General features: G+C 54.6%; 72 protein-coding genes. 25 read left to right on the top strand and 47 right to left on the bottom strand.

All coding sequences use genetic code 11. The features are described 5' to 3' along the window. The 13 genes from tssM to ACWB12_RS03030 all read right to left on the bottom strand — a co-directional run. Positions 1–1874, bottom strand: a 1874-nt coding sequence (gene tssM, locus ACWB12_RS03090) for a type VI secretion system membrane subunit TssM (RefSeq protein WP_479528594.1), incomplete at its 3' end; no start/stop codon positions are given. 75 nt (positions 1875–1949) lie between these two features. Continuing rightward, positions 1950–3326 carry a type IVB secretion system protein IcmH/DotU gene (icmH, locus tag ACWB12_RS03085; protein ID WP_479528593.1) on the bottom strand — a complete coding sequence of 459 codons (1377 nt, stop codon included), beginning with the start codon at positions 3324–3326 and terminating at the stop codon, positions 1950–1952. Between the two features lie 3 nt (positions 3327–3329). After that, on the bottom strand, positions 3330–4664 hold the full coding sequence (tssK, locus tag ACWB12_RS03080) for a type VI secretion system baseplate subunit TssK (protein ID WP_479528592.1): 1335 nt from the start codon (positions 4662–4664) through the stop codon (positions 3330–3332). Positions 4665–4682: 18 nt separating this feature from the next. Next, complete coding sequence (gene tssJ, locus ACWB12_RS03075; protein ID WP_479528591.1) at positions 4683–5141, bottom strand: type VI secretion system lipoprotein TssJ; 459 nt, start codon at positions 5139–5141, stop codon at positions 4683–4685. Position 5142: 1 nt separating this feature from the next. Beyond that, positions 5143–6396, bottom strand: coding sequence for a type VI secretion system-associated FHA domain protein TagH (tagH, locus tag ACWB12_RS03070; protein ID WP_479528590.1), 1254 nt, complete (start codon positions 6394–6396; stop codon positions 5143–5145). Next, complete coding sequence (gene tssG / locus ACWB12_RS03065; RefSeq protein WP_479528589.1) at positions 6393–7472, bottom strand: type VI secretion system baseplate subunit TssG; 1080 nt, start codon at positions 7470–7472, stop codon at positions 6393–6395. Before tssG ends, tagH begins: the two co-directional genes overlap by 4 nt. Beyond that, on the bottom strand, positions 7436–9319 hold the full coding sequence (gene tssF / locus ACWB12_RS03060) for a type VI secretion system baseplate subunit TssF (protein WP_479528588.1): 1884 nt from the start codon (positions 9317–9319) through the stop codon (positions 7436–7438). The genes tssG and tssF overlap by 37 nt, the downstream gene beginning before the upstream one ends. Next, positions 9319–10035: a type VI secretion system baseplate subunit TssE gene (gene tssE / locus ACWB12_RS03055; RefSeq protein WP_479528587.1), complete on the bottom strand. Its 717-nt coding sequence runs from the start codon at positions 10033–10035 to the stop codon at positions 9319–9321. The genes tssF and tssE overlap by 1 nt, the downstream gene beginning before the upstream one ends. A gap of 23 nt (positions 10036–10058) precedes the next feature. After that, entirely contained in the window at positions 10059–10547 is a 489-nt protein-coding gene (locus tag ACWB12_RS03050) for an Hcp family type VI secretion system effector (protein WP_479528586.1), read from the bottom strand. Positions 10548–10597: 50 nt separating this feature from the next. Beyond that, complete coding sequence (gene tssC, locus ACWB12_RS03045; protein ID WP_479528585.1) at positions 10598–12106, bottom strand: type VI secretion system contractile sheath large subunit; 1509 nt, start codon at positions 12104–12106, stop codon at positions 10598–10600. A 2-nt stretch (positions 12107–12108) separates the two neighbouring features. Continuing rightward, complete coding sequence (gene tssB, locus ACWB12_RS03040; protein WP_479528584.1) at positions 12109–12645, bottom strand: type VI secretion system contractile sheath small subunit; 537 nt, start codon at positions 12643–12645, stop codon at positions 12109–12111. A 32-nt stretch (positions 12646–12677) separates the two neighbouring features. Continuing rightward, the gene (locus tag ACWB12_RS03035; protein ID WP_479528583.1) at positions 12678–13787 is read right to left on the bottom strand and encodes a type VI secretion system protein TssA; all 1110 of its coding nucleotides are present in this window, start codon (positions 13785–13787) and stop codon (positions 12678–12680) included. Positions 13788–13902: 115 nt separating this feature from the next. After that, positions 13903–16017 carry a protein kinase domain-containing protein gene (locus ACWB12_RS03030; RefSeq protein ID WP_479528582.1) on the bottom strand — a complete coding sequence of 705 codons (2115 nt, stop codon included), beginning with the start codon at positions 16015–16017 and terminating at the stop codon, positions 13903–13905. A 149-nt stretch (positions 16018–16166) separates the two neighbouring features. Between ACWB12_RS03030 and tssH the strand changes: the two genes are divergently transcribed. Then, positions 16167–18887 carry a type VI secretion system ATPase TssH gene (tssH, locus tag ACWB12_RS03025; protein ID WP_479528581.1) on the top strand — a complete coding sequence of 907 codons (2721 nt, stop codon included), beginning with the start codon at positions 16167–16169 and terminating at the stop codon, positions 18885–18887. Positions 18888–18890: 3 nt separating this feature from the next. Here the strand turns inward: tssH and ACWB12_RS03020 are convergent, their stop codons facing one another. The 3 genes from ACWB12_RS03020 to ACWB12_RS03010 are packed head-to-tail and all read right to left on the bottom strand — an operon-like array spanning position 18891 to position 21512. Further along, on the bottom strand, positions 18891–19307 hold the full coding sequence (locus ACWB12_RS03020) for a hypothetical protein (protein WP_479528580.1): 417 nt from the start codon (positions 19305–19307) through the stop codon (positions 18891–18893). A gap of 4 nt (positions 19308–19311) precedes the next feature. Beyond that, complete coding sequence (locus ACWB12_RS03015; RefSeq protein ID WP_479528579.1) at positions 19312–19983, bottom strand: hypothetical protein; 672 nt, start codon at positions 19981–19983, stop codon at positions 19312–19314. Further along, positions 19953–21512, bottom strand: a complete 1560-nt coding sequence (locus ACWB12_RS03010) for a caspase family protein (protein WP_479528578.1) — start codon at positions 21510–21512, stop codon at positions 19953–19955. The genes ACWB12_RS03015 and ACWB12_RS03010 overlap by 31 nt, the downstream gene beginning before the upstream one ends. 117 nt (positions 21513–21629) lie before the next feature. Between ACWB12_RS03010 and ACWB12_RS03005 the strand changes: the two genes are divergently transcribed. After that, positions 21630–21998: a DUF2169 domain-containing protein gene (locus tag ACWB12_RS03005; RefSeq protein WP_479528599.1), complete on the top strand. Its 369-nt coding sequence runs from the start codon at positions 21630–21632 to the stop codon at positions 21996–21998. A 75-nt stretch (positions 21999–22073) separates the two neighbouring features. Here ACWB12_RS03005 and ACWB12_RS03000 read toward each other — a convergent pair whose 3' ends face one another. Both ACWB12_RS03000 and ACWB12_RS02995 read right to left on the bottom strand, forming a co-directional pair. Further along, positions 22074–22496 carry a DUF6484 domain-containing protein gene (locus ACWB12_RS03000; protein ID WP_479528577.1) on the bottom strand — a complete coding sequence of 141 codons (423 nt, stop codon included), beginning with the start codon at positions 22494–22496 and terminating at the stop codon, positions 22074–22076. 276 nt (positions 22497–22772) lie between these two features. Beyond that, positions 22773–23021: a ParB N-terminal domain-containing protein gene (locus ACWB12_RS02995; RefSeq protein WP_479528576.1), complete on the bottom strand. Its 249-nt coding sequence runs from the start codon at positions 23019–23021 to the stop codon at positions 22773–22775. 74 nt (positions 23022–23095) lie between these two features. Between ACWB12_RS02995 and ACWB12_RS02990 the strand changes: the two genes are divergently transcribed. The 4 genes from ACWB12_RS02990 to ACWB12_RS02975 all read left to right on the top strand — a co-directional run bounded on the left by ACWB12_RS02990 (position 23096) and on the right by ACWB12_RS02975 (position 27676). After that, positions 23096–23977, top strand: coding sequence for a lysostaphin resistance A-like protein (locus ACWB12_RS02990; protein WP_479528575.1), 882 nt, complete (start codon positions 23096–23098; stop codon positions 23975–23977). A 62-nt stretch (positions 23978–24039) separates the two neighbouring features. After that, positions 24040–24987: an acetyl-CoA carboxylase, carboxyltransferase subunit beta gene (gene accD, locus ACWB12_RS02985; protein ID WP_479528574.1), complete on the top strand. Its 948-nt coding sequence runs from the start codon at positions 24040–24042 to the stop codon at positions 24985–24987. A gap of 32 nt (positions 24988–25019) precedes the next feature. Then, positions 25020–26258 carry a bifunctional folylpolyglutamate synthase/dihydrofolate synthase gene (locus ACWB12_RS02980; RefSeq protein WP_479528598.1) on the top strand — a complete coding sequence of 413 codons (1239 nt, stop codon included), beginning with the start codon at positions 25020–25022 and terminating at the stop codon, positions 26256–26258. 155 nt (positions 26259–26413) lie between these two features. Continuing rightward, positions 26414–27676 carry a lytic murein transglycosylase gene (locus ACWB12_RS02975; RefSeq protein WP_479528597.1) on the top strand — a complete coding sequence of 421 codons (1263 nt, stop codon included), beginning with the start codon at positions 26414–26416 and terminating at the stop codon, positions 27674–27676. A 320-nt stretch (positions 27677–27996) separates the two neighbouring features. On the opposite strand, the gene ACWB12_RS02970 is transcribed toward ACWB12_RS02975, so the two are convergent. The 10 genes from ACWB12_RS02970 to ACWB12_RS02925 form a co-directional block, all read right to left on the bottom strand. Further along, positions 27997–28848, bottom strand: a complete 852-nt coding sequence (locus ACWB12_RS02970) for a class I SAM-dependent methyltransferase (RefSeq protein ID WP_479528573.1) — start codon at positions 28846–28848, stop codon at positions 27997–27999. A 38-nt stretch (positions 28849–28886) separates the two neighbouring features. Then, positions 28887–29375 carry a hypothetical protein gene (locus ACWB12_RS02965; RefSeq protein ID WP_479528572.1) on the bottom strand — a complete coding sequence of 163 codons (489 nt, stop codon included), beginning with the start codon at positions 29373–29375 and terminating at the stop codon, positions 28887–28889. Then, the gene (locus ACWB12_RS02960) at positions 29372–29854 is read right to left on the bottom strand and encodes an RNA pyrophosphohydrolase (protein WP_479528571.1); all 483 of its coding nucleotides are present in this window, start codon (positions 29852–29854) and stop codon (positions 29372–29374) included. The genes ACWB12_RS02965 and ACWB12_RS02960 overlap by 4 nt, the downstream gene beginning before the upstream one ends. A 39-nt stretch (positions 29855–29893) precedes the next feature. Next, entirely contained in the window at positions 29894–31228 is a 1335-nt protein-coding gene (locus ACWB12_RS02955; RefSeq protein ID WP_479528570.1) for a S41 family peptidase, read from the bottom strand. Between the two features lie 16 nt (positions 31229–31244). After that, a complete protein-coding gene (locus tag ACWB12_RS02950) occupies positions 31245–32384 on the bottom strand; it encodes a murein hydrolase activator EnvC family protein (protein WP_479528569.1) in 1140 nt (379 codons plus the stop codon). Then, the gene (gene gpmI, locus ACWB12_RS02945) at positions 32381–33901 is read right to left on the bottom strand and encodes a 2,3-bisphosphoglycerate-independent phosphoglycerate mutase (RefSeq protein ID WP_479528568.1); all 1521 of its coding nucleotides are present in this window, start codon (positions 33899–33901) and stop codon (positions 32381–32383) included. The genes ACWB12_RS02950 and gpmI overlap by 4 nt, the downstream gene beginning before the upstream one ends. Before the next feature lie 259 nt (positions 33902–34160). Beyond that, positions 34161–34631 carry a 23S rRNA (pseudouridine(1915)-N(3))-methyltransferase RlmH gene (gene rlmH / locus ACWB12_RS02940; RefSeq protein ID WP_479528567.1) on the bottom strand — a complete coding sequence of 157 codons (471 nt, stop codon included), beginning with the start codon at positions 34629–34631 and terminating at the stop codon, positions 34161–34163. Then, positions 34631–35014, bottom strand: a complete 384-nt coding sequence (gene rsfS / locus ACWB12_RS02935; RefSeq protein ID WP_479528566.1) for a ribosome silencing factor — start codon at positions 35012–35014, stop codon at positions 34631–34633. Before rsfS ends, rlmH begins: the two co-directional genes overlap by 1 nt. Positions 35015–35110: 96 nt before the next feature. Next, positions 35111–36508 (bottom strand): amidase, encoded by a 1398-nt coding sequence (locus ACWB12_RS02930; protein WP_479528565.1) that lies wholly within the window; start codon positions 36506–36508, stop codon positions 35111–35113. Beyond that, positions 36505–37827: a mechanosensitive ion channel family protein gene (locus tag ACWB12_RS02925; protein ID WP_479528564.1), complete on the bottom strand. Its 1323-nt coding sequence runs from the start codon at positions 37825–37827 to the stop codon at positions 36505–36507. The genes ACWB12_RS02930 and ACWB12_RS02925 overlap by 4 nt, the downstream gene beginning before the upstream one ends. 237 nt (positions 37828–38064) lie before the next feature. Between ACWB12_RS02925 and leuC the strand changes: the two genes are divergently transcribed. From leuC to ACWB12_RS02905, 4 genes are all read left to right on the top strand, one after another. After that, complete coding sequence (gene leuC, locus ACWB12_RS02920; protein ID WP_479528563.1) at positions 38065–39483, top strand: 3-isopropylmalate dehydratase large subunit; 1419 nt, start codon at positions 38065–38067, stop codon at positions 39481–39483. An 11-nt stretch (positions 39484–39494) separates the two neighbouring features. Beyond that, entirely contained in the window at positions 39495–40100 is a 606-nt protein-coding gene (gene leuD, locus ACWB12_RS02915; protein WP_479528562.1) for a 3-isopropylmalate dehydratase small subunit, read from the top strand. 270 nt (positions 40101–40370) lie between these two features. Then, a complete protein-coding gene (locus ACWB12_RS02910; RefSeq protein WP_479528596.1) occupies positions 40371–41210 on the top strand; it encodes a hypothetical protein in 840 nt (279 codons plus the stop codon). 86 nt (positions 41211–41296) lie between these two features. Beyond that, complete coding sequence (locus ACWB12_RS02905; protein WP_479528595.1) at positions 41297–42307, top strand: endonuclease/exonuclease/phosphatase family protein; 1011 nt, start codon at positions 41297–41299, stop codon at positions 42305–42307. On the opposite strand, the gene ACWB12_RS02900 is transcribed toward ACWB12_RS02905, so the two are convergent. After that, positions 42239–43147 (bottom strand): sugar nucleotide-binding protein, encoded by a 909-nt coding sequence (locus ACWB12_RS02900; RefSeq protein WP_479528561.1) that lies wholly within the window; start codon positions 43145–43147, stop codon positions 42239–42241. The two genes, ACWB12_RS02905 and ACWB12_RS02900, sit on opposite strands and share 69 nt — an antisense overlap. A gap of 95 nt (positions 43148–43242) precedes the next feature. Here ACWB12_RS02900 and ACWB12_RS02895 point away from each other — a divergent pair, with 95 nt between their 5' ends. The 7 genes from ACWB12_RS02895 (at position 43243) to ACWB12_RS02865 (ending at position 49488) form a co-directional block, all read left to right on the top strand. Next, complete coding sequence (locus ACWB12_RS02895; RefSeq protein ID WP_479528560.1) at positions 43243–44142, top strand: LysR family transcriptional regulator; 900 nt, start codon at positions 43243–43245, stop codon at positions 44140–44142. 59 nt (positions 44143–44201) lie between these two features. Then, positions 44202–45311 carry a 3-isopropylmalate dehydrogenase gene (gene leuB / locus ACWB12_RS02890; RefSeq protein ID WP_479528559.1) on the top strand — a complete coding sequence of 370 codons (1110 nt, stop codon included), beginning with the start codon at positions 44202–44204 and terminating at the stop codon, positions 45309–45311. After that, positions 45308–46282 (top strand): glycosyltransferase family 8 protein, encoded by a 975-nt coding sequence (locus ACWB12_RS02885; RefSeq protein ID WP_479528558.1) that lies wholly within the window; start codon positions 45308–45310, stop codon positions 46280–46282. The genes leuB and ACWB12_RS02885 overlap by 4 nt, the downstream gene beginning before the upstream one ends. A gap of 27 nt (positions 46283–46309) precedes the next feature. Continuing rightward, positions 46310–47161, top strand: a complete 852-nt coding sequence (locus tag ACWB12_RS02880) for an FkbM family methyltransferase (protein ID WP_479528557.1) — start codon at positions 46310–46312, stop codon at positions 47159–47161. Positions 47162–47228: 67 nt separating this feature from the next. Beyond that, complete coding sequence (locus ACWB12_RS02875; RefSeq protein WP_479528556.1) at positions 47229–47636, top strand: carboxymuconolactone decarboxylase family protein; 408 nt, start codon at positions 47229–47231, stop codon at positions 47634–47636. Between the two features lie 3 nt (positions 47637–47639). After that, entirely contained in the window at positions 47640–48614 is a 975-nt protein-coding gene (locus ACWB12_RS02870; protein WP_479528555.1) for a quinone oxidoreductase family protein, read from the top strand. 16 nt (positions 48615–48630) lie between these two features. Further along, positions 48631–49488: a branched-chain amino acid aminotransferase gene (locus ACWB12_RS02865; RefSeq protein WP_479528554.1), complete on the top strand. Its 858-nt coding sequence runs from the start codon at positions 48631–48633 to the stop codon at positions 49486–49488. Between the two features lie 40 nt (positions 49489–49528). On the opposite strand, the gene ACWB12_RS02860 is transcribed toward ACWB12_RS02865, so the two are convergent. The 3 genes from ACWB12_RS02860 to ACWB12_RS02850 all read right to left on the bottom strand — a co-directional run bounded on the left by ACWB12_RS02860 (position 49529) and on the right by ACWB12_RS02850 (position 53091). After that, positions 49529–50347: a cyclase family protein gene (locus tag ACWB12_RS02860; RefSeq protein WP_479528553.1), complete on the bottom strand. Its 819-nt coding sequence runs from the start codon at positions 50345–50347 to the stop codon at positions 49529–49531. A 118-nt stretch (positions 50348–50465) separates the two neighbouring features. Beyond that, a complete protein-coding gene (locus ACWB12_RS02855) occupies positions 50466–51704 on the bottom strand; it encodes an NAD(P)/FAD-dependent oxidoreductase (protein ID WP_479528552.1) in 1239 nt (412 codons plus the stop codon). Next, complete coding sequence (locus ACWB12_RS02850) at positions 51697–53091, bottom strand: FAD-dependent oxidoreductase (protein ID WP_479528551.1); 1395 nt, start codon at positions 53089–53091, stop codon at positions 51697–51699. Before ACWB12_RS02850 ends, ACWB12_RS02855 begins: the two co-directional genes overlap by 8 nt. A gap of 84 nt (positions 53092–53175) precedes the next feature. On the opposite strand from ACWB12_RS02850, the gene ACWB12_RS02845 reads away from it, so the two are divergent. After that, entirely contained in the window at positions 53176–53937 is a 762-nt protein-coding gene (locus ACWB12_RS02845; RefSeq protein WP_479528550.1) for a DeoR/GlpR family DNA-binding transcription regulator, read from the top strand. Here the strand turns inward: ACWB12_RS02845 and ACWB12_RS02840 are convergent. The 7 genes from ACWB12_RS02840 to ACWB12_RS02810 all read right to left on the bottom strand — a co-directional run bounded on the left by ACWB12_RS02840 (position 53934) and on the right by ACWB12_RS02810 (position 64623). Then, complete coding sequence (locus ACWB12_RS02840) at positions 53934–54734, bottom strand: peptidylprolyl isomerase (RefSeq protein WP_479528549.1); 801 nt, start codon at positions 54732–54734, stop codon at positions 53934–53936. The genes ACWB12_RS02845 and ACWB12_RS02840 overlap by 4 nt on opposite strands. Beyond that, a complete protein-coding gene (gene narI / locus ACWB12_RS02835) occupies positions 54731–55423 on the bottom strand; it encodes a respiratory nitrate reductase subunit gamma (protein ID WP_479528548.1) in 693 nt (230 codons plus the stop codon). Before narI ends, ACWB12_RS02840 begins: the two co-directional genes overlap by 4 nt. A gap of 12 nt (positions 55424–55435) precedes the next feature. After that, positions 55436–56149: a nitrate reductase molybdenum cofactor assembly chaperone gene (gene narJ, locus ACWB12_RS02830; RefSeq protein ID WP_479528547.1), complete on the bottom strand. Its 714-nt coding sequence runs from the start codon at positions 56147–56149 to the stop codon at positions 55436–55438. Further along, on the bottom strand, positions 56149–57696 hold the full coding sequence (narH, locus tag ACWB12_RS02825) for a nitrate reductase subunit beta (RefSeq protein ID WP_479528546.1): 1548 nt from the start codon (positions 57694–57696) through the stop codon (positions 56149–56151). Before narH ends, narJ begins: the two co-directional genes overlap by 1 nt. Continuing rightward, positions 57693–61427, bottom strand: coding sequence for a nitrate reductase subunit alpha (locus ACWB12_RS02820; RefSeq protein ID WP_479528545.1), 3735 nt, complete (start codon positions 61425–61427; stop codon positions 57693–57695). The genes narH and ACWB12_RS02820 overlap by 4 nt, the downstream gene beginning before the upstream one ends. Positions 61428–61490: 63 nt before the next feature. Continuing rightward, complete coding sequence (locus ACWB12_RS02815) at positions 61491–63110, bottom strand: MFS transporter (protein WP_479528544.1); 1620 nt, start codon at positions 63108–63110, stop codon at positions 61491–61493. A 61-nt stretch (positions 63111–63171) separates the two neighbouring features. Continuing rightward, on the bottom strand, positions 63172–64623 hold the full coding sequence (locus ACWB12_RS02810) for an MFS transporter (protein WP_479528543.1): 1452 nt from the start codon (positions 64621–64623) through the stop codon (positions 63172–63174). Positions 64624–64895: 272 nt separating this feature from the next. Here ACWB12_RS02810 and ACWB12_RS02805 point away from each other — a divergent pair, with 272 nt between their 5' ends. After that, complete coding sequence (locus tag ACWB12_RS02805) at positions 64896–65594, top strand: cyclic nucleotide-binding domain-containing protein (protein ID WP_479528542.1); 699 nt, start codon at positions 64896–64898, stop codon at positions 65592–65594. A 326-nt stretch (positions 65595–65920) separates the two neighbouring features. On the opposite strand, the gene pgi is transcribed toward ACWB12_RS02805, so the two are convergent. Genes pgi through zwf form a run of 3 tightly spaced genes read right to left on the bottom strand, consistent with a single transcriptional unit; the run spans position 65921 to position 69651 of the window. Then, the gene (gene pgi, locus ACWB12_RS02800) at positions 65921–67525 is read right to left on the bottom strand and encodes a glucose-6-phosphate isomerase (RefSeq protein ID WP_479528541.1); all 1605 of its coding nucleotides are present in this window, start codon (positions 67523–67525) and stop codon (positions 65921–65923) included. Beyond that, positions 67525–68199: a 6-phosphogluconolactonase gene (gene pgl / locus ACWB12_RS02795; RefSeq protein WP_479528540.1), complete on the bottom strand. Its 675-nt coding sequence runs from the start codon at positions 68197–68199 to the stop codon at positions 67525–67527. The genes pgi and pgl overlap by 1 nt, the downstream gene beginning before the upstream one ends. Next, positions 68200–69651 (bottom strand): glucose-6-phosphate dehydrogenase, encoded by a 1452-nt coding sequence (gene zwf, locus ACWB12_RS02790; RefSeq protein WP_479528539.1) that lies wholly within the window; start codon positions 69649–69651, stop codon positions 68200–68202. Between the two features lie 185 nt (positions 69652–69836). Here zwf and ACWB12_RS02785 point away from each other — a divergent pair, with 185 nt between their 5' ends. Then, complete coding sequence (locus ACWB12_RS02785) at positions 69837–70790, top strand: radical SAM protein (protein WP_479528538.1); 954 nt, start codon at positions 69837–69839, stop codon at positions 70788–70790. A gap of 137 nt (positions 70791–70927) precedes the next feature. On the opposite strand, the gene ACWB12_RS02780 is transcribed toward ACWB12_RS02785, so the two are convergent. The 4 genes from ACWB12_RS02780 to dgcN all read right to left on the bottom strand — a co-directional run bounded on the left by ACWB12_RS02780 (position 70928) and on the right by dgcN (position 74253). Then, a complete protein-coding gene (locus tag ACWB12_RS02780) occupies positions 70928–71305 on the bottom strand; it encodes a BrnA antitoxin family protein (protein WP_479528537.1) in 378 nt (125 codons plus the stop codon). A 107-nt stretch (positions 71306–71412) separates the two neighbouring features. Further along, on the bottom strand, positions 71413–72276 hold the full coding sequence (locus ACWB12_RS02775; RefSeq protein WP_479528536.1) for a D-amino-acid transaminase: 864 nt from the start codon (positions 72274–72276) through the stop codon (positions 71413–71415). 13 nt (positions 72277–72289) lie between these two features. After that, positions 72290–73255 carry an N-acetyl-D-Glu racemase DgcA gene (gene dgcA / locus ACWB12_RS02770; protein WP_479528535.1) on the bottom strand — a complete coding sequence of 322 codons (966 nt, stop codon included), beginning with the start codon at positions 73253–73255 and terminating at the stop codon, positions 72290–72292. Beyond that, complete coding sequence (gene dgcN, locus ACWB12_RS02765) at positions 73252–74253, bottom strand: N-acetyltransferase DgcN (protein WP_479528534.1); 1002 nt, start codon at positions 74251–74253, stop codon at positions 73252–73254. Before dgcN ends, dgcA begins: the two co-directional genes overlap by 4 nt. A gap of 275 nt (positions 74254–74528) precedes the next feature. Between dgcN and ACWB12_RS02760 the strand changes: the two genes are divergently transcribed. Continuing rightward, a complete protein-coding gene (locus ACWB12_RS02760) occupies positions 74529–75488 on the top strand; it encodes an L-malyl-CoA/beta-methylmalyl-CoA lyase (protein WP_479528533.1) in 960 nt (319 codons plus the stop codon). Positions 75489–75593: 105 nt separating this feature from the next. On the opposite strand, the gene ACWB12_RS02755 is transcribed toward ACWB12_RS02760, so the two are convergent. After that, entirely contained in the window at positions 75594–76430 is an 837-nt protein-coding gene (locus ACWB12_RS02755) for an AraC family transcriptional regulator (protein WP_479528532.1), read from the bottom strand. 129 nt (positions 76431–76559) lie between these two features. Between ACWB12_RS02755 and ACWB12_RS02750 the strand changes: the two genes are divergently transcribed. The 4 genes from ACWB12_RS02750 (at position 76560) to ACWB12_RS02735 (ending at position 80675) form a co-directional block, all read left to right on the top strand. Further along, positions 76560–77522, top strand: a complete 963-nt coding sequence (locus ACWB12_RS02750) for an acetyl-CoA carboxylase carboxyltransferase subunit alpha (RefSeq protein ID WP_479528531.1) — start codon at positions 76560–76562, stop codon at positions 77520–77522. Positions 77523–77784: 262 nt separating this feature from the next. After that, positions 77785–78732 carry a Bug family tripartite tricarboxylate transporter substrate binding protein gene (locus tag ACWB12_RS02745; protein WP_479528530.1) on the top strand — a complete coding sequence of 316 codons (948 nt, stop codon included), beginning with the start codon at positions 77785–77787 and terminating at the stop codon, positions 78730–78732. Then, positions 78732–79178, top strand: a complete 447-nt coding sequence (locus tag ACWB12_RS02740) for a tripartite tricarboxylate transporter TctB family protein (protein WP_479528529.1) — start codon at positions 78732–78734, stop codon at positions 79176–79178. Before ACWB12_RS02745 ends, ACWB12_RS02740 begins: the two co-directional genes overlap by 1 nt. 12 nt (positions 79179–79190) lie before the next feature. Next, positions 79191–80675, top strand: coding sequence for a tripartite tricarboxylate transporter permease (locus ACWB12_RS02735; RefSeq protein ID WP_479528528.1), 1485 nt, complete (start codon positions 79191–79193; stop codon positions 80673–80675). The last annotated feature ends 165 nt before the right edge of the window (positions 80676–80840 follow it).

Raw genomic sequence — 80840 nt, 5'->3', positions numbered from 1 at the left:
GGGATGGTGCAGATGCTATCAAGTGCCAGCGTGACAAGTGCTGTATCTGGTTCAAATTTTCTCTCGTCATGCGCAAGGCGTCCAATTGCATCAACTTGAAACAGCAATGCCGCATCGGTCGGGAACGGGTTGATCGGGGCCTGATTAGGCAGCTCATTCAGCCACCAGTTTTCCGCAAATGCGCGGTCAAAGGGGGCAAGGCCTGTCATCATCTGATAAGTTTTTAGGGCGCCGAGCAAATAGTCCGGATTGCGGATTTCGCGCCACATTGTGGCCTCAAGAAGCGCCAGCATCCTTGGTTCAAGAATATTCCGCAGCGAGCGATCATAAGCCAATTGGTTGGCGTGGTTGATTTCACTTTTGGCCGAAGGCCCCGCCACCGTCAAAGCGTTCCCCGCAATTTCTGTTTGGCTGCCGATAACGTCAGTCATTGCTGCTAGCGCAAGGTTAAGGTCGAGCGGATCAACAGGTGCTTGGCGGGCAGCGACATTGGCAAGGCGACCCTGTAGCGCGGTAAGTTGGCGTTCTTGATCGGCAATGCCGCCGGAATAACGCATGTATGAGAACAGAAACAGCAAACCCGCCAGAATGCTCACAAGTGCAGAAGTGGCCAGCGTGCCGCGCCAAACCCAGCGGCGACGTTCTTCGGCTTTGGGGTCAAAGGTGCCTAGGCCAGCCTCGGGGAAGATCAGTTCCGATAAAAGGTTGCGCAGAAAGAACGACCGTTTTTCACCGTGCTGACGCGTTTCGGGGGCATCCGGACGTAGGCCAAAAGCACCGGCAATTGCACCCACCATGCGGTCAATTGGCGAGCCTTCTTGCGTGGCGGAGGTAAAGTAAAACCCGCGCAACCACGCGCTTTCTTCATAGCGGCTCTCGCCAAAGATGGTATCGATCAAGGATTTCAGCGACCCGGTAATTGCATCCATCTGCGCCGGAAAGCGGAACATCTCACCACGCTCAGACAGAGTGTTACCCTGGGCCATCCGCTGGACCAGACGATCCTCAAGCCCACCCAGTAACGCTTTCATTTCGCGCTCGATGGTCACGCCGTCAACCCGCGTTTCGGTTGCCAGCGTCGCCCCCCAGACCTGTTCACGTTCCTGCGTCGTTAGATCATTAAAAAATGCCTCGAACCCCGGCACAAGGTCAGCCTTGGTAATCATCAGATAGACCGGCAACTGAATCTCCAACCGCTCGCGCAATTCAGCCAGCCGCTTTCTGATTTCGCGCCCGTGCTCGCGCACGCTTGCCTCGTCTTCCATCAGTTCCTGCAACGATATGGTCAGGATCACCCCGTTCAGCGCACGTCGACCGCGATGCTTTTTAAGCATATCAAGGAAACCCAGCCATTCGGCGGCATCAACATCCGGCTCGCTTTGCTGTTGAACGTATCGTCCGGCGGTATCGACCAGCACCGCGTCTTCGGTAAAGAACCAGTCGCAATTACGAGTGCCGCCAACGCCCTTTAGATCATCTGACAGATCAATTGGGAAATGCAGACCCGATTGACGCAGGGCGGTCGTTTTGCCTGTTCCGGGCGGGCCGATGATCATATACCACGGCATTTCACGCAAAAACTTGCGCCCGCCCAGTTTTGATCGTTTCATCTGCTCCAGAATTGACGCGAACTTTTGGTTCACTTCGGCCAGGTTTTCTTCTCCCGGCGCATGTTCAGGTTCATCAATTGGCGCGGCGAGTTCGGCTACAAAAACCTGATTGGCTTTGGCGGCGCGTAGCTGTTTGAACAACATTCGTATCAGCCAGAAAATGACAATCACGCCGATGACAATCACGCGGGTCAATTCATCCGCCAGCGGTTCGACCGCGCCAACGCTGACCAGCGGCCCGTAAAGCCAGATCAACAGGCACAAGATTACTATCCCGATGAGCGTCCAAAGGAATCGAGAAAAAATAAAGCTAAATATGGTTTTCAAAAATCCCATGCCCTAAAGCCTCTTCTCAATGATGATTTCAACCCGCCGGTTGCGCGCACGTCCTTCGCGGGTGCCGTTATCGGCGATAGGTTCGCTGGCGGCACGGCCTTGCGATTTGACCAACTCGGCAGGAACCCCAGCTTTGATCAACAACGCTGCAATTGCTTCTGCACGGGCCTCGGACAAACGTTGGTTTGTCGCAAATGGATTGCTGCGTTGAACCGGAATGCTGTCTGTGTGGCCGACAACTGTTACACCGCCAATGACTTCGCCATTGTCCAGAATGGATTTGGCGATAGAGGCGATTAATGGCGCATATTCTTTATTCAGGCTGGCTTTGGCCGACCTAAATACTTCGGGTGATTTGGCCTGCACAACCACAATTGCCAATGAAATGTCTTCGCGTCCGCTTAGGGCTGTGCGGGTGTTTTCGGGGGCGGCTGCGGTGATGACTGGTAGTAGTTCGATCAATACTGGCGTAATCGTAAGCACGGGGGGCGGGGCGGTATCACGAACCGGTCTGAAGATTACAGCTCGCTCGTTTGGTGGTAGAAAACTGACAAGTTTATATAGCTGTTCACCTTTGTTCGACAGCTGGATGCCCAGCAGAATGTAGGTTGCCGTCATCAAGGCCAGCGCCGCCACCCCGATAGTCCAGAGCGGTATGATGAAACGCGGAGGTTCGTCCGCGGCTTTTACCCCCACCCAATTCGGTGACAGGGGTGCCGCGTCCTGATCGGGGCGGCGAAGGGTGCGGGCGATCGTGCTTCTGATCTGGGTTAGCGCCCCTTCGCCAGCGGCACCGGTGACGCGGTGTTTGCCGCGAAACCCCAGCGATAGGCACATATATGCCAGCTCCAGCATATCGCGGTCGCGGTCTGGGTAGCGCTGCAAATCCTCGACCCGATCATAAAACCGCTCGCCCGCATCGACATCGCCGTAAAGCGTTACCACAAGCGGCTGACCGGGCCAATCACTGTGCCCACCCCAAGGTGTGTTCATTGCCAGATCATCCAGCAGTGCCGCAACAAACCACGCCCCCTGATCGGCACGGGTTAATGGCACGCCTTCGCCCACTGCTGCATCGCGGGCGTAGGTCAGGTTTTCAAGCAACCGCGCGCGTAGCACTTCGGCATTATCGGGTGCCTGCGCACGTTCCAGTTCCGGCGCAAAGCTGAGCAATGCAGAAAAGGCTTCGATCAACGCGTTGCTATTGGCGCGGGTTTGGCGCACACGTTCAATCGGCTCGCCGCTAGCCGATGCATTACCCGACATTGCACCATGTGATGACCCACGCGTAGGCACAACAGGCTGACGCTTGCTTTTGGTGGGGCGGATACGGGTGCGTCCCGCATCATTGGATAGCCCGAATGGGTCATCTTTGGTCATGGCTTACCTATTCACTGCGTAGCAATCTATCTCGGGTTCGTTCTCCAGCTTGCCAGAAACTCCGATGACAAACCCGGGCGCATCTATCAATGACGCCCAGTGTTCTGATTTACGGTCCAGTTCCAGACACAATCGGTCCCCGTCATACGGGATTTCACGCGGTTGCGAGTGGAGCGGGCGAAGTGCAATACCGGGCAGGCGGGATTTCCACAGCTTTTCAAATTCATCTGCTGCCCCGACGGTTGCCTGATCAACAAATATCTTGCGCATCATTTCTTCGGACATATCCGAGCCTACACGCACAACAATGCGACTGTTTTTCAGCAGCTCCGGGTTATCGAGACGCACCTTCCACACGTTCTTGGAATGGCGCGCTACAGGCAGTGCGCGCGATTTCGGTTCAACATGGCGCAGCGACAGAATGAGCGAACGCAAAGTGTCGACCAATGCCTCGAATGCCGGCTGCGGGTCAATATGATCATAGACCGGAAACTCTGTTAGGCGGCGCGAGTTAGACCCGAAAGTCGCCATGCGTCCAGCCAGTCCGGCCAGCTCCAAAAAGTATTCTGCGGGATGGAACAAATCATTACTTTGCATATGCGCGATACGGGGGCGGGCGGTATTGGCCAACTCTAGGATCAGCAGGTTTTCAATTGACCGCCCTGCCCCCCCCAGAACCAGTCCGCTGTGGGCCTCGGCGATACGATCAAGACCGGTAACAAGTTCTTTGGCGAATTGCGCATACCTTGGGGCAGCGGCCATGACCAATGCAGGGGGCAAAAACCCATCGTCCAAGGCAACTGCCCCGTCAGATTTTATCCCGTCAATCCGTGCGATTGGCAGGCTGATATATCCGGCGGCATCCTCTTGAGGCAGAATAATCAGGGGGGCCAGCCGCGCGACTTCTATGTCTTCAGGATCAGCCCCTCCACGGATGGTATCACGCACGGTGGTCATCTCGCCTCGCAATCGCGCACCGCTTGGTTCAGCATGGGCAGCATCTATTGTTGCCTTGCCTGGTGCTTCAAGCCCAATAGCCAGCGACACAAGGCCGGATTCCGATTTTGCCGTTACCGGCACGACTGCAGGTGGATCCATCGTTTCAGGAATGGCAAAGGGGGTGCCGTCAGGAAATATGCCCCGTGCTGTTTCAATCCCGATGCGCCCTGCTTCAAGCGCTGTAGAATCCAGCGTCAGGCTGCGAAACCCGAAATTTTGCAACGCCGAGGCCTGCATCGCACCATGCACTAACCCCTCGACATACCGGTCTTGTTGTTGAAGGTGCTGCGTTCTTAAGAACAACCCTTCGGACCAGACGACTTTGTTTTTGTCTGTCATCAGACGGCTACCCTTTTCTTATACGGAGACAAGCGAAATACCGCTTGACCCGACCGTTATTGTGACGCCCGCATCACCTTTGGCAGGCGTAGCTACTTTTGAGCGGAATATTTTTCCGGCTGGGCTGCGGAAACCGGCGATAACGCCAATAAAAGCTGCACCCGCCTCGATGCCGATCACTTTGCTTGCCGACGTACCAGCAGTCAGAACAATCTGATCCGCCTTTAGCAAATCGCCACCCAGTGCTGCGGATGGGTTTTGCAGCGCGAAAAAATCGGCACTATCAAACGCAGCCGAACTTTTTAACTGGACCACAGTTAGCGTTAAGGGACGATCACTGCCATCCGGACCGGGATTCATACCTGATGTCCCGTTCGCGCTGATTGTCACAGCACCCGGCCCTTGGGGGCCACCACAAGCACCAAGTGTCAGCACTGCGCCACTGGAAATCACAAAATTACGTCTGTTAATCGTCATATCAATTCCTCCTGTTTTGTTCATATGCGTCTCTAAAATCTGACCCAACCTCACCCAAAAACCGGTCTTCTGCCGCTTTGGCAATTTCCTGATATCGTTCTTCATACAGCTGCCACAGCTTCGCACTTTTCCCGCCAGCGAGCAGTGCCTCGAGCAGGCCGGTGTTTTCCATTTCTTTTTCAATTGCGTCAGGATCAAAGTTGTCGATCATCCGGCGCAATGCAGACTGGAGCGCGGTCCAGGTGCGTAGCTGATGGTCTGCAAGGTCACGAAAAGCAGCCTCAATCGCGGCATCAGGTTCAAGATACCCTTTGCCGCGTGGTTTTATCAAAGCCTCAAGCGCATCATCTGTGGTGGCTAGAAATTTTAGCGGATTAACATCCTGCGCCCCGATGATTGTCTGGGCCACACGCACGTTCTGCTTTTCTTTGGCGCGGGCGCGCAGCATATGCATCACCCCACCGACCAACAGGCGAAACCGTTTGCCCATTTCGCGCATTTCATCGGCCTGATTGGCAACGGGGATCATATCATCCCCCAAACCCAACCCGTCAAAAAAGGCAGCAAGCAGCGCATCCTGCTGCACCGGTACCGGTACAGCGGCAGGTTCTACCTTTGCTGGCTGTAGTGGAGGTGCCGGAGGATCAGCAGCAACGGGGGCGGGCTGGTGAACGGGCACTGGTTCGCTTGGGCTGAAGACCGGATCAAGTGTGAAGGCGTCATCAAAAAGCGGGGGCGCTGTTTCTTGTTCCTTGGGGGTCTCGAACCCGTTCTGCACGCCGCTATTGCCCTCGAATGGGTCGGGCAATGTTTCGGGTCGCTCGGTGCGCTCAACAGGTTTGGATTTCATCGAAAAGAAATCGTCATCCTCGAACCCGATAGAGGTCGAAGGTTTGCGCACGTGGTGGGAACTGCTACTGCTAGTGCTGGCGGGGTTTTCCTGTTCTAACTCGATCCTTATTACGAAGTCACCCATCCTCAGGCGCATTCCATTTTCCAGTTCGACCGAATTTCCGGGGCCGAGTGCGGTGGTGGTCCCGTCTACAAACAGCCCGCCCGAACTGGCATCTGTCACGCTGAACTTCCCGTTTTGATCTGAAATCACACAATGATGGCGCGAAATGAATTTGTCGGGATCATCAATCTGCCAACCAGCGTCATCGCCCCGCCCAATTGTCAACTCGCCCCCTTGATAAACATGGGTTTTTGCGTGTTGCCGATGCGGTGCGTGTTCCAGAACAAGGGTCAATGTCATGCTGCCGCCCCTATATTATCAACTGTTTCAACTGGTGCTGTGATCCGAACCAGCCGCAGGTCTTCTGCGTCTGTCCTGTTGTCTGGGTTTAACCATATGGTGCGGCCCAGTTGACACGCCCCCAAGCGGGCTTCGGGCACTTCGGTTTTGTCTAGAACCAGCCGCAGATCGTATTCGGTTTGCAGGCCAACGGCATAGATGATTGCATGACGCAGGCGTGCAATAGCATCTTTATCCGAAAACAGTTCGGTGAACTGTGTCAGCGAAAGTGGGCCAATCTGCAGTTCGGCGCGATCCTGACGTCCAAAGCTGCGTTTGCCAACCACCAGATTTGAGCCAAGTTGCGGATAAGCCGTTCCAAGACGTGATTGCAGCGCATTGGGGATATCGGTCCAGACACCAATAAATTCCCGCACAGATACTGGCGCGCCAAGGGTGTCAGCCAGATAGTTTGACAACCGTTCAATCCCATAGGCTTCGTTCGCTAGTGACGTGCCATGGCGTAACTTCTCACTATCTTGACTGAAGCGGTCTTCAATCTGCCCAAGCATAGCAATACCGGATAACGCACGAAATGTTGCGCCAACACGCCCGCCACCATCATAGGCAAACTGCACTTCCATCTGGGCATCGCCCCAAGCCCGCCAAAAGAGCGTGATCATTCGGTGTTGAAGCAGATTACAGAAATTCAGGAATGCCCTGTCCGAACTTGCGCCTTCATCCTCGCCACTAAACCAACGATTTGACAGCCGGTTCATCACCCAGCGGGTAAGATGCAGCGGCATCGGGCCTTCCGGTCCCAGCAGGCCCAACACATAGACATTGATGATAAGTTGTCCGGTTTCCTCGTCCCATTCAATTGCCTCAATGTCGCGGGTGGCAAAAGACAGGCGCACACCTTGCCCCAGACGCGCCGGCTCGCGTGTGGGACCCCCAGTGCGGCCAAAGCGTTTTCCCGGGCTTTCTACCCGCTTGAGCAGTTCGAAAAAGCTGGTGACTTTAGCCAGCTCGGCATTAATCTTTAGGGCTGTTTCACCATCTAGATTATTTTCCGGTTGCCGGGTGTCATTGGCCATACCACATCCTCCTGTTCTTGGGTCAGGAAGGAACGGGTTCTAACAAATGAATTGATCGAGGCGTGACGGGCAAACAGTTTTGAGAGCAATGCCGAGAGCAACAGCGAACTATTTCCAACCAGTATGGAATCGTCGATATGCAGCGTGATGTCGATCCCGTGGCCAAAACAGATCGGGCCAGCAATCCCCAATCGTTCAACCACAGGTTTGGAGGAAATCTCTGTGATAGACTTCACATGCCGCGCCAGGCGCGGATCACCACGGTCTGCATAAAGATCCAGCATTGCGCGCAACGGTTCTGCATCTTTGCCTTCTTCCGCCAGTGACAGGTAATTCAGACTAAGCTGGGCAATCAGGCGCCACGCGATATCATCCATTTGCGCCTCGGCCCCTATGGATTGTGGTGCGCGCAGGGATAGGGAAGGTCTTGGTCGTTGAAACGCCTGTAGCAATCTGATTTCGCCGACCGGATCGCCGCTTTCCATTGTCAAAGTTGGTGCATCATCCAGCACACATAAATCGCGGTTTGTGCAAAGTGCGCGAATATCAAGGCGCTTTAGCGTTGGTTGTGTTGTTGCATCAGGCATACGCGAAACCGATACAAAGAAATCATCGCCTGGATACCCTGTACGGGCCTGTCCACGCCGAATTTCGTCTTCGCCCGGGCGTCGTGGCCGCCGCTCGGTTGCATAAACATACCCGCCACCGCGCTTTTGGCTGGCGGAATATAGCGGCTGGATACGGGCCTCGGACCCATCGGAATCCGCATCTTCAACCCGCAATAGGCGATAAATCTCGAAATCACGCAGGCGTGTGCGGTCCGCATGAACCACGTGGCTGTGAGTGCGCGGGTCAAGTTCAACAATGTTACATTCTTTTTCAAACAGATTGACCAGCGGTGTGGTGAACAACTGCAAATCGTCCATGTCTATATCTGAAAGGCTCGGGCGGGCCTCGTTCAGCAACAGCACACATTCGAGAGCGCAATCCTCGCACTCACTTACAACAGGCAATAAGCCCGCCAAACGGGCATAGTAAAACCGTTCAGGCATCAGGAAATATTCGCGCAGCAACCGGTAGCCTTCAAAGGCGGCCCGCACGCGAGGCAGCATGGCTTCGTTGTCCTGAATTCCAATCATTTCTGGTGGATTTACAGACTTAAACGGGCCTGATTTTTTGCCACGCGACGGACGCACCTTGATGTTGTGGCAATATCCAAAGATTGCGTCAAACAACGCGCCGCCACGGGATTTTCCACCCAGATAAATATCAAGTTGATCAAGGGTCAGGCTGGATAATTTTCCTGCACCTGTCGCTTCCACTGTCAGGCGGATACCTGCCACCGCTTCGGAAATATCATTGTCGGATAAACCGACAGCCTTGAGAGCGCCCGCGTCTTGCAGGTATTCAACACTCGCCAGTTTGACGGGCCATAGTTGGACATCTTGCGCAGTTGTGAATGTCGAGCGGGTCGACAACCCTTCGCGCAGGCCCGAAACGAGGCGTGCACCCTTTTTGACAACATGGCCCGAGAGCATAGTTTCAACCTGTGGTCCCGGCGTTAGCTGTGCGATGGTCATGGCGGGGGCTGGGCCGGTCAGGTCAGGGTATAGCGCGTCCAGAAGGTTGCGCACATAGCGAGTGCTTTCTGAATCTACCTTGGCGCGTGTGCGAGCAGCGAGAAAAGCAACACCCTCAAGCAGCCTTTCAACATAAGGGTCGGGGCAAGGCACAGTATCAAGCGACAGGTTGCGTGCCACTGTTGGATTCATTGTCGCAAATTCCGCTGCTTGATCGCGGATATGTGACAGTTCGTCCTCGTAATATGATAGAAATGCACGATCCATTAGCTATCCTCAAATGCAGTTATGGCCTGCCCGTTATCTAGATCGATTGTTGTTGAGAGCCGGAGTCGCTCGGGGACAGGTGACAACATCAACACGCCATCAATCTCGATTTTCATACCGGTCTTCTTGTTGATGTTAACCCGAACCTTGATCGAGTCACGCTTTAACCTTGGCTCAAACACAGCCAGCACGTCGCGGAGCTCGCGGGCCAAGCGATCACGGTCGAAACTATCCCCGGTTTTGCCGGTAAACGACGGCACACCATAATTCACCACACTGCGCCGAACCAACGGGAAATCTGCCAACAGCTCGGCGGGGGAAGTCGTGTTTGCCATCTCGTGATCAGTCAGCAAAAACTGTGCCTCTAGCCGCTCGATGTTGAACAGCATTTCAATGTCTCGCCGAACGGCCTCGCGTAGAACATCTGCGGTGACCACGATGCCGCTCGCCTCAAGGTGTTTGCGTCGCGTGGTTTGCGCAATCAACTTGTGTAGCCGTTTACGCGTATCGTCATCCAGATCATCCGCCTGCTCGACCGCCCTTGCGCCACCTTTTAATATTTTTTCCAGTTTTTCTTTTCCAAGCGCCTTCAAAAGTGCCGTGTGCTGGTAACCGGATTCAGCAACCAGCCCAGGCAAATCGTCGATAAGGCGGTCCCACAAACTTGGTTGGACCGCCTCGCGTCGGGATTGAAGATCAGTGTTGGTATCTGACATTTGATTTTCTTTACACAGAGGGTTTAGGCACCCGCCACGATGTCATATTCTATCTCATGCTCGTCACCGGCCGAGCCATCTTCGGCCTGAACAGTGTAAAGAATTTTGACCTTCTCGAATGCGATAGACACTTTTTCGGTGATCATCTGAACGTCTGGATCACTGCCGTCATTTTCCATATCATAACCTGAAATAATGCAGTTCGTCATCGTGATCGTCAGATAGTCCAGATGCGCCTCGCCTGAATCCTTACGTGCGTAAAAGATCATTTCCGGAAATGATGTGCCGCGCATACTGGAATGTGCCAGATAGGCCGATGCCGCATCATACCATTTATATACCGTCAGGCTGCCAACTTCGGCGCGGGCCTGTGTTAGCCCGCTGCCCATTGATGTGCCGCTCTTTTGTGCGATCTTCCAATGCGCCCCGTGAACATCAATTTGTTCTTCATGTTCCGCGCGCAAAGATTCGCCCGGAATTTCGGCGATTTCCAAATATCCAGTAATTCCCATGTCTCTATTCCTTCCTTAAGTAAATAATTATGCAAATTTGGTGAGAACCCTTACGAGCCCTTCACCGATGGAAGTTCCGATACTAACCGGAGACTCGCGTTAATCCCTTCAAGTTGGTAGTGGGGCCGCAGATAAAAACGCGCGTTGTAATAACCAGGTCGGCCTTCAACGCTGTCGACTTCTACTTCGGCCATCGCCAGTGGACGTTTGGCTTTTTGCTTGTCAGTTGCCATTGCCGTATTCGCCAGCACGTATCGGTTGATCCACTCGCTTAGCCATATCTGCATATCGCCACGTTCTTTGAACGTGCCGATCTTGTCACGTGCGATTGCCTTCAGGTAGTGGGCAAAGCGGCAGACAGGGAACAGATAAGGCAGGTTGGCCGATAGTCGTTCATTAGCCTGTGCGTCCGGGTCGACCAGACGGCCTGCACGGGCTTCGTCGTCTTGCAGGGAATGGGCGCCGATAAAGGCAGCCAAATCCGTGTTTTTGCGATGCAGGATCGGCATCAGACCCAGCTTGGCCAACTCGGCCTCGCGGCGATCATCAATGGCGATTTCGGTTGGGCATTTCATTGCCACCGAACCATCATCTGTTGGAAAGGTGTGCACCGGTAAATTGGTCACCGTGCCGCCTGATTCAACGCCCCTGATTTGTGTACCCCAGCCATATAGTTTGTGGCTGCGGTTGATGTTAACGCCCATCGCAAAGGCCGCATTCATCCACGTATACCGGTTATGATCACCCGCAACGTCTTCCTCATAGTCAAAGCCTTTGACCGGTACTGTTTCCGCACCATATGGCAAACGCGCCAGAACGCGTGGCATGGTCAGGCCAATATAACGCGCGTCTTCGCTTTCCCGTAGGCTCTGCCATGAGGCGTAATCAGGCGACGATACAATCTGTTCCAGATCTTGCGGATTGGGCAGTTCCTGCCAGCTATCCATACGGAACAATTGCGGCGCCGCGGCTGCAATGAACGGCGCATGGGCCGAGGCACAAATGCCCGACAGGTTTTTCAATAACCCAACATCACGCGGATGTTGCGAAAACTCATAAGCACCGACAATTGCGCCAAATGGCTCACCACCAAACATCGAATATTCATCGGAATATATTTTCTTGAAGGCGCCGGACTGATCCCACATCTGGCCCTCGTAATCCTCCAGATGATCCGCCAACTCGTCCTTGGTGATATTCATCACCCGGATTTTCAGCTTTTGGTCGGTTTCGGTATTGTTGACCAGATAGTGTAACCCGCGCCAAGTACCTTCCATTTCGCGCACTTCGGGGCAATGCATGATTTCATCCATTTGCGTAGACATCATGCTGTCGATGCCGGCGATCAGAGATTTGATTGACTTGACCGCATTCCCCGAAATCGTTGCCGAACCGGCCTTTTCAGTGGCCGCAAGCGCAAGGTTCTGCACCAAAGATTGCAGTTTCTCGCTTTGCGATTCCTTGACCCGAAAGTCTTTTTCCAGCAGCGCGCTGAATTCACCTAGGTCTAATGCTTCTGCTTCGGCACCACCTGCGTCTTTTTCTTTTGCTTCAGCCATAATTATTCCTCCTCTGCGCCAGCGGATTTCATTGCTTCTTCGGCGGCTTGTGCCAGAAGCGGTTCATTGGACAACAGTTGGGCCACACGTTTTTCCGCGTCTATTTTGCCGTCCATATAACCCAGCAACTCTTCCAGTTGACGACGAGTTTTCAGCAGTTCGGCCATTGCCGGTACCTGCTCAGCCACTTTATCTGGGGAAAAATCGCCCATGTTCTTGAACGAGACATCTATGAATATCTCTTCGTCCGCTTCTTCACCTTCTTTGGTCGGCAACTTGTTTGGAACACGTGCTTTTATGCGTGGTGCCAACGCACCCATGAATTTATTAAATCGCCCGGCATCGGTTTCGACAAACGCGCGGTCGACAACGGGTTTCTGGGCTTCTTTGGTTTCAGATGCCCCTGCCAGATCTGCCATAACGCCCATCACAAATGGCAACTCAATTGTTGTCGGGCTTCCGTAATGTTCAACGTCATAGGCAATTTGCACACGCGGTGCGCGATTGCGTTCGATGACCTTTTGTTTGCTATCACTCATTGAATTGGCCTTTCCTGTTAAATTCTTTTAATTCACTTTCCTTTGTCATTCACACCCGCAGCGTTGCGGAATTCTTTCATGCCGCTTGGCGCGACCTCGTTCATCAGCTCCATAAAATCCATTGGCACCATGCGCCGCATGCGGCGTGCTAAATGCGGGATTGGGCTTGAGGGTTCGGTGCGCTCGTAAAACGCAATAATCATATCCAGATATTTCTCGACATCTTTGCGCGTTGATATCGTGCCCGGTGCGGAACGTGATCCTTTGGCAACGGCATCTTTTGAAGGGGTTATTTCGATCGGTGTGGTTTCTGTCTCCATCTCCTCGTCTCCGTTCTCTGAAACGGCAAGCGTCAATGCCACCCGATCTAAAAACTGCGCCAGCGCATTGAATTTAACGCCTGCACCATTCCCGCCCAGTTTTTCCGACAATTTTGATTCAAGTGCCGTTAATGCGGCCACGCAATCAGTGACGCCCTTGCGCAATGCCTCCATTTCCTCGGCCTGCTCCGAGGCATAAGCACGGCACGAAGCCTTAACACGGCTTACCAACTCACCATGCTCAGCACTTTGGGCTTCTTGTTCTGCCTGACCTAGCCCAGACGGGCCTTCGCGCAGAACTTGATCTGCATTCATTGTGCCACGTGCCAAATCTTGGCCAGTTACCGGACCAAGACCGCGCAGGGTAAAAACGGGCAAATATTCCATATCGCCCAGCAGGCCGGTTTCATCATTCTCCAACTGCATCAATGCATTTGTGCGGCGAAGTGCAGATTCTTTTGGGGTAGGGCGGTCTCGTAATGTTGGGTGCAACGTTTCCCAAAACGCGTCAATCAGCTGGGTCATCGTGTCCAAACCTTTGGCAAGCCCCGCAAATTGGTCGGTGTGATACAAAGACCGCGTAACGATCACCAGCAGACGTAAATCCTGTCCTTCGGCGGCAAGCTCGATTGACTTTGTCTGGACGTCATCCCAATCGACCGATGTCGAAACATCGGGGCTGGTCTCATCGGACGCAGTTCGATTCTCTTTCGCGGCAGGTGCTATCAAGCGTTCGATAGCATGGAACCGTGCGTCATTTCTAAGGTCGACTCCGGATGGGATGCCATTTTCCACCGGAGCAAGGAAGTGATGTAATTCCACCTTCGCCCCACAATCATTATGCAGATATAAAAAACAAGTATAAAACGGATATTTAAGTTACTTAACGTAAACCACTGTCGCAAATAACAACGATTCGTGCAACGTAGGGAAATCCTTACCTTCTTGCGTCAATAATCCGCGTAGCAAGGCCAACAATTTCTCCTTGTCCGTTTTGCAATACATCACTTAGGGCCTGAGCCACCGAAGCGACGCTTTCTGTTCCCGGTCGGCGGGTGTCAAACAGGGGTTCCTTTGACAGGATGGCAACAATTTCGCTTTTGCCAAAATCCTCCTCGGAAACCAGAAATGCGCGCAAATTCTGATCGGCACGAAATGCGGCAACCGAATGTAACACCCGAATGCGACGCACCCCCCCTTCAACTGTTCCAAGATTGCCCAGCGAATGTTCGGTCGCATTGATATTTGGCAAGATGTGATAAACCTCGCCATCGGTGTCGATGATCATAACCCATAGCGAGCCTTCCGAAATGTTTGACGGCATCTGCACCTCGACAATCGGATTTTGTCCTACGGTGAAAACGCCTGACAAGTTTGGCGCACCTGTATCCCCGTCACCCAGCCAGATCGAGATGTTTTGCGTTGGAACTGTTGGCAACACATTGCGAATTTTGCAAATCTCATCATTCAAGGAATTGGTATCAAACCTCAGCTTTCGGTCCCCAATCACCGGAGTTAATATCTGTTCGATGCTTTTGGTGTCCTGCAAAGACATTACATTTCCGGTAATAACAACAGTATCTGACAGGGAATACTCGGCCTCAATGCCTGCTGCTTGCACAAGTGGGCCGCATGTTTTCAAACTGTCCAGCGCTGGCTGAATGTTGGTAGCCAGCAGGTTCTCCGGACCGGCGGCCACATCAGTGAAAATGTCATATCCGGCATTGGCCGCCCAGCTTTTCAAAGCAACCGCAACTGTGTTTCGTGCGGCAATATCTGGGGCCAAACCGGTAATCGTAACGCGCGTATCATTAACCTCAATTTGCCAGCTTATTAATGGCTTTAGAAGGTGTAGCGCACCCTGCATATGCTTGGGCCAATCTATCGATGGCATACCCGTTGCCAATGATATGGTAGAAGAAGCAGGATCAGCCCCAGTTGCCGTGCGATATGCACCACGCAACACAGCCTCGGCTTCGGTGTTTGGGGCATTGGCAGTTAGGGTGCGTTCGCCAGCCGGATCAAATGCAGCCGACAATCGATAGGGCGCAGCCACTGGCAACGGCTCTTTGATGTAATCGTCCAGAAGACCGGAAAAATACAAACCAGCAACTGCGCTTACGATAACCAGCACACCGAAAAATTTGCGTAGAGTGCGTCCCGCCCCGCCCGTCCTGTCTTTGCGTTTCCTGGCCGCGGCTGGTCGTGATTGACGATCTAGCGGCTTTAGGTCCTGCCCAATCCGGTCCAATAGCGTTTGTGCGTTTGCGGGCCGGTCACTTATTTCGGGGGCAGACATCCAGTCAATCAACCCCTTTAGTGGCTCTGGCACATCCGAGGTATCCAATGGAACCTGCTTGCGGCGTACGATCTCGCCCGGGGTTGCACCAGGGAAAGGAATCTCGCCGCGATACGCGGCCAATAACAACGCGCCCAAAGAATATATATCGGATCGTTCTTCAGCGTGCCCGTCCAATTGCTCGGGGGCAGCATATTCGTATTTTCCGGCAAATTCATTGCCAACGATTGTCCGTGCACCGGTTGTGGTGTCTTTGGCGATGCCAAAATCAATGATCACTGCGGCCTCGGGGGTGCCACCACGCAGGATGATATTATCGGGCGATAAATCACGATGGACAATGCTGCTTGCGTGGGTTGCGACCAGTCCCTCGGTCACGCGATGCGCAATGATAAACAGCTCTTTTGCATCAACGCGACGCGATACCATCAGGTCATTCAACGAAGGTCCGTCAATGAAGTCCATTACCAGAAATACGTGCCCCTCGTCGGTGCGGGAACACTCGGAATACCGCACCACAGAGTCGCTGATGATGCTACGCATTTGTTCCTCGCGCTTCATCAGTTCAATGTAGTCTGATCGGCCGGAAAACTGCGCGTTCAGGGCCTTGATCGCAACAACCCGGCCGACAATCTGATTGCGGGCCCGATACACTTCTCCTGTGCCTCCACGCCCCAGGATTCCCTCGATCTCGTAGGTGTTATTCAAAATCTGACCGCGCTGGAAAATATCTGACTGCATTGGGTCGATCATGGCAGGCACTCCGGTGGAAACACGCGCATCAAGCGCAAAAAACTCGCATTTTATATAAATTAAGAATACGCTGACCTTACGGAAGTTCACCCAAGCATTTCAACAGTGAACCTCTTCAAAATTGAATTTAGCAAAAGGGGGCACATATTATGGCCCAACGTGGTTCACAGGAAACTGTAAAACGAAAAGAGCTTGTAAGCAAGCTTAACCCATTGTGCTTAAAGGCATTTTCATCTGCCGCCCAACAGGCAAAATCGCGCGGAAACCCCTATGTGGAATTGATACATTTTGTAACTGAACTGCTGCGAAGCGAGCATTCTGATTTTGAGATTCTAGCGCTTTCTGCCGGAATAGATTTAGATAAACTTGATTCTGATCTGGCACGGGCGACTGATGCCTTGCCGCATGGCGCATCATCAGTCGAGGAGTTTTCAGACCATATTTTTCGGGCCATCCAAGAGGCCTGGAATTTTGGGTCGCTTGAATTTGGCGATGAAGCTGTGCGGTCTGCCTATCTGTTGCTTGGTGCACTTCAGGTGCCGGTACTGGAAGGGTTACTGTATAAGATCAGTCTTGAGTTTGACAAGATTGACGCAGCCGCAATGGCGTCACAACTAGATGAACTGCTGGTTGATTCTGTCGAAGGATTAAGTGACGGGGCAAAGCCGGTTGAGAAAAAGAAACCGGGTGGCCAATCGGCGCTGGATCAATTTGCAACCAACCTGACAGAACGTGCACGCGCAGGCGAAATTGATCCGGTTGTCGGGCGCGATATGGAGATCCGGCAAATCATTGATATCCTGATGCGCCGCCGCCAGAACAACCCGATTTTGACGGGCGAGGCTGGTGTTGGCAAAACGGCAGTGATCGAAGGGTTTGCGCAGCGTTTGGCGCGCGGCGATGTTCCACCACAACTGCGTGCGGTCGAGTTACACATGCTGGACATCGGTTTGATGCAGGCCGGAGCCTCGGTAAAGGGCGAGTTTGAAAAGCGTCTAAAATCGGTGATTGAAGAGGTGAAAAGTTCGGACGTTCCAATTATCCTGTTTATTGACGAGGCCCATACGTTGATCGGGGCTGGTGGTGCTGCGGGAACAGGGGATGCGGCCAATTTGCTAAAACCACCACTGGCGCGTGGCGAGTTACGCACAGTCGCCGCAACCACATGGTCCGAGTATAAAGAACACATCGAAAAAGATCCGGCCCTGACCCGCCGGTTTCAGGTGGTAAAAATTGAGGAACCCTCGGAAGAAGCCGCCGTCCGCATGTGCCGCGGTGTGGCGGGCGTGTTGGAAAAACACCATCTGGTGGAAATTCTGGACGAAGCAATCGAGGCCTCTGTTGGACTGTCGCATCGTTATATTCCGTCGCGCCAGTTGCCAGACAAAGCAATCAGCCTACTAGATACAGCCTGTGCCCGTGTCGCAGTTTCCCAACATGCGACGCCAGCACAGGTCGAGGATATCGAGCGCCGCCAAGCCTCGCTTGAAATCGAAAAACGCATCGCTGAGCGCGAAGAGGCTATCGGCATTGATGTCACCGAACGGATGGAAAAGATTACTGCCGATCTGGCGCAAGCCGAAGCAGATATGGCTGTTGCAAGCAAGCGATGGGAGGTCGAAAAAGGGCTGGTTGAGGAAATACTGGAATTACGTGCCCAATTGCGCGGGGCGGGGCAGCCGCTTGACGATACTGGCGAGATCGGTGAAACGCCATCCGAGGAGGAGGAAGTTGAGGCAGATGAAGAGTTGCCCAAGCCTGCCGCCTTGTCCGACGAGGATAGGGACGAGAAGCTCGAACTTCTGCGCGCCAAAAACACCGAATTGGCCGAAGCCCAAGGTGAAAAACCTTTGATCCTGCCGTCGGTTGATCGAAATGCTGTGGCGGCAGTCGTGCAAGACTGGACAGGTATCCCCACGGGTCGGATGCTGGCCAGTCAAACCGAACGCGCCTTGCAATTGGCGGGCATTTTATCGGAACGTGTAGTCGGGCAGGACCATGCGATGGAAATGATCTCGAACCGGATACAAACCTCTTATGCCGGTTTGGGTGCGCCGGAAAAGCCAATCGGCGTATTTATGCTGTGTGGGCCAAGCGGTGTGGGCAAAACCGAAACTGCATTGGCGCTGGCCGAAACGTTGTATGGTGGCGAACAAAACCTGATTTCGATTAACATGAGCGAGTTTCAAGAGGCGCATACCGTATCGACCCTGAAAGGTGCGCCCCCCGGTTATGTGGGGTATGGTAAGGGCGGTATCCTGACCGAAGCGGTGCGGCGTCGCCCATACTCTGTGGTATTGTTGGACGAGGTGGAAAAAGCCCACCCCGACGTGCATGAAATTTTCTTTCAGGTGTTCGACAAGGGCATGATGGACGACAGTGAAGGCCGCCGGATAGATTTCAAGAACACGCTGATATTGCTAACCTCGAATGTTGGTTCAGATGAAATTATGGCGATGACTGATGATGGAAAGAAAAAGGTCGATCTGGATGAGCTGACCTCGGCCTTGCGCGCGCCCTTGTTAAAGGAATTTCCGGCGGCGCTGTTGGGGCGTGTTGTGACGATCCCCTATTATCCACTGTCTGACGAAATGATCGAGGCAATCGCTGGCCACAAACTGCGCTCAATCGCGGCGCGTTTGCTGGACGGACATGATGCGGAATTGGTAATTGGCGACGGCACAATGGACCTGATCAAGGCACGCTGCACCGAGATTGAAAGCGGCGGACGGATGATTGATGCAATTCTGACCAATACGCTGTTGCCAGAACTTAGCCGACAGGTGTTGAACCGCACGCTGGAGGGCGAAGTACTATCCAAAGTGATCGTGACCGGCAGTGACGCGGGCTTTGGCTATAGCTTTGAGTAGATGTTAGCCAGATAGCCGCGTCAGTTCGGCAGAAAGTGCGCGCGCGTCAGCAATGGCACGGCGCAAGGCGGCGGCGTTTTGCGGGTTGGCGCTGATCACTTCCTGCACGTCACGCTCAGATGCGGCGGTTAGTTTCACCCCGTTGGCCCGCAGCGCAGCACGCTTCTGGATGATCTCGGTTTTCAGGTTACTGTGCTGCCCGCGCAAGGCTGCAAGCTGGCCAGTCAATTTGGCATTGCGGACTTCAGCATTGGCCAGATTTCCCTCGCGCTCGTCCACACGCGCCTGATAGCCGCCACCAGCCAAACCATTCACGCCGTTAAAGAACCCCCCGTCAGCAGGGTCTTCCGATGTTGCGCAGGCTGAAAGCAACAGTGTTATTGCTACGAGGGGTTTTGATATTGAAATTGGGTTTTTCATTTTTCTAAATCTCGTTTGCGAGGCTACTGGCGATCGTTCGCATAGTTGAAATTCGTTGGGAAAGGGCAGCGATGCCCGGATCAATGCCGGCCAGTTGCCCTTCAACCTGAAGCACCGATCTGGAAGCGCTAAATTCACGACGCCAACCTTCGGCCCCGTCTATAGCACGTTCCATATTTTGCAAATTCCCTTGCGCTTCGGTAACCTCACGCGCCAGTGCGGTATTGTTTCCGGTTGTTTTCCGGATGGCTGCCAGCTCTGAACGCTGTTGTGCCAGAACGACACGCATTGTTGCGATTGCGGCCTCCAATTCCTTGTTTGCGGTTTCAACGTCATCGCGTGCCTTTTCCAAACGTCTCTCTTTGTTGGCATAGCGCTTCTGAAGGAAGGCAACGTAAGTGCCCGCCACCGCCCCAAGCGGCACTCCGATTAGAAGCAAACCACCAGGTTTTAACGATTTTCCGCCACCGATGAATGTGACCGTCACGCCTACGGCAATCCCTTGCGCCACCGTCTTTTGAAACGCTTTTGCCTGTTTTGCCAAATCACGCTCGGCCTTAGATGTGCCGGATCGTGCTTGTGTAACCGGTACCTGCGTTGACGGGGAATCGCAGGCCGCAACACCAAGCGCGGACGCTAGAATAATTATGCCTCTGGTAGGAAATCTAATAACCATGAATAACTTCCTTTCTTCTCGGATGAATTAATTTCAGCAACATGATCTAAAAAAACCGCCGCGTCCTGCCCCAAATTTGTTGACTGGCCCGCGGATGATGTCAGCCCGATCATAGCATAATCCAGATACGGTGCAAAATGCGTACCAGCACGTTCCAGAAGGCGCGTGTAAAATGATCTGTTTTTATCAAGCCTGACCAACACAGTTTCACGCGCATCATTGATGGCGGCAATATCCGCTTTCGCGTCAGGAAGAAGTGCTGCAGCTTCTGTATTTTGTTGTGCCATTTCCTCTAATTGGGCAACGGCACCTTTTGCAATATCCAATGTCTTCTCGATGCCGGACAATGCCGTTAAATCGGTGCGGATACGTTGTGCTGTTTGGGCTGCCAGTATCACCGTCAGTTGTGCCGCATCTCTGTAGACCGCATCGGGCGTGACCACTTTGCCATCAGTATCTGAAAATGCGCTATAGCGCACCAACGCATCAGACAAGGCTGCGTCCGAAGTGCCCCGTGTTCCACCCTCTGCTAGAAATCCAAGCAAGGTCAACCCAGCAACGATTCTAGGCCGATCGGTGCCAGTCACTTGATACCGAATATTTTCTTGTGCGCCATTTGTTACCGGTCCCCTGTCGCGGATGCGCGTTACCCGATCTTGGGCGATTGTTGCAAACATGCTGTCTGGAAACTGGACCAAAAAACCTTTGTACCCAGCAACAGTTGCCAACCGCCCAGCTTCTTCCCAAGCTGCAATTTCATTTTTCAGGCTGGCCTGGTTTATGCGAACAATCGATGCCGGATTAAAGAAATACTCTCCCACCACGGCCTCTTCGACCCAAGGAATCTGTGCGCCGTCACTATCCCGCAGAACCTGTTGGCGAACACGCCCGAACATCAGTCGCGCCTCTACCCCCGGGGTTGCAATATTATCTGCCAAGGCGCGGGTAAAGGTGCTGTTTGTGCCTTTGCCATCATAGGCGACATTGCCAGGATCTGTTGCATAAGCAATCAACAACCCCGCCCCCCCCTGGGATCGTGCCAACCCTTTTTCGGTCATGCCCGCGGCTGAAAAAGGATTGTTGCGACAAGCGTCCAGAATGATTACCCCCAGATTGGGTTTGGCACGGGAAAACCGGTCTCTCAACTGGGACATGGTAATGGATCTTCGTTTTACTTCGGTCAAATCCAGAACGCTGAAATCAGCAGCAAGCAGGTAGTTTTCCCCATCAATCTGCACTCCATGGCCAGCAAAAAACACCAGCCCAATATCCGCTTCACGCATCTCCTTCTCAAAGGTTTCCAATGTCGCGTTCAATCGGGCCAGGCCCATATTTTCGGCACGGGTCACCCGAAAGCCCAATTTGGTTAGTGCCACATCAAGAGTCGCAACATCATTTATCGGATTATCCAAAGCTAGTGACGGGGCACCATAGGTGTCATTGCCAATTAGCAAAGCAACGCGATCCGACGTGGCAAATGCAGGGCCGGTCAAAATAAAAAGTATGAAAATATATCGTATCAAGACCACCGATAGAATCCTTTTCGCGGCCCAAAGAGAAAACTCAACATACCACGAAAAGGATCATTGGCATAGGGGCAGCCTTATCCAAGACTGGACCAAACCTAGTTTTTACGCGTCTCTTGCATTCAGTCTAGACGCCAATTTTTTAACTTACCTTTCTCGCGACGTGGCAGCGAGACCGCAAATGCGAATTTACAATCAAACACGCTATGGCAGCGAATTTACGGTGGGCATGGGAAATCCGGACGCGAGTTTGTATCACTTGTGATCAAGGGGATCTTTGATTTTCCTGATAATTCGCAACAGGAACCCGTGCCAAGCGAGGTCCAGAAACCATTGGTTATGGCGGACGAATTCACGGGTGAACCAGGATATTCTGCAACCCGTTGGGAAGGCGATATCGCCTTTCCTAAAAAGGCCTGTGACATAGTTTCAAATGGATGCACATATGCCCCGAAGGCAAGCCCGTCAAAACTGTGCGCGTTGGGTTAAAGGTTGGCTGCTGGTCCAAGATGTTTGATGTGTTCGGGTGTTGTCAGATGATTTCTCTCAGATCCGGAACGACCATCAGTTCAGATTGATCGAGCCGCCGCGGATGCGGTTGGCCGCCGACGCATGGCTGACCAGATAGGTGCCGCGGATGGTGATGTGTCCGTCCTTTTTCATCACGATCGAGGCTTTGCCAACCCGCAGTTCGATTTGTTCCTTCGCGGTCACGCTTACCCGTTCGCCGTCACGGATTACAGCAGGGTTCGGAGTGTCACGGGCGAGATCAACGATTTTGCCAATGATAAGCGGGCGGGAAAAGTCGCCATCTTCAAACAGCAGCGCCACCTCGGCACCGACATCATTTGCACTAAGGCCGGTCAAGCTACGTGCAGCTACAGCGTGATCTTTGGGGTTACCAGCATATACCACCAGCGGTTTGTCATTCTCAAACCCCAGCATCACACCAATGACTACGCCATCTATTTGTTCTTTTATATCCATACCGTGACAATCACTTTCGATTGGGCAGAAGTATCGCATATTTTGAGCGTAATACCAATATGCGAGATATCGTGACCACAAACCCACGCAAAACAACCCGTCTCAGTCTATACGAACGATGGTATCAATGCCATCTTGAGGGCCATCAACACAGGTAAAATGCAGTGAGTGGTATCCGTCTAAAATCAAGCGCCATTTTTGTCAAAATTCGGTTCCCTAGAGGGACTGTGATCATGGAAAGGTCGGCAAATAAGGCTACGCGCCTATACGTCCTCCTCAATGCTGCACCGCCCGCACCAGATACCCGTCCACTGTTTCCTCGCCCAGCGCCTTTAGCGCCTCCAGCCGGTGTAACCCTTCGATCAGCACATAACCATCCTTGCTTTTGCGCACACGGATTGGCGTGGTCTGGCCCTCTTCCAATATACTTTCGGCAATTTCCTGCACCTTGGCGTCCTCCAGTGTTTTGGCGCGCTTTACAGGCACGCGGACCAAAGCAATCGGGAAGGATTCTTTTACGAGCATATCAGGCCTCCTTTGGGTAATAGTTACCACATTTCCCACTTGCACAACCCCTAACATTGCTGAATGCTTCCCCTATGCGCACACCCGAATTTGAAGCCTACATCGCCCCCGCCCGCCTGTATCCGCAAATTTGGCGGCTGATCCTTGGGATCGTGTTAATCCTGTTCATCTATCTGGGGTTCATGGCGCTGGTGTTCTGGGGCGGGTTTGCTTATGCGACCCCGTTCAAATTCCTCAGCTGGGCCAATGCGGTGATGACCACACAGGGGGCGGTGCCGACCCTGATCATGCTGTTCACCTTCATCGGCATGGCGCTGGGGCCGATCATCGCCGCACCTGCCTGCCACATGCGCGGGCCGGGCACGTTGTTCGGGCCGTTATCAACAACATTGCGCGGGTTTTTCACGACAGTGATCATCGTTCTGCTGGTCTATGCTGTTTACAGCGCGGTCACATTTTACATTGAACCGCCCCTATCCAATCTACCGCTGAACGAATGGCTAAAATACCTGCCCTACGCCCTGCCGCTGATCCTGATCCAGACCAGCGCCGAGGAGTTGATCTTTCGCGGCTATTTACAACAACAGCTCGCCGCCCGTTTTAATTCGCGCCTGATCTGGATGGTGCTACCATCCCTGCTGTTTGCCTCGCTGCACTACGATAAATCGCTGGAGGGCAACCTGTGGATGGTGTTGGTCGTAACCTTTACCATCGCCATGATCGCAGCGGATCTGACCGAAAAAACCGGCAGCCTCGGGGCGGCCATTGGCTTGCATTTCACCAACAACATCTTTGCAATGTTGATCATTTCAGTGCAAGACACGATCAATGGACTAGCGTTATATGTGACCCCATACAGTAAATCCGATATATCTGCCCTCCCGCTTGAACTGGGTATAAACCTGATCCTGCTGCTGGTGGTTTGGCGAATTTTGCGCATTGCCCTTGACCGTTGATTGCAATTTGACCAAACGCAGCTTATCTCGGATACGAACAAAACGCTTAAGGTGCTTGCCCGATGAACTGGATTTCCAATTACGTCCGCCCGACTATCAATTCGATTTTTTCGCGCCGTGAAACGCCGGACAACCTGTGGACCAAATGCCCTGAGTGCAACACCATGCTGTTTCACCGTGAATTGGTCGAGCACATGAACGTGTGTAACGAATGTGGCCACCATATGCGCATCACCCCGCGCGAACGGTTTGCGGCCCTGTTTGACGGTGGTATTTTCGCGGAAATCGACGTACCCGAAGTGGCGCTGGACCCTCTGACATTCAAGGACCAGAAAAAATACCCCGAACGGATAAAAATCGCCCAGAAAAACACCGGTGAAAAAGACGCCATTCTGGTGGTTGAAGGCGAGATTGGCCGCACGCCGATTGTTGCCGCCGCACAGGATTTTTCCTTTATGGGCGGATCAATGGGAATGTATGTCGGTAACGCCATTCTTGCGGCGGCAGAACGCGCGGTGAAGCTGAAACGCCCATTTGTGCTGTTTTCCGCAGCCGGTGGCGCGCGGATGCAGGAAGGTATCCTATCGCTGATGCAAATGCCCCGCACCACGGTTGCAGTTCAGATGCTAAAAGAGGCAGGCCTGCCTTATATCGTCGTTCTGACCCACCCGACAACCGGCGGCGTCACCGCGTCCTATGCCATGTTGGGCGATGTGCAAATCGCCGAACCGAATGCGTTGATCGGATTTGCGGGTAGCCGCGTGATCGAACAAACCATCGGTGAAAAGCTGCCCGAAGGGTTCCAGCGGTCCGAATACCTGCTGGATCACGGCATGCTGGACCGTGTAACCCACCGCAAGGACATCCGGAACGAACTGATCACCATCATCCGCATATTGATGGGCCTGACACCGCCTGTGATGGGCGATTTGCCCGCACCCGATAAGGCATCCGCGAAAAAGGCTGACAAGCCTGATGAGCAGGCGGATAAAAAAGCAGCGGCAAAGTGAACGCGCCGACCTCTGACGCCATCCTTGCGCGGATGATGTCGCTGCATCCCAAAATCATTGATCTGACGCTGGATCGTGTCCACGCATTGCTGACCGCCCTCGACCATCCTGAACGCAAACTCCCGCCCGTGATCCATATCGCGGGCACCAACGGCAAGGGGTCAACCCAGGCGATGATCCACGCCGGGCTTGAGGGGGCAGGCAAAACTGTCCATGCCTATACCTCGCCGCATCTGGCACGGTTTCATGAACGCATTCTGCTGGCGGGCGAACATATATCCGAGCCCGCACTGACCGATCTGCTAAACCGTTGCTACAAAGCGAACAACGGCGAGACCATCACCTATTTCGAGATCACCACCATCGCCGGCATCCTTGCCTTCACCGAGGTTCCCGCCGATTACACCCTGCTCGAGGTCGGCCTTGGCGGATTGCTGGATGCAACCAACGTGGTGGACAAACCCGCCCTGACGGTGATCACGCCCGTGTCCATCGACCATACCCAGTTTCTGGGCGAAACCCTGCCTGAAATCGCGCGCGAAAAGGCGGGAATCATCAAACGCGGTGTGCCGTGCGTGGTTGGCCCACAACCGGATGAAGCGCTTGACGTGATCGAGGCCACCGCCAACCGGCTCGGTGCTCCGCTGCTCGCATATGGCCAGCATTGGCATGTTTCCGAGGAACGCGGGCGGCTAATCTATCAGGATGAAACCGGCCTTCTGGACCTGCCTTTGCCCGCCCTGATTGGCGCGCATCAGATCCAGAATGCAGGCATCGCGCTGGTTGCCCTGCGTCACCTCGGATTTGGCGAAACGGCCTGCGAGGCCGCCGTCACCAACGCCACATGGCCCGCCCGTCTGCAACATTTGCGCCACGGCCCGTTGATAGATGCGGCAGACACGGCGGAACTGTGGCTTGATGGCGGACACAACCCCGCCGCGGGTTTGGCACTGGCCGAGGCCTTGACCCGCCTGCCCAAACGCCCGCTGCACCTGATCTGCGGCATGCTGAACACCAAGGATGTCACGGGCTATTTGCGCCCCCTAGCCGCGATTGCCCAATCCCTGCACGCGGTTTCAATCCCGAACGAGGTAAACACCCTGCCCGCTGCCGATACAGCAAAAGCGGCCAGCGACGTCGGCATGGCGGCCTATGAGGCCGATAGCGTGATTGCCGCCATCCAGACCATCACTGGGTCCACCCCCAACGCCCGCATCCTGATTTGCGGGTCGCTCTATCTGGCAGGCGCGGTTTTGCGCGAAAACGGCTAGCAAACTGGCTGTGATCTGCCCACCCGAATAATCACGCCTTTTCCAAAGACGGTTATCAGGCTACATTACTCCGAACATAAAAACGAGCAGGTGTATTTGTGCATAGAATGTTGATTACTCTCGGCCTTGTTGCCGGTTTTCTGGCGGGCCCAAGCATGGCGAGTGAAACTGCGCCAGAAACATCGACTCGGCCAGCACAGCGGCCCGTTGCGACGACAACACCCCCATCCCCGATACGCCCGATCGCGCGACCACAGGAGGCAACATTGGTGGAAATTCAGATATCGACGTCGAACCACGGGTTTCAGCAATGGGTCAAGGGGTTCCGCAAACGTGCCTTGGCCAAAGGTATCAAAGGCGCTGTTTTTGATCAGGCGTTTCGCGGGGTGAAATATGACAAGGCGATCATCGCCAAGGACCGGAACCAGTCGGAGTTTACCAAACAGATATGGGATTATCTAGATAGTGCTGCCTCCCCCGTGCGGGTTAAAAACGGCCAAACGGCTTTGCGTAAATACAGCCGGATTCTGGACAAGATCGAAGCACGTTATGGCGTTGAAAAAGAAGTTGTCGCCGCCGTTTGGGGGCTGGAAAGTGCCTATGGTGCGCAACGTGGTGACATTGATATTATCGAAGCGCTGGCGACACTTTCCTTCGACGGGCGGCGCGGCAAATTTTTTGAAGCGCAGCTGATTGCGGCGCTCAAGATCATCCAGTCTGGCGATGTGAAACCGCGCGGGATGAAGGGATCCTGGGCCGGTGCCATGGGGCACACGCAATTTATCCCGACCAGCTATCTGGCCTATGCGCAGGATTTCAACGGCGACGGCAAACGCGATATCTGGTCGAATGACCCGACCGATGCGCTGGCCTCAACCGCCGCTTATCTGGCCAAATTCGGTTGGCGCAAAGGGCAGCCTTGGGGCGTCGAGGTGATCCTGCCTGCCAAGTTCAACTATGGTCTGGCCAGCCGGAAAATCCTGAAAAACCCCGGTGACTGGGCCGCATTGGGCGTGCGGGCTGCCAGTGGTGGTAATGTACCAAACCACGGTTCTGCCTCGATCCTGCTGCCTGCGGGCGCGACGGGTGCGGCGTTCATGATCTTTAACAATTTCGCGGTGATTGAACGTTACAACGTGGCCGATGCCTATGTGATCGGGGTTGGGCATTTGTCCGATTTGCTGGTCGGCGGCCCGCCAATCAAGGCCAGCTGGCCGCGGGGATACGCGCCGCTATCGTTCAAGGAAAAGAAGGAAATGCAGCGCCGGATGATCCGTAAGGGGTTCGAGTTGGAAAAAGTTGACGGAATTATCGGGCCAAACACGATCAACGCGATCCGTGCCTATCAAACATCCGTCGGGGTAACGCCGGACGGGTTTCCGTCACAGAATCTGCTGAAACTGCTGCGCGGACGGTGAGGGTGTAAACCAAGGCTCCTACCTACATAGTTCATATTGGCCTAGGTAAAACTTCACAAACTCCCAAACCCCGCCAATCGGCGTGCCTGTCTGAACTTCCGCTCCGCCATAATCGGTCAATTCAAAAGGCACTATTTCAAGCCTGTAAAACCCTATGGGGCTTTCGCCGCAACGCGCTGTATCAAAAAGCATTTCCCATGGGTTGAAATAGGTCCAGATCAAGAACCCCAGGATCGCTATTATAAATATCAGGATGAGTTTCTTGAACATACTAAATCTATATCTTCCATCCTAAAGCGACGCAAACTTGTGTGGCAATCTTATTCCGGCCGCAGCTTGATCATCAGATACACATTGTTCGCCGCGAAATGCGCTGCCGTGCGGGTTTTTTCATTCAGCCGCTGGTTTAACCGGTAACGTTTGCGTTTGCTCATCACCGTCATCAGGGCGCGCTGAATAAACCAGCGGGTTTTGCGTTTCTTCTTGCCCAACTCACCATCAATTCGCGTTACGGCATGGCCGATGACGTTGAAAAACCCCTGCTCCAGATCGATTGAAGGCGCAACCGAGGCCGTGATGTCTTCTTCAGAAATGGTTTTAATCGGCATCGCCGCTAGCACCTTGCGAAACGCGCCGATGTGGTGGCCACCGCCAACGGTGGAGCCAACAACGTGGCCTTTGAAACCCTCAGAGCGGAAGCAGTCAGAAATGATGATTTCACCATCTTTGTCCAGATATCCCGCTGCCTTGCCCAACGCGATATCGGCAGGGATGTATTGAAAGCTCTCGGAAAACAGGCAGAGGTCGAATTTCTGATCCGTTTGCAAATCCTCGAACATACATTCATGCACGGTGGCGGCTGGCGCGTTGGCACGGCAACGCTTCGCAAGAAAGGCGCTTGGCACCACGATGTCGACGCTATGCCCCAGTTCCAGCAATTTACGCGCGGTTTCCCCCGCACCTCCGCCAATGTCCAGTATCCGCAACTTGCCCTTTGGCAGCAGTTTGAACAGCTTGGTGGTGTACGCAGACTGTGCGGCATTCAGATTACCAGCCGTCACATCCAGCCCGTCCCACAGACCATAGTGCAGGTTCTCAGCACCAGTCAGCCATTTGGTAAAGGACAGGCCAACATCGAGACCGATTGCGCGAGTATCTATTTTTTCTCTCATTGGCACGGATTAGCGAATGGGGGCGGATATGAAAAGGATTATCTGGATTGCGGCTCGCAAACCCCGCCGCGCAGACATTGTAATACCCTGCGGGTCTGATCCTTGGTCGGGTTGTAAAACACATTGCCATAGCAGGGCCCGACTGACAGTTGATGGCCATACGGGGTGATTTCAAGGAATGTGATCATGGGTGTGTCCATCGCCACAGCCCCGCACCACGGGCCAGCACAGACAGCACTAACCGCAACAGTTATCTCAATCGGCCTGTCAAAACCGGCACGGGTGCCCTGATCGCCAACAAACGTTGCGGTAAAATTTTCGCCACGATTCCCCAAACTCCCTTGGGGCTTTGGCCCAAGAACCACATTACGCTTATTGGTCAGACTGCCCGAAACGAGGATGTATTGTTCTTTAGCTTCGCTAAACCCTTTATAGCTGCCCTCGATTGTTGACCTGACACAGGACAAGGCAACAGCGTGGCTCGCCGTAAGAAGCACAAGGCTTACGGCCATAAGAATGCGCTTCATATCTTGCCCCTGAACTGATCAAACACCGCCGAATAAACCTCGCGTTTGAATGGCACGATAACACTCAGCAATTCGTCAGGTGCCATCCATGCCCAACGTGAAAATTCAGCATGTTCCAGTTCGATATTCACCTGATCATTCCGCCCGTGAAACCGCATCAAAAACCATTTCTGTTTCTGACCGCGATAGCGCCCTTTCCATAGTTTATGCAGCAATTCCGGCGGAAGATCATAGGTTATCCAGTCGCTGGTTTCGGCATCTACCGTTACCAGATCAGCAGTGACACCGGTTTCCTCGGTCAACTCGCGCAGGGCCGCATCACGCGGGGTTTCACCCTTATCAATTCCACCTTGAGGCATTTGCCATGCATCATTCGGGCTGTCGATGCGTTGGCCTGCAAACACCAGACCCACAGGGTTAACCAACACAATGCCCGCATTTGAACGATACGGAAGGGCTGCGATTTTTTCTGGCGTCATGATGTAATGCGGGCGGGCCCAAAAGCCCGCCCTGATCCTTTAGTTTTTCGGCGAAAGCGCTGACAGACCCTTTAGCAGATCAATCGCATAGGCCAGTTGCGCATCATCTTCGCGCAACTTGGCGGCCTCTTCGGCGATCGCGCGCTCTTCTTCGATCTGACGGCGCTCTTCTTCGGTGTAGCTGTCATTGCTAATAGAATCGCGCAGATCAGCTTCGGAACGGAACGCAGGCCGATCAGCATCGATCGCGTTCTCGTCAGGTTTGTGCCGTGGCTGTTCAACAATGATATCAGGCGACACGCCAAGCCCCTGAATAGAGCGCCCCGACGGGGTGTAATACCGCGCCGTGGTCAGGCGCATCGCGCCATCGCCCTTAACGGGCATGATGGTCTGAACCGACCCCTTGCCAAAACTTTTAGTGCCGACCACAACCGCGCGGCGGTGATCCTTTAGCGCACCAGCAACAATTTCGGACGCCGAGGCAGAGCCACCGTTGATCAGAACCACAACAGGTTTGCCATCAGCCAGGTCCCCCGGCGTGGCGTTAAATCGGTCACCATCTTCGGGGTTACGTCCACGGGTGGAAACGATTTCACCTGACTCAAGGAACGCATCCGAAACGCGGATCGCTTGGGTCAGCAGCCCGCCCGGATTGTTGCGTAGATCAACAACAAAACCGTTAACCTTATCCATGCCACCAGCTTCCTCGACCGCCTTTTCCAGACCGCTTTTCAGGTTCGGATAGGTTTGATCGTTAAAGGTGGTGATCCGCAGAACCACGGTTTCACCCTCGGTGCGGGTGCGAACGGCGGTCAGTTTAATCGTGTCACGAATGATCGAAATGTCAAACGGCTCATCCGTGCCTTCGCGCACCACGGTGATAATGATTTCCGAACCGATAGGCCCGCGCATCAATTCAACCGCTTCATTCAGGTCCAGCCCCAGCAGGCTCTCGCCATCGACTTGGGTGATAAAATCACCAGACTCGACACCGGCAGCATCCGCAGGGGTGCCATCCATTGGCGACACGACCTTAACAAAGCCGTCTTCCTGCGTCACCTCAATGCCCAGTCCACCGAATTCGCCACGGGTTTGCACCTGCATGTCGTCAAAGTCTTTGGGTGGCAGGTAGCTGGAGTGCGGATCAAGCGATGTCATCATCCCCTTGATCGCGGCCTCGATCAGATCGGCCTCGTCTACTTCGCTGACATATTGGGCGCGGATACGCTCGAACACATCGCCAAACAGATCAAGCTGTTGGTAAACCGACGTATTGCTTGCGTTTTCCTGTGCAATCAACGGGCCCGCGATTTGTGTGGTTGCCAGCACTCCGGCCAGTGTGCCACCAAGTGCCGCCATAACAAATTTCTTCATAGCATCCAATTCCTTGTTAGTCCGGTTTTTGCGCAAACCATTGTTCAGGGTCTATCGTTTCTTTGCCTTGTCTCAACTCTATATAGAGCGTTTCCGTGCGTTCGGAACCACCCTGTTGACCAGATAGCGACAAAAAATCGCTATTTTCAGGCGCATCCCCGCCCATCAGGCCCACAGGACCACCCGCGGGCAGAACCTCGCCGATTTCTCCGTACACACGGTTTAACCCCGTCAGAACCAAAAGGTAACCACTGGAAGGCTCCAGAATCATCACGTTTCCGTAGTCAAGCAACGGGCCGCGATAGCGAATTGTTGCGGGCCACGGGGTGGTGACGATGGAAAGCGGGCGGGTTGCCAGCAACAGGCCGGGGCGGCGCACGCCTGCCGCGTCGGCCTCGTTATAGCGCCGCAACAGGGTGCCGTTGACGGGCAGAGGCAGGGTGCCTTTGGCATCCTCGAAGTCGGGTAGGTCAATTTTCTGGCCTGTATCTTCGGTTATTTCGGCCAAACCGCTGGCGAACCCTTCCAGGGTTTCACTGCTATCCAACAGGTTTGCGGTTTTTACCGGATCCTCGGCAAACCGTTTTGGCAGATCGGTGCGGTCGGAAACCGCTTGCGACAGTCTCGTGCGCGCGTCCTGCACCCCACGCAGCCCGTCAACCAGTATCTGGGCCGAGCTTTGCTGAAGTGAATGCAGCAGCGCTACTTCTTCCAACTGCCCACGCAAGGTCTCGGCCTGTGCCTGAATTGCGGGGGTCACCTCGGACAGGATCATGCCAGACCGCGCAGTGCCAATCGGCCCTGATGGATGCAGTAACAGCAGGGGCACCGATGTGGCCTCCATGCTTTGCAATACCCCCAACAGGCGTGATACCTCATCCCGCTTGGCGTCAAGCTCCAGTTGCAGCGATTGTTCACGGATCGACGCACGGCGCATGCCTTCGCGCATCGCCACCAACCCCGCCTCATAGGCCTGAATGGTTTGGGTCAGGGCGGCCACACGGTCGCTGGCTTGCTCCGCATCACGCAGGGCAATCGCCGCCACGTTCAATTGCTGGGCCGCGCGTTTGGCCAAATGCGCGGGGTCGGTATCCGCCGCCAAAACAGGGGTGGTCAGCGCCAGCGCAAGTATCAATATGAGGCCATGCCAACTCATTTGTCGATCAAGCTTTCGCCGGTCATCTCATCAGGTAAAGGCAGGTTCATCAGGTCCAGCAGCGTCGGGGCAAGGTCAGATAGGCGACCTTGATGCAAATGCGCACCGTCTGGCCCGCCAACCATGATCACCGGCACCGGATTGGTGGTGTGGGCGGTGTGTGGCCCACCTGTTTCAGGGTCAATCATGGTTTCACAATTGCCATGATCCGCCGTGACAATCATCGCGCCGCCCGCTTTTTCCAATGCCGCCAACACACGGCCCAGCCCAAGGTCCACCGCCTCGCACGCCTTGATCGCTGCGGGGATGTTGCCAGTGTGGCCGACCATATCGGGGTTGGCGTAATTGGTGACGATCAGATCATACCCCTCCTCGATCGCCTGCACAAAATGGTCCGTCACTTCGGCGGCTGACATTTCCGGCTGCAAATCATAGGTCGCCACCTTGGGGCTTTGGGCCATATAACGGTCCTCGCCAACTTCCGGCGTTTCCTTGCCGCCGTTCAGGAAAAACGTCACATGCGGGTATTTCTCGGTTTCGGCCAGCCGGAACTGGCGCAACCCCTGTTTGGCCACCCATTCGCCCAACGTGTTGACCAGCGGTTTTTTGGGAAAAACCGTGGTCATATAGGCGTTGTGGGCGTCGGAATATTGCACCATGCCGAGCAACGCTGACAACTGCGGGCGCTTGCCGGTTTGGAAGCCGTCAAAATCAGGCTGGCCAATCGCGGCGAGTATCTCGCGGGCGCGGTCGGCGCGGAAGTTCAGGCAGAATATACCGTCGCCATCCTGCACACCCTTATAATCTGCAATCACCGTGGGTTTGATAAACTCGTCCGTAACATCGCGCGCATAAGATTGCGTGACAGCCTCCACAGCGCTGACAGCGTTCAACCCCTTACCGTTGATCATCGCGCCGTAAGCCAGCCCGACCCGCTCCCAACGGTTGTCCCGATCCATCGCGTAATAGCGCCCGATCACGGTGGCCACGCCTGCACCATCCGGCAGTCGCCTGACCAGATCAGCAATGAATTCAGCCGCCGATTTAGGCGGCACATCGCGCCCGTCGGTCATGGCATGGATCAGCACGGGCAGACCCGCATTGGTAATCACCTTGGCCGCTGCAACCACATGGTCGATATGCCCATGCACCCCGCCATCCGACACCAGCGCCATCAGATGGGCAGTGCCGTTTGCGGTTTTCACCTTGGCAATGAAATCCTGCAAGGTTGCGTTTGTGGCAAACGAGCCATCCTTGATCGCCAGATCAATCATCCCCAGATCCATCGGCACCACGCGCCCAGCGCCAATATTGGTATGCCCCACCTCGGAGTTGCCCATCTGCCCGCTGGGCAGCCCCACATCGGGGCCGTGGGTGATCAACTGGGATGACGGGCAATCGCGCAGGATACGGTCGAAATTCGGGGTGTTGGCCAATGCGGGGGCGTTGGCGGCGTCCGCCTCACGAATACCCCAGCCATCAAGGATGCACAAAACGACGGGTTTGGGTGTGGTCATTAGGAACTCCTGATGTGGTTAGTGGAGTTTTACGCCTCAAGGGAGGGGAGAGCAACAGGGTGAAGGGAAGACTATTTTTGCAAAAATGACAGCGCCCGGCTGGGTGGGCGCATGGTGGTGTGGGTTAGGTCATTTCTATGGTGTGAAAGAATTGAGAGATATCCTCTAAAATCAACGTTGCAAAAGCGCCCGCCATGAGGCGGTCGGGTGCTGTCATTTTTGCAAAATGACGGGTGCACAACTCAAAGCAGGCGCATAATCAAACCCGATGATACGGCCCGCCCGCCAATATCGTCGTTGCCCGATACAACTGCTCACTTAACATCACCCGCACCAGCATGTGGGGCCAGACCATTGCGCCAAATGACAGTTTGAAATCGGCGCGGTCCCGCAAGGTTTTGGCGATCCCGTCAGCACCACCAATCACAAACGCCAGATCGGATGTGCCCTGATCACGCCAGCCGCCCAGTTTGGTGGCAAAATCGGGCGAGGGCATCACGCGACCACGTTCGTCCAGCGCGCAAATCACCGCCCCCTTGGGAATAGCGCGTTCCAGCAGGGTTGCCTCGGCATCCATCCCGCCGCCCTTTTTATCCTCGACCTCGTGAACCGTCACAGGCCCAAGGCCCAAGCTGCGGCCCGTGCGCTCAAACCGTGTTAGGTAATCGTCCAGCAATTCACGCTCGGGGCCAACCCGCAGGCGGCTAACGGCGCAAATATGCACCCGCATCAGATGGAGTCAGCGGGGCGGCCGTCAACGTCAGTGGGCCGTATGCCCTGCCACAGTTTTTCCAGCTGGTAGAATTCGCGCACTTCGGGGCGGAACACATGCACAATCACGTCGCCCGCATCGATCAGCACCCAGTCGCCCTGATCCTTGCCCTCGATCTTTGGAAAAATCTCGAACTCGTGCTTCAACTGATCCGACAGCTTTTCCGCCATCGCGCTGACTTGACGCGAGGACCGGCCCGAACAGATCACCATATGATCCGCGATCTCGCTTTTGCCTTTCAGGCTGATGGCGATCACGTCTTCGGCTTTGCTGTCATCAAGCGAGGTAAGGATACGCTCAAGCAGTTCTTTGCTTGAAACCTGTTTAGATGTGCTGGACAAACCTGTCCTCCTTAGAAAAGCGCGGGGTGTAAACCATGAGTAGCATTGGAATCGTTAAATCTCAATGTGCGCTTATGGGGTGGCATCGGGGCGGGTTCAAGCATTGATTTCAGGCGGGCGTCGGCGGGGCCAATCTGTTGCATCATGGTAGAGCTGCCCGATTTGCAGGATACGTGCATCCGCCCCGCGTTGTCCGACCAGTTGCATCCCCATCGCCAAGCCCGCCGCGCCGAAACCTACGGGCACGTTCAATGCGGGCAGGCCAGTCAGGGATGCGGGCACCACGACTTCCATCCAGCGGTGATAGGTGTCCATGTCGCGGCCCATCACGGTTTTGGGCCAATGCCAGTCGGCATTGAACGGGAATATCTGGGCGGATGGTAGGGCCATAACGTCGACATCCGGCTGTGCGGCGAAGGCTGCAAACCATGTTGAGCGGATCACGCTGGCCTCATGCACCTGAACCGCGGACATGGCCAGCCCACGCTCGATCTCCCAGATCATTTCGGGTTTCAGCAGGTCGCGGGTTTTCGGATCGTGGTATAGCGGCGCCTGCTTTGCCGCGATATCCCAGCTGCGCAGAGTGGTCCATGACTGCCAAAGCTGTTCGGGGGCGATGGGTGGGGTGAAGGGTATCACCGTCGCACCCAAGTCGCGCAATTGCTCCAGCGCGACCTCGCACAGGTGCAGGATTTCGGAGTCCATCGGATAATATCCGCCCCAGTCGCCAACCCAGCCGATTGTCAGCCCTTTCAGGCTAGTCACATTCGGCAAGGGTATGTAGGCATCTGTGGAATGGGGCAGCCGCGCGTCGGGCACCCCGATCACTTGTAGCAACAGTTCCAGATCGCGGATGTTGCGGGCCATCGGGCCGCTAGTTGATAACTGATGCAGGAAATTTTCACCCGCAGGGTCATCGGGCACCAACCCGTAACTGGGCCGAAATCCGTAGACATTGTTCCACGCTGCCGGATTGCGCAGCGATCCCATCATATCAGAGCCATCCGCCAGCGGCAGCATCCCCGTGGCCAGCGCAACGGCAGCACCACCGCTGGAGCCACCCGCCGAAACACTTGTGTCATACGGATTACGCGTCACACCATAGACCGGATTATAACTGTGCGATCCCAGCCCGAATTCCGGCGTGTTGGTTTTGCCGATGATAATCGCCCCCGCCGCACGGATGCGCTGCACCATTAGGCTGTCAGCGTCAGGGATATTATCGGAGAAAACGGGCGATCCGTATGTGGTGCGAATACCCTTGGTCTCGGTCAGGTCTTTGATGGCGAAGGGCATACCATGCAACGGACCTTTGGGCGGGGCGGCATCGGCAGCTTTGGCCTCGGCCAGGATATCATCAACCGGACGCATCCCGACGATGGCGTTTACTGTTGGGTTGATGGCATCAATACGGGCAAGCGTATGTGTGACCAGTTCAACCGACGACATCTTTTTGTCCCGCAACGCGGCGATCAGATCAATCGCATCCTTCACTTCGGCTTATCCTCCAGCATCTTTATTTCACGCTGTGGGAACGGGATGGAGATATCGTTCTCCTGGAAAGTGTCCCACAGGGCCAAATACACATTGCCGCGAATGTTGGTCAAACCGTCTGTCGGATCAGTGATCCAGAACCGCAGGATGTAATCGACCGAGCTGTCGCCAAAACCAACAATGTGACAAACGGGTGGGCGCATGGTCAGCACCCGATCAACCGAGGCCGCCGCTGCACGGGCCAGTCCCCGCACCTTGTGCGGATCGTCACCGTAAGCCGTGCCAAAGAATATATCGAGCCGCACAAAATCATTGGTGTGGGACCAGTTAACCACTTGGTTGGTGATCAAATCCTCGTTCGGGATCAGGTATTCCTTACCGTCCCGCGTCACCACCGAGGCATAGCGTGCGCCCAGTGTGTTGATCCAGCCAAAGGTATCACCCAGCGAAATTACATCGCCCGGTTTGATCGACTTGTCCATCAGGATGATCACACCCGAAACAAGGTTCGACACCACCTTTTGCAACCCAAACCCAAGGCCGATACCGATGGCCCCCGACAAAACCGCAAGACCGGTCAGATCAAACCCTACGGCCTTTAGTCCGATGAAAAACGCGAACCCATACAGGGTGACCTGCATGAATTTCACCATCAACACCTGCATGGACGGCGATATTTCTTCGTTATTGCGGATACGTTTTGTTGTGCCTTTCGAGATCAGCCGCGCCAGCGAGAAGAAGATAGCCGTCACCACCAATGCCTTGATGATCATCAATATCGACAGGCGGAAATCCCCAAACTCTATCGCCATGTGGTCCAGCAATTGTTCGGTCGGCGCGATCAGCCCCATAAAATAGAGTGTGACATAGGTCCAGGCGCCCCACGTAACGATGCGGCGCAGGAACGAATTGTGAATGAACCGCGCAACGACCACCACCATCAGCCAAGCAAAGGCAATCGTGCCGACAATAGACAGCAGATAATAGCGCGAAGGAAACAGGTTCAACACTTCACTCTCGATCGCGATAACGACCCAGATCAGAACCACAAAAACAATCAACCGTATACGTTTGAGCAACAGCACAAAGATACGCAGCTGCCATTTAGGCCGCCCTGCCAGCCCGCGCATTCGTTCATGGATTTTTGGCCCGAAATACAGTTTCAACAGATACGCCACCACCAGCAGCGCAATCATAATGCCCATCTGGGTCAGGCGCGATGGCAGTAATAAGCTGCCGGAAAACGTAACCAGTTTATCAATCAGAACCTGTATCTGATTGCTTAAACTCTGGACTTCCTGAACTACGCTATTCTCCATATTTGCAGGTTTGCACAGTTATTACCGGTTAGACAATGGTCACGGCCCTTGCCCGCCCGCCTTGTGCGATGTATTCCCTCTGTATGACTCGTATTTTCGACATAGATGACCACGCCCGCCTGCCTTGGCGGTTCTATGGCCAAAGCCTTGGGATTAATTCAGACCTATAATTGGTCCGGCGCGACCGCGCTGCCTGTCATAATTCAATCATCCACATCTTGCGGGAAAGGAAACACCATGACCGCCCCGAACACTGGCCCCAAAACACTCTATGATAAAATCTGGGATGCCCACATCGCCCATGAGGCCGAAGACGGCACCACCCTGTTATATATCGACCGCCATCTGGTGCACGAGGTCACCAGTCCGCAAGCCTTTGAAGGTCTGCGCCTGTCTGGCCGCAAGGTGCACGCGCCCGATAAAACGATTGCTGTGCCAGACCATAACGTGCCCACCACGCTGGACCGCGCCAAGGGCATTGAAAACGAGGAAAGCCGCATTCAGGTCGAGGCGCTGGATAAAAACGCCCGCGAAACCGGCATCCATTACTATCCGGTTGATGATGTGCGCCAAGGCATCGTGCATATCGTCGGGCCTGAGCAGGGTTGGACCCTGCCCGGCATGACAGTGGTTTGCGGCGACAGCCACACAGCGACCCACGGCGCGTTTGGCGCATTGGCGCATGGCATCGGCACATCCGAAGTCGAACATGTTCTGGCGACGCAAACCCTGATCCAGCAGAAGTCCAAAAACATGAAAGTCGAGATCACCGGAAAACTGATGCCAGGTGTGACCGCCAAGGATATTACCTTGGCTGTGATTGGTGAAACTGGCACCGCTAGCGGCACCGGTTATGTGATTGAATATTGCGGCGAAGCGATCCGTGATCTGTCGATGGAAGGCCGGATGACGGTTTGTAACATGGCAATTGAAGGTGGCGCGCGTGCAGGGCTAATTGCACCGGATGAGACCACCTATGAATACGTAAAGGGCCGCCCCCACACCCCGAAAGGGGCGCAATGGGAAATGGCGTTGGCATGGTGGAAAACCCTGTTCACCGACGAGGGCGCACATTTCGACAAGGTGCTGGTGCTGAAAGGCGAAGACATCGCACCCGTGGTCACATGGGGCACCTCACCCGAAGACGTGCTGCCGATCACGGCATCAGTTCCTGCCCCATCCGATTTCAAAGACGGCAAAGTGGACGCCGCCGCACGGTCGATTGAATACATGGGCCTGACGGCAGGTCAGAAACTGACCGACATTAAAATCGACACCGTATTCATCGGGTCCTGCACCAACGGGCGGATCGAGGATTTACGTGCCGCGGCTAAAATCCTGAAAGGCAAGAAAGTCAAAGACGGGATGCGGGCGATGATCGTTCCGGGCTCCGGTCTGGTTCGGGCCCAAGCCGAAGAAGAAGGTCTGGACCAGATATTTCTGGATGCCGGATTTGAATGGCGGCTTGCGGGCTGTTCCATGTGTCTGGCGATGAATCCCGATCAGCTGGAACCGGGCGAGCGTTGTGCCTCGACCAGCAACCGCAATTTTGAAGGACGCCAAGGGCGTAACGGACGCACACATCTTCTGTCCCCCGCAATGGCCGCCGCAGCCGCAATCACCGGACATCTGACCGATGTTCGGGATATGATATAAGGAGAGCGATGATGGAAAAATTTGAAAAAATCACCGGCATCGCCGCCCCGATGCCCATGATCAACATCGATACCGATATGATCATCCCGAAACTATTTTTGAAAACCATCAAACGGTCGGGCCTTGGCGTGAACCTGTTTGACGAGATGCGCTATGATGATGACCGCAATGAGCGGCCCGACTTCATTCTGAACCAACCCGCCTATCGCAATGCTGAAATTCTGGTGGCGGGCGATAACTTTGGCTGTGGCTCGTCCCGTGAACATGCGCCTTGGGCGATCAAGGATTTCGGCATCACTTGTGTGATTGCGCCCAGCTTTGCCGACATCTTTTTCAACAACTGTTTCAAAAACGGCATCCTGCCGATTGCCCTGCCCCAAGAACAGGTGGACGTGTTGATGAAAGACGCCGAAAAAGGTGCCAACGCCCGCATGACAGTTGATCTGGAGCGCCAAGAAATCACCACTTCGGATGGGGATGTCATTAAATTCGATGTGGATTCCTTCAAAAAGCACTGTTTGCTGGAAGGATTGGACGACATCGGCCTGACAATGGAAAAATCCGACTCAATTTCCAATTTCGAAACAATGGCAGCCTCAGCCCGCCCTTGGGTCTAATTATTTAGGGGCTAAATATTTAACAACCACCACATATGGGGTCCGGCACATGCCGGGCCCCTTTTTGCTGCTAATTTGATGCAAAGTCGCACCAGTTCTTCCACGAAATCGCCTCAAACTTTTACTTATAGTTAACCATGACTTGTGCTGGAAAGTGAAAGAAGGCAAAAATTGGGCAAGATTGAGGCAATCCGCCATAATGTGCGGGAAAGATTTGGGAAAAGGGCGCGGCATCGTATCGCTTCCGACCGAATTAAGGGTAACAGAGCAGTGATTTCACAGCTTACAGGCGCCGTTGTGCGTGCATTGTTGATCGTGGTGTTGGTTGCAACGCCCTCTATGCTGTTGCCTGGCACAAACCCTGACTCGGTTCAAATCGTTTCACTTGTTGCACTTTTCGGTGCTCTTCTGACATTCATCGAATATTCTTCAAGCTATCCAAGCCTTGTCGAGTTTCGGGACGCACCACCCTTTAACCGGGTGCGCTTTGTGTCTCTTTTCACAACAGTTTTCTTGCTCTCGGCTATTTTCCGCGGGCAAACCGACCCAACGACCTTAACGCAGTTTATAGAGGCGACCGGGTCTTTGATCGGGCAGGCCATTGATTTTCCATTCAGCCCGGTGCGGTTGGTGGTGCTGATGCTGCCTGAAAACGCCAGCGTTGAAAACCTGATCCTTGTGCGCACAACGGCCGGAATCAGCTATCTGATTTCCTTGTTGACCTTGGCGGTGTTTGTTATTTTGCTGCGCCTGCAAGGCTGGCCATCACATAACAAACCGTTCAACGTCTGGGTAAACCTGCCCACTTTTGATCCGACCACCGGTGGTGATGTGGTTGAAAGACTAAACCGTGATGCCCGCTTCAACATCGCGCTTGGCTTTTTGCTCCCCTTCTTGACCCCTGCTGTTATTAAAGCAGCATCAAACGTATTTGATCCGATAACACTTGATTCTCCGCAGACGATGGTGTGGACAATGGCGGCATGGGCATTTCTACCATCAAGTCTGTTTATGCGTGGAATCGCAATGGGCCGGATCGCGTCAATGGTTGCACAAAAGCGCAAGCAGTCGTCAGCGCTGGCCGAACTAAATGGATTTCAGCCGGCCTAATCTATGCGCTGCTTACTGTCACGCTACAGGCAGAACCCATACGCATTGCAACCTACAACACCGAACTAAAACGCCGTGGGCCTGGATTGTTGTTGCGTGATATTCTGTCGGGCAAGGATGAACAGGTTCTGGCCATCGCCGGTATCATCACCCATATTTCACCCGACATCCTGCTGCTGAACGGGTTTGACTATGATTATAACAATACAGCCCTGAATGCCTTTGCCGATCTGCTGGCGGATCAGGGCACGCCCTATCCGCACAGGTTTGCCTTGCGGCCCAATACAGGGATGGGCACCGGGCTTGATATGGATGGCGACGGCCAAACGGGCGGCCCGCGTGATGCCCAAGGGTATGGGCGGTTTGCGGGGCAAGGCGGGATGGCGATCCTGTCTCGTTACCCGATTGATGCTTTGCTCGTTCAGGATTTTTCAGCCTTAAAGTGGGAGGATTTTCCGCAGGCCCTGTTACCGCAGGTCGATGGGCAACCATTTCCCTCAAGGCAGGCCCAATCAGCACAACGGCTATCGACAACGGGGCATTGGGTTGTGCCCGTCACCACACCTGATGGCGTAATCAGCCTGTTGGCCTTTCACGCAACGCCGCCGGTATTTGACGGGCCCGAGGACCGCAACGGCAAACGCAACCATGACGAGGTGCGGTTTTGGACAGCCTATCTGGATGGAGAGCTGGGCACAAAACCCGCAGGTGCACCGTTTGTGATATTGGGCGACGCCAATCTGGACCCGTTTGACGGGGATGGTCGGGGCAAGGCAATCCGTAATTTGTTGGCGCACCCGATGGTGCAGGACACTAAGCCCCAAAGTGAGGGTGCCGTTGGGGCCACTATGAGCCAAGGCGGTGCAAACACCCGCCACAAAGGGGATCCAGCACAAGACACGGTTGACTGGAAAGACGTGCCTGGCCCCGGCAACATGCGGGTGGATTATGTGTTGCCCTCTCGCGATCTGGAAATCACCGCCTCGGGCGTGTTTTGGCCCAAGACGGATGATGTGGATGCCGCCCTGTTAAGCGTGGGCAACGCCCTTGCCTCGCGCCATCACCTTGTCTGGATTGATGTGATCCTCCAACGCTAGGGTCAAGGCTTCGGACAGAGCTGTCATCTTGAAGTCCGGCAGAAGGGAAGAAAAACGCGTGCCATCAATCCGGTGCGGCTTGTTCCACAGATACCGCATCTCCAGCAGATGCTTTGCCGTTGGCCAAAACGGGCGGGCGATGTGCAACGGTAGCCAGCTCATTTTCTTTAGCTTGATTGAGCGGCCCAAACTGGTGCCTATTGCCGTGCATAATTCATTGCCTGTCATCGTGAAGCCCGCAAAAGGAACATCCGTGAATACTGGTAAATCGACACGGATTTCCGCCAATTCCGCCGCCGCACCGGTCAGGTCAGGCAACCATGCCCAAGCATGCGCAATATCGGGATTGCCGGGGTAGATAAACTGCCCTTTACCCAGCTTCGGGACCATCATCTTGTCGAACCAGTTGCCCGACGCCTGCGTGTCAATGAAATCTCCTGCCCGCAATATGATGGTGCGAACACCTGAATCACGATACGCAGCCTCCATTTCGGTGCGGATACGTCCCAATGGATTTGTAGCGTGGTGCGGCGTGTTGGCATCATAGATGGCAGGAGCATCTGCGCCGAAATTGTAAACATTCCCCGGCACAATCACTGTCGCTTTGGTCGCTTTGGCGACCTCGATCACTTTCTTGGTCAACTTTGGCACCTGTTCGGCCCAGTCGGGATATAAGGGGTTCCACGCATTAACGATTACATCTGCGCCCCATGCGGCATCCCACAGGTTTCCCGACACGCGGTCAAATTGGCGAACCTCCCAACCCCTTTCAGAAAAGGTACGGGCAGCATGGCGTCCAAAACGGCCTTTGCCACCAAGAATCAAAACTGTTTTATGCATCAACTCGTCTCCATATGTCCTTATCTCCACCCAACTTATCCATTCTGTTTCAAATGGGAATTGCAATAAATTGCAGATCATGTATTCAATAATGAATGGATAAAGCGTTCTCTTCCCTCGATTGGTCCTTGGTTCAGTCATTTCTCGCAGTGGCCGAAGAAGGGTCGCTTTCTGCCGCCGCCCGTCGCCTCGGTGCCAGTCAACCCACTCTTGGCCGCCAGATTCAGCAGATTGAGACGCAACTGGGCATTAGTCTGTTTCATCGCCAGCCACGTGGGTTAAAGCTGACCCCGGTTGGTGAAACCCTACTTGAGCCCGCCAAAACAATGCAGGCGGCAATAGGGCAGATAGCCCTGACAGCTGCGGGGCAGGAACAAGACATAAAAGGCACGGTGCGTATCACAGCCAGCATTTTTGTAGCACAGAATTTTCTGCCCCAGATCATCGCAAAAATTCGCAGGGAAGAACCGCAAATCAGCATTGATCTGGTCGCCAGCGATACCAGTGAAAACCTGTTGTTCCGCGAAGCAGATATTGCATTGCGTATGTATCGCCCAGAACAATTGGATGTTGTTACCCGTCATTTGGGGGATATGCCATTGGGGATGTTCGGCGCCATTAAATATCTGGACCGAAGGGGGCGCCCTACAAACCTAGATCAGTTGTTAAATGAACATGACCTGATCGGGTATGATCAAGACGAAAGCCTAATTCGCGGGATGCGAGACTTGGGTATCCCAGCGGAACGGGATTGGTTTAGTACCCGCTGCGATGACAATGTGGTTAATTGGAAATTGGTTCAAGCAGGATGCGGTATCGGGTTTAGTCATACTTATACCGGCCTGCGTGATGAAATGGTTGAACAGGTGCTGCCCGAAGTTCCTATTCCGGTATTGCCCGTTTGGCTGACTGCGCATCAGGCCATGCGTCAAACGCCTCGCATCAGGCGGGTTTGGGATTTGCTCGTTAAAGGGATCAGGCCCTTCGTTTCTTGACCGCGCACGGCCATTCGGTTACGCGGGATCAACCCTAATTCATCAAGGACGGCAACAACATGAGCACCCCTTCACTTCTTATCCTCGCCGGTGACGGCATTGGCCCCGAAGTCATGGTCGAAGTGACCAAAATCATCGACTGGTTCGATGATAAACGTGGGCTGAAAATCAACGTGACCCATGACCTTGTCGGTGGTGCGGCCTATGATAAACATGGCACCCCGCTAACGGACGAAACAATGGCCCACGCCCAAGAGGTAGACGCCGTTCTGCTCGGCGCTGTCGGTGGCCCAGCCTATGACGATCTGGATTTTTCGGTCAAACCCGAACGCGGCCTGCTGCGCCTTCGCAAGGAAATGGACCTGTTCGCCAACCTGCGCCCTGCCCAATGCTTTGACGCGTTGGCAGATTTTTCATCGTTAAAAACCGAAATTGTTTCGGGGCTCGATATCATGATCGTGCGCGAACTGACGTCTGGCATCTATTTTGGTGAACCCCGTGGCATTCAGGACGATAACGAAGGTGGCCGCGTCGGCATTAACACCCAGCGCTACACCACCGACGAAATTCGCCGCGTGGCACGTTCGGCGTTTGAATTGGCCAAGAAACGTAACAACCGCGTCTGTTCAATGGAAAAAGCCAACGTAATGGAAAGCGGCATCCTGTGGCGCGAAGAAGTCCAGTGGGTGCATGACAATGAATATCCCGAGGTCGAGCTGACCCATATGTATGCCGACAATGGTGGCATGCAGCTGGTGCGTGCCCCCAAACAGTTTGACGTGATTGTCACCGATAACCTGTTTGGCGATATGCTCTCGGATGTGGCGGCAATGCTGACCGGATCACTGGGCATGCTGCCCTCGGCCAGTCTAGGTGTGCCAATGGCCAACGGGCGACCAAAGGCAATGTATGAACCGGTGCACGGTTCTGCCCCCGATATTGCCGGTCAAGGCAAAGCCAACCCTTGCGCCTGTATCCTGAGTTTCGCAATGGCGCTACGCTATTCCTATGATGAGGGGGCCGAGGCGGATCGTCTGGAAGCTGCCGTAGAACAAGTGTTGGCCAACGGCGTGCGCACAGCTGATCTGATGCAAGCGGGCGGTGCTGCTCCTGCCAGCACCAGTGATATGGGCAACGCAGTGATCGCAGCACTGGACGCCAGCCTGTGATACCATCGGGGAACAAGATAGAATTCAGCCGCGATGCGACGTTTGCAAACACAATCGTGCTTGCGGCTGACAATAATTTTGTTCCCTACGCGCTGTTTTTCATCGACCAGATTGCAAATGCCCACCCCGACAGAGATTTCGATTTCTGCCTGCTAACGCAGGACGACATCGCGCCGCATTCCCTGATTGATCAGCACAGCATCCGGATTTGTAAATTCACACATATCGAAATGGAAAGCCACCTGCCCAAATCCGGGCACATCAGCGCCGCCGCCTTCTTGCGGATTTTCGCACCTGAATTTCTAGCGGCTGATTACAAACGCATGCTCTATCTGGATTGCGATATGTTTTACCGGCGCGGTGATTTGTCAAAACTGATCACTGCCGACATTGGCGACCATGCCGTTGCCGCCGCTCGCGACCCGATCCAGTATCGCCGCAAAAACCACACACCAAAAGATATGCGCGACCTTGGCTTGGGGTATTTCCGGTTTCTCAGTTCCGGCCTGATGCTGATTGATATTGAACGCTTCAACGCTGCCGGATACGCTGAAAAGATGATCGACCTTGCGGTGGAGCTGGCAGCAGGCGATCAGGTGTTTCTGGACCAAAGCATTATCAACGCGGTGCTAAAGGGCAACTGGGCCGAACTGCCGCTGACATGGAACTGGCTCTATAATTTTCGCTCGATCTATTACACCGAACTGTTTGATCCAGCGATCCTGCATTTCGTCGGGCGGCGCAAGGCATGGAACCATCTGAACGGCGAATATCCGGTGAAATACGCCAACGCCTACCGCGCCTTTTTCAAAGAACACTTCCCAGCCATGTATGATGCCATGCCGCCCAGTGCCAGCCCCGCAAACGTCAAACGCGGCCACCTGCGCTACTTCATCAAGCACGCCCTTGACCTTCGGCGGTTCGTGCCCAAAATGGACCGTTTCAAACATGACTTTGATATCAAGCTCTGACCCCGACTTTCCGCGAGGAGAAGCCAAATGACCCAACAAAAAATGTCCCTTGGTAAGGCGCTTATTGACCGGTTTCGCACCTGGAACCGCTCGCGGATTGCGCGACGGCGTTTGGCGAAAGACGCTATCATGACACCACACGGGTTCCGGTTTAACGGCCATTCCGGAATGCAGGACGGAACATTTGAGCCTGAAGAGACCAAAATGGTGAACCAGATCTTCGGCTCGGTCGATTTGTTCCTGAATGTCGGAGCGAATTCTGGTTATTATTGCTGTTTTGCCCAACAAAGAGGCATCAAAACCATCGCCGTAGAACCGGTGCCGTCAAACGTGACCTACATCGCGCAAAACATGGCCGCCAACGGCTGGGGCGACAATATTACCGTTCTGCCGGTGGCGGCTGGCGACGTGACCGGATTTATTGACATCTACGGCGTGGGCACTGGCGCGTCTGTGGTCAAGGGCTGGGCCAACAACCCCGAAACCCTGAAACAAACTGTGCCGGTGGTGCGGTTGGATACGCTGATCCATCCACTACCAAAAGGCAAAACCATGTTCGTTCTGATGGATGTCGAAGGGTTTGAATATCAGGCCCTAAAAGGGGCTGCCGCCCTGATCAAAGCGAAAAACAAACCCGTCTGGTTTATCGAGATTATTGGCGATGGTGGGCCAATTCAATCGGGCACAGTGCGTTTCAAAGACACGTTCAAAATCATGATGGACGCGGGCTATGCCGTTTATATGGCGAATGAGGCGATGCGCCCGTTGAGCTGGGATGACATTGTGCGGCTGGAGGCAGATGCCGAAGCACAATCAGCCTCGCGCAATTATCTGTTCCTGGACAAAAACCGCGACATTCGGGACGCGATGGGCCGCTAGCCTTGCACATACGGACAAAAAGAGAGAGGCTGTGACGGTCACAGACGCCTTATAAAAGGACAACCCCATGCCCGCCGTCCAGCCCCCCAAAGACCCAGAATCCAACCCTCGCGTCAAAGCCGTGTTCGATGACATCCGCACCACGCGTAAATCCGATTTCATCAACAACATCTGGCGCTATCTGGCGTTTGATGCTGACCTGTTGGAGCGCACATGGGAAGAGGTCAAAGCCGTCATGGCCACCCCCTCCGATCTGGACCCGTTGACCAAAGAACTGCTGTATCTGGCCGTGTCGATCATCAACAATTGCGAATATTGTGTGCATTCCCATTCGGCGGCCGCCCGCGCCAAGGGGATGACACCGACCCAACACGCCGAAGTGCTGAAAATCGTTTCGCTGGCGGCCAAAACCAACCACCTGTCAAACGCCATGCAAGTGCCAGTGGACCCTGAATTCATGCTGAGCGAGGACTAAGCCATGCCCATTGCAATCGCAGCCCGCACCGCTGGCGGCCCCGAGGTTCTACATCAAATTGACCTACCCACTCCCAGCCCAAAAGCGGGCGAGGTTCTGGTGCGCCACGCGGCCATCGGGGTTAACTTCATCGATACCTATTTTCGCAGCGGTCTCTATCCGTGGCCCGTCGAAACCGATCTGGTTCTGGGCTCTGAGGCGGCGGGCGTGGTGGCGGCATTGGGCGATGGCGTCACAGGTTTCGCGTTGGGTGACCGCGTCGCCTATACCATTCCCAACGGGGCTTATGTGTCCGAGCGGGTGATTGATGCCAAACATCTGGTCAGATTGCCCGACGGGGTGACCGACGAAGTGGCCGCTGCCTCGATGCTAAAAGGCCTGACCGCGCATTACCTGCTGCACCGCTCCTTCAAAGTGCAAAAAGGCCAAACAGTTCTGTTCCACGCCGCCGCTGGCGGGGTCGGGCTGATCGCGGGGCAATGGCTGGCGTCAAAAGGCGTAACAGCGATTGGCACAGCAGGCGGGCCCGAGAAATGCGCACTGGCCGCCAAACACGGCTACGCCCATATGATCGACTATAAATCCGAGGACTTCGTCGCGCGGGTGGCCGAGATCACCGGCGACAATGGCGTGGATGCCGTGTATGACAGCATCGGCAACGACACCATCGCAGGCTCGCTGTCCTGCCTGAAAACATTCGGCACATTGGTAAACTTCGGCCAATCCTCCGGCCCCGCGCGGGACTTCAAACTGTCCGATCTGGCAGCAGGCTCCTTCACCATCACCCGCCCCGTTCTGTTCCACTTCACAGCAGACCGTAGTTATCTGGAAACGGCATCAGCTGCATTGTTTGAAATGATCGAAAATGGCACATTGAAAATCAACGTCAATCAGCGTTACGATCTAGCAAACGCCGCCGATGCACATCGCGCGCTCGAGGCACGGCAAACAACCGGATCAACGGTTTTGATCCCATAAGATAAGGAATTCCACCATGGCAGTCGGTGATGTAATCTGGACCTATTTCAATGGCACATGGCATCAGGGTGATTTGCCGGTGATGAACGCCGCCGACCACGGCACATGGCTGGGGTCACTGGTGTTTGACGGGGCACGGGCCTTTGAGGGGCTGGTGCCCGACCTTGAGCCGCATTGCGAACGGGTGAACGCCTCGGCGCTGGCGTTGGGGCTGAAGCCGACCATCGGTGTTGATGAAATGATGGCCCTGACAATGGAAGGGCTGGCCAAGTTCGACAAGGACGCGCCTGTCTATATCCGGCCAATGTATTGGTCAAAAGAGGGCGGCGTCGGCGTGGTGATCCCCGACCCGGATTCGACCACATTCTGCCTGTGTCTGGAACAGTTGCCAATGGCTCCCGCTGATGCCAGCCAAACCCTGTGCCGCACCCAGTTCATTCGCCCCGTGATCACTATGGCGCCGGTGAACGCCAAGGCCGCTTGCCTATACCCCAACAATGGCCGGATGATCCGCGAGGCCCAAGCGCGCGGTTATAACAACGCCATTGTGGCTGATGCGCTGGGCAATGTCGCCGAAACCGCTACGGCCAATATTTTCATGGTCAAGGATGGCGTGGTAAAAACGCCGGTAACCAACGGCACGTTCCTGAACGGCATCACACGGCAACGGGTGATCAAACTGCTGCGTGGGGCGGGGCATACCGTTGAGGAATGCACCCTGACGTTTGAGAATTTCGACGCGGCGGATGAAGTGTTTTTATCGGGGAACATTTCCAAGATCACCCCGATTGTGAAAATCGAGGACCGCGAATTTGCGATAGGGCCAGTGACAAAACAGGCCCGCGATCTTTACTGGAAATGGGCCAAAGCCTAACGGTTATGCGCCGACGATTGATCCCGTCGGCGCATATCCCTTAAATCATCGCAAAGATACGCGCAGGGCCACCCGATCCGCCGCGGTGCTTGGGAGCGCCCACCACCAGCGTCGCACCCGCCGCCGGAACCTTGTCCAGATTCAACAGGTTTTCGATGCCAAACCGGCCCGATGGCAGCCACGCATAATGGGTGGCAAAATCAGCCGACAAGCCGTGATCCAGCGATAGGGTATCCACCCCGATTGACGCCGCACCGGTTTCTTCGATCAACATTTTCGCAGCCTCGACATGAAAGCCGGGGTAATGCTGCTTCTCGTCTGAAAACCCGCGGAATTTATCGGACTTCACATGCGCCGCCCAACCCGAATGCATCGCGACACAAGCATTGGCCGGAATGTCACCATTGGCTGCGATCCATGCCTTCACATCGTCCGGCGTCACTTGGGTATCCGCGTCGTCGGCGGCACGGGCCGCGATGTCGATCACACAAAGCGGAGCAATCAGGTTTTCAACCGGAATTTCATCCACCGATTTGCCGTCAGCCGAAAAATGCAGCGGCGCATCAATATGCGTGCCGGTATGCTCGTTCAACGACAGCTGGAACAGGTTGAACCCATTTTCGGCGAAATTGAACTTTTGCTCCATTTCCAGCCCCGGCACCCCGAAATAGGTCGGGAAATCACCATCCAGCGTGTGGGTCATATCAATGACCGATCCATGCCCCGCCGCCATCGCCGCTGTGCCTGTCATGCTTGATCCTACAGCCGCCACTGCCGCCCCCGTCGCCGCTGTTTTGAAAAAGCTGCGGCGCGACATCATCTTGTCCTTCACCGCATTCATTACACAGATATCACACATTATTATTCTCCCTGATTGGTCGTTATTTCCTATTGGGTTACTAGATTCCCTTAGGTCAACTTATCGGGGAAAGCTGTAAAAGAAAGGATTTTCTGCCAGATGGTAAAAAATCGGGGACTTATGCCGATGCGAATTTCAGGGTAATTTCCCCCTGGACCTGACGCATATCCATTGCACGAATTGGCAACAAAACGCGCCGCTCCTTGCGGGTGTTAACCGGCCAGTGACCAACAGTCTTGCCACCACTTTCCGCCACAACCTGCCCTTTTGCATCCCCGTTAAACCGCAATTGCAACGCGCCCATCCCGCCGGTTTGCGCAACATACAGGCGTTGCGGCATGGCGTATTTTATCAACGGCCCAATCACATTGATCGGCACCGTTTCCACAGCTTCCGGCAGCCGCCCATCCAGATCATCGGCCACACGCTGGCCGGTCTGGCAACCCTCGTTCCAGCTCCAGCCTGCCGTTTCCACAGGGCGCAGCAAGTTGCCCGTCGCAAAATACGCAGGGTCTGAACAGCGCCCGAACTGATCCACCACTGGCCCACCCGTCGCCGGATCAACCGCCAGATGCCCCATCCGTGCAAGCGTCGTTTCTGGGGTGAATTGCCCCGACAAGATCACCCCGTCGCAAGCAATTTCGCGCCGCACTCCGGCGGCGCCTTCCACCTCGACAGTTGCGACGGTTTTATCGCCGTGAATGCCCACAAGACGCGTGTTCAAATGCAGCGCCACACCCATCAGGCGCGGGTATACAGATGTTGGCCAACGGGCCGTCGCCCGCTTGCCCGCCTCTATCATCGCCACAGGTTTGATCCCCGCATGACGACAGGTTGAAATCGCCGAAAACGAAACCAGTTCGGTGCCGACAATCACCGGACGGCGGAACGGGCGCATCTGTTTCAAAAACACCATCGACTGCAACGCACCGGTGTTCACAACCCCCTGCAAACGCATACCCCCAACCAGTCTGGCCGAGCGCGGCGTTTCCCGCACCCCCGTCGCATAGATAACGCGGTGCGCCGAAATCACCTGTTGCCCGTCCGGCACTGCAAGCAGCAATTCACCTGCGGCTCTCGCTTCTACTACCGTGGTCAGACAGCTCACTTCGACCCCCGCGGCAATAGCCCGTTCAACCAAGCGACGCGCATAGGCAGGGCCTTTCAGTACCCGCTTGAATTCGCGCATACCGAAAGGCGGGTGGCCGCAATGGCGCGGAATCCCCCCCGCCTCGCTTTCACGTTCCAGAACTACAACACGCGCAACGCCCGCCGCTTTCAGCGTGGTCGCCGCCGCCAGCCCCGCAGGGCCGCCGCCGATGATGGCTACGTCAATCGGGGTGGACGGATCAATCATCTTTCACCCCCTCAGCCATCGGAATGACAAAATGCCCTTTCGTCAGTTCGGCCAACCGTGCCGAGCAGAAAAATCCCTGACACCGCCCCATCGTCACCCGTGTTTGCCGCTTCAAACCCGCCAATGATTTCGCCGCCAACGGCCCTTCTAACGCCGCTTCAATCTCGCGCCGTGTCACCAACTCGCAATGGCAAACGATCTCGCCATGCCCCTCATTCTTCCAGTCACGCGCCCCTATGTCGGTCAGCACCCGCGCCTGTGGCAGTACCGGATCAGCAATCGCCTGATGCGCTGCCCCCATATCCCGATACAGCCCGAACACATATTGCGCGATGCCCAACGCCCCGCTTAAACCCGTCGACCGGATACCACCCACCGTGATCCAGTTCCGCGCACCGTCCGCACTGATCTGGTAATCCTTGAACGCGCTGGCGGGGCGCAGACCGGAATAGGTCGCTGTCACCGGCATCTGATCCAACGCGGGCACCATCGCCACCCCCGCAGCAATCAGCATTTCCAGCGTTTTGGTATCGGTCGAGGCATCCGTGCGGCTGTCCTGATCTTCGGCGGTGGGGCCAACGGCCAGATTGCCAAACACGGTGCGGAATAAAACGATGCCCTTGGTGCGGCTGGTCGGCACCGGCAGGATGACCGAATGGGCAAGGCTTGACGCCGCCTTATCAAACACCACAAACTGCCCTTTGCGCGGGGTAATCTTGAAATCGGCCTGCCCGAACACAGCGCTGTTGACCAGATCGCCATACAGCCCCGCACAGTTCACAACATGGCTGGCCCGCACCGACCCACGGCTGGTTTCCAAGACCCACTCGCCACTGTCAAACGTCCCGCCCATCACCTCGCATGACAGCATCACCTCGCCACCATTCAACAACGCCTGATGCAAATAGGCATAGGGCGATGACCACGGATCAATCAGGCTCTCGCGCGGTACCCAGATTGCAGCCAGCGCACGCTCCGACAGGTGCGGCTCGGCCTTGCGCAATGCATCCGCCATGATCAGCCGCGTGTCCATCACCCCGTTGTCCTGCGCCTGTTGCTGGATCTGCTCCAGCTTGGTCACCTCTTCATCCGACCACGCCACAACATGCGCGCCGCATTCATCCAGCGTCAGACCAAAGTCGTGGTAAATCGCGCGGTATTCCTCGTGACCCGCCTGTACGCAGCCAACCTCGATTGACCCGACAGGCGCATCAAACCCCGTGTGCAATATCGCGCTATTGGCTTTGCTGGCCCCGTCCAGAATATCGCTCGCCTTTTCCAGCAACACTACCCGCGCACCTTCCAACGTGAACCGCCGCGCCATAGCGCAGCCAACAATGCCAGCGCCGATAATCGCGACGTCATAGGGGGCGGAGGACTTCGGCATAGGGAATCAGGCTCTTGATGTTATTACCATAATTGACTATTCAGTAACTAATAATGACCGTTCAGTCAAAGAAAAAGTACCTATATGAAAGTCCAAAACAGACAATCCCGCATTGTGGCCGAGGTTCGGGCACATGGGAAATCCACCGTAGAGCATCTGGCGGCCCTTACGGGCGCATCGCGTGAAACCATCCGGCGCGACCTGACCGATCTGGAAAACCTGGGAAAACTGCGCAAATTTCATGGTGGCGCGATGCTGCCGCGCGGCTTTGGCGAAGGGGCGTTCCAGCAACGCATGACCGAAAATGTCGCGGCCAAAATCAAGATCGCCAAAACGGCCGCAAGCCTGTTCCACGCGGGCGAAACACTGTTTATCGACACGGGATCAACCACGCTCTATTTCGCGGAACATCTGGCGGGGGTGCAGGGGCTAAACATCATCACCAATTCCACCGATGTGGCGACGGCAATTTCTGGTGGCGGACAGTCAAGCGTCTACCTGCTGGGCGGCACCTTCGGGCATGATAACCGCCAAACTGTAGGCACCCTAACCACCGCACAGATCAACGGGTTTCGCACCCATCACGCTGTGCTGACGGTCGGCGCACTGGATGCAAGATCCGGTGCGATGGATTTTGATCTAGAGGAATCGCAAGTGGCGCAGGCCATGATCGCACAGTCAAAATCAGTGACTATCCTTGCGGATCAAACGAAATTCAACGCGCTTGCGTCATTCGCGGTTTGCGCCCTAATGGGGTTTGATCGTCTGGTCTGTGACGCCCCGCCACCTGCTGAATTGGCACAGGCATTGGCGGCGGCACAGGTTGATGTGATGGTCGCGGCCTAAGCTGCCGCGGCCATATCAATGCCGGTGATTTCGGCACTCGCAACCAGTGAATTCACATAGTCATTCGCCGCTTTGGCCCAGCTTGCTTTTTCCAGCATTTCGCTGATCTGGTCTTGCACATTTTCCAGCGGCAATACATCACCAACCGCAATCGCGTCCAGCCGCAGAATGTGGATGCCATAACGGGTTGGAACAGGCTCGGCACAGGTTTCACCTGCCTGCAAAACATCCATCGCCGCTTCAAATTCCGGCACCGTGTCGCCAGACACCAATTGGCCCAGCTGCCCGCCCATATCGCGAGACGGACAATCACTCAGCTCTTTGGCCAGATGCGCAAATTCCTTTGGCGAGGATTTCAACGTGGCCAATGCGGCCAGCGCTTTGGTGTTGGCATCCAGCCGTGCCTCGGTATCGGACGGGTCCGCCGCAAACAAAATATGCGAAGGCTCGTACAATGTCGGGGCGCGAAACATATCCGGCTTGGCCGCATAAACCGCAGCAATCTCGCCCGCCGTTGGCACCTTGGGCGTCATCGCCAGATCCAGCACATCGCGGATCAGCGATTCATCCTCGGTTTCAAACTTGCCAGGCTCCAGCTCAACCGGCTGCGGTTGCAAATCACGCTTGCGCGCCTCTTGCAGCAGCAGTTCACGAATCACCAGCGCCCGCGCACCCGCCCGCCACGCCCAGCCGGGTTTATCCTTTGGCGCGTTGTGGTTTTGCGCCTCTGCCGCGATATCCGCGGCAGAGATTTCTTGACCGTTCACTGATACATCAGGGAATAGTGGCTTGTTCACTTTGAATCCCCCCGACGCGACCGCACAATCTGGTAACCGCTCCGCAGTGGTGTGATGTAGCGGATTGGAACCGACAACATGTGAACCAGCCGTGTGAACGGGAACAGCAGAAAGATGGTCAAACCCAGAAACAAGTGCATTTTGAAAATGATGCTCACATCCGCGATATAGCTGGCAGCATTGCTATCAAAGAAGAAAATCCCCTGTGCCCAGCTCATGAACTTCACCATTTCACCACCATCCAGATGGCCCAGCGATAAGAAGATCGTCGATAGACCCAGCAACAGCTGCACCATCAACAGCACCAGAATACCGGTATCGGCAAAGCTGGAGTTCATCCGGATACGCGGGTCCATCAGGCGACGATGTAGCAACATAATGCCACCAATCAACATCAGGATACCGGCACCACCACCGGCAACAATCGCCAGTATCTGTTTTGCCCCATGGCTAATACCCAGCGCGTCAAACACTGCAATCGGTGTTAGCAATCCGACCAAATGACCACCAAAGATAACCAGAATGCCAACGTGGAACAAAACCGACCCCATGATCAACTGCTTGCGTCGCAACAGCTGGGATGAAGATGATTTCCATGTGAACGGGTCACGTTCATATCGAATGACGGACCCCCAGAACAGCACCGTAAGCGCGATGTAGGGGTATATTCCGAACAGAAAATTATGCATGTCTCTGTCTCCTTATTCTGCCGCCGCGGGCGGTGATTGTGGCGGTGCGTTACGGGGGGTGTCCATTGTGGCGAGCATATCGCGAACCTGTGGGCAACCGGCGTTTGGATCGGGGGCAAAAGTGACTTCGCTTTCTTCCCAAACCTCGTCCAGTGCTTCCAGATCATCCGGATCATCATCCTTGACCGCCAGCAATTCGGCGACCGCTGCCTGATCGGCAACAGCACCGGAAATATGCAAGAGGGCGGCAAACACCGGCGCATAAATGCTTTCACGGCGTGTGAGGCGCGTTTGAAGCACGTCCAGTATATGCGCGGCATCTGCCAGCACCTCCCGCGCCTCGTCAATGGGACGCAAGGCGAGGAATTCCAGCAAGACCGGAATGTGGTCAGGCAACTCGCTTGTGGCAGGCTCAAAACCTGCCGCGCGATAGTTTTCAACCAGATCAACCATCGCCCCACCCCGATCACGGCTTTCACCGTGAACATGCTCGAACAGGTTCAAACTCAGGGTGCGCGAGCGGTCAAACAGCCCGACATAGGTTTCTTGCAGCTGGTAAATATCACCAGCGGCGATTTCATCGATCAGCGCGGTCATCGCCGTGACGGTTTGGGCAGGCAGCAGGTCACCCTGCTGCAATGCGTCAACCAACTCGGCCTTGGCCTGTTGCAGCTCTACTGTCGGATAGCTCAGCAGCGCCGATATCGCTTTTAAGGGCATGTGCATTACAGCGCTCCTTTCGCGGCGGCAGGCATTGGCGGAATAGAGAAGCCTTTGTCCTTTTTCTTGCCACCAAACATGCTGCCAGTGGTCATACCGGTGGAACAACCGTTCCCGTCGGTAAAGCCACAGCCAGTGCGGATATCCATGCCATCCTCGACCATTTCACGGTGCGTTGTCGGCACCACAAAACGATCCTCGTAGTTGGCAATCGCCATGATGTGGTACATATCCTCGATCAATTCAGGCGTCATGCCGACACGTTCGGCGATGCCCGCATCAATCACACCATCCACGGTTTTGCTGCGCATATAGGCGCGCATGGCCAGCATCCGTTCCAGCGCCGAAACCACAGGGGCCTCATCACCAGCGGTCAACATGTTGGCCAGATACCGCACAGGTATACGCAGGGATTTTACATCCGGCATATCGCGGTCAATCCCGATTGCGCCTGCTTCGGCGGCATTCTGGATTGGTGACAATGGCGGGATATACCAAACCATCGGCAGGGTGCGATATTCAGGGTGCAGCGGGAACGCGATCTTCCAATCCATCGCCATTTTATAGACCGGCGATTTTTGCGCTGAATTGATCCACTCTTGCGGAACACCATCAGCCAAGGCCTGCGCCTGAACGGCTGGGTCATGCGGGTCCAGAAACACATCCAGTTGCTCTTGGAACAGATCTTTCTCATTCGGCGTATCGGCGGCCGCTTCAATCATGTCCGCGTCATACAACATCACACCCAGATAACGGATGCGGCCCACGCAGGTTTCCGAACAAACTGTCGGCAGACCGGATTCAATGCGCGGATAACAGAATGTACATTTCTCGGATTTGCCGCTTTCCCAGTTGTAGTAAACCTTTTTGTAAGGACAGCCCGAAACACACATCCGCCAACCGCGACACTTCTCTTGGTCGATCAGCACGATGCCGTCTTCCTCGCGCTTATAGATCGCACCGGATGGGCAGGATGCCACGCAGGTCGGGTTCAGACAGTGCTCACAAAGCCGTGGCAAATACATCATAAATGTATTTTCATATTCGCCATAGATTTCCTTCTGGATGCCCTCAAAGTTGTAGTCCTTTGAACGCTTGGAAAACTCGCCACCCAGAATTTCTTCCCAGTTCGGACCCCATTCGATCTTCTCCATCCGCTCGCCGGTGATCAGGGACCGTGGGCGCGCAGTGGGGAAGGCCGACATTTCAGGTGCGGCTTTCAGATGGTCATAGTCAAAGGTGAACGGCTCGTAATAGTCGTCGATCTCGGGCAGATCAGGGTTGCCAAAGATGTTCGCCAGAATGCGCCATTTGCTGCCCTGTTTGGGGTGCAACTTGCCGCGTTTTGAGCGTTGCCAGCCACCATTCCATTTGGCCTGATTTTCCCAATCCTTGGGATAGCCAATGCCGGGTTTGGTTTCGACGTTGTTAAACCAAGCATATTCAACGCCTTCACGGCTGGTCCAGACGTTTTTACACGTCACCGAACACGTGTGACACCCGATACATTTATCCAGGTTCAACACCATGCCTATTTGTGCGCGGATTCTCATTCTGCTGCCTCCGTTGAATTAACAGGGGTGTCGAGCCAGTCGACCTTCCTCATCTTGCGAACAATCACGAATTCATCGCGGTTTGATCCGACCGTGCCATAGTAGTTGAACCCGTAGGATTGCTGGGCGTAACCACCAATCATGTGGGTCGGTTTAACCGTGGTGCGGGTGACCGAGTTGTGGATCCCGCCCCTGATGCCGGTGGTTTCAGCACCCGGTGTATTCACGATCTTTTCTTGGGCGTGATACATATAGATGGTGCCGGTTTTCATCCGTTGGCTGACAACGACGCGGGCCGTTAGGGCGCCGTTGGCGTTGTAAACCTCGACCCAGTCATTATCGACCAGACCGGCGGTTTTGGCATCATCCTCGGACAACCAGACCACAGGGCCGCCGCGATTTAGCGTCAGCATTGTCAGGTTGTCCGTATAAGTGCTGTGGATACCCCATTTCTGGTGTGGTGTGATAAAGTTCAGAATCACATGCGGCTCGCCCTCGTCAATATTGATCTCGGGATTGATGGTTTTCAGATCGACAGGTGGCCGATAACTGCACAGCCCCTCACCAAACGCCAGCATCCACAGATGGTCCTGATATAGCTGCTGACGACCGGTCAGCGTGCGCCACGGGATCAGCTCGTGAACATTGGTGTAACCAGCGTTATAACTGACGTGTTCGCTTTCAATTCCCGACCAAGTGGGGGAGGAAATGATTTTGCTCGGCTGTGCAGCAATATCGCGGAAACGGATTTTTTCGTCTTCCTTGGGTTTTGCCAGATGCGTGTGGTCAATCCCTGTGGCTTTGCCCAACTGCTCCCATGCCTTGACGGCCACTTCGCCGTTGGTTTCAGGGGCCAGCATCAGGATCATCTCGCAGGCGTCAATCGCGGTGTCCAGTTTGGGCATACCTTTGGACACACCCTCTTCCAGAACCACACCATTCAGGTCACGCAGATGTTGCACTTCGACTTTGGTATCCCAGCCGATGCCTTTACCACCATTGCCCAGTTTGTCCAGCAATGGACCAACCGAGGTGAACTTTTTATAGATGTCGGCATAGTCCCGCTCGACTTCGATATAGTTCGGCGCGGTTTTACCGGGGACCAGATCACATTCGCCTTTCTTCCAATCCTGCACAATGTTCTGCGCAACTTCCATCGGGCTGTCATGCTGCAACGGCAACTGCACAACGTCGGTTTCAACACCCAGAATTTCAGGTGCTATCTCGCTGACCGCTTTGGCCAGACCCTTGAAGATTTCCCAATCGGTGCGGCTTTCGTATGCCGGATCAACTGCCGCTTGCAGCGGGTGGATGAACGGGTGCATGTCCGACGTGTTCATGTCGTCTTTCTCATACCAGCTCGCAGTTGGCAGAACGATGTCGGAATAGACACAGGTGGTGGACATCCGGAAATCAATCGTCACCAACAGGTCCAGTTTACCTTCGGGCGCTTTATCGTGCCATTTCGCGTCCTTAGGCATCCGCCCACCTTCTTCCCCCAGATCTTTGCCCAGAACACCGTGATCGGTGCCCAGCAGATGCCGGATGAAATATTCATGGCCCTTACCGGACGCGCCCAACAGGTTGGAACGCCACACAAACAGGTTACGCGGCCAGTTTTCCGGTGCATCCGGATCTTCGCACGACATTTCCAGTTTGCCGGATTTTAGCTGTTCGGCCACATATTCTGCGACAGGTTTCTTGGCCTTCTTCGCGGCCTTGCCAACTTCCAGCGGGTTGGTTTTCAACTGCGGTGCAGATGGCAACCAGCCCATGCGCTCGGCACGGATGTTATAGTCGATCAGGCTCGCGTCCCAATCACCCTCGGGCGCTGTCGGCGACAGAATTTCCTCCACCCCGATTTGCTCGTAACGAAACTGGTCCGAGTGGGCATAAAATGCCGAGGTCGAGTTCATGTGCCGTGGTGGGCGATGCCAATCCAGCGCGAAACACAACGGTGTCCAGCCGGTTTGCGGGCGCAGTTTTTCCTGCCCCACATAGTGGGCCCAACCACCGCCTGATTGACCAACACAGCCACACATCACCAACATATTGATGATGCCGCGATAGTTCATATCCATGTGGTACCAGTGGTTCAGACCGGCCCCCAGAATAACCATCGACCGGCCATGGGTTTTTTCAGCGTTCGATGCAAACTCGCGTGCAACCACTTCGATCTTCTCGGCGGGAACGCCGGTGATCTTCTCGGCCCATGCAGGGGTGTATGGCACGTCCTTGCTGTAATCATCCGTGACCCAATCACCGCCCAGACCACGGTCCAGACCGTAGTTGGCACAGAACAGATCAAACACAGTGGTGACCAGAATTTCCTTCTTGCCCACTTTGATCCGCTTGACCGGAACGTTTTTGGTCATCACCTCGGGGTGTTCGCATTTCACGAAATTTTCAGTCGCCTGACCGCCAAAATACGGGAAATCGACGCCGACAACATCGTCACGGTCTTCTTCCTGAATCAGCGACAACAACAGCTCGGTGTCTTTGCTTTTGGCGCGCTCCTCAAGGTTCCACTCGCCATCTTCGCCCCAGCGAAAACCAACCGTGCCGTTTGGTGCGACCAGCGAATTGGATTTGCTATCCCACGCCACAGTCTTCCATTCGGGGTTGTTCTTTTCACCCAGCTTGCCAGCCAAATCATCAGCCCGCAGGAAACGACCGGCAATCAGTTTGCCGTCCTTTTCGTCCAGACGCACCAGCATCGGGAAGTCGGAATATTTGCGGGTGTAATCCTCAAAGTATTCGACCTGACGATCCAGATGGAATTCACGCAAGATCACATGACCCATCGCCATCGACAGCGCCGCATCGGTGCCCGCTTTGGGTGCCAACCAGATGTCGCCGAATTTGGCAGCCTCGGAATAGTCGGGGCTGATCACAGCAGATTTGGTGCCCTTATACCGAACTTCAGTATAGAAATGCGCATCCGGCGTCCGCGTTTGCGGCACGTTGGAACCCCAAAGCAGCAGATAGCCCGCGTTATACCAGTCAGCCGATTCCGGAACGTCGGTTTGCTCGCCCCATGTCATCGGGCTGGCCGGTGGTAGATCGCAATACCAGTCATAGAATGACAAGCATGTGCCGCCCATCAGCGAAAGGTAACGCGCACCAGCCGCATAAGACACCATCGACATCGCAGGGATCGGTGAAAAGCCGAAGATGCGGTCAGGGCCGTATTCTTTGGCGGTGTAGGCATTGGCAGCCGCGATAATTTCGTTGGATTCGGCCCATGTGGCGCGAACGAACCCGCCTTTACCACGGGTTTTAACATATGACGCCCGCAGGATCGGATCCTCTTGCAACGCTTTCCACGCGGCAGTCGCGCTCATCGTGGCGCGTAGCTTGCGGTAGCCGCGCATCAGGGCACCACGGATCAGCGGGGTTTTCACCCGGTTGGCGGAATACAGATACCAACTGTAGGAGGCCCCACGCTGACAACCACGCGGCTCATGGTTCGGCATATCGGGCCGTGTGCGTGGATAATCGGTTTGCTGGGTTTCCCAGGTCACGATACCGGATTTAACATAGATTTTCCACGAACATGATCCGGTGCAGTTCACACCGTGGGTCGAACGAACAACTTTGTCGTGACGCCAGCGGTCGCGGTAAACGTCTTCCCAGTCGCGGTTCTCACGGGTGGTTTCACCGTGGCCGTTGGAAAACGTATCCAGTCGCTTGGACTGGAAGAAATTCAGGCGGTCGAGCAGATGGCTCATTGGTATCTCTCCTGTTCTAAAGGGATACCGCCCCAGCCGATGCCGGGGCGGGCAGATGTCAGTTTACGGGTTTTTCACGTAAGCATTGGGGCGCAGATAGAACCACCAGTTGATCACGATACACAGCGTATAGAAGGCTGCGAAACCATATAGCGCGTATTCCGGTGTGGTTGCCTTGATTTGCTCACCAAATACTTTGGGGATGATGAACGCACCATAAGCAGCCACCGCAGCTGTCCAACCCAGAACAGGGCCAGCCTGCTCTTTGTCAAACACAACCGCGATTGTGCGGAAGGTCGATCCGTTGCCGATACCGGTCATGGCAAACAGGATCAGGAACAACACCATGAAGGGGAAGAAATACTGCTCTGGCGTGGCCGATGCGTAGGCCAGTTTCAGGAAGTATGCCACACCCAGTGCCGACGCCACCATGATAACCGAAATGATTTGCGTCACTTTCGCGCCGCCCATTTTATCGGCAATCATGCCACCAATTGGCCGGATTAACGCACCGATGAAGGGGCCCATCCATGCATACATCAGGGCCGACGGGCCGTTTGCGTTGGCCATGCTATGGTCCATAATACCATCAGCGCCCATAACGTGGGTGAAGCCGAATACAACTTTGATCGCCAGCGCGAAAGTTGCGGCATAACCGATGAATGAGCCAAAGGTCATGGTGTAGATCACGGTCATCGCCCATGTGTGTTTGTTGCCAAATATCTTGTATTGGCGCGACAGGTTTTGCCCAACCGCACCGGGGATCATTTTCAACAAGAACACCGTCAGCGCAATCACGATGGGCAAGACGATCCATTTTGACAGACCCAGACCCGAGGTTGGCAAACCACCCGGAACAGTGGGCAACAGCAGCCACAGGCCAAATGCTGCGGTTAAAAAGCCAACCATCAACATGCCGGTGATGGTAGCGAAGGCGCCAATCGGGTTTGGAATGTCGGGTGATACGTGTTCATCCCGAATGTTGTTCATCATGGTCCAGCCCAGAATGGCCAGCGGGACCAGCGCGATCAACCAAACGAAACCGGCGTTCTGAATGTAGGTTTCAGACCCCGCAGGGATGCGTTTGAAAATCGTGCCGGATGTGATTTCCAGCGTGCGGCTGTTGCCGCCAAACAGACCGAATGTCATCACCAGCGGGATAACGATCTGCATGGTTGTCACACCAAAGTTGCCCAGACCCGCATTCATCCCCAGCGCGTAACCTTGCACTTTTTTCGGATAGAAGAACGAAATGTTGGACATCGAGGAGGAGAAGTTACCACCACCGATACCCGACAGGAACGCCAGTATCTGGAACTGCCAAAGCGGCGTGTCCGGATTGGACAGCGCATAACCCGCGCCAATGGCCGGGATCATCAGCAGCGCGGTGGTGAAAAAGATCGTATTTCGCCCCCCCGCTATTCGGATGAAAAAGGTTGAAGGGATACGCAGCGTCGCGCCGGTCAGACCGGCGATGGCGCCAAGGGTAAACAGTTGTGATTTCTCGAAGGCAAAACCAAGGTTGATCATCTGAACGGTGATGATGCCCCAATACAGCCATACGGCAAAACCGACCAGCAGGCTGGGGATCGAAATCCACAGGTTGCGCGTCGCGATGGACTTGCCGGTCGAGGCCCAATAGCCCTCGTCCTCAATGTCCCAGTTTCTAATATCTTGTCCCACTTTATCCCTCCTTGGGTAAACTTTGGGGCAGGCCATCAGCGGCCCGCCACTTTATTTCTATTTAACGTTTGATTTTCTCGTCATGCGTACGGTTGTATTCCGCAACCACCTCAACCGAATGACGCAGTGCTGCATTTGCTTCATCTGCACGGCCTTGCAAAATATCCAGGTTGGCGGATTCAAACAGCGCCTTTTCCTCGGCCTCTTTTTCAGGCGAGAACCGGATGAACAGCGCCAGAAACGCAACACCGGTCACGATCATACCGATGGTGAAATAGGCCTCGTCCCAGTTGCTGTTGTAGGCTTCGCTTTTCAGCAGGAACCCCCCCAGAACCGCACCGACGTTACCGCCCGCACCAACCACACCGGCAACCGCGCCCAGTGCTTTTTTATTGACAAACGGCACCACTGAATAGGTCGCCCCCTCGCTCATCTGCGTAAACAGCGAGAAGATGATCAATGTCGGAATGGCCAACATCAGGATCGGCATCTGGCTGAACAACATCAGCGCAAGGCCTTCGCCCAGAAGCACGATGAACAGCCACGTTGTGCGACCCCTCAGACCCCATAGGGATGCAAAGTTGTCGCCAAAGATACCGCCCAATGTGCGGGCAAAGATGTTCATTAGACCGAACAATGACGCGATCAAACCAGCAGTCACCGCAGCCTCGGCCAGCGGCATACCCTTGAAGTAGCCAAAGTAGTCCACGAAATACAGCGCGATTGATCCGTTGATCAACAACTCGATACCGAAACATGCCCCGTAAATGATGAACATCAGCCAAACGCGGTAATCCGCCATCGCCTTGAAATAGGCACCTGTCACCTTGTCTTTGGATGGTAGCATGCCTTTTTCGCGCAATTCCTTATAGTTCCCGTCAGGTGCGTCCTGCGTCAGATAGTAATAGGCGATCCCGATCAGAAATGTGATGACCCCGACCAGAACCATAGAGGCGCGCCATGCTTGGGCATCGGTAAAGTTGAAACCAACGATGAAACCTGTGAAAATCAGCGGCATTACGACCTGCGTCACACCACCACCCAGGTTGCCCCAGCCAGCGGAGGTTGCATTGGCCGTGCCCACCACATTGGGCGCGAACATAACCGATGTGTGATATTGAGTAATCACAAAGGACGCCCCGATCACCCCGATCGCCAGCCTGAACAGCAGGAACGACGTAAAATCATCCGCCAACCCGATGCCTGCCACAGGCAACGAGCCCAGAACCAGCAACCATGTATAGGCGAGGCGTGGACCGATCCGGTCACACAACCAGCCGATAAATAGCCGCGCAAAGATTGTCACCGCAACGGATGCGATGATGGTCCAGCCGACCTGTGATTTCGTTAGGCCTAGTTCTTCGCGCACAATGATCATCATTGGCGCAATACCGAACCAGGCAAAGAAGCATGCGAAAAAGGCAAACCACGTCATGTGGAATGTCCTGATCTGCACCATATTCACCTTGAAGAAATTCCCCCAAAGGCTGGTTGCTTTGTTTTGTAATTCCATTTTCTGTCCCCTTTTGGCAGGGACACAATGCGCTTTGCATAAAACTCAAGCCTGAGTCCCCAATTGCTAACTGGATAGCGGCATCAACACAGCGATATCTTGATGCAGATCAAACAAGCGCATTTTTCCTTTAATATTAATGTGTTACCGACAATTGTCACGCGCAGCGCTGTAATATTTCATCTTATTGCGCCACAATTTGTCGCCCCGATCTTGACATTTGCCGTGTTTTGACTTGATATATGTCAATCGCCCACAGCTTGAGGCTCTCCATGCGCAGCACCGATATTCCAGCCATCCGCAGCCTTCCCTTGTTCAAGGAAATGACGGATGACAGTTTTGCCGAATTGGTGCGCGGTGCATATGTGCATACCTTCCCGCCCAACATGGAACTGATCATCGAAGGCGACCCCTGTGATTTCCTGCATATCGTTGTGGATGGCAGTGTCGAATTGCTGGCCAACTGGGGCGGGCGCGAAACCACCATGACCATCCTGCGCGAGGGCGCCACCTTTATTTTGGCCGCCGCTATCCGTGACGCCCCCAACCTGATGTCGGGCCGCACACTGGAACGCTCCCGCATCATCATGCTGCCCGCCGAAGACGTGCGACAGGTGTTCGAGAAAGACCACGACTTTGCCCGCGCAGTGGTGATGGAGCTGGCCTATTGCTATCGCGGCGTGATCAAAAGCGTGAAGGGACTAAAACTGCGCACCTCGATTGAACGTCTGGCGAACTACCTGCTGAAGTGGCAGGAAAAAACCGGCGGGGCTGATACCTTCACCCTGACAATCGAAAAACGCCGCTTGGCCTCGGTTCTGGGCATGACACCGGAAAACCTGTCTCGCGCCATCAAATCGCTGCGCCCCTACGGGGTTAACATCGACGGGCAGACTGTCGAGATCACCAAACCGGGTGACCTTAAGCGGCTGGCCAAACCGACACCGCTGATTGACGACCCCAGAAGTTAGGGCAGATTTCCCAATAGAGGTCGTCCGACTAAAATTCGTCAGATGCCTGGAATGAGACTGAATTGACCATGCACTACATTGGCAACGCGAAGCGTTTTCTTAAAAGAAAACGGGCTGAAAAATTGCAATTTTCCATATCGGAATTTTGAAAATTCCGGCTGCCCGATTACCAGCATCGTCTCGTAAAGCGGACATTGCGATGCTGTTTTTGCGGCGCCAAATTATGCGCCGATGAAACACCAGCGATTATTGGAACATGCGGCCAGCCATGCACTTGATAATTTAACTCTTTTTTACGAATTCAACGTGCGTTTGGATTGTTGCCTTCAGTTATTGTGAATGTATTCCACCAACATTCTGGTCGAACCATCCTTACCCTCGGCACTCTCGTCCCCTGCCACAACCGGTGTAAGCGCGGTGGCCAACTCCTTGCCCAACTCAACCCCCCATTGGTCATAGGAATTCAGGCCCAAAATCACGCCTTCAACAAACACCCGATGCTCGTATAGTGCGATGATCTGGCCCAACATATGCGGCGTTAATTTTGGATAGATCAGCGTGGTTGATGGACGGTTTCCGGCGAATGTGCGGTGGCGCGCCTGACGTTCCTGCTCGTCCTCCGTCAGCCCTTTGGCCGCCATCATTTCGCGGGCCACATCCAATGATCTCCCCCGCATCAAGGCCTCGGATTGGGCCAGACAGTTGGCCAGCAACAGCTGGTGTTGATACACAAGATCAGGCTCAAACCCCTGTGCTGCAACCATGAAATCACAGGGCACAACATCGGTGCCCTGATGGATCAACTGGTAAAACGCATGCTGCCCGTTGGTGCCCGGCTCGCCCCAAACAACAGGGCCGCTGGAGCGGATTAAGGCGCTGCCGTCCATTGCCACGGATTTGCCGTTGCTTTCCATCTCCAACTGCTGGAAATAGGCTGGCAGCCGTGACAGGCGCTGGTCATAAGGCAGCACAGCGCGGGTGGCATAACCGCAAATCTGGTGGTGCCAGATGCCGACCAATGCCAGCAGGACCGGCATGTTATCCGCAAGGTCAGCAGTGCGGAAATGACCGTCCATCGCCGCCGCACCCCGTAGAAAATCGTGGAAATTGTCGGGGCCAATAGCGAGCATAATGCTCATCCCGATTGGTCCCCACAGCGAATAGCGCCCACCGACCCAATCCTCGAACCCAAACACCCGTTCCGGCGGGATACCGAATGTGCCGGTCTTTTCCTCGGCAGATGACAGGGCTGCAAATTGGGCCGCCGGATCATCCACAGATGCCGCCAGCCAGTCGCGTGCGGTCTGTGCATTTGTCATGGTTTCAATTGTGGTAAAGGTTTTGGAGGCGACAATCACCAGCGTGGTCGCCGGATCCAGCCCGCGCAGGGTATCGCTAATATGTGCCCCATCGACATTGGACACAAAATGCACCGCTGGCCCATCATGATAGGGTGCCAGCGCCAGCGTTGCCATTGCTGGTCCAAGGTCGGAACCACCAATGCCGATATTTACCACATCGGTGATCATGCCACCCTGCCCGGTGAACCGGCCCGCCCGCACGTCTTTGGCAAACGCATCCATCCGCTTCAATGTGGCCAAAACATCCGGCATCACGTCCACGCCATCCACCATCACCGCAGGACCATCCAGATTGCGCAACGCCGTGTGCAATACCGCACGACCTTCGGTCTCGTTGATCTTGTCGCCGGCAAACATCGCATCGCGCCGCGCCGTCACATTGGCGCTCTCGGCCAGCTCCAGCAGCAAAACCATTGTGCCATCATCGATGTTAGTCTTGGAATAATCGAACAACATATCGCCCAGTCGGGTGGAAAACGCCCCTGCCCGTCCGCTATCATCAAACAGTGACAGGATTGCACGGTCATTAACCTCGGCTTGCGCTTTAGAGAGTTGTTCCCAAATGCCCATCAAGGTGCCCAATGCACGCATGACCCCTTCAGAAACGCCGAAATCGGCGCGACCATAGGATCATTGATCTTGTGCGCGGCTTTCACCGCTTTGTTCTTGGTCTTGCCGGTGAACACCACATGCGTCGACATTGCGCCCTGCAACACCGGCGCGGTCAGCGTCACCCGTGGCTCGTCGCTTCCTTTGGCCCGCATCGGTAACAACAATGGCGCATGCGCATCAAACGCTTGCGCCAGATTGTCCGCCCCGGGAAACAGCGATGCTGTGTGCATATCTTGGCCCATACCAAGCAATAGAATATCGACCGGCAGCAACGGACCGATGGCACCTGACAAATCGGGCAGCGCCGTCTCGATACAGTCAGCGTCTTTATAAAGCGGAATATAGGTGGCCGCTGCGGCCTGATCCACCAGCAGCCGTTCACGCAACAGGCGGGTGTTGGAGCGCGTCGAACTTTCCGGCACCCAGCGTTCATCGGTTAGCATGATATTGACGCGGTCCCAGTCCAGATGCACGCCACACAGGATATCGAATATCGGCCCCGGCGTGGTGCCACCGGGTACGACCAGCGTCACACGGTCCTTATTGTGTAGGGCGTCGTTAATTTCGCTGGCCAGCAAATCGGCCAAATCCATCGCCATCATTTCAGCATCGGGGTATTTTATCTTTTTCATTTACGATATCTCCCGCCAGCGGCGGCCCTCTTTGTGCATTAACATCAGCGCGTCTTCCGGTCCTGAACTTCCTGCATCATAAGGTTTAGGCGCATCGCCGCGATCTTGCCAGCCCTCAATGATCGGGTCGGTCCATGCCCAAGCGGCCTCCACCTCGTCACCGCGCATAAACAGGGTCTGGTTGCCACGGATCACATCCATGATCAGCCGCTCATAGGCGTCCGGAATATCATCCGCATCCTCACCCAATGCCTCGGCAAAACTCATATCAAGCGGCACCGACATCAGGCGCATACCACCTGGCCCCGGCTCCTTGATGGTGACGCGCATATCCATACCCTCGTCGGGCTGTAGATGGATGATCAGCTCGTTACAGCGCCGCCCGTCTTGTGGCTCGAATATGAGGTGCGGCGGGTCTTTGAACACCACGGCAATTTCGGATTTGCGGGCTCGCAGCCGCTTGCCTGTGCGCAGGTAAAACGGTGTGCCGCTCCAGCGCCAGTTTGAAATCCGCACCTTCATTGCCAAAAAACTCTCGGTCTTGCTGTCGGAGTTTTCGGAATCTTCAACATAGGACGGCTCATCCCCGTCCGCCCGATACTGGCCGCGCACAATATCCTCGGATGGCACCGGCTCCAGCGCGCGGATCACCTTCAGTTTTTCGTCGCGCACGGAATCCGGATCAAAATGTGCCGGTGGCTCCATCGCGATCAGGCACAGCAGTTGCATCAAATGGTTTTGCACCATATCGCGCATCGCGCCGGATTTGTCATAATAGGCACCGCGCCCGCCAACCCCGACGGTTTCCGATACGGTGATCTGGATATGATCGACATATTGCGCATTCCACAGCGGTTCAAACAGGATATTGGCAAACCGCACCGCCATCAGGTTTTGCACGGTTTCCTTGCCCAGATAGTGATCAATCCGGTAAATCTGTGCCTCATCGAAAAACTCGGCCAGTGTCGCGTTCAACTTTTGCGCTGACTCCAGATCGTGACCAAAGGGTTTTTCCACCACAATACGCGCGTGTTTATTGGCGATCTTGTATTTATGCAGCCGTTTGGCCAATTCGCCAAACAGACGCGGACCGACCGAAAAATAGAACGCCTGCACCTCATCCTTGCGCACCACTTTGGCCAGATCCTTCCAGCCATCATCTCCCAATGCATCAATCTGGTAATAACTCAGGCTTTTGATAAACGCGTCAATCTTGTCGCCGTCATGCTTTTTCACATGCACGTATTTCTCAACCGCCTTGCGGGCAAAGGCACGATAGCTTTTGTCGTCATAATCGGTGCGGGCAGCCCCGATAATCCGCGCTCCTTCGGGCATTTGTCCGGCGACAAACCGGCGATACAGCCCCGGAAGTATCTTGCGCCGTGCCAGATCCCCCGTGCCGCCAAAAATAACCAGATCAAACGGTTCAACCGGAATAACACGCGATGCCATATTTTATCCTTCACAAATCATGTTAGCGCTAACTTATAATGTATTCTCAGCATTTACTATGCTCAAAATCATACTCTATCACAGGGTTTTTGCTTCACAACTTCGTCAGTCCAGTTAACAAGGGTTTTCAATGGCCTATATTGCACAGTAGCAATAGGTACATAAGCGATTAAAAAGAGAATATGATGAAAGATCAAGCTGTTGAACTGGCCAATATAGGTAAATTCGAGGATCGGATGATCACAGCCAAGGGCGAGGCACGGGCCTCCGTCGGCCTGACCCATGCGCAAACCCTGTGGTTCAACACCGGAACCCTTTGCAACATCACCTGTGTGAATTGCTATATCGAATCCTCGCCGATCAATGATCGGCTGGTTTTCCTCACTGTCGGGGATGTAACCGGTTATCTACAACAGATCACGCAACGCAATTGGCCGGTGCGTGAAATCGGCTTTACCGGCGGCGAGCCCTATATGAACCCGCAGATGAACGCGATGACCCGCGCAGCATTGGTTGCCGGATACGAGGTGCTGATCCTGACCAACGCCATGCGCCCGATGATGCGCAAATCGGTTCAGGCGGGGATCGAAAAACTGGTGGCCGAATTTGGCGACAAGCTGACCTTCCGTGTATCGCTGGATCACCATACACAAGCGCACCATGACCAGATGCGCGGCGACGGCGCCTATGATAAAACCTTAGAGGGCATGGATTGGCTGGCATCAATCGGTGCCCGCATGGCCGTGGCAGGCCGGATGCTGTGGCACGATTCCGAATCCGAGGAACGCGCCGGTTTTGCCGCGCTGTTTGCTAAACGCAGCTATGATATTGACGCTTCTAACCCTGCCATGTGCGTGCTGTTCCCCGAAATGGATGAAACGGTCGAAGTGCCGGAAATCACCACCGCCTGCTGGGACATTTTGAACAAGTCACCGAATGACGTGATGTGTTCCTCGTCCCGCATGGTGGTCAAACGCAAAGGCGCAGACCACGCGACAGTTCTGGCCTGCACCTTGCTGCCCTATTCCAAAGAATTCGAAATGGGCACGACACTGGAACAAGCCGAAGCAGACGTTTATCTAAACCACGCCCACTGCGCCAAATTCTGTGTGCTCGGCGGGGCCAGTTGCTCGGCGTAGTTGCATCATTGGCCATGGCATTTAGTTGACAGGTGACGTGTTTTCTTGAAAGAAAACGAGTTGGAAAATTTCAATTTTTCATGACGGGATGCAAACCTACCTGACCATATCGCCTATTGGCCTGCGTCACCCCAAACCTATAACGCCTCACCACTCGGCCCACGGTCCTGTGGCCCCTCCAGCACCCGCGCCAGTCGCAGTTCCGCATAGGTGCGCAACACCTGATTGACCAGCGCCTGATAGCCACGCCCCTTCATACGGAAAAACTTGGCCACCGGCGCGTCCAGCAGCAGAGTTATCCGAACCTTTTCTGGCTCGCAATGGAATGCCTCCTCCAACTCGGCCCACTTCTCGGGCGCGTGCAGTGACATAATTTCCGCGCCATAAACCCTCATGTGCAACCGCATTAGTGAATCCGTGGCGGCCTGCAAATATCGCAGATCGGTTTTCGTGGCTTTGCGGCCCGCAGGCTGTTTAATCGGATGCGGGTCATTTAAGTGTTCTGTCTTAAACATTTTCGGGCCTCACTATTGTAAAACCCGACCCTGCCAGACATCCCTTAACAGCCGTAAAACCGACCGTTCGCGACTCATATGGAATTCATATGCGATTCATATGGAAATCATATTGCCGATTTACGGCTTTCTTCCAGATAGATTTCGCGCAATCTTTTGGCCACCGGCCCCGGTGTTCCGTCGCCCATTTTCGCCCCGTCAATTTCGACCACAGGCATCACAAATGCACTGGCTGATGTGGTAAACGCCTCGTCCGCGCCTTGCGCTTCCTCAATGGTGAAACTGCGTTCTTCCACCACCATCTGCGCCTCTTTTGCAAACCGCAAAACAGCCGCGCGGGTGATGCCGTGCAGGATGTCGTTTGACAGCTGGCGGGTGATGATTTTGCCACCCTTGACGATATAGGCGTTGTTGCTTGTGCCCTCGGTCACATGGCCATCCTCGACCAGCCACGCATCATCGCATCCGGCCTTTTTGGCCATCATTTTGGCCATCGACGGATACAGCAATTGCACCGTTTTAATGTCGCGCCGGTGCCAGCGGATATCCTCTACTGATATCACCTTGGTGCCGCGTTTTGACAGATCGGAATCCGCAAGGTTAGGCACATTTTGTGTAAACAAAACAATGGTCGAGGGCACTTTTTCAGGGTCAGGAAACATGAAATCCCGATCGCCGGCTGACCCGCGCGTGATTTGCAAATAGATCATTCCATTGTCGATCCCGTTGACTTTTACCAGCTCGCGGTGGACCTCCAGCAGATCATCCATTTCAATCGGGCTGGCCATGTCCAGCTCGCTTAACGAGCGCTTCAGCCGCACCGCATGACCGTCAAAATCGATCAGTTTGCCATCCAGCACCGAGGTCACCTCATAAATCCCATCCGCCATCAAAAAACCGCGATCAAAAATCGAAACCGTGGCTTCACCTTCGGGCAGATATTCCCCGTTTACGTAAACTGTCCTGCTCATGATCTCTCTCCTGTTAACCCCAAAGGGCCGCGCTGGGGGGATGCACACCGGCATCATCAAATTTCAAGGGCTTATCGCGGTCTTCTGCCAACAACAACGGCCCATCAAGATCTGTATAGGCCACACCCTGCGCAATCAAGACCGCAGGCGCCATCGCCAAAGACGACCCCACCATACAGCCGACCATAACACCGTATCCTTCTGCCTCGGCAGCCGCTTTTAACTTGATCGCTTCAGTCAACCCGCCGCTTTTATCCAGCTTGATATTCACAATATCATACTTGCCCTTTAGATGCGGTAAGCTGCTGCAATCATGGCAACTTTCATCGGCACAAACCGGCACGGGACGCTCCATTCCAATCAGCGCTTCATCCTCGCCCGCAGGCAAAGGTTGTTCCACCAGCTTCACCCCAAGCCGCAGCAAATGCGGCGCCATCTCTGTATAAACCGCGGCGGACCAGCCCTCGTTTGCATCCACAATAATCGCCGATTTAGGGGCGCCGCTGCGCACCGCCTCTAGCCGCGCCATATCGTCTGGTGTGCCCAGCTTGATCTTTAACAGAGGGCGAAATGCATGCTTTGCTGCCTGTTCGCGCATCTTTTCAGGCGTGTCCAGCGACAGAGTATAGGCGGTAATCTCGGGGCCGGGCTTTGGCAATCCTGCCAACTCCCAAACCCGCTTGCCCGCTTGTTTCGCCTCCAGATCCCACAGCGCACAATCCACCGCATTTCGCGCCGCCCCTGCGGGCAAGGCACCTTGCAAATCGGCACGGCTGATGTCGGCTGGCAATCCCTCCACTTGCGCCGTTACACTCTCAAGCGTTTCGTCATACCGCGCATAGGGCACACATTCGCCCCAGCCGGTGATACCGTCCCGTTTAACCCGAACAGTCAGCACCTTGGCCTCGGTTCGTGACCCGCGCGAAATGGTGAATACTTGCGCCAATTTGAACACATCCGGCGTGACTGTAATTGTCATAATGCTGCCAATGCATCTACCAGGCGCCCAGCGCCCTGACGGAATGGATCGACCGCAGGCAGCCCCATCCGTTTCTCGACACCTTCCAAATAAGACAATGCCTCGTCCTCGCCAAAATGCTGGGTGTTCACCGATATCCCGGCCACCTGACACGCAGGGTTCACTACCCGCGCTATTGGTAATGCTGTGTCACGCAACAGCTCCAGCGACGGCAGAGTGTAATCCGGCAATCCCCGCATGTGGGTGCGTGTCGGCTCATGCGCCAAGATCAACGCATCGGGTTGACCGCCGTGGATCAACGCCATCGTCACACCCGAATACGAGGCGTGAAACAGGCTGCCCTGCCCTTCAATATGATCCCAATGATCCGCCTCGTTATCCGGCGTCAGATACTCAACCGACCCTGCCATAAAATCGGCCACCACTGCATCCAGCGGCACCCCGTGGCCGGTGATCAAAATACCGGTCTGTCCCGTGGCCCGAAACGTCGATTTCATCCCGCGCTTGTTCATTTCGGCGTCCATCGCCAGCGCTGTATACATCTTGCCAACTGAACAATCCGTGCCCACCGCCAGCACCCTTTTGCCGCTACGTTTGACCCCGCTAGCAATGGGGTAACCAACCGACGGCACCCGCACATCATGCAACGTGCCACCATAGGTTTGTGCCGCCGCCATCAACGGCCCCTCGTCACGCAGCAGATTGTGCAACCCGCTGGCAATATCGTATTCCATCTCCAGCGCCTGAACCATCACATCGCGCCAAGATTGCGAGATCATGCCACCACGGTTGGCCACCCCGATCACCAGCGTTTTCGCCCCCGCGACTTTCGCCTCGGCCAGCGTCATATCCTTCAGCCCAAGGTCGGCCCCACAGCCTTGCATCCGGAATTGCCCAACCGAATTTTCCGGCCTCCAATCTTTGATACCTTGGGCCACTTTGACGGCCAGCTGGTCCGGCGCATTGCCGAGAAATAGTAGATATGGTGTTTCGATCATGATTCTGCCCCTGAAAATATCCTAGGCAATAATGCGAGATCACTCCCGATATTGCATTGCATTAATTGCAGTTATTTATCCAATAATTCGATATTTCTTCGATTTATATGAAAAGTATTGGAATAATCTTCTGCAGCGGGTGTAAATGAATGTGATTCCTGCGGCTCATTGTAATTGGTGCAATCACAACCGTCGCGTTGCTCTTGCGACTGGCCGCGCACTATCATATCAAATCCCTAGCGCATTTCGAAACATCATTACCCATAGGTCCAATCATGAGCTTTCGCCTTCAACCCTCCGCCCCTGCCCGCCCCAACCGCTGCCAATTGTTCGGCCCCGGTTCCCGCGTTGAACTGTTCGAAAAAATGGCGAAAAGCGCCGCCGATGTGATCAACCTTGATCTGGAAGACAGCGTTGCACCTTCCGACAAGGATAACGCCCGTAACAACGTCATTGAAGCGATCAACGATATTGACTGGGGTAATAAATATCTAAGCGTGCGTTTGAACGGGCTGGATTCACCATACTGGTACCGCGATGTGGTCGATATTCTGGAAAGCGCTGGCGATCGAATTGACCAGTTCATGATCCCCAAAGTTGGCTGCGCTGCCGATATCTATGCGGTGGATGCGTTGGTTACAGCGGTTGAAACCGCCAAGGGGCGCACAAAGCCGATCAGTTTCGAGGTGATCATCGAAAGCGCGGCAGGCATTTCCCATGTCGAGGAAATCGCCGCCGCCTCGCCCCGCCTGCAAGCCATGTCACTGGGCGCGGCCGATTTCGCCGCCAGCATGGGGATGCAAACCACCGGCATCGGTGGCACGCAGGAAAACTATTACATGGCCCATCAGGGCGCGAAATACTGGTCCGACCCGTGGCACTGGGCGCAAACCGCCATCGTCGCGGCCTGTCGCACCCATGGGGTGCTGCCGGTTGACGGGCCGTTCGGGGATTTCTCGGATGATGCGGGTTTTATCGCCCAAGCGAAACGTTCGGCCACCTTGGGCATGGTTGGTAAATGGGCGATCCACCCGAAACAAATCGCACTGGCCAATGATGTGTTCACCCCTTCTGATGAACAGGTCAAAGAGGCCCGCGAGATCATCGCCGCAATGGAGCAAGCCAAGGCAAATGGTGAAGGGGCCACGGTTTACAAAGGGCGTCTGGTCGATATCGCCAGCATAAAACAAGCCGAAGTGATCGTGCGCCAATCCGAAATGATCAAGGGCGACTAACCCCTTCTTCTTTTCTTGGCGCAATTTGCATTTAGCGGCATCAGAACGCAGTTCCATCGAGTTTGGAAATTCGAGGCGGGTGCAATTCACACCCGCCTCATCCAACTATACAAGCGGCACACAGATATCCGTCAACAGATCATCCGGTGCGGTATCCATCGGATCATTCAGATATATCTCAAAACTTGGGTCTTCGCGTATTTCCTCGCCCGATTTGGGCAGCCATTCGCCAAACAAATAGTCATAGGCCGCCTTCAGCCCCGCATACGGCCCCTTGTAATGCATCACCGCCATTCGCCCGTCCGGTATTGTTATATCTTCCAGATTTTCAGGCATTTCAAAACTCTGATCCACCAATACTCCTGCATGGCTCCTCAATTCCTCAGGCGCAACGCTGCTAGGGTCATCGTAATACATCCCCACCATCCCCTGCGCCTGAGGCCACAAGTTGCGCGAGGCAAACACTGAGGCCACCTGCTGAAAGGCCGCGCCGATTTCCGGATACGGTCCTTTGTGGGATTTGGCTGCCAAACGGCGGGGCGGGGCGGTGATAATTTCTACTGGAAACACGGGGTATTCTCCTTTTCTGATTTGCAAAAATGGCGATGTTAAATCGCCACGTTTACGGAACCGGCCGGGGGACATGCCAAACACCTCGCCAAACGCGCGCGTGAAGCTCTGCGCGCTAGGATAACCACAACGCTTGGCCACCACAGCCACTGCATCATCGGTTTGCACCAGCCAACACGCTGCCCGATGCAGCCGAATACGCCTAGTTGCCTGCGCACAGGTTTCACCCGTCATCGCATGAAACACCCGATGCCAGTGAAACCGCGACATCGCGGCCACATCGGCCAATGTATCCAGTGACAAATCGCCCGCCGGATTGGCGTGGATATACTCCAGCACCCGCATCAGACGTTTTTCATAAGAATTCGGCATCTCGCCTCCAAATCGGCTCCACAATCACCAAACCACAACCGCATTTAACAAATCTTGCTGAACTGTCCCCGTTGCAAATCCTGCCTTACGCCTTCATATATCACAGCAACAGTATTTGCGGAGAACACCATGGCCAACTACCTCGAATTTGAAAAACCGCTGGCGGAAATCGAAAGCAAGGCCGAAGAGCTGCGCACGATGGCACGCGCGAGTGAGGAAATGGATATTGAGGCCGAGGCCGCAGCGCTGGATAAAAAAGCCGCTGCCATGTTGACCGATCTATATAAGGATCTGACCCCGTGGCGCAAATGTCAGGTCGCCCGCCACCCTGACCGGCCCCATTGCAAGGACTACATCAAGGCCCTGTTCAACGAATATACCCCACTTGCCGGTGACCGCAATTTTGCCGACGATCACGCTGTCATGGGCGGCCTGGCCCGTCTGGGCGACACCCCTGTGGTGGTGATCGGTTTGGAAAAAGGCCATGACACCAAAACCCGTATCGAGCGCAATTTCGGCATGGCCCGTCCCGAAGGATACCGCAAAGTGATCCGCCTGATGGAACTGGCCGACAACTTCGGCCTGCCGATCATCACGCTGGTCGACACTCCGGGTGCTTACCCCGGCAAAGGCGCCGAGGAACGCGGCCAATCCGAGGCGATTGCCCGCTCAACTGAAAAATGCCTGCAAGTAAAAGTGCCGTTGATTTCGGTGATCATCGGCGAAGGTGGGTCCGGTGGGGCGGTTGCGTTGGCCACAGCCAATAGATTGTTGATGCTTGAACATTCAGTTTATTCGGTGATTAGCCCCGAAGGCTGTGCCTCGATCCTGTGGAAAGACGCCGAGAAGATGCGCGAGGCCGCCGAGGCGCTACGCCTGACCGCGCAGGACTTGAAACAGTTGGGTGTTGTTGATGTCATCGTCAAGGAACCCGCAGGCGGCGCCCAACGCAACCGCGAGGCGGCAATCAAGGATGTTGGCAAAGCGTTAAATGCCACGCTGAAAGAGCTGTCCAAGAAAAAACCGAACGCCTTGGTCAAGGATCGGCGCGACAAATTTCTGGCGATCGGCGCCAAGGGGCTGGCAGCGTAGCCCAGTTCAACAGATTCTACAGGGCGTAGGCAATTGTTGTGACAGACGCCGATGTCGGCGCGCAAACCCGTTTCTTGTAACATTGTTAATAAAAATATCCAAAATCCGCCCCCAATAAAGCCAAATCCCCCGCTCGACCTCTCAAACGTTATGCTACCATATTCCACGCGAAAATATCTGGTGATGCATTTTGCCACTGGGGGAATGGACAAGGCTGTTGCGCGAACAATTCAGCCAAACCAAATGTTAGGGAGAGAATAACATGTTTAAGAAGTCGTTTATTGTAGGTGCTATGGTTGCACTGGGGGTGTCAGCAGGCGCTGCATTTGCTGAATATCCGGAAAAATCGATCACGATCGTTGTGCCATCCAAGGCGGGTGGGTCAACTGACCGCACCGCACGTCTTTTCACTGAACTGGCTGAAAAGAATTACGAAGGCTTCGAATTTGTGATTAAAAATGTCCCCGGCTCCGGTGGGCAAAAAGGGTTCGAGGCCATCGCACGTGCGGATGCTGACGGATATACAATCGGTCTGGTTTTCACTCCGCAACTGGTTGCCCATGTTGTTTCTGGCCGTGCTCAATATACTTTAGACAGCTTTCATGTGATGGGGAACACTGCGCAGGATCCTGCAATCGTGGTTGTGCCTAAAGACAGCGCGATTACCGATCTACCCAGTCTGGCTGCTGCTGCCAAAGCGGGCTCGCTAACTGTTGCAGTCAACGGCATCGGATCGGATGATTTTCTTGCTGCTAAAGCGTTTGAATCCGCAACAGGTGTAGAATTCAACTTGCTGCCAACCAAAGGCTCGACCGAGCAAAAAGCGGCGATCCTTGGTGGTCATGTTGATGCGGCATTCATGAATCTGTCACAAATGATCAAACAGCATGCAGCAGGCGACGCCCGCATTATCGCATTGCTGACCGATGAGCGTGACAGCCACCTACCGGAAATGACAACTGGTAAGGAACAGGGCATTGAAGTTCTGATGCGTGCGACACGTGGTTTCGTTGCCCCAGCGGGCATAGATGTCGACATTCAAGCACAGCTGGATAAAATGCTGACCGAAGTGATGGCCAGCGACGAATTTCAAGCCAACGCCATGACCGGCTCGATCTTCTTGCTGCCAATGTCAGGCACTGATTACCTGTCTTACCTGACGGGTTTGCAGGCCGAAACTCAGGCTGTGTTTGATAAAGCACCCTGGTAATGACCAAAAAGAATGTTGACCGCGCCATTTTGGCGCTGCTCATCGTAATGGCTGTGCTGCTATATTACAGCACAGCCAATTACCGAGGGATCGCCATTAAAACATCTGCCAAATACGTGCAGTTTCTGGCGATATCAATTGGAACATTATCAGTAGTTCAGTTGGCCCATAGCCTGCTGAAGGACAGAAGCTATAACAAGCTCGTTCTGACAGAAAACCTGCCGCGCTTTATTGGATTGCTGGTTGGATTGGTCATCTTTGCGCTGGTGTTTGAAACGCTGGGATTTTTTATTCCTTCGGCAGTGTTCATTCCGGTGGTGTCTTACATGCTCGGGTATCGAAATCTGATCACCATAGGTCTGACAACCGTTGGTGTATTGGGGTTTGTCTATCTGGTGTTCATTCAACTCTTGTCGGTCAATCTGCCCGGCCTCGAATTGTTTTAGAGGGGCGGGAAAATGTATGAATACCTAGCTATTGTTTTTTCAGGCCCCGCCCTGCTGACCATCACCATTGGCACGATTGCCGGTGTGGCGATTGGCGGAATGCCGGGGCTGACGGCCACTATGGCCGTGGGGCTATTGGTGCCGTTCACCTACACGATGGATCCGACAATGGGCATTATGCTGTTGGGCGGTATCTATTGCGGTGCGATGTATGGCGGATCCATACCTGCGATCCTGCTGAATACACCGGGCACACCGGCCGCAGTGGCCACCGCCATTGAAGGCTACCCGATGAGCAAAAAGGGTAAGGCAGGTCTGGCATTGAAAGTATCGGTCGTTGCCTCTTTTGTCGGCGGCACATTCTCGGTGATGATCCTGCTGTTATTTGCCCCTATTCTGGCGCGACAGGCGCTTGCGTTTGGCCCTGCCGAAACCTTCCTGCTCGCGTTGATGGGGCTGGCCGGAATTATTTCGATTGCTGATGAAAATTCATCATTGATCAAGGCGTTGATTGCGGGCCTGTTGGGCATGATCATTGCCGTGATTGGCACGGATGATATGTCGGGCAGCCAGCGTTATACGATGGGATTAATCGAACTGGTTGACGGTGTGGATTTCATGCCCGCCCTGATTGGCCTATTTTCGATGATCCAAATGCTGGAGCTGGCGGGGATGCACCAACACACGGTCGATACATCGGCTCTGCACAAAACCCAGAAAAGCGAGCCGTTGCCCAAAGGCATCGGCAAGCACATCGCATTGGGGTCTGGCACGGGGACGGTGATCGGTATCCTTCCGGGTGAAGGGGCAACCATTGCCGCGTTCATTTCCTACAACCTGTCAAAGCGCATATCAAAAACCAAAGAGCTGTTTGGCAAGGGCAACCCCGAAGGCATCGCCGCCGCCGAGGCTGGTAATAACGGCTGCGTTGGCGGATCATTGGTGCCAACCTTGACGCTGGGCATTCCCGGCAACTCGGTCGCGGCAGCGCTTATGGGGGCCTTCATCATCCACGGGATGATCCCTGGACCGGATCTGTTCACCGAATACGCCGACCGGACCTATCCGTTCATCATCTCGATGTTTGTAGCCAATGGCGTGTTTTTGATCGTCGGGCTAACCTTTGCGCCTTACCTCGCCCGCATCGCCCTGATCCCGCCCGCCATCATGGCGCCAGTGGTCAGTGCGTTCGCGGTGCTTGGGTCATACGCCCTGAACAATGCGGTATTTGATGTCTACATGATGATCTCATTTGCGCTGGGTGGCTTGGTGTTAAAAAAACTTGGTTTCTCGCTTGAAGCATTGATTCTTGGTCTGATCCTTGGCCCGATTGCAGAAGGTGGATTTACCCAAGGCATGATCATCGGTCACGGCTCGCCTTGGATTTTCTTTGAAAGCAATATCGCCAAGGTGATGTGGTTACTAATCCTGCTGCTGCTGCTGCCGCCGCTCTATTCTTACTATAAGTTGATCCGCGGCCAAAAAAGCGAAGCCTAGGTATATAATCCAATAAGGGGCGCATTGATTGCACCCCTTATTAGGGCCTGTTGACGTTTACCGCAAATGAATGACGGTTGCGACGATTGAAATCATGGCCTTAAAACTATCGTCAGTTTTACATGCACGTAATGCTATCCTTTTGAATTCCTTTATCTTTTGGAA

It is taken from the genome of Profundibacter sp. (assembly GCF_056498605.1).
The sequence above is the reverse complement of the archived record's forward strand: the minus strand, read 5'-3'. Positions and strand labels throughout refer to the sequence as shown.

Excerpts from the sequence above, each read along its gene's own strand:
- narH (WP_479528546.1), bottom strand. The coding sequence starts at position 57,696 with ATGAGAATCCGCGCACAAATAGGCATGGTGTTGAACCTGGATAAATGT.
- ACWB12_RS02850 (WP_479528551.1), bottom strand. The coding sequence starts at position 53,091 with ATGCCGAAGTCCTCCGCCCCCTATGACGTCGCGATTATCGGCGCTGGC.
- ACWB12_RS03000 (WP_479528577.1), bottom strand. The coding sequence starts at position 22,496 with ATGGATATAAAAGAACAAATAGATGGCGTAGTCATTGGTGTGATGCTG.
- ACWB12_RS02760 (WP_479528533.1), top strand. The coding sequence starts at position 74,529 with ATGAGCTTTCGCCTTCAACCCTCCGCCCCTGCCCGCCCCAACCGCTGC.
- ACWB12_RS02995 (WP_479528576.1), bottom strand. The coding sequence starts at position 23,021 with ATGCTCGTAAAAGAATCCTTCCCGATTGCTTTGGTCCGCGTGCCTGTA.
- ACWB12_RS02875 (WP_479528556.1), top strand. The coding sequence starts at position 47,229 with ATGCCCGCCGTCCAGCCCCCCAAAGACCCAGAATCCAACCCTCGCGTC.
- rlmH (WP_479528567.1), bottom strand. The coding sequence starts at position 34,631 with ATGCGGGTGCATATTTGCGCCGTTAGCCGCCTGCGGGTTGGCCCCGAG.
- tssH (WP_479528581.1), top strand. The coding sequence starts at position 16,167 with ATGGCCCAACGTGGTTCACAGGAAACTGTAAAACGAAAAGAGCTTGTA.
- ACWB12_RS02895 (WP_479528560.1), top strand. The coding sequence starts at position 43,243 with ATGGATAAAGCGTTCTCTTCCCTCGATTGGTCCTTGGTTCAGTCATTT.
- tssJ (WP_479528591.1), bottom strand. The coding sequence starts at position 5,141 with ATGACGATTAACAGACGTAATTTTGTGATTTCCAGTGGCGCAGTGCTG.
- ACWB12_RS03020 (WP_479528580.1), bottom strand. The coding sequence starts at position 19,307 with ATGAAAAACCCAATTTCAATATCAAAACCCCTCGTAGCAATAACACTG.
- ACWB12_RS02900 (WP_479528561.1), bottom strand. The coding sequence starts at position 43,147 with ATGCATAAAACAGTTTTGATTCTTGGTGGCAAAGGCCGTTTTGGACGC.
- leuB (WP_479528559.1), top strand. The coding sequence starts at position 44,202 with ATGAGCACCCCTTCACTTCTTATCCTCGCCGGTGACGGCATTGGCCCC.
- tssC (WP_479528585.1), bottom strand. The coding sequence starts at position 12,106 with ATGGCTGAAGCAAAAGAAAAAGACGCAGGTGGTGCCGAAGCAGAAGCA.
- tagH (WP_479528590.1), bottom strand. The coding sequence starts at position 6,396 with ATGACATTGACCCTTGTTCTGGAACACGCACCGCATCGGCAACACGCA.
- narI (WP_479528548.1), bottom strand. The coding sequence starts at position 55,423 with ATGCATAATTTTCTGTTCGGAATATACCCCTACATCGCGCTTACGGTG.
- dgcN (WP_479528534.1), bottom strand. The coding sequence starts at position 74,253 with ATGATCGAAACACCATATCTACTATTTCTCGGCAATGCGCCGGACCAG.
- ACWB12_RS02855 (WP_479528552.1), bottom strand. The coding sequence starts at position 51,704 with ATGATTGATCCGTCCACCCCGATTGACGTAGCCATCATCGGCGGCGGC.
- ACWB12_RS03015 (WP_479528579.1), bottom strand. The coding sequence starts at position 19,983 with ATGGTTATTAGATTTCCTACCAGAGGCATAATTATTCTAGCGTCCGCG.
- leuD (WP_479528562.1), top strand. The coding sequence starts at position 39,495 with ATGGAAAAATTTGAAAAAATCACCGGCATCGCCGCCCCGATGCCCATG.
- dgcA (WP_479528535.1), bottom strand. The coding sequence starts at position 73,255 with ATGACAATTACAGTCACGCCGGATGTGTTCAAATTGGCGCAAGTATTC.
- tssE (WP_479528587.1), bottom strand. The coding sequence starts at position 10,035 with ATGTCAGATACCAACACTGATCTTCAATCCCGACGCGAGGCGGTCCAA.
- icmH (WP_479528593.1), bottom strand. The coding sequence starts at position 3,326 with ATGACCAAAGATGACCCATTCGGGCTATCCAATGATGCGGGACGCACC.
- ACWB12_RS02870 (WP_479528555.1), top strand. The coding sequence starts at position 47,640 with ATGCCCATTGCAATCGCAGCCCGCACCGCTGGCGGCCCCGAGGTTCTA.
- ACWB12_RS02950 (WP_479528569.1), bottom strand. The coding sequence starts at position 32,384 with ATGAGTTGGCATGGCCTCATATTGATACTTGCGCTGGCGCTGACCACC.
- ACWB12_RS02960 (WP_479528571.1), bottom strand. The coding sequence starts at position 29,854 with ATGACGCCAGAAAAAATCGCAGCCCTTCCGTATCGTTCAAATGCGGGC.
- ACWB12_RS02925 (WP_479528564.1), bottom strand. The coding sequence starts at position 37,827 with ATGGAGAATAGCGTAGTTCAGGAAGTCCAGAGTTTAAGCAATCAGATA.
- ACWB12_RS02860 (WP_479528553.1), bottom strand. The coding sequence starts at position 50,347 with ATGTGTGATATCTGTGTAATGAATGCGGTGAAGGACAAGATGATGTCG.
- ACWB12_RS02880 (WP_479528557.1), top strand. The coding sequence starts at position 46,310 with ATGACCCAACAAAAAATGTCCCTTGGTAAGGCGCTTATTGACCGGTTT.
- ACWB12_RS02820 (WP_479528545.1), bottom strand. The coding sequence starts at position 61,427 with ATGAGCCATCTGCTCGACCGCCTGAATTTCTTCCAGTCCAAGCGACTG.
- ACWB12_RS03050 (WP_479528586.1), bottom strand. The coding sequence starts at position 10,547 with ATGGGAATTACTGGATATTTGGAAATCGCCGAAATTCCGGGCGAATCT.
- ACWB12_RS02970 (WP_479528573.1), bottom strand. The coding sequence starts at position 28,848 with ATGAGAGAAAAAATAGATACTCGCGCAATCGGTCTCGATGTTGGCCTG.
- tssG (WP_479528589.1), bottom strand. The coding sequence starts at position 7,472 with ATGGCCAATGACACCCGGCAACCGGAAAATAATCTAGATGGTGAAACA.
- tssK (WP_479528592.1), bottom strand. The coding sequence starts at position 4,664 with ATGACAGACAAAAACAAAGTCGTCTGGTCCGAAGGGTTGTTCTTAAGA.
- ACWB12_RS02805 (WP_479528542.1), top strand. The coding sequence starts at position 64,896 with ATGCGCAGCACCGATATTCCAGCCATCCGCAGCCTTCCCTTGTTCAAG.
- gpmI (WP_479528568.1), bottom strand. The coding sequence starts at position 33,901 with ATGACCACACCCAAACCCGTCGTTTTGTGCATCCTTGATGGCTGGGGT.
- ACWB12_RS02990 (WP_479528575.1), top strand. The coding sequence starts at position 23,096 with ATGCGCACACCCGAATTTGAAGCCTACATCGCCCCCGCCCGCCTGTAT.
- narJ (WP_479528547.1), bottom strand. The coding sequence starts at position 56,149 with ATGCACATGCCCTTAAAAGCGATATCGGCGCTGCTGAGCTATCCGACA.
- leuC (WP_479528563.1), top strand. The coding sequence starts at position 38,065 with ATGACCGCCCCGAACACTGGCCCCAAAACACTCTATGATAAAATCTGG.
- ACWB12_RS02775 (WP_479528536.1), bottom strand. The coding sequence starts at position 72,276 with ATGAGCAGGACAGTTTACGTAAACGGGGAATATCTGCCCGAAGGTGAA.
- accD (WP_479528574.1), top strand. The coding sequence starts at position 24,040 with ATGAACTGGATTTCCAATTACGTCCGCCCGACTATCAATTCGATTTTT.
- tssB (WP_479528584.1), bottom strand. The coding sequence starts at position 12,645 with ATGAGTGATAGCAAACAAAAGGTCATCGAACGCAATCGCGCACCGCGT.
- ACWB12_RS02810 (WP_479528543.1), bottom strand. The coding sequence starts at position 64,623 with ATGGAATTACAAAACAAAGCAACCAGCCTTTGGGGGAATTTCTTCAAG.
- ACWB12_RS02755 (WP_479528532.1), bottom strand. The coding sequence starts at position 76,430 with ATGCCGAATTCTTATGAAAAACGTCTGATGCGGGTGCTGGAGTATATC.
- ACWB12_RS02955 (WP_479528570.1), bottom strand. The coding sequence starts at position 31,228 with ATGAAGAAATTTGTTATGGCGGCACTTGGTGGCACACTGGCCGGAGTG.
- ACWB12_RS02740 (WP_479528529.1), top strand. The coding sequence starts at position 78,732 with ATGACCAAAAAGAATGTTGACCGCGCCATTTTGGCGCTGCTCATCGTA.
- ACWB12_RS02745 (WP_479528530.1), top strand. The coding sequence starts at position 77,785 with ATGTTTAAGAAGTCGTTTATTGTAGGTGCTATGGTTGCACTGGGGGTG.
- pgl (WP_479528540.1), bottom strand. The coding sequence starts at position 68,199 with ATGAAAAAGATAAAATACCCCGATGCTGAAATGATGGCGATGGATTTG.
- ACWB12_RS02980 (WP_479528598.1), top strand. The coding sequence starts at position 25,020 with ATGATGTCGCTGCATCCCAAAATCATTGATCTGACGCTGGATCGTGTC.
- ACWB12_RS02845 (WP_479528550.1), top strand. The coding sequence starts at position 53,176 with ATGAAAGTCCAAAACAGACAATCCCGCATTGTGGCCGAGGTTCGGGCA.
- ACWB12_RS02975 (WP_479528597.1), top strand. The coding sequence starts at position 26,414 with ATGGCGAGTGAAACTGCGCCAGAAACATCGACTCGGCCAGCACAGCGG.
- ACWB12_RS02750 (WP_479528531.1), top strand. The coding sequence starts at position 76,560 with ATGGCCAACTACCTCGAATTTGAAAAACCGCTGGCGGAAATCGAAAGC.
- pgi (WP_479528541.1), bottom strand. The coding sequence starts at position 67,525 with ATGGGCATTTGGGAACAACTCTCTAAAGCGCAAGCCGAGGTTAATGAC.
- ACWB12_RS02780 (WP_479528537.1), bottom strand. The coding sequence starts at position 71,305 with ATGTTTAAGACAGAACACTTAAATGACCCGCATCCGATTAAACAGCCT.
- ACWB12_RS03030 (WP_479528582.1), bottom strand. The coding sequence starts at position 16,017 with ATGATCGACCCAATGCAGTCAGATATTTTCCAGCGCGGTCAGATTTTG.
- ACWB12_RS02735 (WP_479528528.1), top strand. The coding sequence starts at position 79,191 with ATGTATGAATACCTAGCTATTGTTTTTTCAGGCCCCGCCCTGCTGACC.
- ACWB12_RS02865 (WP_479528554.1), top strand. The coding sequence starts at position 48,631 with ATGGCAGTCGGTGATGTAATCTGGACCTATTTCAATGGCACATGGCAT.
- ACWB12_RS02785 (WP_479528538.1), top strand. The coding sequence starts at position 69,837 with ATGAAAGATCAAGCTGTTGAACTGGCCAATATAGGTAAATTCGAGGAT.
- zwf (WP_479528539.1), bottom strand. The coding sequence starts at position 69,651 with ATGGCATCGCGTGTTATTCCGGTTGAACCGTTTGATCTGGTTATTTTT.
- ACWB12_RS02965 (WP_479528572.1), bottom strand. The coding sequence starts at position 29,375 with ATGAAGCGCATTCTTATGGCCGTAAGCCTTGTGCTTCTTACGGCGAGC.
- tssF (WP_479528588.1), bottom strand. The coding sequence starts at position 9,319 with ATGGATCGTGCATTTCTATCATATTACGAGGACGAACTGTCACATATC.